This is a genomic window from Psychrobacter sp. CLB018 (assembly GCF_041222815.1).
Lineage (GTDB): Bacteria > Pseudomonadota > Gammaproteobacteria > Pseudomonadales > Moraxellaceae > Psychrobacter > Psychrobacter faecalis.
Genome location: NZ_CP166085.1, coordinates 1,268,771 through 1,384,113, shown reverse-complemented (window position 1 = coordinate 1,384,113; position 115,343 = coordinate 1,268,771). Strand labels below are relative to the sequence as shown.

The 115,343-nt window shown below is 43.5% G+C and carries 88 protein-coding genes and 1 tRNA gene (2 of these 89 running past the window's edge); 41 read left to right on the top strand and 48 right to left on the bottom strand.

Features of this window, described 5'->3' with window-relative positions; translation table 11 throughout:
• On the bottom strand, positions 1–767 hold the 5' portion of the coding sequence (gene lpxB, locus AB8P72_RS05895; RefSeq protein WP_369958217.1) for a lipid-A-disaccharide synthase. 628 nt of this gene lie to the left of the window's left edge; only the first 767 of its 1,395 coding nucleotides appear in the window; its start codon is at positions 765–767; the stop codon falls past the left edge of the window.
• Positions 768–1,306: 539 nt separating this feature from the next.
• Between lpxB and AB8P72_RS05890 the strand changes: the two genes are divergently transcribed.
• Positions 1,307–2,389, top strand: coding sequence for a 3-deoxy-7-phosphoheptulonate synthase (locus AB8P72_RS05890; protein ID WP_198327847.1), 1,083 nt, complete (start codon positions 1,307–1,309; stop codon positions 2,387–2,389).
• Between the two features lie 137 nt (positions 2,390–2,526).
• Here the strand turns inward: AB8P72_RS05890 and pepN are convergent, their stop codons facing one another.
• The gene (pepN, locus tag AB8P72_RS05885) at positions 2,527–5,142 is read right to left on the bottom strand and encodes an aminopeptidase N (RefSeq protein WP_369958276.1); all 2,616 of its coding nucleotides are present in this window, start codon (positions 5,140–5,142) and stop codon (positions 2,527–2,529) included.
• A 395-nt stretch (positions 5,143–5,537) separates the two neighbouring features.
• On the opposite strand from pepN, the gene pal reads away from it, so the two are divergent.
• Both pal and AB8P72_RS05875 read left to right on the top strand, forming a co-directional pair.
• The gene (gene pal, locus AB8P72_RS05880) at positions 5,538–6,056 is read left to right on the top strand and encodes a peptidoglycan-associated lipoprotein Pal (RefSeq protein ID WP_068404186.1); all 519 of its coding nucleotides are present in this window, start codon (positions 5,538–5,540) and stop codon (positions 6,054–6,056) included.
• Between the two features lie 95 nt (positions 6,057–6,151).
• Positions 6,152–6,949 (top strand): 4'-phosphopantetheinyl transferase superfamily protein, encoded by a 798-nt coding sequence (locus AB8P72_RS05875; RefSeq protein WP_369958216.1) that lies wholly within the window; start codon positions 6,152–6,154, stop codon positions 6,947–6,949.
• A gap of 126 nt (positions 6,950–7,075) precedes the next feature.
• Here AB8P72_RS05875 and AB8P72_RS05870 read toward each other — a convergent pair whose 3' ends face one another.
• Positions 7,076–7,960 (bottom strand): hypothetical protein, encoded by an 885-nt coding sequence (locus tag AB8P72_RS05870; protein ID WP_369958215.1) that lies wholly within the window; start codon positions 7,958–7,960, stop codon positions 7,076–7,078.
• A 615-nt stretch (positions 7,961–8,575) separates the two neighbouring features.
• Here AB8P72_RS05870 and AB8P72_RS05865 point away from each other — a divergent pair.
• Positions 8,576–9,334, top strand: coding sequence for an IclR family transcriptional regulator (locus tag AB8P72_RS05865; RefSeq protein WP_068404183.1), 759 nt, complete (start codon positions 8,576–8,578; stop codon positions 9,332–9,334).
• Between the two features lie 205 nt (positions 9,335–9,539).
• Here AB8P72_RS05865 and mmsB read toward each other — a convergent pair whose 3' ends face one another.
• From mmsB to AB8P72_RS05820, 9 genes are all read right to left on the bottom strand, one after another.
• Positions 9,540–10,409 (bottom strand): 3-hydroxyisobutyrate dehydrogenase, encoded by an 870-nt coding sequence (gene mmsB, locus AB8P72_RS05860; protein ID WP_369958275.1) that lies wholly within the window; start codon positions 10,407–10,409, stop codon positions 9,540–9,542.
• A 201-nt stretch (positions 10,410–10,610) separates the two neighbouring features.
• On the bottom strand, positions 10,611–11,843 hold the full coding sequence (locus AB8P72_RS05855) for an enoyl-CoA hydratase/isomerase family protein (RefSeq protein WP_369958214.1): 1,233 nt from the start codon (positions 11,841–11,843) through the stop codon (positions 10,611–10,613).
• Between the two features lie 57 nt (positions 11,844–11,900).
• Complete coding sequence (locus AB8P72_RS05850) at positions 11,901–12,683, bottom strand: enoyl-CoA hydratase (protein ID WP_068404178.1); 783 nt, start codon at positions 12,681–12,683, stop codon at positions 11,901–11,903.
• Positions 12,684–12,762: 79 nt separating this feature from the next.
• Positions 12,763–13,923 carry an acyl-CoA dehydrogenase family protein gene (locus AB8P72_RS05845; protein WP_201542709.1) on the bottom strand — a complete coding sequence of 387 codons (1,161 nt, stop codon included), beginning with the start codon at positions 13,921–13,923 and terminating at the stop codon, positions 12,763–12,765.
• Between the two features lie 194 nt (positions 13,924–14,117).
• A complete protein-coding gene (locus tag AB8P72_RS05840; protein ID WP_369958213.1) occupies positions 14,118–15,602 on the bottom strand; it encodes a CoA-acylating methylmalonate-semialdehyde dehydrogenase in 1,485 nt (494 codons plus the stop codon).
• A 369-nt stretch (positions 15,603–15,971) separates the two neighbouring features.
• Entirely contained in the window at positions 15,972–18,068 is a 2,097-nt protein-coding gene (locus tag AB8P72_RS05835; RefSeq protein WP_369958212.1) for a propionate--CoA ligase, read from the bottom strand.
• 334 nt (positions 18,069–18,402) lie between these two features.
• A complete protein-coding gene (locus AB8P72_RS05830; RefSeq protein ID WP_193030330.1) occupies positions 18,403–20,067 on the bottom strand; it encodes a fatty acid--CoA ligase in 1,665 nt (554 codons plus the stop codon).
• Positions 20,068–20,382: 315 nt separating this feature from the next.
• A complete protein-coding gene (locus tag AB8P72_RS05825; RefSeq protein WP_082894255.1) occupies positions 20,383–21,507 on the bottom strand; it encodes an MFS transporter in 1,125 nt (374 codons plus the stop codon).
• A 599-nt stretch (positions 21,508–22,106) separates the two neighbouring features.
• On the bottom strand, positions 22,107–22,286 hold the full coding sequence (locus AB8P72_RS05820) for a hypothetical protein (protein ID WP_193030332.1): 180 nt from the start codon (positions 22,284–22,286) through the stop codon (positions 22,107–22,109).
• A 46-nt stretch (positions 22,287–22,332) separates the two neighbouring features.
• Here AB8P72_RS05820 and AB8P72_RS05815 point away from each other — a divergent pair, with 46 nt between their 5' ends.
• Together AB8P72_RS05815 and AB8P72_RS05810 are read left to right on the top strand one after the other, a co-directional pair.
• Positions 22,333–23,049, top strand: coding sequence for a dienelactone hydrolase family protein (locus tag AB8P72_RS05815; RefSeq protein ID WP_193030334.1), 717 nt, complete (start codon positions 22,333–22,335; stop codon positions 23,047–23,049).
• A gap of 195 nt (positions 23,050–23,244) precedes the next feature.
• Positions 23,245–23,991 carry a hypothetical protein gene (locus tag AB8P72_RS05810; protein WP_193030336.1) on the top strand — a complete coding sequence of 249 codons (747 nt, stop codon included), beginning with the start codon at positions 23,245–23,247 and terminating at the stop codon, positions 23,989–23,991.
• A 130-nt stretch (positions 23,992–24,121) separates the two neighbouring features.
• Here AB8P72_RS05810 and AB8P72_RS05805 read toward each other — a convergent pair whose 3' ends face one another.
• The gene (locus AB8P72_RS05805) at positions 24,122–24,724 is read right to left on the bottom strand and encodes an Rrf2 family transcriptional regulator (protein ID WP_193030338.1); all 603 of its coding nucleotides are present in this window, start codon (positions 24,722–24,724) and stop codon (positions 24,122–24,124) included.
• Between the two features lie 73 nt (positions 24,725–24,797).
• Positions 24,798–26,051, bottom strand: a complete 1,254-nt coding sequence (locus AB8P72_RS05800) for an NnrS family protein (RefSeq protein WP_369958211.1) — start codon at positions 26,049–26,051, stop codon at positions 24,798–24,800.
• A gap of 451 nt (positions 26,052–26,502) precedes the next feature.
• Here AB8P72_RS05800 and AB8P72_RS05795 point away from each other — a divergent pair, with 451 nt between their 5' ends.
• Positions 26,503–26,739 carry a hypothetical protein gene (locus AB8P72_RS05795; RefSeq protein ID WP_068405628.1) on the top strand — a complete coding sequence of 79 codons (237 nt, stop codon included), beginning with the start codon at positions 26,503–26,505 and terminating at the stop codon, positions 26,737–26,739.
• 101 nt (positions 26,740–26,840) lie between these two features.
• Here AB8P72_RS05795 and AB8P72_RS05790 read toward each other — a convergent pair whose 3' ends face one another.
• Positions 26,841–28,331, bottom strand: coding sequence for an aldehyde dehydrogenase family protein (locus AB8P72_RS05790; RefSeq protein WP_193030341.1), 1,491 nt, complete (start codon positions 28,329–28,331; stop codon positions 26,841–26,843).
• A gap of 444 nt (positions 28,332–28,775) precedes the next feature.
• Between AB8P72_RS05790 and AB8P72_RS05785 the strand changes: the two genes are divergently transcribed.
• The 5 genes from AB8P72_RS05785 (at position 28,776) to AB8P72_RS05765 (ending at position 33,469) form a co-directional block, all read left to right on the top strand.
• The gene (locus tag AB8P72_RS05785; RefSeq protein ID WP_193030343.1) at positions 28,776–29,378 is read left to right on the top strand and encodes a TetR/AcrR family transcriptional regulator; all 603 of its coding nucleotides are present in this window, start codon (positions 28,776–28,778) and stop codon (positions 29,376–29,378) included.
• Between the two features lie 229 nt (positions 29,379–29,607).
• Positions 29,608–30,825, top strand: coding sequence for an iron-containing alcohol dehydrogenase (locus tag AB8P72_RS05780; RefSeq protein ID WP_369958210.1), 1,218 nt, complete (start codon positions 29,608–29,610; stop codon positions 30,823–30,825).
• Between the two features lie 143 nt (positions 30,826–30,968).
• Positions 30,969–32,018, top strand: a complete 1,050-nt coding sequence (locus AB8P72_RS05775; RefSeq protein WP_238060187.1) for an NADP-dependent oxidoreductase — start codon at positions 30,969–30,971, stop codon at positions 32,016–32,018.
• Positions 32,019–32,127: 109 nt separating this feature from the next.
• Positions 32,128–32,805: a type 1 glutamine amidotransferase domain-containing protein gene (locus AB8P72_RS05770; RefSeq protein ID WP_369958209.1), complete on the top strand. Its 678-nt coding sequence runs from the start codon at positions 32,128–32,130 to the stop codon at positions 32,803–32,805.
• Between the two features lie 28 nt (positions 32,806–32,833).
• Positions 32,834–33,469: a glutathione S-transferase family protein gene (locus AB8P72_RS05765; RefSeq protein ID WP_201541849.1), complete on the top strand. Its 636-nt coding sequence runs from the start codon at positions 32,834–32,836 to the stop codon at positions 33,467–33,469.
• A 78-nt stretch (positions 33,470–33,547) separates the two neighbouring features.
• Here the strand turns inward: AB8P72_RS05765 and AB8P72_RS05760 are convergent, their stop codons facing one another.
• The 3 genes from AB8P72_RS05760 to AB8P72_RS05750 are packed head-to-tail and all read right to left on the bottom strand — an operon-like array spanning position 33,548 to position 36,090.
• Positions 33,548–34,879: a D-arabinono-1,4-lactone oxidase gene (locus AB8P72_RS05760; RefSeq protein ID WP_305935334.1), complete on the bottom strand. Its 1,332-nt coding sequence runs from the start codon at positions 34,877–34,879 to the stop codon at positions 33,548–33,550.
• Positions 34,867–35,451 carry a hypothetical protein gene (locus AB8P72_RS05755; protein WP_369958208.1) on the bottom strand — a complete coding sequence of 195 codons (585 nt, stop codon included), beginning with the start codon at positions 35,449–35,451 and terminating at the stop codon, positions 34,867–34,869. Before AB8P72_RS05755 ends, AB8P72_RS05760 begins: the two co-directional genes overlap by 13 nt.
• A complete protein-coding gene (locus AB8P72_RS05750; RefSeq protein ID WP_369958207.1) occupies positions 35,452–36,090 on the bottom strand; it encodes an alanine racemase in 639 nt (212 codons plus the stop codon).
• 488 nt (positions 36,091–36,578) lie between these two features.
• Between AB8P72_RS05750 and AB8P72_RS05745 the strand changes: the two genes are divergently transcribed.
• Complete coding sequence (locus tag AB8P72_RS05745) at positions 36,579–38,267, top strand: MFS transporter (protein WP_193030353.1); 1,689 nt, start codon at positions 36,579–36,581, stop codon at positions 38,265–38,267.
• A 102-nt stretch (positions 38,268–38,369) separates the two neighbouring features.
• Complete coding sequence (locus AB8P72_RS05740; RefSeq protein WP_305935336.1) at positions 38,370–39,674, top strand: HlyD family secretion protein; 1,305 nt, start codon at positions 38,370–38,372, stop codon at positions 39,672–39,674.
• Between the two features lie 143 nt (positions 39,675–39,817).
• Here the strand turns inward: AB8P72_RS05740 and pdxH are convergent, their stop codons facing one another.
• From pdxH to cysS, 5 genes are all read right to left on the bottom strand, one after another.
• Entirely contained in the window at positions 39,818–40,477 is a 660-nt protein-coding gene (gene pdxH, locus AB8P72_RS05735; RefSeq protein WP_201542509.1) for a pyridoxamine 5'-phosphate oxidase, read from the bottom strand.
• A gap of 63 nt (positions 40,478–40,540) precedes the next feature.
• A complete protein-coding gene (gene glmM / locus AB8P72_RS05730) occupies positions 40,541–41,911 on the bottom strand; it encodes a phosphoglucosamine mutase (protein WP_201541844.1) in 1,371 nt (456 codons plus the stop codon).
• A 396-nt stretch (positions 41,912–42,307) separates the two neighbouring features.
• Positions 42,308–43,780 (bottom strand): IMP dehydrogenase, encoded by a 1,473-nt coding sequence (gene guaB / locus AB8P72_RS05725; RefSeq protein ID WP_369958206.1) that lies wholly within the window; start codon positions 43,778–43,780, stop codon positions 42,308–42,310.
• Between the two features lie 373 nt (positions 43,781–44,153).
• Positions 44,154–46,196, bottom strand: coding sequence for a mechanosensitive ion channel family protein (locus tag AB8P72_RS05720; protein ID WP_369958205.1), 2,043 nt, complete (start codon positions 46,194–46,196; stop codon positions 44,154–44,156).
• Between the two features lie 165 nt (positions 46,197–46,361).
• Positions 46,362–47,822, bottom strand: coding sequence for a cysteine--tRNA ligase (gene cysS / locus AB8P72_RS05715; protein ID WP_369958204.1), 1,461 nt, complete (start codon positions 47,820–47,822; stop codon positions 46,362–46,364).
• Positions 47,823–48,083: 261 nt separating this feature from the next.
• Here cysS and AB8P72_RS05710 point away from each other — a divergent pair, with 261 nt between their 5' ends.
• Positions 48,084–48,683 carry a cob(I)yrinic acid a,c-diamide adenosyltransferase gene (locus AB8P72_RS05710; protein ID WP_068405664.1) on the top strand — a complete coding sequence of 200 codons (600 nt, stop codon included), beginning with the start codon at positions 48,084–48,086 and terminating at the stop codon, positions 48,681–48,683.
• A 154-nt stretch (positions 48,684–48,837) separates the two neighbouring features.
• On the opposite strand, the gene AB8P72_RS05705 is transcribed toward AB8P72_RS05710, so the two are convergent.
• Complete coding sequence (locus AB8P72_RS05705) at positions 48,838–49,806, bottom strand: hypothetical protein (protein WP_369958203.1); 969 nt, start codon at positions 49,804–49,806, stop codon at positions 48,838–48,840.
• A 397-nt stretch (positions 49,807–50,203) separates the two neighbouring features.
• On the opposite strand from AB8P72_RS05705, the gene AB8P72_RS05700 reads away from it, so the two are divergent.
• The 7 genes from AB8P72_RS05700 (at position 50,204) to AB8P72_RS05670 (ending at position 59,576) form a co-directional block, all read left to right on the top strand.
• Positions 50,204–50,932: a glycerophosphodiester phosphodiesterase gene (locus AB8P72_RS05700; protein ID WP_369958202.1), complete on the top strand. Its 729-nt coding sequence runs from the start codon at positions 50,204–50,206 to the stop codon at positions 50,930–50,932.
• A 303-nt stretch (positions 50,933–51,235) separates the two neighbouring features.
• Positions 51,236–52,633: an acyl-CoA desaturase gene (locus AB8P72_RS05695; protein WP_369958201.1), complete on the top strand. Its 1,398-nt coding sequence runs from the start codon at positions 51,236–51,238 to the stop codon at positions 52,631–52,633.
• Positions 52,634–52,922: 289 nt separating this feature from the next.
• Positions 52,923–54,389: a YdiU family protein gene (locus AB8P72_RS05690; protein WP_369958200.1), complete on the top strand. Its 1,467-nt coding sequence runs from the start codon at positions 52,923–52,925 to the stop codon at positions 54,387–54,389.
• 340 nt (positions 54,390–54,729) lie between these two features.
• Positions 54,730–57,051, top strand: coding sequence for an NADP-dependent malic enzyme (locus tag AB8P72_RS05685; RefSeq protein ID WP_191691576.1), 2,322 nt, complete (start codon positions 54,730–54,732; stop codon positions 57,049–57,051).
• Between the two features lie 162 nt (positions 57,052–57,213).
• Positions 57,214–58,413, top strand: a complete 1,200-nt coding sequence (locus AB8P72_RS05680) for a tRNA nucleotidyltransferase (RefSeq protein WP_191691574.1) — start codon at positions 57,214–57,216, stop codon at positions 58,411–58,413.
• Positions 58,414–58,595: 182 nt separating this feature from the next.
• The gene (locus AB8P72_RS05675) at positions 58,596–59,408 is read left to right on the top strand and encodes a pteridine reductase (protein WP_198328143.1); all 813 of its coding nucleotides are present in this window, start codon (positions 58,596–58,598) and stop codon (positions 59,406–59,408) included.
• Positions 59,409–59,499: 91 nt separating this feature from the next.
• Positions 59,500–59,576: transfer RNA gene (locus AB8P72_RS05670), tRNA-Ile, on the top strand.
• 88 nt (positions 59,577–59,664) lie between these two features.
• Here the strand turns inward: AB8P72_RS05670 and AB8P72_RS05665 are convergent.
• The 7 genes from AB8P72_RS05665 to AB8P72_RS05635 form a co-directional block, all read right to left on the bottom strand.
• Positions 59,665–59,814 carry a hypothetical protein gene (locus AB8P72_RS05665; RefSeq protein ID WP_369958304.1) on the bottom strand — a complete coding sequence of 50 codons (150 nt, stop codon included), beginning with the start codon at positions 59,812–59,814 and terminating at the stop codon, positions 59,665–59,667.
• 129 nt (positions 59,815–59,943) lie between these two features.
• Entirely contained in the window at positions 59,944–60,975 is a 1,032-nt protein-coding gene (locus AB8P72_RS05660) for a hypothetical protein (protein WP_369958199.1), read from the bottom strand.
• Positions 60,976–61,100: 125 nt separating this feature from the next.
• Positions 61,101–61,571 (bottom strand): acyl-CoA thioesterase, encoded by a 471-nt coding sequence (locus AB8P72_RS05655; protein WP_369958198.1) that lies wholly within the window; start codon positions 61,569–61,571, stop codon positions 61,101–61,103.
• Between the two features lie 109 nt (positions 61,572–61,680).
• On the bottom strand, positions 61,681–63,402 hold the full coding sequence (locus AB8P72_RS05650) for a fatty acid--CoA ligase (RefSeq protein ID WP_305935349.1): 1,722 nt from the start codon (positions 63,400–63,402) through the stop codon (positions 61,681–61,683).
• A 65-nt stretch (positions 63,403–63,467) separates the two neighbouring features.
• Positions 63,468–64,670 (bottom strand): 3-oxoadipyl-CoA thiolase, encoded by a 1,203-nt coding sequence (locus tag AB8P72_RS05645; protein ID WP_313493964.1) that lies wholly within the window; start codon positions 64,668–64,670, stop codon positions 63,468–63,470.
• 77 nt (positions 64,671–64,747) lie between these two features.
• Entirely contained in the window at positions 64,748–66,340 is a 1,593-nt protein-coding gene (locus AB8P72_RS05640; protein WP_369958197.1) for a 3-hydroxyacyl-CoA dehydrogenase, read from the bottom strand.
• Positions 66,341–66,405: 65 nt separating this feature from the next.
• Positions 66,406–67,182 carry an enoyl-CoA hydratase gene (locus AB8P72_RS05635; RefSeq protein WP_369958196.1) on the bottom strand — a complete coding sequence of 259 codons (777 nt, stop codon included), beginning with the start codon at positions 67,180–67,182 and terminating at the stop codon, positions 66,406–66,408.
• A gap of 357 nt (positions 67,183–67,539) precedes the next feature.
• On the opposite strand from AB8P72_RS05635, the gene AB8P72_RS05630 reads away from it, so the two are divergent.
• The 3 genes from AB8P72_RS05630 (at position 67,540) to AB8P72_RS05620 (ending at position 71,156) form a co-directional block, all read left to right on the top strand.
• Positions 67,540–68,694 carry an acyl-CoA dehydrogenase family protein gene (locus tag AB8P72_RS05630; protein WP_068407388.1) on the top strand — a complete coding sequence of 385 codons (1,155 nt, stop codon included), beginning with the start codon at positions 67,540–67,542 and terminating at the stop codon, positions 68,692–68,694.
• A gap of 155 nt (positions 68,695–68,849) precedes the next feature.
• Positions 68,850–70,115: an MFS transporter gene (locus AB8P72_RS05625; protein ID WP_369958195.1), complete on the top strand. Its 1,266-nt coding sequence runs from the start codon at positions 68,850–68,852 to the stop codon at positions 70,113–70,115.
• A 195-nt stretch (positions 70,116–70,310) separates the two neighbouring features.
• Positions 70,311–71,156, top strand: a complete 846-nt coding sequence (locus AB8P72_RS05620; protein ID WP_306495740.1) for an IclR family transcriptional regulator — start codon at positions 70,311–70,313, stop codon at positions 71,154–71,156.
• A gap of 244 nt (positions 71,157–71,400) precedes the next feature.
• On the opposite strand, the gene AB8P72_RS05615 is transcribed toward AB8P72_RS05620, so the two are convergent.
• The 3 genes from AB8P72_RS05615 to AB8P72_RS05605 form a co-directional block, all read right to left on the bottom strand.
• Positions 71,401–71,571 (bottom strand): hypothetical protein, encoded by a 171-nt coding sequence (locus AB8P72_RS05615; RefSeq protein ID WP_369958274.1) that lies wholly within the window; start codon positions 71,569–71,571, stop codon positions 71,401–71,403.
• 496 nt (positions 71,572–72,067) lie between these two features.
• On the bottom strand, positions 72,068–72,208 hold the full coding sequence (locus AB8P72_RS05610; protein WP_068407396.1) for a transposase: 141 nt from the start codon (positions 72,206–72,208) through the stop codon (positions 72,068–72,070).
• 103 nt (positions 72,209–72,311) lie between these two features.
• A complete protein-coding gene (locus AB8P72_RS05605; protein WP_068407399.1) occupies positions 72,312–73,115 on the bottom strand; it encodes a helix-turn-helix domain-containing protein in 804 nt (267 codons plus the stop codon).
• Between the two features lie 342 nt (positions 73,116–73,457).
• On the opposite strand from AB8P72_RS05605, the gene AB8P72_RS05600 reads away from it, so the two are divergent.
• The 6 genes from AB8P72_RS05600 (at position 73,458) to ppc (ending at position 82,694) form a co-directional block, all read left to right on the top strand.
• Positions 73,458–74,450, top strand: coding sequence for a proline racemase family protein (locus tag AB8P72_RS05600; protein ID WP_369958194.1), 993 nt, complete (start codon positions 73,458–73,460; stop codon positions 74,448–74,450).
• 124 nt (positions 74,451–74,574) lie between these two features.
• A complete protein-coding gene (locus tag AB8P72_RS05595) occupies positions 74,575–75,822 on the top strand; it encodes an NAD(P)/FAD-dependent oxidoreductase (protein WP_369958193.1) in 1,248 nt (415 codons plus the stop codon).
• Between the two features lie 96 nt (positions 75,823–75,918).
• Positions 75,919–76,782 (top strand): 4-hydroxy-tetrahydrodipicolinate synthase, encoded by an 864-nt coding sequence (gene dapA, locus AB8P72_RS05590; RefSeq protein ID WP_305935352.1) that lies wholly within the window; start codon positions 75,919–75,921, stop codon positions 76,780–76,782.
• Positions 76,783–76,835: 53 nt separating this feature from the next.
• Positions 76,836–78,320: an aldehyde dehydrogenase gene (locus tag AB8P72_RS05585; RefSeq protein ID WP_068407412.1), complete on the top strand. Its 1,485-nt coding sequence runs from the start codon at positions 76,836–76,838 to the stop codon at positions 78,318–78,320.
• 60 nt (positions 78,321–78,380) lie between these two features.
• A complete protein-coding gene (locus tag AB8P72_RS05580; RefSeq protein WP_306495732.1) occupies positions 78,381–79,829 on the top strand; it encodes a sodium:alanine symporter family protein in 1,449 nt (482 codons plus the stop codon).
• Positions 79,830–79,919: 90 nt separating this feature from the next.
• A complete protein-coding gene (ppc, locus tag AB8P72_RS05575) occupies positions 79,920–82,694 on the top strand; it encodes a phosphoenolpyruvate carboxylase (protein ID WP_369958192.1) in 2,775 nt (924 codons plus the stop codon).
• Positions 82,695–83,402: 708 nt separating this feature from the next.
• On the opposite strand, the gene AB8P72_RS05570 is transcribed toward ppc, so the two are convergent.
• The 8 genes from AB8P72_RS05570 to AB8P72_RS05535 all read right to left on the bottom strand — a co-directional run bounded on the left by AB8P72_RS05570 (position 83,403) and on the right by AB8P72_RS05535 (position 92,994).
• On the bottom strand, positions 83,403–84,326 hold the full coding sequence (locus AB8P72_RS05570) for a LysR family transcriptional regulator (RefSeq protein WP_200661701.1): 924 nt from the start codon (positions 84,324–84,326) through the stop codon (positions 83,403–83,405).
• Positions 84,327–84,508: 182 nt separating this feature from the next.
• Positions 84,509–85,870, bottom strand: coding sequence for an NAD-dependent succinate-semialdehyde dehydrogenase (locus AB8P72_RS05565; RefSeq protein WP_200661702.1), 1,362 nt, complete (start codon positions 85,868–85,870; stop codon positions 84,509–84,511).
• 54 nt (positions 85,871–85,924) lie between these two features.
• Positions 85,925–87,592 carry a thiamine pyrophosphate-dependent enzyme gene (locus AB8P72_RS05560; protein WP_369958191.1) on the bottom strand — a complete coding sequence of 556 codons (1,668 nt, stop codon included), beginning with the start codon at positions 87,590–87,592 and terminating at the stop codon, positions 85,925–85,927.
• A gap of 64 nt (positions 87,593–87,656) precedes the next feature.
• Positions 87,657–87,995 (bottom strand): RidA family protein, encoded by a 339-nt coding sequence (locus tag AB8P72_RS05555; RefSeq protein WP_193031438.1) that lies wholly within the window; start codon positions 87,993–87,995, stop codon positions 87,657–87,659.
• A 49-nt stretch (positions 87,996–88,044) separates the two neighbouring features.
• Entirely contained in the window at positions 88,045–89,295 is a 1,251-nt protein-coding gene (locus tag AB8P72_RS05550) for an FAD-binding oxidoreductase (protein ID WP_193031436.1), read from the bottom strand.
• A 23-nt stretch (positions 89,296–89,318) separates the two neighbouring features.
• The gene (locus AB8P72_RS05545) at positions 89,319–90,410 is read right to left on the bottom strand and encodes a beta-carotene 15,15'-monooxygenase (protein WP_193031434.1); all 1,092 of its coding nucleotides are present in this window, start codon (positions 90,408–90,410) and stop codon (positions 89,319–89,321) included.
• A 96-nt stretch (positions 90,411–90,506) separates the two neighbouring features.
• Positions 90,507–91,541 (bottom strand): histone deacetylase family protein, encoded by a 1,035-nt coding sequence (locus tag AB8P72_RS05540; RefSeq protein WP_193031432.1) that lies wholly within the window; start codon positions 91,539–91,541, stop codon positions 90,507–90,509.
• 688 nt (positions 91,542–92,229) lie between these two features.
• On the bottom strand, positions 92,230–92,994 hold the full coding sequence (locus AB8P72_RS05535) for a UTRA domain-containing protein (protein WP_369958190.1): 765 nt from the start codon (positions 92,992–92,994) through the stop codon (positions 92,230–92,232).
• Positions 92,995–93,278: 284 nt separating this feature from the next.
• On the opposite strand from AB8P72_RS05535, the gene hutU reads away from it, so the two are divergent.
• From hutU to hutI, 5 genes are all read left to right on the top strand, one after another.
• Entirely contained in the window at positions 93,279–94,997 is a 1,719-nt protein-coding gene (hutU, locus tag AB8P72_RS05530) for a urocanate hydratase (RefSeq protein WP_369958189.1), read from the top strand.
• A gap of 45 nt (positions 94,998–95,042) precedes the next feature.
• On the top strand, positions 95,043–96,425 hold the full coding sequence (locus AB8P72_RS05525; protein ID WP_201589131.1) for a YjiH family protein: 1,383 nt from the start codon (positions 95,043–95,045) through the stop codon (positions 96,423–96,425).
• Between the two features lie 90 nt (positions 96,426–96,515).
• Entirely contained in the window at positions 96,516–98,078 is a 1,563-nt protein-coding gene (gene hutH, locus AB8P72_RS05520) for a histidine ammonia-lyase (protein ID WP_200661709.1), read from the top strand.
• A 69-nt stretch (positions 98,079–98,147) separates the two neighbouring features.
• Positions 98,148–99,236, top strand: a complete 1,089-nt coding sequence (hutG, locus tag AB8P72_RS05515; RefSeq protein WP_201589126.1) for a formimidoylglutamase — start codon at positions 98,148–98,150, stop codon at positions 99,234–99,236.
• Between the two features lie 38 nt (positions 99,237–99,274).
• The gene (gene hutI, locus AB8P72_RS05510; RefSeq protein ID WP_201589123.1) at positions 99,275–100,609 is read left to right on the top strand and encodes an imidazolonepropionase; all 1,335 of its coding nucleotides are present in this window, start codon (positions 99,275–99,277) and stop codon (positions 100,607–100,609) included.
• Between the two features lie 892 nt (positions 100,610–101,501).
• On the opposite strand, the gene AB8P72_RS05505 is transcribed toward hutI, so the two are convergent.
• The 6 genes from AB8P72_RS05505 to AB8P72_RS05480 all read right to left on the bottom strand — a co-directional run bounded on the left by AB8P72_RS05505 (position 101,502) and on the right by AB8P72_RS05480 (position 110,928).
• Positions 101,502–103,184, bottom strand: a complete 1,683-nt coding sequence (locus AB8P72_RS05505) for an NAD-dependent malic enzyme (protein ID WP_305935356.1) — start codon at positions 103,182–103,184, stop codon at positions 101,502–101,504.
• A gap of 359 nt (positions 103,185–103,543) precedes the next feature.
• Positions 103,544–104,602: a CaiB/BaiF CoA transferase family protein gene (locus AB8P72_RS05500; RefSeq protein ID WP_369958273.1), complete on the bottom strand. Its 1,059-nt coding sequence runs from the start codon at positions 104,600–104,602 to the stop codon at positions 103,544–103,546.
• 4 nt (positions 104,603–104,606) lie between these two features.
• Positions 104,607–106,790, bottom strand: coding sequence for a 3-hydroxyacyl-CoA dehydrogenase NAD-binding domain-containing protein (locus tag AB8P72_RS05495; protein WP_369958188.1), 2,184 nt, complete (start codon positions 106,788–106,790; stop codon positions 104,607–104,609).
• A 57-nt stretch (positions 106,791–106,847) separates the two neighbouring features.
• Entirely contained in the window at positions 106,848–108,056 is a 1,209-nt protein-coding gene (locus tag AB8P72_RS05490) for an acetyl-CoA C-acetyltransferase (RefSeq protein WP_369958187.1), read from the bottom strand.
• Between the two features lie 81 nt (positions 108,057–108,137).
• Complete coding sequence (locus AB8P72_RS05485) at positions 108,138–109,289, bottom strand: acyl-CoA dehydrogenase family protein (RefSeq protein ID WP_369958186.1); 1,152 nt, start codon at positions 109,287–109,289, stop codon at positions 108,138–108,140.
• A 721-nt stretch (positions 109,290–110,010) separates the two neighbouring features.
• Positions 110,011–110,928 (bottom strand): LysR family transcriptional regulator, encoded by a 918-nt coding sequence (locus tag AB8P72_RS05480; RefSeq protein WP_313205632.1) that lies wholly within the window; start codon positions 110,926–110,928, stop codon positions 110,011–110,013.
• 187 nt (positions 110,929–111,115) lie between these two features.
• Between AB8P72_RS05480 and AB8P72_RS05475 the strand changes: the two genes are divergently transcribed.
• From AB8P72_RS05475 to benB, 5 genes are all read left to right on the top strand, one after another.
• The gene (locus tag AB8P72_RS05475) at positions 111,116–112,288 is read left to right on the top strand and encodes a muconate/chloromuconate family cycloisomerase (protein ID WP_369958185.1); all 1,173 of its coding nucleotides are present in this window, start codon (positions 111,116–111,118) and stop codon (positions 112,286–112,288) included.
• 42 nt (positions 112,289–112,330) lie between these two features.
• On the top strand, positions 112,331–112,621 hold the full coding sequence (gene catC / locus AB8P72_RS05470) for a muconolactone Delta-isomerase (protein WP_011513602.1): 291 nt from the start codon (positions 112,331–112,333) through the stop codon (positions 112,619–112,621).
• A gap of 99 nt (positions 112,622–112,720) precedes the next feature.
• Entirely contained in the window at positions 112,721–113,644 is a 924-nt protein-coding gene (gene catA, locus AB8P72_RS05465) for a catechol 1,2-dioxygenase (RefSeq protein ID WP_369958184.1), read from the top strand.
• Between the two features lie 128 nt (positions 113,645–113,772).
• A complete protein-coding gene (gene benA, locus AB8P72_RS05460) occupies positions 113,773–115,158 on the top strand; it encodes a benzoate 1,2-dioxygenase large subunit (RefSeq protein WP_369958183.1) in 1,386 nt (461 codons plus the stop codon).
• 53 nt (positions 115,159–115,211) lie between these two features.
• On the top strand, positions 115,212–115,343 hold the start of the coding sequence (benB, locus tag AB8P72_RS05455) for a benzoate 1,2-dioxygenase small subunit (RefSeq protein WP_305935449.1). Its footprint extends 375 nt past the window's final position; the window shows 132 of its 507 coding nt (coding positions 1–132); its start codon is at positions 115,212–115,214; its stop codon lies off the right edge, out of view.

The window sequence follows — 115,343 nt, the reverse complement described above, 5'->3', positions numbered from 1 at the left end:
AGCATAAGCGGCAAAATAGCCGTTATCTCACCACGCCTAGAGCCGGGCATGACGCAAATAAGCTGACTGACCTCATCAAAGCGGTCGATGAAAAACTGCTGCAAGCCATCATTATGCCAGACCAATTCGCTACGGCGCTGATTGATGGGCGTCTCAAGTAAGGTCTGATCAATGGTTCGTAGTAGCGGATGACCGACGCAAATCGCGGGATGATTATAACGCTCGTAGACCGGCAGCTCAAATGGGAATAGGCAAAGTACCAGATTGGTCGCTGCCATAATGTTATGAATACGCGACTCACGCCACGCCCAAATAGAAGGGCTGACATACTGCACGCAAAACACGCCCTGCGGCTTTAATTTCTTTGCCACTCTAAGGTTAAAGTCGGGTGCATCAATGCCGATAAACCAATCAATACTTGCCGTTTTAAATGCCGTCAGCAGCTCTTGACGCGCTTTAAGCAAGTCCGGTAACTGCGCCACTACTTCGACCAAGCCCATCACAGCTAAGCGCGATAACGGAAAAATACTTTGTAGCCCTTGCGCTTGCATCTTTGCGCCGCCAACCCCAACCCAAATAATATCATCACGCAGATTATTCATCTGCTGCATAAAATCTGCACCCAAACTGTCGCCTGACACTTCCCCGGCGACAATCCCTATCACCAGTGGCGAGCTTGTAACCTCAGGCAATTTATCAAAAGCACCATAAGCATCCGGTGCTGGCGTTGTATCAGCAGGTTGGTGAGGCGTAGCAGGATCTGTCATGATAAGCTCTCAATATTAAAGTGGTACAATTTAATTGGTGCCATTTGAGTAGCACAGTTAAATGAAACAAAAGATAAAATGCGTCTATCATAAAAATGATTATATAAAATATAACATAGCTTAACCGTAATAAGATGCCCATTAAAAGGCATCTTGATAGCATTCTATAATGCTCGAACTTAGTCGTTTATATTGCCATCATACGTGACAGTGCTGGAAATAGCTAAAAATAGCGAAATTAGTGCACAAAATCCATTCAGTATCACTCATTTATATCTGCCTATAAACGTTCTGTTTAATGCAAATTTGGACTTAGGTTAGCGATAAAGCATCATTTCACCTATGCTTTACACTGCCTTATTATTCTTATATACCTATGAGTGACAGCATGTTAAGACGGGATGCAGCCATTAGCCATAACAAAGTTTTGGTCGCCACATTCCAGTTAGCAGTCAATTAACTGTACGACTGCCCTTGTCAACCAGCGCTTTTGTCCGCATAATGAATATCCCTATAAATCAGCTAGACGATATATAATCATGACAACACCAGCTACTCATAATGCAGATATTGACGACGTGAATATTGAAAAATTCATTCCTTTAATCACACCCGCTGAGCTAAAGTCTGAGCTACCTTTGTCGAATGACGCCTATAACACGGTTCTAAAAGGTCGCAATACCATCCAAGATATCCTCGATGGCAAAGACAAGCGTCTATTTGTGGTTATTGGCCCCTGCTCTATTCACGATATTAAAGCCGCCCACGAATACGCCGATCGCTTGGCGGTATTGGCAAAAGAGATTGAAGACAGCATCTTCGTTGTGATGCGCGTTTATTTTGAAAAGCCGCGTACTACGGTTGGCTGGAAAGGCATGATCAATGACCCTGATATGAACGACAGCTTTGATATCGAAAAAGGTCTGCGCACTGCTCGTAAGCTACTGCTTGATTTGAATGAAAAAGGTCTGCCGTGCGCAACCGAAGCCTTAGACCCAAATACGCCGCAGTACATTCAGGATTTGATTAGTTGGTCAGCGATTGGTGCGCGTACCACCGAAAGCCAAACGCATCGTGAAATGAGCTCAGGCTTGTCGTGTCCAGTTGGCTTTAAAAACGGCACCGATGGCGGCATGACCGTTGCGGTTAATGCCATGCAAGCGGTAAAAGAAGGTCATAGCTTCCTCGGCTTATCAGCAGATGGCAAAGTTTCTATCATCAAATCTAAAGGCAACCCCTACGCGCACGTAGTCCTACGCGGTGGTAATGGTAAGCCAAACTATGATGAAACCGCTGTTGCACAAGTTGAAAATGAGCTAGCAAAAGGCAAAACCAATAGCAAAATTATGATTGACTCAAGCCACGCCAACTCAGGTAAAGACCCGTATCTGCAACCAATGGTCATTCAAAACGTTGCCGAGCAGATTAAAAACGGTAATAAATCTATTATCGGTTTGATGATTGAGAGTCATTTAAAAGGTGGCAATCAAAAGCTAACGACTGACTTAAGCCAGCTTGAATACGGTAAATCTATCACCGATGGTTGCCTAGATTGGGAAAGCACCGTTAGCGCTCTACACAATCTACGCGATATGGTTAAAGACGTTTTGCCGAATCGTTAATAGTGACTGGTCAGAATTAGTCGTTATCGACCATTCATAAAAAAGCCCGTTTGATATCAGATATCAGACGGGCCTTTTTTATATCTTTTAACTGATTAATCTTGTTTTATAAGTATTAACTTATAAAGTACTGCTCTTTACGCAGTTGCAGAACCTTCATTTGCAGCACCTAATACACTGTTTAAGCTTTCAATTACATGCTTAGAAGTCGCTTGCTTTTGTAGTTCATGCAACTGCTCATGCGCCATTTGACGCCGCGGTTCCGCCAAAGTATTCCAACGTGCCAGCACTTGTAATAAGCGTGACGCTAACACCGGATTGGCGTCATCCAGCTTTTTAATCACAGCGATATAAATATCTAAACCCTCTGGTGTCCACAACACCGTAGGCTGCGAGGTAAAGGCACTGATGACCGAACGTACACGATTGGGCGTATTCCAATCAAAATCGTTATGCGCAAGTAAGGATTTAATAGTATCGGGCGTAACCGCATCAGCAGAGGCTTGCACACTAAACCATAAATCGATGACCAAATCATTATTTTGGAAGCGCTGATAAAAATCCGCCAGATACTTATCAGCATTTGCCAGTTGATGATTGACCATCGCCTTTAACGCGCCAAAACGCTCGGTCATACAGCTGGCGTTATCATACTGCTGCTCTGCCCATTCATCTGCACCGATAACGTTGGCGGTCAAGGCCATATCTAAGGCCACATTACGTAAAGCGCGATTGCCACGAGCTTCCGCACGGTCTTCATAAGCCTGTATTGGTAACTGCTTATAAAGCTCAGACCATTGATCTTTTAGCGCTGTCGCCAGCTGTTGATATAAGCTTTCACGTTGTGCTTTTACCAGCTCTGGATCGTATTCTTGATGAATAGCAGCTGCCAGCTCCTGTGATGATGGAATATCTAGCAAACGTGCCGCCAACATCGCATCATTAGCAGCCAGTTCAGGTAAGGCCTGCGCCACTGCTTGTAGATACACCTCAGGACTGCTTTTCGCGCCGTGACCTTGCAGTAAAATACGATTGACCAGCATTTGCGTAACTTGCCAGCGGTTAAAACCGTTGGTTTCATATTTGAGCAAAAATGCCAAGTCTTCATCTTGATAATCATAATTCAGCTGTACTGGCGCGCTAAAATCGCGTAACAACGACACGACTGGCTCGCTCATTACATTTTCAAAGGTAAAAGTCTGCTCTGCTTGATCCAGTAGCAGCATACGTTCAGCGATGATATGACCAGAATTTTTATCAAATAATGCGGTCGCTACGGGTATCGGCAAGGGTTTTGGTGCATCAAAACCTGCAACCTGACGGGTTTGCTGACTCAAAGTAATAGTCAATGTCTGCGTCGCGCTGTCATAATCTTGGTGACCAGACACCACTGGCGTACCGGGCTGACGATACCAGGCGATAAAGTCCTCAATCTTGCTATCGGTAATACTAAGCGCCGATAAAAAGTCTTCAACCGTGACCGCTTGCCCATCATAACGGCGGAAGTACTCGTCCGTACCTTTACGAAAGTTATCAGGCCCTAACGTATTGGCAATCATACGGACGATTTCAGCGCCTTTCTCATAAACAGTGGTGGTATAAAAGTTATTAATCTCAACGAAACTCTCAGGACGTACAGGGTGCGCCAATGGTCCGGCATCTTCAGCAAATTGATGCGCGCGCAAGGTTGCCACGTCATCGATACGTTGGACAGCACTTGACTGCTGATCGGCCGAAAATGATTGATCCCGATAAACGGTAAAGCCTTCTTTTAGACACAGCTGAAACCAATCACGGCACGTGATACGATTGCCTGTCCAGTTATGAAAGTATTCATGAGCAATGATAGATTTGACACTAAAGCTGCGTGCATCTGTGGTCGTTTCAGGACTAGACAAGACACAAGCGGTGTTAAAGATATTTAAACCCTTGTTTTCCATCGCGCCCATATTAAACTGACTGACGGCAACAATCATATAACGGTCTAAATCATACGCGCGGCCATAATTGACCTCATCCCACTGCATCGAGTCTTTTAATGCTTGCATACCGACAGCACATTTATCAATATCTTCAGATTTTGCATAGAGCTCAAGCTTCACCTCGCGTCCTTCGCTCGTCGTATAGCTGTCAGTCAATACATCTAAGTCGGCGATGACACAAGCAAACAGATAACTTGGTTTATTGGTCGGGTCTTGCCATATCGCGTAATGACGCTCAGGCGCATCCGACACTTCACCCGCTTCGAGCAAGTTACCATTACTCAATAGCGTCGGGAAACGCTTATCGGCTTCAAGACGCGTGGTAAATCTTGCCAGCACATCGGGACGGTCTGGATAAAAGGTAATCTTGCGAAAGCCCTCAGGCTCACATTGGGTGACGAACATAGTATCGTCACCACTACCGGCGATATATAAGCCTTCAAGCGCGGTATTGGTATGCGGATGGATACGTACTTGTAGTTGTAATTTGCTATGCTCCGGCGCATCGGTAATGGTCAATTTACCATCCGTTTGCGTATAGCACTCGCTGTTAAGTATTTCACCATTCAGCTTAATAGATAACAGCTCAAGTCCTTCGCCATACAGCACTAAGTCGCTCTCAGTCTGGCGCTGCATCATCAAAGTACTATCCACAATAGCATGGTCATCGAATAACTTAATATCCAAATCGACGGTTTCGACCGCAAAGCTTGGCGGTTGATAGTCTTTCAAATGTATTTTACTTGGCGCATGTGGCGGCACATCTGGCATGTCAGGATTGATAATTTGTGCGTCAGTTTCAGTAGTCGACATGGAAATTCCTATTATTATTCACGTTTTAAACAGTCAATTGATTATTTTACAGTGCCCTATTAATTAGCACGGTGTTCGTTATAAACAAAGTTTTTAAGATAGTTACATTGACCTAAACTATGAAATTTCAAGTACGATGAGTAATTAAATTGGTTAAGGTAGAAATCAATTCAAAGGTTTTAATCATAATGCTACATATCTTTAGGTAAACTCTCGAACTATTTACAGTAATACTACTTACATAAAGTAACATTTAGTATATGGTAGATAGTAATTACCTAAGTTTTACCGTAAGCAGTTCAAAAACAACAAATGCCATTAAAATCAATGCTATTAAAATTTTAGGAGCTTATATGTCTACCAGTATTGCAAAAGTTGCTGCCCTCGCAGTATTATCAAGCGCTGTCGTATTTGCGTCAGGTTGTGCTAACAAACGTGCGACATCAGAAGTGGTCGTTGCCCCACTAGGTATCCCAGGTGGTCAAGTTGGTTATAACGGTGCGGTTATCGTTGATAATTCAAATGCCGTTATCACTGGTGCAGAAAATCTACAAGCCGTGGTTTATTTTGCTTTTGATAGCAGTGAAATCACCTCAGAAGCTGCCAGTGTATTAAACCAACACGCTAGCCTCCTAAGCTCAAATCCAAACGCTGGTGTCGTTATCGCAGGTCATACCGATGAGCGTGGTAGCCGCGAGTACAACATGGCACTAGGTGAGCGCCGTGCCCAAGCTGCACGTAATTATCTTGCCGCTCAAGGTGTTGCGGTAAACAACGTCCGTATCATCAGCTATGGTGAAGAGCGCCCTGCTGTTGCCGGTACTACAGAAGATGCATATGCCCAAAACCGCCGTGCTGAGTTGTCTTACTAATAGCATTTAATAAGCGTTAATCAGCCCTAATTTAAAGAAGCCCAGCAATCTATTGTTGGGCTTTTCTTATTCTATTCATATTCTACAGATAAATTATGTCAACTTTAAAATTACGTGATATTCACTACCAACAACTTGACGCTACAACCTGGTATGCGTCAGCTCAGATTATCACGCCTTGTTTTTTAAATTATCCCGTTTTACTCAGCGATTTACCGCTGTTATTTAATCCCAATCTATTTTTAGATACGAGCGTGGAAAAATTGCGTCACATGCAATGGCAATATCGCATTTCTACCGTGTCTCTATCTACACGCGAGATAGCTCATCGTCAGCGCCAACAGCAGCGCACTGGCGTACGATTATTATTACAATCACTACTTAATAAGCTAGAGATGATTGATACCTTGAATGACGCAAGCTTTCCATATCGACTTGCCAATAGTCAATACTACGTCTGCTTTAGTCATACTGGCACCCATAACAAAATTATTTCTAATCAGCATAAAAACGAAAATCTATTTGAACATTTGGATAATAAAGCCGCGGTGATCATTAGCGCTCATCGTCCTGTAGGTATTGATATAGAAATAAATGCCGTTAAATGGCAGGTTGCGCAGCGCTTTTACCATGCTAATGAAATGGCTATCTTGCAGACCTTACCACCCATGCAAAGAAATGTAATCGCCAAGCTACTATGGCAAATAAAAGAAAGTTTTATTAAGGTTTTTCAGTATAAGCTGGCACAAGGATTAGGAAAGGACTACTCTTACCTCATTGCTGATTTAATAAAAGGGGCTACAAGCAACTCACCTTTACTGGACATTAACGACAATAAAAGCAATTACCGTATCGCTCTTTTACCTCATCAGCAAACCGTGATTGTTTATTAAATATTTCCTAATGCTTTAAAAAAAATGAATGAGAACTATATTTTAGACCAAAAAAAAACGACCCTAAAAAGGATCGTTTTTTTTTGCTACTTCTCTTCTAATAACAGTCGTTAAACTGTGATTAGCTTAGAAGCGGTAAGTTGCACCAAGTTTAACAATTGGCATCCACTCTAACCAGCTTTTATCTTCTAGATCTTTTTCAGCTTGACGCGCTGCATCTTGCGCCGCTACTGCATTTCCGCCTTCACCAGTGTAACGAACGTTTGCATCTACTTTGCCCATATAAGCTGCACCTAGTTCACCAAATAAACCAAAGTTATTCGTGATATTAGGACGGAAGCCTACAGTTAAGTAAGGGGCTAACTTGTTACGGTGCTCAATACTACCTTCTAGGTTACCAACGTTATCACCGCCAAAATCTTCAGCTAAAGATTGGTCAAGAGTTGCATTACCAGCATAGAACTTGTTGCCATCAATACTGTAGTAACCTTCACCTTCAGCATTTGCACGAACATCAATATCATTATCAGGAACGATGATACCAGCGCCCATTGTGAACCAGTTACCAGTAGGACGTAACTGTACACCTAAGTACGGGTTGCTAAAATCTGTATCGACATCATAGTTGATACCTTTCGCATCAAAGTCGCCCCCGAATAGATCAGCTACATCACCACCAGCCCAACCAGCTTGCAATTCAGTTTTTTCGTTAAGACCCCAACCAATGTTAGCACCATAGCCTAGTGTACCTACTTCAGCGCTGATAGCCGCTGGATGAGTCACAGTTTGGAAAAAAGTTCTGTCGCTATATGAGTTTGCTGGTTGTACAACAGCAACTGGCTCAGCTTGATAAGCTACGGCAACTGGCTCTGCTTGATAAGCTACGGCAACTGGCTCTGCTTCGTATACAACCGCATCGTTGTTATCAACAACGATAACTGGTTCAGCTGCTAGTGCAGCAGTAGATGCTAATACAGCAGCAGAAATTGCTGTTAATTTAATAAGTTTCATAAATACTCTCCTAAAGTGTGAAATAACTCGCCCGTAAAAAAATGATAATTTAACTTTTTTATAAACAACCATTTTGTTGAGCAGATTAAAACAATTTTGGCCTAAAAAGTCACCCCCATGAATGCACTTTTTATTTGCCGTTATGTAAAGATTGCATAGATATTGTAATATTTGCTACACCAACCTGCAAAACTTCGCTTTCCTGTTACACAATACTCTCAAAGCAACTGAATAGTCAGAACATGAATATTGCATCGCTTAACGCTCATGTAAAGGTATTACAAAACATGTCAGTATAATGGCCTACCTCCCTCTTTAACTCAATTACAGTTATAGAGTTTATTACTACAGTTTGTTGTGGTTTGTGAGCTAACGTATCCAATGCTACCCAAAATAAGATCTAGAACAGAAGTGCGGGAAATTAGTCTGAACTATAAAAACGTAAATATATCGTTTACATCTAATAAGATAGCTTGTTTGAGTGCGTTATTATGCTAAATTAGAGCTATTAATAGATGTCTTTTTAGTATTCGCATTTTTGGACTTTTCATTAGCGTATTAATGATTTTTTTCTACTTTTCGCTTTACCTTTATTATTCTTATTGAGCCATTTTTATGCCAAAAGTTTCGTCGATTACCCGTGTTTTAGAGATTATCGAAGCGGTGTCTTATGCGTCAAAACCCCTCTCACCACTTGAACTGTCGCAAGAGCTTGATATCCCAAAACCTACTATCCATCGCTTGATTCAAAACTTAGTCGATGAAGGGTTTGTGACCGTCGATATTGGCGGCGGTATTATTCCTGGCAAGCGGGTGCGTAATTTGAGCGTTGAGCTTTGGCAGCAGCGTCAATTTTTTAATGAGCGGCAAATTATTTTACAAAAATTGGTTGATGAGATTAAGGAGACTTGCGGTATCGCCATTCCTTACCAGATGGACATGATGTATACCAATCGCGCTAACACCTCGCTGCCTTTGCAAATATATCTGCCTGTCGGCGCGAAATCACCGATGTGGTGTACGGCTACGGGTAAGTTATATTTAAGCCAGTTGTCTGCGACCAGCCGCGCTAAAATACTACAAGGCCTACCGTTAGATAAATTTACCAAAAATACGATTACCGATATTGATACATTAAATGCCGAGCTTGATCGTATCGCAGAGACAGGCATTGGTATCGATAATGAGGAATTTATCTCAGAGATGGTAGGGGTGTCAGTGCCTGTACTAGACAAAAAATCTCGCTATCTGGCGTCGCTATATATCCACGCACCAACCATTCGCGTGTCATTAGATGAGCTAATGGAGCATGTGCCGCGCTTGCAAAAGGCAGCGCATGATATTCAAGCATTGGTGTATGAGCTACAAAACTAGGGTGTGTGACATTAAGAAAAAATATGACTGAGTAAAAAGGACTGAGTCCTGTGCAATACAGAACTCAGTCCTTGTTATAAACTAAACCGTCCAACATTTGGAGGTCAGTTCAGCGCAGACCTTTTTTATGCTTTGTTAATAACATGATGGCAATTAGAAAAACACTCTATGCAAAATCGATTAAGGATTTGAAGCGTTTCGTGCTTTAAGACAAGACCGAACTGTCATGACGCGCCATAATGCTAGAAAAATCTTTATCGCCATTTTCTACTATGTGAGATTTATAAAGCTCAGTAGCCTTGGCTCCCATCGGCGTTTCAACATCGGTATCCCTAGCCGTTTGCATCGCAAGATTAAGGTCCTTTTGCATGAGTTTACTCATAAAGCCGCCTTTATAACCGTTGCTAGAGGGCACATTTTCCACCACCTGCGGATAAGGGTTATAAACCTCTAGCGTCCAGTTACGGCCCGAGCTTTGTAGCATAATATCTGATAGCACTTTAGGGTCGAGACCGTTTTTTACGCCTAAATTAATCGCCTCTGCCGTCCCTGCCATGAGAATACCTAACAGCATATTATTGCAGATTTTCGCCACTTGTCCGGCACCATGCTCGCCTGCATGAAAGATGTTTTTGCCCATAACGGCGAGTATTGGTTCGGCTTTAGCGAATGCATCGTCACTACCACCGACAATAAAAGTTAAAGTGCCAGCAATGGCGCCTCCAGTACCACCGGAGACTGGCGCATCTAAGAAGTCGATACCAACCTTACTTGCTGCTTCTGCCACCAATCTTGCATCAGCTGCTGCGATGGTACTGCTATCGATGACCAACGTACCCTTAGGTAATTCTGCTAGTAAACCATCAGCGCCATTATTTCCTAGATAAACAGAATGGACGTGCTTGCCCGCAGGCAACATGCTAATGATAACTTGTGCATTGCTCGCAGCATCTTTAGGACTATCAGCCACACTGGCACCTGTTTGCTGCAAGCGCGCGGTTGCCTCTTCAGATAAATCATAAACCGATAGCGTATAACCTGCCTTTAACAAGTTCTCTGCCATCGGTGCGCCCATATTGCCAAGCCCAATAAAGGCTATATTTGGCTTAGTAGTATGATTAACGCTCGCAGCGGTATTATTTGTGTCTTTATTACTTAAATTCAAATCCTTTGTACCCATCTCATCGCTCCTTGATGATTGCTTATGCAGACAGTGCTACACATAGTTTTACGTTTTTTAATTTATACCTGATTCTTATAATGAGCCGATAAGCTCTTAGCGTACAAGCTGGCTGCCTAAAGCGTCTTCACCCAACCAATCGCCTAACGGATGCTCACCTTTAGCATAAGGATTCACAAAGTGCTGATGTATATACGCCTGCCCTTCGCTACTGAGACAGTCTGCCAGTGAACGTGACCACTGCGGATTACGGTCTTTGTCAATCAGTAGCGCACGTACGCCTTCTTTAAAATCAGGATTGGCGGCACAATGCACAGCTACGTTGGTCTCTAAATACAGGACTTGCTCAAGCGATAAGTCGGTGACTTTGTGGTAAAGCGCATAGGTCAAAGCGGCAGTTACAGGGCAGCCGTGACGATAAGTAGCTACTGCGCGCTGCGTCCAGCTATCTGCTGCAAAGTCTGTATCTAATTTTTCAAGCGCTTCGTCACTTTGTAGAAGTGCATCAATATCTCCTAAGCCACCGCTGTTCATTAATTGCTGGATAGGTTTCCAATATATCGCAAGCTTACTTGCAGGCAACTCAGCAACAGGCTGTGCGGTAAGCGCACGACTAACGATACTATGAGCGCTATTATTATGATATTTATCATTGTTGTCAGCTGCTCCTTGCCAATTACTCTGTTTTAAACGTTGTATGACAGCATCGTAATCACTACTGGCAACAGCATACTCTGCAAGATTGGCTAATAAAGCGTCACTGCCATTACACATCGCACCTGTTAGCCCTAAGAACAAACCTGTTTTAGCAGGCATGCGCTGCAAGAACCAACTACCAGAGGCGTCAGGGAACAGTCCAATGGTCACTTCTGGCATGGCAAAGCGCGTGCGCTCGGTGACTAAACGATGACTACAACCTGCCATCAGACCCATGCCGCCACCCATGATAATGCCGTCACCCCACAGAATTAATGGCTTTGGATAAAAATGCATCTGCCGATAAAGACGATACTCATGACCAAAAAACTCTGTCGCATAAGGATTCGGTAACGGCGCACTAATAGACATGCTGTCATAGAGCTTACGAATATCGCCGCCAGCACAAAACGCCTTGTCGCCTGCCCCTTTTAATACCAATGCCACTACCTGATCGTCGTTTTGCCACTGCTCTAGCTGTTTGGCTAATAACTGACACATCTCAACGCTGAGCGCATTCAGAGACTTTGGCGTATTTAACGTCATTATGCCAATCAGGTGACCACACTCTGTCGGCTCAGTATTGAACAGGACTGGCGCTTCTTGTTCTGTGTTTTCTGTTACTGCTGTCATAAAAGAGACCTACCAAAATTAAAATGAGTAAAGTAAATATTAAGACATGCCTACAGGCTATTTATTTTGCCAATTGGGTGTGCGCTTTTCTAAGAATGCTTGTACGCCTTCGCGCTGATCGTTGGTGTCGAATAACTTAACAAAAGCCTCGCGTTCATGGATAAGGTTTTGGGCAGGCGGGGTATTTCTTGCTGCTTGGATAAGCCGCTTAGAATAACTGACCGCCACAGGTGATTGCTTAGCGACTTTTTGCGCTAAGGCTTGCGCCGCTAATAAACCCCCACCCTTTGCCGTGACTTCTTCGACTAAGCCAATGCGTAATGCGGTCTCGGCATCGACGCGCTCACCACACAATATCATCCGTTTTGCCCAACCTTCACCAACCAGTAAAGGTAGGTTTTGCGTCCCACCTGCACAGGGCAGTAAGCCCACGCCCGTCTCTGGTAAAGCCATCTGTGCATGCGCTTCTGCGATACGAATATCACAGGCCAGCGCGCACTCAAGTCCACCGCCCATAGCATAGCCATTGATAACCGCGATGCTAACGCCGCGATACGCTGATAGCGCTTCGAACGCTTCACCAAACGCGATAGCCATACTTATCGCGCGTCCTTTATCGCCGTCTGAGAAATTGTTTAAATCCGCACCTGCTGAAAAGAACTTTTCCCCATCGCCATGGATAATTAAGGCATAAACATCATCATTGGCATTGAGGTCAGTGACCAGCTGCTTGAGTGCCGGCAGACTTTCCATCGTCCACGTATGGGCTGGTGGGTTATTCAGTGTGACGGTAGCAATATGGCCGTCGATTGAGAGCTTTAAATTGGTATAATCGGTCATGGAACATCCTTGTTATTATCTTTCTATAAAATGGCTTTATTCAAAACGCTTAATAAAGCAGTTTTATAATATTGTTGGGCTAACGTAATTGACTCAACGCATCATCTTGCATAAGCTGGCGCGAGACAATCACCCGCATAATCTCATTGGTGCCTTCCAAAATCTGATGCACACGCAAGTCTCGTACATGGCGCTCAAGCGGATATTCATTGAGATAGCCATAACCACCATGCAGCTGTAAGGCTTCATTGGCAACATCGAAACAAAGATCAGTAGACAGACGCTTTGCCATAGCACAGTAGGTAGAGGCTTGCGCGTCATTATTATCGATTTTGCTAGCCGCTAAATACAGCATTTGCCTTGCAGTAATGGTTTGGGTGAGCATATCAGCAAGTTTAAACTGTACTGACTGTAAGCTGGCAATCGGGCTGCCAAACTGGCTACGCTCTTGCACGTAATTGGTCGCGGTCTCTAGCGCCGACTGCGCTGTACCAACTGCACAGATACCGATATTAATACGACCCCCATCTAAGCCTTTCATCGCAATACGAAAGCCTTGACCTTCCTCGCCGATGAGATTTCCTGCTGGTACTTTAACATTTTTAAAACTAATCGTTCGCGTTGGTTGCGCTTTCCAGCCCATTTTATGCTCGTTTTTACCATACTCAATACCAGCGCTGTCAGCGTCTACCACAAATGCTGAAACCCCTTTTGGCCCTGCAGCGCCTGTACGTGCCATGACCACTAACACATCGGTTGAACCGGCCCCTGATATAAAAGTTTTTTCGCCATTAAGCACATAGTAATCACCTTGCTTATCGGCTTTGGTACGTAATGAGGCGGCATCAGAACCGGCATTCGGCTCTGTTAAGCAGTAACTGCCAAGCCATTCACCGCTGACCATATGGGGCAAATACTTTTTACACAAAGCATCGCTACCGTACTCACCAATCATCCAACCCGCCATATTATGGATACTCATATAGGCGGCAACGGCGGTATCACCCCAAGCCAGCTCCTCAAACACCATGGCAGAATCTAGGCGTGGTAGACCTAAGCCGTCATATTCTGGGTTGGTATACAGCCCTAAAAAGCCAAGCTCGCCGGTTTTTTTGATGACATCGACTGGAAAGTGCGAAGTACGATCCCATTCAGCCGCGTTGGGCTTTAGCTCTTTTTGCGCAAACTGTCTGGCAGTTTGGCGAAAGGCGATTTGGTCTTCGGTCAATGAAAAATCCATAGGGTCATCCTTGTGCATGTATAGCAAATATGGGAAAAAAGATTATAAGCCGTCAGTCTACTGTGGTTTAAACCGTGCTGGTTATACAGTATAGCAGCGCTATAACGACAATCATAAATTATGCTTTTGCTAAAAAATACTGAGCAAGAGTGTCGCTATATTGCTTGGACGCTGCAAATATAGTCGATTGACGACTACATTGAAATAGTAGTATTGACGCTGCGGCTTGCCTCGTCATCAAACCAGCGGGCAGTGACCGTTTTGGTTTGGGTATAGAACTGTACCGCTTGCTTACCATAAGGACCCAAATCGCCAAGCTTACTAGCACGTGAGCCTGAGAATGAGAACATCGGTAGTGGCACAGGAATGGGCAAGTTAATACCGATTTGACCAACCATAATATCCTGTTGGAACTTATGCGCAGCAGCGCCTGACTGAGTGAAGATAGCGGTACCATTACCATGTGGATTGGCATTAAGCAGCTCAATCGCTTCATCAAGGTCAGCTGCACGCATGATACACAGAACAGGGCCAAAGATTTCTTCTTTATAAATTTGCATATCCGCAGTGACGTTATCAAAGATAGTCGGGCCTACAAAGTTGCCTTTCTCAAAGCCTTCAACCGTGATGCCGCGACCATCAAGAAGTAGACTAGCACCCTCTTCTACCCCCGTACCAATTAAGTGCTCGACACGCGCTTTTGCAGCAGGTGAAATGAGCGGACCTAAATCCTTGTCATTTTTACCTGCTGAGACGATTAAGCCTTCAGCTTTAGCTTTGATATCATCAATCCACTCACCTGCTTCACCAACTAGCACCACGACAGATAACGCCATACAGCGTTGACCAGCAGCGCCGAATGCAGCTCCCGCTAGTTGATTGAGTGTTTGTTCTTTATTGGCATCAGGCAATATAACGCCATGGTTTTTGGCACCCATCATACACTGGGCACGTTTGCCAGATTTACTGGCGCGCTCATAGACATGCTTGCCGACGTTGGTTGAGCCAACGAATGAAACTGCTTTGATATCTGGATGATCACAAATGGCATCAACGGTCGCCTTGCCACCATGCACGACGTTTAACACGCCTTCAGGGACGCCAGCTTCTACTGCTAACTCAACCAAACGCATAGTAACCATTGGATCTTGTTCAGAAGGTTTTAGGATAAAAGTATTGCCCGTGGCAATCGCCATTGGGAACATCCATAGTGGAATCATCGCTGGGAAGTTAAACGGCGTGATACCAGCACAGACGCCAAGTGGCTGCCAGATACTATAGGTGTCGACGCCTGTTGCGACGTTTTCAACAAAGTCACCAATCTGCAAGTTAGCAATGCCCGCTGCATGCTCAACCACTTCTAAACCACGAAATACATCACCGCGCGCATCAGCAATGGTTTTTCCCTGCTCTGCGGTTAAGATTTCTGCCAGCTCATCCATATGCTCGCGAATCAATTCTTGATACTTTAAAAAAATACGCGCACGTGTGGTGATAGGCGTTTTACGCCATGTCTGAAACGCTTTTTGGGCGGCAGCGACGGCTTGATTGATTTCATCGTCAGTAGTTTGCGGAACTTTGGCAATAACCTCTTGGGTGGCGGGATCAGTGATGTCAATCCATTCGCTGGTATTAGAATCAACAAATTGACCATCGATAAGCTGCTGAACGTGATGCATAAGATATCCTTATCTTGTTTGTTTGCTCACCATTTAATGGTGTGCCAGTATTTATAAAAAAGTATTCATACAAGAATATTGTTAAAAGGGATAAAAAAACTGTCCGTTATTAACCTTTAAATGTTATTTTAAAATGATTTATTTCGTATCGTTATTGACTATAGCAATAAATCAATTTTAGGGTCAAGCGCTTTATTAAACTTTTATTTGCGATAATCGCCATCTATAAAATTTATCGGTCTAAAAACCAAAAAGCCCATGCTGGTACATGAGCTTTTTATTACTTTTAAAGTTGTATTTAAAAATGTGATTAAATTTTGATTAGAATTGACAAGGCCATGTCAGTAATTCAATCAATGGCTTTTGATCTTAATAATCTTTCATCGATTTTTTAATCGCATCAATCGCCGTTGGATTGTCAAGCGTCGACAGATCTCCCGTTTCATTACCTTCCGCTAAAGCACGAATAGCGCGGCGTAAGATTTTGCCAGAGCGTGTTTTGGGTAATGCTTGCGGGAAATAAATCGCCGCTGGACGAGCGATACCGCCCAAGGATTTTACTACCGCACCAATCACTTGCTGCTCAATACGGAAACGGTTTTCGGTCGTCGCCACTTGCTCATGGTCTTTTAGCACACAAAAAGCAATCGGCAACTCGCCTTTTAATTGATCTTTGATACCCACGACCGCACATTCAGCCATCTCTGGATGGGTACTGATGGCCTCTTCAATCTCTTGCGTGCCAATACGATGACCGGCGACGTTAATCACATCATCGGTGCGTCCTAAGATATAAAAATAGCCGTCGTCGTCGGTCACGGCATAGTCTGAGGTTGAGTAGTGCTTGCCATCAAACAGACCAAAATAGCTGCTGATAAAGCGCTCATCATTACGCCATACGGTGGTAAGACAACCAGGCGGCAGTGGTGCGCGAATGGCGAGCAAGCCCTTTTCGTCAGCTTTACAAAGCTCACCGGTTTCTTCATTGATGACGTGGGCATCATAACCATACATAGGATAACCAGGTGAGCCTTGTTTGTGCGGTTTATGATTAAATTTAGGCGTGTTACTTAGGATTGGCCAGCCAGACTCTGTCTGCCAATAATGATCTAAAATCGGCACCCCTAAATGCTTGGTCAACCAATTGGCCGTTGACTCATCGAGTGGCTCACCTGCCAAAAAGAATGACTTAAGGCTAGAAACGTCGTAGCGCGTCATCCACGTTTCATCTTGTTTTTTCAGCATACGCACACCCGTCGGTGCGGTAAATAAAATATTCACCTTGTTTGCTTCGACAATCCGCCACCAAATACCTGGATTTGGACGATGCGGCAAACCTTCATACATGACACTGGTCATGCCAGCGAGCAACGGCGCATAAATGGTATAAGAATGCCCAACTGCCCAGCCGATATCTGATATCGCCCAAAAAGTTTCGCCGGCTTTGCCATCGTAGATATAATCTATCGACGTCGTTAGCGCCACCGCATGACCACCGGTATCGCGCTGCACACCCTTTGGCGTTCCAGTGGTGCCTGAAGTATAAAGCAAATAAGAGGGCGTATTTGACTCTAACCAAACTGGCTCAACAATGGCGTTGGCCTCACAACTGATACGGCGCTGGGTTGCATAATCGACATCGATAGATTTTTTCTCGAACGGTAATACACCACGATTGACCACTAGTACATGCTCGGGCTTGATTGTCGCTTGCTCAACACCTTGATTGACGAGGCTTTTATAATTAATAACTTTACCGCCGCGTAGACCTGCATCGACAGTGATGACCATTTTTGCCTCGGCATCATCCATACGGATAGCCAAGTTATGGGCAGCAAAACCACCAAATACCACCGAATGTACCGCACCGATACGCGCACAGGCTAGCATGGCGTAAGCCGCCTCTAATATCATCGGCATATAAATGATGACGCGATCGCCCTTCTCGATACCATGACGCTGTAGCACATCGGCGAAGTAATTCACTTCTTTATAAAGGTCGTTATAAGTCAGGCGCCGCTTAGTATAATCGGTATAAAGCTCAACGTTATTGCCCAAGTCTTTAAAGGCATCGACTACGGCAGGAAAGGTTTCGATTAACTCTTGGTTAATTTCAGAGGATAGCCAAATAAAAGCATCTTGCTCAGCGCGCTCTGCAAGGTGGCGATCGACACAGTTGTAGCAAAGATTGGTTTCACCGCCGACGAACCATTTGGCAAATGGCAAATTGCTGTCATCAAGGATTTGCTCAGGCTCTTTATGCCAATAAATCCGCTTGGCTTGCTCTGCCCAAAACTGCTCTTTATTATCAATAGAGGACTGATAAATATCGGCAAAGCTTTGCGTGCTATTAAATGATGGGGGAGACTCTTGGCTAGAGGATTGATTAAAGTTTTGATTATTATTGTGATTTATAGCTGGCTGGCTAGTTTGTTGAGAATTTTGACGAATGGCTTGCTCGTTCATAATGGCTGTCCTTAGCGTAAACGATGGGTAATGCTGTATTTTTTTATAACAAGCGATACTATAAAAAGTGCTTTTATAAGAGATGATTTTATAAACTATAAAAAGCGCTTTTATAGAGATCATATTTATAATATGACGCTTTATAAGATACGCTCTTATTCAATACTATCATAATATAAAACTGGCTGTCCCTGCCAGAACTGAAAAACCGATACGTTATGTATCGGTTTAAAATGTAGCAGAGCTAGAGATAAAGGTCAACTACTACGCATGTCAGCCATTTGATATTTTGCTTAACGCAAGCGTTTTAAACAGCTGACTATTTAATGAAGTCTTATTTCTGCTCATCGTACATTTCGCGCATGACTTTTTTATCATGTTTACCAACCGAGGTTTTTGGTAGCTCATCGACAAACTTAAACTGACTTGGCACGCCGTATTTAGGAATAATTCCCCGCGCTACCGCCTGTTCAGCAAGCGCTTTGATGTCATCGGCGTTAGTATCTTGGCAATTAGGTTTGAGTACAATCAAAGCTAGCGGACGCTCGCCCCATTGTTTATCACGGATACCAATCACTGATACGTCAGCGACTGCGGGATGCAAGGATAAAATCGTTTCAATCTCTAACGATGATATCCACTCGCCGCCTGACTTGATGACGTCTTTTAAACGATCGGTGATTTTAATATAACCATCGGGGCGCATATAGGCGATATCTTGGGTATGCATATAGCCATTTTCCCACAGCTCTTTACCAGCATCGTCATTTTTTAGATAGCTTTGGGTTAGCCAAGGCGCGCGCAGCACCAACTCGCCGGTATTGTCTTTGCCCGTACCGACGGACTCATTATCAGTATTCCATATTTGCGCATCGACCATCAGTACTGGCTTACCCGTCATACAGCGGCGGGCAATATCTTCGTCCTCGGACATCTCAGGCTCATTGAGACTAAATTCTGTCAAGCTAATCAGCGGCGCGGTCTCAGACATACCGTAGCCAGTATAAACCTCAATATCTTGCGCCAGTGCGGCTCTTGCTAAACCTTCAGTCAGTTTCGAACCACCGATAATCATTTTTAAACCATTAAAACTGGCATCGCGCTCTTGTGCTTCTTTGAGTACCATCTGCAAAATCGTTGGTACGCAGTGGGTGATACTGACCTTTTCATTGATAATCAAATCCATTAACACGTCAGGTGCGTAGCGTCCCGGATAGACTTGTTTTAGACCAACCATCGTGGCAGTAAACGGGAAACCCCACGCATGAACGTGGAACATCGGCGTCATTGGCATATAAACATCGCCATAGCTGACGCCCTGCTTATTAGGCAGCATACCCAAGGTCGCGGCTTCCGTTAGGCTGTGCAAGACCAATTGGCGGTGGCTAAAGAACACCCCTTTTGGATCGCCTGTTGTACCTGAAGTATAAAAAGTCGTGGCAATAGTGTTTTCATCAAAATCTGGGAAATCAAACTCGCTACTAGCAGCTTCTAACAAAGCTTCATATTCTCCAGTGACGCGATTTTGATTACCGCCAAAGACGCCTTCATGTGGCACGCCATTGTCATCAAGCCAAATAATATGCTCAATGCTAGAGTTTTCAAACTGATAGTCTTTCACCAATGGCGCAAATTCAGAGTTTAGTAGCAATACTTTTGGCTTAGCATGATTAATGGTATATAGAATTTTTTCAGGTGACAGGCGGATATTGACGGTTTGCAAAATATATTCTGACATCGGTACGGCGAAATACGATTCTAAGTAACGATGACTGTCCCAATCCATCACCGCAATCACATCACCGGCATCAAGGTTTAAGTCGGCTAAGACATTGGCTAAACGATTGATACGCTCAAACAACTCTTTATACGTGAGGCGTTTTTTATCGGCATAAATAATTTCTTGCTCTAGCGACACTGTTTTGGCACGGTTTAAGAGTTGCTTGACGATTAAGGGATAATCGTAGGCTGACGGCGCGCTATGATAAATATTTGACATAAATTTGACTTCCTTGTGGGTGATTTTAATTATTTTAAAGCACTTTTAATAGGGTTTAAGAAACATATAAAAACAGAGCATTTTTATCGGTATACGCGTGGCTATTATTGATGGCAATACTTATCGTCATTCTTGATAAGCTTCATTGATAGTAAGAAAAAACCTAGGCTATGTAAAGCGTGCTTGCGTAAGTCGCTGACGACTATAGGTTCTTTGATTGACGTTTAAATACTTGGGTTATTGTGTTATGGCAAGTTAGGTTATAGGGTCAAGTAATGTTAAAAATGTGATGTTAAAGGGTAGTAAAAATCTATATTACTCCGCGCGAGCCGCTGTTTTGACCATCCCAATACTAGCGACCAATAACGCTAGCACTTGTACAAACAATAACAACCAAACCGTCAGCGACCATTGCCCACGCGCGTAAGCGATGCCGCAGAGCCACGCACCCATCGTGCCGCCCGCATAATAACCCATATAATATAAGCCTGAGGCCAATGAGCGTCCTTTTTTGACATTGACCGCAATATAGCTGATGGTGGCCGCTTGGGTAATAAAGACGCCACTGGACATGATGGCAAGCCCCAGTACGATGCCCCAAAGCGGTGTCACGAGAGTTAAGAGCACGCCAAACATCGAGATAATAACTGCCACGCGAACCGTACGTGCCGAACCAAAGCGGCGCAGCAACGTCGTCGATAATGGCGTGATGACAACGCCAATTAAATACACCGCAAAAATATTGGCAAGCGCACCTGTGCTTAATTCATAAGGTGTATCGGCCAAATGTAAATTAATAAAGGTAAAACAGCCAACCAACGAGAACAACACGCAAGCACCAAGCAAACAGGAAGTGACAACATAGCGATTGACCAAATGCTCACCGAGGGTCTGCATGGCTGAGCGAAAATTAGGATTAGCAACGAAGTGCCGTGATGCGGGCAGCATTTTACCCACCCATAGCGCCCCGATCAGCGTCATACCTGCCATCACATAGTAGCCAGCGCGCCAACCGATAAGCTCGTGCAAGTGCCCAAGTAAAAAGCGCCCCATAAAGCCGCCGAGCACCGACCCTGACACATAAAATGACATCAGCTCAGTGAGCGCCCGTCCCTCAAACTCTTCGCCGATATAAGCAATCGTCACCACCGTAATACCGGGCACAGACAATCCCTGCATAAAGCGCCACATGCCCATCCAGCCGATATTTGGACTTTGGGCAATTAACGCAGTGGGTATCGCTAAAAACAATAACGCCCCAACGATAAATGACTTGCGTCCTACTGCATCAGACAGCATGCCCAAAAATGGGGACATGATAGCAATTGCCAATATGGTGGCACCAACAATCATGCCCGCCTGCACCTCAGTTGCAGTGAAATCCATCATCAAGACCGGTAAAATAGCTTGAATAGAATAGACCTGCAAAAAAGCAAACATCCCAATCAAGCCAATCGTCAGCTTAAGTACCCATGAAGGCGCGGCAAAGGGTGTGTTGATACGGCGATTGCTGACGCTATTATCTTGGCTAATACCAGCGGCTTTGCCATTAACATCGCTATCATTATTTATACTGTTATTTATATGATTGTTCAAAGTATGACTTACTATATTGAGTGCTTTTTTAGCTAGAGCTGACTTTTGTGCTGGCTCGTACTAAATGACGCATGGGTGATAGAAATAAGTGGTAGCAATTACATCATGCCTACCATAAAACTTATAACGGACTATAAAAAGATGCCTGATTGGTGATTTTATCATAGCAAATACCAGACTCAGGTTTCGGTATGTTATTGACGCCAGCTTTTTAAATGCGGCTTTATAAAAGCCGTTTTAGCACTGGAGAGGTGACTGTTATTTTTGACAGTGAATAGATTACTGTCTACTATTATTTTGCTTTGCTATTAAAACCAACCATCATCTAACAGACCCTTTATCATGTTAAACAACCCTTTTTATCTAAGATTGATTACCCTAACCGGCACACTGATTATTTCTGTGAATATGACAGCAATCGCAGCACAACCAACAGACTCAATTCAAACCCTTTCAATTAAAGAGCAATCAACCGTTACCTTACCAACCACAGCAACCAAAGCGACTTCAAACGAAACATGATTAACCCCTGCATCATTAGCCAAAGTTCCTGCAAGTAAAGCAACTTTAACCACCACAACATCTACAGCTTCCAGATCAAACTGTATCGCTGATAGTGTCATTACCGCAGCTGAGCTGTCAGCTACGCGTGATAACGGTCCTTTTACTGTGGCGAGTAAAGTCGTTCCCCGTCAGCTGGCCAATGGCTTCGGCGGCGGCACCATTCATTATCCTACCAATGCTGGAGACTGCGGCCTGTTAGGCGGCATCGCAGTGATTCCCGGTTATGTGTCTTATGAAGCGTCTATTAAATGGTGGGGTCCGCGTCTGGCATCTTGGGGATTTGTGGTGATTACTATCGACACCAACTCTATTTATGATGACCCAAATAGCCGTGCAACGCAGTTGAGCGTCGCCCTCGATCATATTCTGAGCGATAGTACGGTAGGTGCGCAAATAGATAGCACACGTTTGGGCGCCATCGGTTGGTCGATGGGTGGTGGTGGCGCGCTGCAGTTAGCAACCCAGCGCAGTGACGTTCGCGCCATTATTCCGCAAACGCCCTATCATGATGAAGACTACGGCATTATGGACACGCCCGCGTTATTTATTACCTGCCAAAATGACCGCATTGCCTCTAATAAGAAGTACAGCAGTGCGTTTTATAATCATGCTGCTGGGCCAAAAATGAAGCTTGAGATAAAAAACGGCAGCCACTTTTGTCCAAGCTATCGCTTTAATGAGATATTACTCAGCAAACCGGGTATTGCTTGGATGCATCGCTACATCAATGGTGATACTCGCTTCGATAAATTTTTATGCCATAACGAAAACTATGGCAACAGCCCTCGTATATCCGCTTACGATTATAAAGATTGTGGATAAGCACTGCTCTTAAATCGCCTTGCATTTAATACTTTTCCTCACTTATCTTTTTTAAACTTACATATTTATAGTGCTGATATCCTTTTGCTTACAGACTTTGCATGCTCAAAAAATCATAATCAAAAACTATGCATATTTATTGCTATGACTAACAATTAAAAAAACTCATAAAATAATGATTAAGGAAGAATATTAATGACCGATAAAATACATGATTTAGGCGCAGGATTTTGGAATATTCGCGGTACGTTTCGCATAGGCGGCGTCCTTAATATAGGTACTCAATGCTCACTGATTAAGTTAGATTCAGGGCGTTTTGTCTTTTTAGATAGCTATGAGCTTACCAGCGACGTACGCGATGAGGTAATGGCCTTAACCAATAATGGGCAAGATGTCGAAGCCGTGCTCAACGTCCATCCTTTTCATACGATTCACTGCGCGCAGATGGCAAAAGATTTCCCGCAAGCGACTTTTTATGGCAGTCGCCGTCATCATAAAAAAATCCCTGAGGTGCAATGGGCAGACGATTTGGTCGAAAGCGAGGCCGTCGCCAAGCGTTATCCTGAGCTAAAGTTTTCTATGTCAGAAGGCATTCACTATATCTCACCCAATGAGATGATTCATGCAGGGTCGCTGTTGGCCTTTCATCCTGCCAGTAAAAGCCTACACGTCGATGACACCTTTATGAGTCCGCCAACCAAACTCCTAGAAGCGGTGTTGCCTGAGCTGTTATTGCACCCAACCACCAAAAAAGCGCTCAAAGATGAGCCTGATGCTGGCAAGCAATACTGCGATTGGGCGACCAATCTTGCCCACGAATGGCGTGAGGTACGAAACTTTTGCGCCGCGCATTCTTATTTGGTTAAGTTTAAGGAAGGCGAGTTTGAAAACGCTTTATTAAAAGCCATTGATAAAGCGCGTCCGAAGCTTGAAAACGCTTAGATGATTAGACGATTAGTTGCTTAAGTTGAATGAATTAGAAATTGATAATAAAAAAGCTGCCTCGCTATGATGGACGAGGCAGCTTTTTTATTTTTGAGTGTCTATATCAGCTTTATTTTTTAGATGAGCGTTATTTTACCAGACTATTTAAGCTATTGAGGTTATTTCTATAAAACAATAGCTCAGCCAATTCTGACTCATTACTGATAATATCCGCCAAGGTATAACGCTCAAGAACGTTGATAAAAGCAGTCAGCGCTTCAAAAAATACCTGCTTTAACTGACAAACAGGGCTGATGATACAGCCTGATTTGACCACCGCACTGGCCTCTTCATCGATAAGCGTCAAAGCCAAATCTTTAGCAACCCCGCTGTCGTCATTAATAACCGGACTATTCACCGTGCTATTAGTATTAACATCGGGTTTGGCAGTTACTAGTAAATCAGTCGAAAAACATTCAACCAAATTAAAATCTGGCTCAATTTGCTTAATCAATACGCCCAAATTGATATCCTTTGGCCGACAAGCCAAGCGAATACCGCCATTTTTACCGCGTACGCTGTCGATATAACCAAGCTGCCCCAGTTTGTGAATAATCTTGGTTAAATGACTTTTAGAGATATTGTAGCTGTTGGCAATGTCACTAATGTTTGCCAATAGATGCGGCTCAGGCTTAATCGCCAAATATATTAATGAGCGCAGCGCATAATCACTATAGTTGGTCAGTCGCATTTTTTGCGCTCCCCTGTTTGAGATGAATATTAACTTGACGTTGTAAAATAACGTTGATCACGTCAAAACCTTATTAACCAAATAAGCCATCTGGCCGTTGGCGTGCCAGCATCGGTAAATAACTGATGCAAAATAGTGCAAAACAAGCAATCCAAGCACCTTGCGCCGTCATAATCCATAATAAGTAATGGCTCATATCGACTAATGGTAAAAATACCCGACTGACAAACGCCAATACCATCATTGCAAACATAAGATTGACGATTTTGGGCGGTTGATGGATACTGCGACCTGTATGTCCGAGCGATACCCGCGCCATCATTGCTACTGTCATCATACCCACGCCAGAGATGGATAATCCATGGACGGCGATACTGTGGCTGTAACCGAGCCATGGCTGTAGTGCATATAACACAAAACTCAGACACATGCCTAAAAACGCGATATATAACGACCATAAGAGTGGTTTTTGCCAAATGCCGCGATGATACCAGCCCGCTAAGCGCACGATATTGACCACCGCGACCCCAAGGGCACTGATGGTCAGCAAGTATTTATTGGGGTAAAATAAATCAACGAGGAAAAAAACAAAGAAAAACAGTAAACTTGCGATATCTTGTGCTTTATTATTACGTACTGTGACTTCTTCTTTTTCGCCTTTAGCGTTTGGAATACTTAAACCACGCTCGATAAAGAACGGCACCACGCGACGACCGATGGTCAACACTAGGCCGATAATCAAGTAAAAACCTAAATAGATACCTAACTTGGTCAAGTTCATATTGGCGCTGATAATGCCCCAATAGCATAGCGCATTACCGAGTGTTAGAAGCGTAAGCTTGGCTAAAATACCCATCTGCTTATATTGCTTCACTTGTAGCACTGCCCGAGAAATCACAAATGCCATCCAGCCGACAAACAATAAATCAAATATCGCCGCGGCATATAGTAAGGCTGCCCCGCTACCAGCAACCGTGATACCGAGGCCGAAAGCTACCCAGCCCAAGCGTGCCAGCAACCAACACATAAAGATACCGAGCAGCTTATAACCATGTGGCATCATCACACCCGTCCAGGTTTTCACTGCGGTCAATAAGAAACCTGCCACGACTGCCAGCGCATAGCCATAAATCATTTCATGGCCATGCCAATACAGCGGATTTAGCGTTTGCGCATCGATATCCGTGTGTCCGGTAAACACAAACGCCCATAGAGTCATTGTGATAATGGCAAACAAAGCCGCGGCACTAAAAAATATCCGAAAGCTCAGGTTGAGAATAGGATGCGGCGAGCTTGGCGGTTTGGTAGGTAAATTGATTGATTGCATAACAGACTTCTTATAGTCAAAGTTAGAAGGCGTGCCTTAAAGATATATTTTAAATGAATGTTATACATAATACAACTGAAACTATATGACTGCTACGATGAATTAACGCACTTATTATATACAGCTTTGATTTATATAAAGCGCTACACTAGATAACTTATATTATATTAATCTATATTCTATCACTTGTATGAAGAAACTGATATTAAAGAGCTGGTATTAAAGAGCTGCTACCAAATAAGTTATTGCAAATAAGTCAATGAAAACAACTGGCATTGGCTGATTTATGGCAGTATGAAATCGAATTTTAAACACTAAAATTTATAAATTAAGCGCTATAAACCAAACGTTAAAGCTGCCCATACCTTGATATTTGCTTTCATTATTACCATCATAAATAGTGACCACGGCTAATTTGACTACATAAATGGTCCACCTTGAGGAGAATGTCATGACAGAAGCACATGCACCAATTGAAAAACGTAAAATTGTTAATCGTTTTTTAACCTTACTGACCGAACAACAACCACAAATGTATTATGCCACGACATCAGAGGTCGCGCGCAGTATCCATACCATGATTAGAGAGCACACCAATCGCTTGACGGTAGAAGAGCAAGCTCTGACCCGCCGTATGTCTATTGAAGAAATCGAAGCGTTATTGGGTTTTCATACTAAGCAACATTAGAATAATCAACTTTTAGAATAACGACATCATTAGTAAGAAAAAAGACCACCATCAAGGCGGTCTTTTCTATGTCGAGCGTTTAATTTATCTACCATGCCTAATTAGAATGGATACTCGCGTGGCTCATGTTGTACGGAAATCCAATGTAAAGTGGTAAATTCTTCTAATATCCATTCACCATTAAAGCGTCCGATACCAGAGTTTTTCTCGCCACCGAACGGCGCATTACTTTCATCATTGACCGAGATATCGTTGATATGGGTCATGCCCGCTTTGATACCGCGCGCAAAACGCAGACCTTTTTCCATATCTTGGGTAAAGACCGCACTCGATAGACCATACATAGAATCATTGGCAATCGACAGCGCATCATCTTCATCCTTGGCACGAATGATACCAACCACAGGGCCAAAAACTTCGTTACAGGATAAGTCCATCTCACGCGTCACTTCACTAAAGATATGCGGCGGCACTACCTGACTTTTAATCTCACCACTTAATAGCATCTTAGCGCCCTCTTCCTGCGCTTTAGCGATTTTTCCTTGCAGCGATTCGACTTGTTTCTTGTTAATAATAGGGCCAACTGCGGTGTCTTCTTTGCTAGGATCACCCACGTTTAGGGTTTTTACATGCGCTAAGAAACGCTCAACGAAATCATCATAAATCTCGTCTTCGACAATGATGCGATTAATCGCAATACAGATTTGTCCTTGATGCAGGAATTTACCGAAAGCCGCTGCTTTTACCGCTTGTTCGATGTCGGCATCTTTTAGCACCACAAATGGGCTATTACCACCAAGCTCAAGCGCCACTTGCTTGATATAATCGCCGCCGTTGGCAAGCTCGCCGATATGTTTGCCAACCGCCGTTGAACCAGTAAATGACACCAAGCTTGGAATATCGTGGGTGACAATCGCATCGCCAATCTCGCTGCCCGCGCCAACGACCACGCTCAGCAGCCCTTTTGGCAGACCCGCTTCTTCAAATATTTTTGCCAATAGCAGACCGCCGGTAATCGGCGTATCACTGGCAGGCTTGAGCACCACGGCATTACCCAAAGCTAACGCAGGCGCAATAGAACGCTGGGTTAAATGTAAAGGGAAGTTCCATGGGCTAATCACGGCAATCACGCCCATCGGCTCACGATAAATAAAATTCTCTTTACCCGGCGTATTAGAAGGGCGAATTTCACCATGCACGCGGTTTGGGAAACTGGCAGCTTCAAGCGTAATCGCACGGGCACTACCGAACTCGACCATGGCTTTGATACGGGTACTGCCCGACTCTTTAATTAACCAATTAACGATTTCTTCTTGACGCTCATCGAAGATATTGACGACTTTATATAATACCGCTGCACGCTGGGCTGGCGTTTGCTTCGCCCACTCTGCCTGTGCTTTGGTTGCTGCCTGAAAAGCTTCATCAAGCTGTTTATCGGTTGCCTGCTGAATCTCTACCAAGGTTTCGCCATTAAAAGGGTTGGTATCGGTATTGACGCTATCGTCTTGACCTTTTTGCCACATACCGGCGATATATTGCAAATGAAAATCGCTATAGGCGCTTTGTTGAGTATTCTTAGTATCGGTTGACATAATTATCCTTATTTATTTTAAGTTTGTTTTTAAGAGCCATTCAATTAAAAGTATTTTCTAGATAGAAACTTATATAAAACTCTAGGTTGTATAAGTTGTGTCGGTTGTATCACTTTATAAACAGTCGGCATAACTATTGTGCAAAAAAACTTGCTACTGAGCGTTAATAAAAGGTTTCATTAATAAAAAGTTTCATTCATAAGTTGCGTTAATAAATAAAAGCCTTCTTACCAAACGTAACTTGCTAGACGACTGGTCTAATGCTAACATAGTAAGCACAAAAACAAGAATAATTTATCATTATGTATTGTTGAGAAAACGTAACGCTTAAAACTAGTATTAAAGAAGCGCTCTCAACCCTAGTTTCTATTTAACTGATTTCCATTTAACTGATTTCCATTCGATTACATAACCAAATAATACCCTAAGGAGAACATCCTCTTCATGTCCGATATTACCACTCCTATTCCATCCGATACTAAGGCGCATCTATTAGCAGTAGGTTATAAGCTCATCGCGCAAAAAGGCTTTACCGCTGTCGGTATCAAACAAATACTCGATACTGCTGGTGTACCTAAAGGCTCGTTTTATCATTATTTTGCCTCAAAAGAAGCCTTTGGCGAAGCCATTATCGAGCATTATTTTGCTAACTATAAAAAGCGCTTAGAGTCGATTGCAGCTGAAGACATTAGCGCGCAACAAAAGATTTATAACTATTTTCAAAACTGGTATGACACCCAGCAAAACGGCTGCGACCATGAAAAATGCTTGGTGGTTAAGCTCAGCGCTGAAGTGGCTGATATCTCAGAAACCATGCGTAAAGCCCTATATGCGGGTTATCAGCAAACTATCAACTGGATTGCTGAGCAAATAAAAGCCGGCTGGGCAGATGGCTCAATCCCTCACCCTGATAATATCGCCGCTGAGAGTATGGCTAAACGTTGGTACTTTGCGTGGTTAGGCGCCAGCTTAATCGCTAAAATCAGTCAAACCGATACACCATTGGCAGAAGTTTGGCTGATGACCACCTCGCAACTTGGTCGCTAAATATTATTCAGGATTTCCATGAGCAACCATTTAGACCGCTAACTGATAAAAAATGATTTTCAGTTATACGATAGTTTTGTAAAATTCTTAATAAAATACTAGACGACCGGTCTAATTGATGTAAAATACGCTCAAACAGCAAAAGTTACTACGATCAATATTTTGCGCTCACAACCTACATACTTATTAAAACTCACCTTACTACTTCTCATTAGCAACTAGGAATTTTATGAATAACTTTCAATACTACAATCCCGTTCGTATCGTCTTTGGCGAAGGTCAAATCAAAAAATTGTCAGAACTGGTGCCAACCGATGCACGCGTATTAATCACTTACGGCGGTGGTTCAGCGCAGCGTACTGGTACCTTAGATGAAGTAAAAAATGCACTCGCTGCTAACGGCAACCGTGAAGTATTTGAGTTTGGCGGTATTGAAGCCAATCCAGAATTTACCACGCTGCTAAAAGCTGCTGACATGGTCAATGAGCATAATATTGATTTCTTATTAGCAGTGGGCGGCGGTTCAGTTATCGATGGTAGTAAGTTTGTCGCCCTTGTGTCTTCATTAACTGAAGAAGGCAGCACAGATGGGACGGTTTCTCGTGAAAAAGCATGGGACGCATTGACCAGTTATTGCAAAAACATCGATTCAGCGATTGATTTAGGCGCAGTATTGACCATTCCAGCGACCGGTTCTGAGATGAACTCTGGCGGCGTGATTAACTATAGCGAACGCCAAGCAAAACTACCCTTTGGTAACCCGCTTACCTTCCCTAAATTCTCAATTTTGGACCCTACCAAAACCTTGACATTACCTGAACGCCAAGTGATGAACGGTGTCGCTGACGCCTTTGTTCACGTCATGGAGCAGTACCTTACCTATCCTATTAATGCCAAAGTGCAAGATGCCTTTTCTGAGAGCTTATTAAAAATTCTTATCGGAGAAGGTAAAGCGGTCAAGGCCGACCCAGAGAATTTAGAAACGCGTAAAAACATCATGTGGACGGCAACCATGGCATTAAATGGCCTGATTGGCACGGGCGTGCCACAAGATTGGACGACGCATATGATTGGTCATGAATTGACCTCACTCCACGCGATTGACCATGCTCGTACGCTCACGATTGTACTGCCGTCAGTCATGCGTGAGCTTAAAGATAGTAAAAAAGACAAATTGCTCCAATATGCGCGTAACGTTTGGAACATTACAGATACAGATTTAGACGACGATACCGTCATCGAAACTGCTATTGTGCATACTGAGAACTTCTTCCGCGAGCTTGGACTGCCAGTGAGCTTAGAAAACGCAGAGTTAGATAATTCGGCGATTGACCCTATCATTAAGCAACTTGAAGCACACAAAATGGTGAAATTGGGTGAACATGGTAAAAATGATTTAGACGTCTCACGCCGCATCTTAGAGCGCGCTTTGACGAGTAAAGCCTAATTATTTAAAGTCTAATCATCGTAACTTTCTATGTCCACAACAATCAGTAGCCAACCACTTTAGTTTGGCTACTGGCTTTAAGAATTTTAAAACGTTAAAAAAGCCAATAACTACAACCAATAATTAAAATAAGGAGCTTTAACATGAGCTTTAATGAACAACAAAACCAAAAACAAAATCGTCAAATCAAGCTTGCTAGCCGCCCTGATGGCGCGCCAACCAAAGACAATTTTGAGCTAACCACCAGCGACATCCCAACGCCTAACGACAAGCAAATGTTACTGCGCACGGTCTATATGTCGCTTGACCCGTATATGCGCGGGCGTATGAGTGCGTCAAAAAGCTATGCTGACCCACTAGAAGTCGGCGATGTGATGCTTGGCGGTACGGTCGCCCAAGTGGTCGAATCTAACATTGATAAATTTGCCGTTGGTGATTTAGTGGTATCAAACTCAGGTTGGCAGGATTATAGCGTCAGTGATGGCGAAGGCGTGGTCAAGCTTGATAAGAATATGTCCAACCCTTCTTATGGTTTGGGCGTTCTCGGTATGCCAGGCTTTACTGGTTATATGGGTTTAACCGATATCGGTAAACCAAAAAAAGGCGAAACCTTGGTTGTCGCAGCAGCAACTGGTCCTGTTGGTGCAACCGTCGGACAAGTCGGTAAGCATTTAGGCTTACGTACCGTTGGTGTGGCAGGTGGTGCGGAAAAATGCGCTTATGCGGTCGAAGAGCTGGGCTTTGATATTTGTATCGACCATAAAGCCGACGACTTTGCCGAGCAGCTGAAAAACGCTTGCCCAGATGGTATCGACATCTATTACGAAAACGTTGGCGGTAAAGTACTCGATGGCGTATTGCCATTACTAAATGCTCATGCACGTATCCCAGTGTGCGGCCTAGTGTCACAATATAATGCGACTGAACTTCCTGATGGCAAAGACCGCCTCGGTATGCTAATGGGTCTTATTCTGAGCCAGCGCCTGACTATCAAAGGTTTTATTATCTTTGAAGAGTACGGCGATCATTTCCCAGAGTTCTTAAAAACCATGGGCGAATGGGTTGAGTCAGGTAAAGTCAAAACCAAAGAGCATATCGTCGATGGCTTAGCACAAGCGCCGCAAGCTTTCTTTGACATGTTAGACGGTAAGAACTTCGGTAAAACCGTGGTTAAAGTTGCCGATGTTCAGTAGTGCTTATTTTAAATAGCGCAACGCTAAGAGCAATAGAATCTCTCAGAAATATTTAACGATGAATACCAACAAGCGTCAATACCAATATCAATAATAAATAAGGACAATTATGAATATTTTAATGGTACTAACCTCACACGATAAATTAGGCGATACTGGCAAAAAGACGGGGTTTTGGCTCGAAGAATTTGCCGCCCCTTACTATGCTTTTTTAGATGCTGGCGTCAATATTACCCTAGCCTCTCCTGCTGGCGGTCAACCACCACTCGATCCGAGTAGCGATACGGAAGATGCGCAAACCAAAGACACCAAACGCTTTAAAGAAGACAAAGAGGCGCAAGAGCGTCTTGCCAATACCAAAAAGCTTGCCGACGTAAAAGCCGAAGACTTCGATTCTGTCTTTTATCCGGGCGGTCATGGTCCATTATGGGATTTGGCAGTCGATAAAAATTCTATCGATTTAATTGAAAGCCTTGTTAAGCAAGACAAGCCGATTGCTTTTGTTTGTCACGCTCCTGCAGCGCTGAAAAACGTCAAAATCGACGGTGAGTATTTGGTCAAAGGTAAAAAAGTTACTGGTTTTACCAATACCGAAGAAGAAGGCGTACAGCTCACTGACGTCGTACCTTTCTTATTGGAAGACGTTTTAAAAGCCAATGGCGGTGACTATCAAAAAGGCGCAGATTGGGAATCTTATGTCGTCGAAGACGGTCTATTGATTACCGGCCAAAACCCAGCCTCATCAGAAGAAGCTGCCAAACGCTTACTGGCTAAACTGAACGCTTAATATAAAATTCCGCAACAAGGCTGACATCATGATTCGCTTACATCATCTTAATCAATCACGCTCACTACGTACGCTATGGCTACTAGAAGAATTGGGGCAACCTTATGAAATCATTAGCCATCAGCGCGATGCCAACACGCATCTAGCACCTGATAGCCTAAAAGCAATTCATCCACTCGGTAAATCTCCGGTTATTGAGATGGATGGCGAGCTTTACGCCGAATCTGGGGCGATAATCGAGCTATTGATTGAGCGTTTTGCGCCAGAGCAATTACGCCCTGCGACCGACAGCACTGATTATGGTCATTACTTGCAGTGGATTCACTTTGCCGAAAGCTCGCTGATGTTGCCGTTATTGCTTGAGCTGTTTACCACTAAAGCAGGTGTTGGCGATAATGCGTTTTTGACCGGTTATATCGCTCAAGAAAAGCACAAACTCCTGAGCTATTTAGATAATGAGGTGAAAGACAAAACATTTATCGTCGGCAACAAACTCAGTGGCGCTGACTTTATGCTGTCGTTTGATTTAATCATGCTCGCTAAGCGCGGCGCGTTAGAAGACTACACCCATATCAAACAGTATGCTTTGCAACTGACGAGCATTGATAGCTACCAACGCGCCATGCGTTTGGAAGCCAACTATGATGACTCTATTAAGCGCTAAGTAAGACATTTCAATGGTTTAATATGAAAAAACAGCTCTTTATGAGCTGTTTTTTTTATGGCTAAGTTGATAAGGGCTTTAAAGGCAAAACTTTTGCTCAAGCCAGCTATTCATAAAGACATTATCAGGGTCATACTCACGGCGTATCTCCAAAAAGCGATTGAGCTTAGGATATAAGCTTTGCAGCTCTATACGGCTCAATTTATTCACTTTGCCCCAATGCGGGCGACCCTGCCATTTTTTCATATACTCGTACAGCCATTTAAACAATGGCTCACAGTCCATACCTTTATAGACGTGGAACGATAATACCGCGCAATCCTCTCCCTGCGTAGGACTGAGCATGCCCGTCTCGCCTTTATGCGTGCGCACCTCAATAGGAAAGTGCGAGCCTTTGTTGTCGTTTAATAAAATATGATTGACCTCTGAGATACATTCATCAAAATCAGATAACTTGATAAAATACTCAGATTCATTAAATTTGACGCCGCGCGGTGTCGGAAACACCTCGTAGCTATAGCCTTCACGCTTGGTATTAGGAATAGAGCTTGCTGATATTTCACTGACCTTTTTGGTCAGCGACGGCTTCATACGAGCCAGCTCGCACAGCACATAAAAAGCACCATTTAAAGTGACTACACTGTCGAAATGATCTTTGATTTTTTGCGTGCCCGTCATCGCTTTGGGTGCTGTCACTGATAGCGTCTTTTGCTGAATTTTATTGGTGCCAGGAAATAAAAACCATTCCATATGCCGATGGCTGTACGCGGTTTCATGAAAACGCGCCAAGCCTTCTTCAAAATCTAAGACTTCGTTGGACTCTTTAAGTCCGTAGATATCGACCACTTTAAGCGTTAATTTGGTAAAGATACCAAGCATACCAAGGCTGGCATGTGAGGCATTACCCAGCTCATCGGTTTTCGGGTCGCCGCGATGATGGGTGTGCAGCTCGCCTTTACCATCGACCCATTCCCAGGTTACCACTTGATTGGCAATTGAGCCTAAAGTAATCCCTGTACCATGAGTTGCGGTACTGGCAGCGCCAGCAATGGTTTGCGCTTGTACATCACCCATGTTTTCTAATGCCAAACCATGCTCTTTGAGCGCTGCGCCAATTTCATATAAGTAAGTACCAGCATGTAAAGTGGCAAGCTTCGCCTCTTTATCGACTGAGATGAGACCGCGCATATTATGTAAACTGACGGCAATTTCTTCAGGTTTCGCGCAGCCACTAAAAGAATGCGCCGCGCCGGTGACTCTAACGCGCTTTTTATTTGCCCGTGCATTTTTCACAATCTCTTGTAGTTCTGCAACCGATGAAGGCGTGAGTTTTTGCTCAGGGGCAGCACGCTCGTACCCTACCCAATTTTGCCAATCATTGCTTCCTTGCCACTGCCTTAATGAAAACATTTGCCCTCTCCTCGGTAAGTTATCATGGTTTGCTGCTTTTCTACTTTGTTTGCTGCCACTGTAGGCCGACCAGATTGTCGATAACAAATGAGTTCATTAAAATGTTCACACAGCTCGCCTGCTTTTCCATGGCGGCACCAAACCATATCGCCAATATTAAGACGCGGCATCTCATCATCATTGCCCGTTTTGCCAATTGCCATCGGCGTTTGTACTTCACCAAAACCTTCATCGTTCAATAGGGATAAATGTTTGGGATAATGAATGACCGGTGCTTTATCGGCACCTGTCGCACCCGAGGCAATAAAGCCGCCACTATGACAGGTAATCACGCCTTTTTCCGGCTGACGCGTCACAGGCAGCACAAAGCCCGCGGCAGGCTGAAACTCATGCATGCTATCCATATAATCAAAATACGCCGGTTTATAATAGGCAGAACCGACCGTTATTTCGCTAACCTCAGGCTGGCTTGAAGTGAAATCCATACTGCCACTGCCGCCCCCATTGACGAGCTTAAGCGTATAACCTTGTTTATCCAGATAGGCAACAATTGAGCGGCGGCGCTTACTCACTTATTTTTGTGAGAGGCTTTTTAGTAAACGAATCGCAGGCGACAACACAGTTTTACCCGGTAAATGCTCGGGCAAACCCGCAATTTGTGCCTCATAGCCCATTGCCGCACTGACCTTAATATTGGGATATTTTTTGATATGTTTTAGTAGTTTTTTTACGTCTTTGATGCTCATTAATGCCGAACGTTTGGTACCGAAATACAGCTTGGGCAGCGGCATCGACATATTGATATCGAGACAAACATCAATAATGACATCGTGCGCTTTGGCAACTTCATTCAGCACATCCACATGCTCTGGGCGATCGACCATCCAAATCATGGTTGCGCCCTGTTTGGTAAAGTCAAAAGTTGCGGCGACACTTTTCGCATCTAAAGTTGGATAAGCGCAGAGAATATTACCAAAGCCATTTTCTAACAGATACACTGATTCGTCGGCCGCATAAGATATCAGGCCGATAAAGTTAGGAGATTTGTCTTTAATGTAGTGCAGAACGTCGATAGAGCGAATAGATTTGGTCGCCAAGCGTAGTTGAACAGACTTAGTTTTTTGGTTGACCAGTTTTATATTATGATCGAGCGCGTCCATATCAAGCCACGCACTCGGAGCTTTCGGCGGAATAATGTGGGCAAAATCCATTTTACTTTCCTTGTAACGGCCATTGAATACGACCTTGTATTTCTTATAATACTGTTATTATGCCTCTAAAAAAGAGGATATGTCAGCATCATAGTTTGTACCCAGAGCCTAGCCCAGTCAAGCGCCATATTTATAAAAAATCGACATTTGTTACTTGTAAAATTAAGTTTAGCTAAGAAGACCTTCGAGCAAAAACTCTAAATAAAAGTGGAATTATTTATATCTTTAAGCATAAAAATAACTATGACGCTCTCACCTTTTTAAACTAAAAAAGTACAAACACTAAATAGTCTCAAATTGAAATCATGATAAAATAATGCAAACGGTCCTTTGACTGTTTTTTATTTTTTATTTTTTATAGCTACTATTTATAGCTACTAAATGAAGCACTTATGGCTCAATTTGATAATAGCTCGTCCAATTATTGCTCGTCTAGGAATCCTACGATGTCACTTTATCTTTCTACTTTTAGCAGGTGGCGATAGACAATGAGCAATGAATACCAATTCAAACCGCACGAACAACCCTTTATGGTGGGTTCTCCCGCCACACCCGACCATCCTACGCGCCGCAAAGTATTTTATCTATTGATTGGTATTTTTATTGGCATCACCGCCAGCTTTCAAAATGGTTTATTGGTGGCAAATCTGACCCAAATCCAAGGTGAAATGGGCTTGACGCCAGTCGAAGGTGGCTGGATATCGGTCGCCTATAATATGACCAATGCTTGTATCACCGTGCTGCTATACAAAATCCGTCAGCAATTTGGTATGGCGCTCTTTAGCAAAATCACCCTGTTCTCACTGTTGGCGGCCACCAGTTTACAATGGTTGGTCAGTAGCCATCTCTTAGACACCAGCGCTATTATCATTGAGCCTTATTATCTAGAAATCATCGCCCGCGGCTTAAGTGGTATGGTTGCTAGTGCCATGACGGTATTGGCTATTTTTTATTGCCTGCAAGGTATGCCAACCGCAAAACGCATTAGCGGTCTGATTTTGGGGTTTGGCTTAGTACAATTTGGCATTCCTCTCTCAAGGATTATCTCGCCATATCTTGCGGCCGACGGCCAGCTTGAAACGCTATTTTTGTTTGAATTGGGCTTAACCCTGATTTGCTTTGCCCTGATTAATATCTTAGAGCTACCACCCGGCAATACCGAAAAAGTATTCGAAAAACTGGATTTTTTAAGCTTTGCGTTTTTTGCCAGCGGTCTTGCAGCCTTGGCAGTCTTTTTGGTACAAGGGCGTATCCAGTGGTGGACGACGCCTTGGCTGAGCTATCCGCTCATCATCGCGGTGGTGACGATTAGCATCGCCTTATGGATTGAAACGCACCGTAAAAACCCAATGTTACAAGTGCGCTGGATGCGTAGCCGCAATATCATCGCTTTTACGATAACGGGTGCAGTGATGCGTATTTTATTATCCGAGCAAAATGTCGGTGCAGCAGGTTTATTGGCCAATTTGGGCTACGGAAATGATCAACTGATCACCTTTTATGCGGTGATACTTGCCGCCAGCGTTCTGGCCTTGGTCATCAGTATTTTTAGGACCAATGCGATGGATTTACGCCGTCCAGTCATTTTCGCTGTCGCCCTGATTGCGGTTGGCGCCTGGCTAGATACAGATATTTCGCTAAATTCTGCCCCTTATATGTTTTATGTCAGTCAATTTATGATTGCCTTTGCTGCCGTTTACTTTATGGGTCCCATGGTTTTTGAAGGGATGTTTCGCGCTATCGCTAACGGCCCTGCTTACATTATAAGTTTTTCGGTTATTTTTAGCATCTCGCAGACCATTGGCGGACTTGCAGGCGCGGCAGCGATTCAAGCGTTTACCACCATACGTACACAGATACACTACGCTGATATGGTCAGCTCGTTTAATTTAGGCGACCCGGCCTTAATGGCACAAGTTGCAGGCGCAGGTCGTATGTTATCTACCCAAATCACGGATGCCAATCAAGCAAATGTCGCAGCGATGGGACAAGTATTGCAAGGTATTCAGCGCCAAGCGACTGTCGCCGCCTATGCTGATTTATTTTTTCTTATGGCAATTATCGCCTCCATCACAACGCTGATTTTATTACTAAATTACTTGTATCATCGCTACCATAAACGTAATCCATTGGCTAAAGAATTGGCAGCGATTGCAAAAATGCGCGAAGCAAAATAGCCCGAATAATTAAAGCATTTTCTTCATTTAAAAATGCCACTTTAACATATTAACAAATGCAAAAAAAACTTATGATAACTATTCAAACTTTAGGAGCGCGGCATGAGTCAAGAAAAATCTGATGAGCTTAACCAAAACCCTAAGCCCGCCTCTGACGCGCTAACCAACGACAATCATGCTCCTGATGCAACAAATCATCCAAGTGCTGCGGTCAATCTAGATAAATCAGCTAACGACAGGCTCGCAAATGACGAGAGTATTGTTAATGACGAGAGTATTGTTAATGAGAGTCTTACTGACAGTGATGAGTCGTCCATGCCGCCTATGCCCCCAAAGGAGCCGATTCCTAGCAGCGACGGCTGGTCGCCAAAGAAGAAGTCTTATTTAAATTTAGGCATACTAATCGCCTTGATTGTTATTGGTGTGGCATTAATTTTGTACGCTTGGAAGCTGCCGCCTTTTACCCCGACGGTCCAGCAGACCAATAATGCCTTTATTAAAGGACAAACCACCATTATCAGTCCGCAAGTATCTGGCTACGTGACTGAGGTGGCGGTTGAGGATTTTGCCAATGTTAAAGAAGGTGATTTATTAATCAAAATAGACGATCGTACTTTTAGGCAGCAGCTTGAGCAAGCGCAGGCAAACATTGAAATCGCTGTGACCAATCGCGCTAGTAATGCGCAGGATACAGGAAGCAGCCAAGCGCAAATCGAAGCACGCGAGGCGGACTTATATAGTGCTAAAGTCAGCGTCGACAGTGCGCGTGAGGATGTCAAACGCTATCAAGGTTTAGACGCTATCGGCGCGGTCTCAAAGGCAGAAGTGGCGCATATCAAAGCGCAACTTGCAAAAGCGCAGGCCAACGTGCAACAAGCAGAAGCGAATTTACAAGTGGCTCGTGAGGCAAGCGAGAAGACCAGCGGTAGCCGCTCATCTTTAGATGCCAATATTAAGAGTGCAGAAGCCGGTGCTAAGCAAGCTCAGATTAATTTAGACAATACCGTTATTAAGGCACCGGAATCTGGGCAGCTGAGTCAAATCAGTGTCAAAGAAGGACAATACGTGAGCGCTGGTACGCAGCTGATGTATATCGTACCAAAAGGCATATGGATTATTGCCAACTTTAAAGAAACGCAAGTAGCCAATATGCGTATCGGTGAGCCCGCTACCATTCATGTCGATGCCCTTGGCGGTGCCAAATTTAGCGGTCATGTCAGTAATATCTCGCCTGCAACGGGCAGCGAATTTAGCGCAGGCGCGGCCAACCCTGCGACGGGTAACTATATCAAAATTGCCCAGCGCGTTCCTGTTAGAATTGATTTAGACCAAAACCAGCCTAACCTTGCGCAGTTACGTCCAGGTATGTCAGTGTCAGTGAATGTCGATACCAAAGCAAAAAGTTAATGCAAGAAATTAATGCAAGAAATTAGGCTAAAAATCAGCGCAAAAAAAAGCCTCTTTAAATGCCTAACGTGTTAGGTTTAAAGAGGCTTTTTGATTTTTGCAATATCTTATTTTCAGTAGATTTTAGCTTAAATGAGCTAATTTTATGGTAACAAGCGTTTGGTTGTCCATTTTGCCGCGTCGCCCGTGCCACTCTTATCTTGCGTATAAACAATGCGGTCATGCATACGATTGGCGCGGCCTTGCCAAAACTCGATGCTCTCAATCGTAATCTCATAGCCACCCCAAAACTCAGGGGTTGGCACTTGACTGTCTGCTGGATAATCATTTTGCAACTGCTCAAACGTTTGCTCCATGACCTCGCGATTGGCAACCTCACCACTTTGCGGCTGGCTAACCCACGCGCCCACTTGACTATCATGCGGACGTTTTTGGAAATAAGCCGCTGATTTAGTAGCGTCTATTTTAGCAATACTGCCGCTGATACGGATTTGACGCTCAAGCTTATGCCAAAAAAACAGCGCTTCGGCATTGGGATTTTCGGCGATATCTTGGCCCTTGGCACTTTCATAATTGGTATAAAACACGATGCCTTTATCGGTAATTTCGCGCAGCAAAACGATACGCACGCTGGGCTTATTGTCCGCGCCGCACGTCGCTAAACTCATCGCATAAGGTTCTTGCACTTCTGCTGCTATCGCTTCATTCATCCACGCGTGTAGCAGCTCAAATGGTGAGTCTGGTACTGACTGCTGGTCGAGTTGCCCTTTCTCATACGATAAGCGCTGATCGGTAAAATCCATACTCATGATTGTTTCTCGCTAACTTTCGAATATTATTAATATAAGTCTATTTAACCAAGACGTTTAGCCTAAAACCGTTTTGATTTTATCGGCCAAATCATTGGCCATCACATCGCATTCTATCTCATCGTCTGACTCAACCATGACCCGAATCATCGGCTCTGTACCTGACTGACGGATAAGCAGGCGACCACGACCTTCTAAAGTAGCGCGCGCTTTATCAAAAGCTGCGACAAGCTCTTCATGCTCAAACGGATCTTGCATTTGCGATAAGCGCACATTGACCAGTTTTTGTGGTAACACTTCAAAGCCTTCGGTCAAATCGCTAAGCGCCTTACCACGTGCTTGCATCACTGCCAGCACTTGTAAGCCTGCGATAATGGCATCGCCCGTGCGGCTTTTATCCAAGCATAAAATATGACCAGATGGCTCACCGCCCAATATCCAACCATTGGCTTCAAGCTCTTGCATGACATAGCGGTCGCCAACTTTTGCACGGGTAAAGGCGATATCCGCGTCTTTTAACGCCAACTCTAAGCCCATGTTACTCATCAAGGTCCCCACAACGCCTTCAGCTTTGGTTTGACCTTGAGTAGCAAGTACATACAAAATACCATCGCCATCGACCAGCTCACCGGCTTCATCGACCATCACGATACGGTCACCATCGCCATCTAAAGCAATACCGACATCGGCTTCATATTCGAGTACCGCTTTTTGCAGACTCTCAGGATGGGTTGAGCCGCAATTGGCATTGATATTGATACCATCGGGTTTGTTATTAATTGCGATAACATTGGCGCCAAGCTCACGCATAACACGCGGCGCAACGCTATAACCTGCACCATTGGCACAGTCGACGACGACGGTTAAATGGTCCAAGTCATATTGATAAGGGAAACTGCCTTTGCAAAATTCGATATAGCGGCCTTTCGCATCATTAATACGATTGTTTTTGCCCAGTTGCGCCGGATCAAGGATTGGCATGATGGCATTATTAGCGGAATTTGAGGCGTCCATAATTGCGGACAATTTATCATTGATCGCGCTTTGCATCTCATCGGTCAGTTTTTTGCCATCACCTGAGAAGAACTTGATGCCATTATCAAAATAAGGATTGTGCGAAGCAGAAATCACCACACCAGCATCGGCGTTAAAACTGCGGGTCAAATGCGCGATAGCAGGCGTCGGTAGCGGCCCTAGCATATGGACGTCAACCCCAGCTGCATTAAAGCCTGCCTGCAGCGCCCCTTCAATCACATAGCCGGACAGACGCGTATCTTTACCTATCACCACACTGGGTTTGCGCGCAGGATTATTATTATTTTCTATCAGCACCAGCCCCGTCACATAACCTAACTTCAAAATAAAATCAGGGGTAATCGGTAACTCACCAAATTTGCCGCGAATACCATCAGTGCCAAAGTAACTCATTATTATTATTCCTCAATTTTATAAAGTAAAAAATCAAACGGACGCCCAGACTGTCATTGGTTTAAAAGAAGCTAATTGATAGACAATCGCTTTTTTAGAAACCCTTTTAAAACTATCTGCTGCTATAAATTTTCTTTTTTTGCTCTCTTTCTATGCGCCTTATCCTTTTTAAGGCTACTAAAAACTCACTCCAGCAATGCCGAAGTATTTTTAAAACACATCAAGTATAAGCCTTAAACCTAGACAAGGCGTCTAAGTTATAGATAGAAGAGTTTAATGTTGTATTTTACAAAAAAAACAGCCAACAATAACAAAGCATTGTTGGCTGTTTGTATCTTGGTATCACGGCAACGCTACAGAGCCGATAACCTACACATAACTAGCGTTAAGAAATGATTAATCAACGCGATAATTAGGTGCTTCTTTGGTAATCTGCACATCATGGACATGAGATTCTTTCATACCCGCTGAAGTGACTTTTACAAACTGCGGCTTCGTGCGCATCTCTTCAATGGTTGCACAACCAGTATAACCCATCGATGAGCGTAGACCGCCCATCATCTGATTGACAATACCAGAAACTGGGCCTTTATAAGGTACGCGGCCTTCAATACCTTCTGGTACCAGTTTTTCTACCCCATCTTTGGCATCTTGGAAATAACGATCTGATGAGCCGTTTTGACCTGACATCGCGCCCAAGCTCCCCATGCCGCGATAGGCTTTATAGTAGCGACCTTGGAATAGCTCAACCTCACCCGGCGCTTCTTCGGTACCCGCCATCAATGAGCCAACCATGATGCACGACGCACCGGCAGCGATGGCTTTGGCCATATCGCCTGAATAACGAATACCACCATCAGCAATCAGTGGAATACTGCCTTGTAGCGCGCTTGCGACACTATCGATTGCCGAGATTTGCGGCATACCAACACCCGCGATAATACGCGTGGTACAGATAGACCCAGGACCAATACCTACTTTAACGGCATCTGCACCGGCATCACGTAATGCTTTAGCGGCATCACCTGTGGCAATATTACCGCCGATAACCTGAACGTTTGGATAGTGCTTTTTAATCCAAGAAACTTTATCAATCACGCCTTTTGAGTGACCATGCGCGGTATCGACAACGATGATATCGACATCAGCGGCAATCAAAGCTTCAACACGGGCTTGGGTATCAGCGCCAGTACCGACAGCCGCACCAACGCGCAGGCGACCCTGCTCATCTTTACAAGCATTAGGGTTATTTTCTGCTTTAGAGAAATCATTGACCGTAATCAAACCACGCAAACGAAAATCATCATTAATCACAATCACTTTTTCGATACGGTGCTCGTGAAGTAATCTTTTGATATTTTCGTTACTTTCACCTTCTTTAACAGTAACTAGCTGATCTTTTGGCGTCATGATATGGCTGACGGGTAAGGATAAATTGGTCTCAAAACGCCAGTCACGGTGGGTGACGATACCGATGACTTTATCGGTACCCTTCTCAACCACAGGCACCCCTGAGATGTTGTTATCTTGGGTCAATCTTAATAGCTCACCGATGGTCATCTCTGGGTGCACGGTGATGGGATCAACAACTGTACCCGCTTCGAATTTTTTAACGCGGCGTACTTGCATGGCCTGTTTATCGATATCCATGCTCTTGTGCAAAATACCCAAACCACCAAGCTGCGCCATAGTGATGGCCATCTCAGATTCAGTAACGGTATCCATCGCAGCCGAAATCATCGGTAAGTTTAAAGTGATATTTTTGGTTAGGCGGGTCGTTAAATCAGCAGCTTTTGGTAGGATTTCAGAATAAGCTGGTAATAATAAAACGTCATCAAAGGTTAAGGCTTCATCGACAATTCGCAACATACAGACCCCTAGTGGTGGTTATTTTGATGGGTGGGCAATGCAGTATCACGTCGATAAACAAAAGCTTTATCAAAATCAATACGCCAAAATAAAGCGGCTAGAATTGTGAAAAAACCATGAGGAACAAACCTTAAATACGGATATCACTCGGCATGTTATCTGTTTATCAGCGGTAAAAAAATGCTTAGGAAAGTAGAATTGCTAATACCGCGCTTCTAAACCTTCTAACATCTGATTACCCGACGCTTAATAACTGAATTATCCCTTAAAAATAACGCCATATTATAACAAATAAAGCAAGCCTTCGCATAACATATTTGTCAGCTTATTTTGCCAGATGATGCCTTTATTTTGCCATGCTCTTACATCGTTACTATGTTTCTGTTTTAACGATAAAACGTTCCGCTGGTAGATAATCCTTTTGTTCACTATATAAGTAGCTTAGCATTTGCTCACGCACTTCACATTCAAGTAACCAAGCATTGAGCGGGCTATCGGACGCTTGGCTACAGCGCAGCTTGATAGTGGCCTCTGTTACCGATACCGTATACATCTCAGGCTCGGTGTCACTATCCCATAGCTCACTGTCTTTGACCAGCTCAATATATTTTTGTCGTATCGCTTCGATATCAGCGCCATAATCGACATATAAATAAATCACTGAGATTTGATGCGACTCGGTATGTGACCAGTTTTCTACAATCTCAGTGATAAAATGCCGCATCGGCACAATCAAGCGGCGCTCATCCCAGGTTTTTAGGACCGCATAGGTATAACCCAAATCCTCAATCGTGCACCACTCGTCCTCCATCATCACCGTATCACCGATACGCACCGGCTGGGTAATGGCGACTTGCATGCCTGCGATGATATTACCCAAAATAGGCTGGGCAGCAATACCTATCACCGCACCTGCAATACCTGCGGAGGTAAGTAAGGTTTTACCCAAACCATCAATATTGGTAAATTCACTCAAACCTATCCAAATACCGCCTAAAATCATCACAAAGATAAAGACGCGGCGAAAAATAGACACATAGGTGCGGCGACTGCGGCCTTTATCAAACTGCTCTTCGCTCAAATTCTCGATTTGCAAATCTTTATAACGATTGGCAAAGAAATTAATGGCGCGTGTACCCAGCCACATAGCGCTTAGCACCAGCCCAATCCAAATAATGGGGCGTGTCGATGAGGCAAGCGCATCTAGATAAGGAAAACCGCCCGATACCAAGGTATAAACAGCGGAAAAACTGATGGTAAACGTTAAAGGCACGGTCAGCTTATTGACCAAGTCCTCGACGCCGTTATGATGAATGGTGGCGAGTCGATTGCCCTCTTTGTCTAAAACGTACCAATTGAGCAGTTTACCGGCTGCTTTACTGAGCAACCAACCAGCGCCCATGGTAAAAGAAAAGAACAAAAATAAGGCGATAAATTCCCAAATGGCAATGCCGAAAACTTTTAATTTGGTCCAGTCGGGTAAATAACGCTCAAATTTAGCAGGCTGATATTGCTCATACAGCTTATTGATATTGGCAACCGTTTGCGCGGAAAACACCCAAAAAGGCGGACTGTCATCAATGCGTACGCGCTCAAGATACAGCGGCACACGGCGATCACGATAGTCGATGTAACCCAACTGGATTGAGCGCCGAGGGATGCCTTGGATACTATTATTGCTACCAAGCGGCGGTTCTATCAAACCATCAGGACGGTCAGGCAACTTATCAAACGCATACAGCTTTTTTTCCATCAATAAAAAATCGAGCTGTTTGGCAAGCTCTATTGCTTGATTACGTTGCAACTCCTCGTCAATCAAGTTCATATTGAGCGCATAAGCGGCCAAATCATACTGCTGCTTGATAACTGCCGATTGAAAAAACTCTAGTGTTGCCAGTGGTGTCGATAAATTCGGTGGCTCAGATAGTGGCGGCAAGCCGACATTGAGCTTATTTAAGGCATAATAACTTTCGTTATAGTCGCCAGTCAGACCGGAATCACCCTGTAATGCCCCCGCTTGCTGCTTGGTTTTTTTCTCAAACGGACTAATGACCTCTTCGGCAAGCGCAGAGACACTGACGCCCTCTTTTTTGAGATTATCAATCCGTTGTGATGCATAATCAACGATATTTTCTGGCGCGTCGGTGATGGGCGCAGTTGTTTCGTTTTGATTGTTGATCGTTGCATTGTCATTCGCTGAATGACTAGCCGCATAAGCCGGCAGATAAACAATACTTAGGATAATAACGGAAATACTGAACATAAAATGACGTATGTTCAAATGCCTCACGGTTAATTTCTGCCTACCTTTAATAGTGTCTAGACTCTTACAACCAGAAACACCAGCGTCGCCCATATTGCCCATATACGGAGCTTGGGTATTTTTAGCCATCAAAGACTGAGAGGAATGTTTCATACGTTAAGGTTCTAGGCTGATTAATGAAATGATTTAGTAGAGTTAAGCATTAATTTTGAATATAAGATAAAGCTAATGCACTGAACCAAAAAAAGCCAGCATAAAGCTGACTTAATTTGAGGGTAAAATGTTAATTGATACAATTGCTTATAGCAAGAATACGATTTAAGCACGGCGCCAAGTCGTACCCGCACGGCTGTCTTCAAGCTCAATTCCCGCCTCTTTTAGCTGCTCACGTATCTCATCAGCACGGGCAAAGTTTTTATTGGTTTTGGCATCGGCACGCTCGGTGATTAATCCATCGATAGCATCATCGGACAAACCACCTTCTTGCGCCTCACCCACGACCGCTTGTAAAAACTGCTGTACCGGCAGCTGCAATATATTTAATGTCTGTGCCAAAGCTTTTAGTTGCTGCGCTAACTGCCATGCAGCCTCTGCATCTTCGCCTTTGAGCGCTTTATTAATGTCACGTGCTAGCCCAAATAATACGCTAATAGCCGTTGAGCTATTAAAATCATCATTCATGGCTTTGATAAAGTCTTGTCCTGCCGCGCTATCATAAGCAGAGTTTGTTAGCACATCATCGATGACAAGTTCCTGTCCTTTTTGCTGTTCAGCCGCTTTTAATGCTTGATATAGTCTGCTTAGGCTATTGTGCGCTTCATCTAAGGCTTTGTCTGAGAAGTTGACTTGGCTGCGATAGTGACTTGATAACAAGAAAAAGCGCACCGTTTCAGAATGATACTTGGCAATCACATCGCGAATGGTAAAGAAGTTATTTAGCGATTTGGACATTTTTTCGCCATCGACATTAATAAAGCCAACGTGCATCCAATTACGCGCGTACTCGCAGCCCGTCGCCGCTTCCGATTGTGCTATCTCATTTTCATGATGTGGAAACTGTAAATCATGACCACCGCCATGAATATCAAAAGTATTGCCAAGGCATTTGGTTGACATCGCCGAGCATTCGATATGCCAGCCCGGACGCCCTTGACCCCATGGCGATGCCCATTGTGGCTCACTAGGTTTCGCCGCTTTCCACAATACAAAGTCAAACGGATTGCGCTTGTCGTTTTCGACATCGACGCGTGAGCCCGCCTGCATATCATCCAAGTTACGCTTGGATAATTTGCCATAATCAGGGAAGCTATCGACCGCATAATAGACATCGCCATTATCGCCAGCGTAAGCGTAATCATTGCTGACCAAATTGCCAATCATCTGCTGCATCTCATCGATATAATCGGTCGCACGTGGCTCGGCATCGGGTGCTAAGCAGCCAAGGGCCGCAAAATCTTCGTGCATCGCTGTGATAAAGCGCTGCGTTAATGCGCCAATTTCTTCGCCGTTTTCGGCTGCGCGAGCGATGATTTTGTCATCTATATCGGTGATATTACGCACATAATTAACCTCATAGCCCAATTGCTTAAGCCAACGCACCGCCATATCAAAAGCAACCACCACTCGCGCATGACCGATATGACAATAATCGTAGACCGTCATTCCGCACACATACATGCCGACTTTGCCCGCAACCAGCGGCTTAAATACCTGCTTGCGTCCGTTAAGTGAGTCATAAATGGCAAGCTGAGACATCGCGTCTGCAAGAGGTGTGGTCATAGTAAAAAAGCCTTTTGATAAAAAAGATAAGAGTGAAACGAGAATATTCTTACTGCACACTAAATAATGAAAACGCTTATTTATAGCTTAGTTATAACAATATTTAGCGTCATTATTCTTTTTGAAAAAGCAGCAGTATAAAACTTAACCCATTATCTTAGCGAAAATGCTCGTAAAATACTACAATGTGCGCATAACTAACATTCGCAATGCTAAAAAATACTGACTTTTTAACAAACACTAACCTTTAAGGATAAAAACATGGGCAATCGTTTAAGCAAAATATATACACGTACTGGCGATGACGGTACCACAGGCATGGCAGATGGCAGCCGCGTGAGTAAAGCGGACAATCTATTTAGCGTTATGGGTGATGTCGACGAGCTTAACTCACATATTGGTTTGGTACGCGCGCAGTTGACGCAAAACTCGACTGACGCGACAAAAGAAGCCGACTTTGCCCAAGCATTAGTGATTATTCAGCATCTGCTATTTAATATCGGTGGCGAGCTTGCCATGCCAGAATATGAAGGCGTGAATAGCGCGCACATTGCATGGTTAGAGCAGCAGATTGACGCGATGAATAGCACCTTGCCGGCGCTAAAAGATTTTATCCTACCGACAGGTTCAGTGTTGGTCAGTCAACTGCATGTCGCCCGTACCGTCTGTCGCCGTGCTGAGCGTCAAGCGGTGCTATTGCAACAGCAGCGCCCAGAAGCTATTCGTCCAACGGCAGTTAGCCTTATCAATCGCCTGTCTGACTGGCTGTTTGTTGCTGCGCGTTTTTGCACTGACCCTGAGCAAGTTTCTGAAGTGCTATGGGACAGTCAAGTATTACAAAAATTCGCTGAGAATAAATAGTTTAGCTTTTACTGACCTTCAAAAATTGACCGCTAAAAATCCATGCAAGCAAAAAGCCCGCAAATATCGTAAGTTGCGGGCTTTTAAATTTCAAACGCTAGGCTTAAATAATCGATACTGACATTTTATTAAAAAACTGAGAGGTTATTAATAATTAATAAGTCGCGTCTTTATCTTCGATAATCACCATATCGATACTGTCATCTTTAGGGACTGACTTAGGTGCAGCTGGAGTCGCAGGCGCTGAAGTACTAGGCGTTGGGGCAGCTTGGTTATTGCTTTGGTTATCCTGATTACTCGTGTTCTGGCTACTGTTTTGACTGCTGCTATTTTGATTGACAGTCGGTGGCGTAGCAGGCTCAGCTGGACGTACAGGGGCCGCTGGCGTTACCGGTCTCGGTTGACGAGTTTGGTTTTCGCTATTGTTTTGTGCCGCTTGACGGCGGCGTTCGGCTGCTTGCGCGGCACGCTGCTCTTCTAGCGCTGTCTGAAAGGCTGAGCCTGCCACTACTTCTGATACCACGGTCAGCAGTGCTGGCTGTCCAGCGATACGCGTACGTACTTGACCGCCTTGGGTACCAACGACATAGGTAAAGGCATCGTCAACAAGCATGTTGTTATTGATACGAATATTGTCATTGGCTAGGCGTGATTGTAAGCTTGGCTGATTGTTAGCGGCTTGCAGCTGGCTGGCTTGGTATAAGTCTTCACTTGGCAGAGTCATGCTGACACTCGCCTGACAGGTAGTCATACCATTATCATTTGTGGCTTGTAATACCGCAGCGTTTTGCACATCGATGACGATACCATTGATTTTACCACTGACAACGCCACCATTTAAAGCAATTTCAGCATCATTAGCGTAACTTGCTGCCAAGGTTTGCGCTTGTTGATTGAGCATATTTTTTAAGGCTGATTTGAGGCGATCTTGTACCATTGGATCATCACAACTTACCGCTGTAGCAGCCGCGTTTTCGTTAGTGGCGGTCTCTTCGGTTAGCTCGGCAGTTTCTGTGGTCTCTTCTTTTTCTGAGCGGTTACAGCCTGTAAGTACCAAACTACAGGCGATACCAATACCAGCAACCTTATACCACTTGCTCAAACTCTTATTTGCTACGCTCATCTTCTTTTTGCTCCAATTTCCTGATTCGTACCGCTACTGACGGTCAGTATTTTAACATTCAAAAACTTACATGCGCATCATGACATTTAAATGGTAACGACGGTATAGTAAAGATTGCCATGCAAGTTTTGAAAACCACGTTATTATACGGCGTTTGATTTAAATGGTCATCAGTGTAGCCTATTGATATACAAATAACGTCCAACATTGTGTACAAAACCTTGCTTTGGTTGCAAAAAAGCTACAAAGACATATTTTATATCGTAGCTGCAGCTCCTACGTACGCTATATAAGTAATGCTTCTGTTCTCAGATAAATATTTTATTAGACCCCATTTTGCAGAGACGATATGATAGCGATAAGAATTTTTGATAGCTATTAATAATGATAAATAATAATGATAAATTTTAAAAATACCCTTTTATTGGGCCATCGCGGGGCGCGCGGTGAAGCATTAGAAAACACCTTAGCAGGCTTTAAACTGGCGCAAAACCTACAAAGCGCGGGTTTGATAGGCGTTGAATTTGATGTGCAATTAAGCGCCGATGGTCACTTGCTGGTCTTTCATGATGATAATTTACAACGCCTATGCGCTCAGCAATCCTGCATCGACCAGTTGAGTCTTGCCGAGATTGGACGCTATTTGCAGTCCGGCCATCAGATTACCCCTTTGGCCGAAATATCCTCTGTACTAACAGGTTTTGGCTATATTGAGCTGGAAATTAAGACGCATGAGCGCACCGATTACAGCAAACTAATCAAGGCGTTAATGCACGATTTAATCGACAGTCCGCTTGCCAGCTTGCCTATAGCGCTGACCAGCTTCGATGTCGAATTACACGCGCGGCTGCAACGCAATAAAACCTTACAACACATTCCGCGTGGTTTACTGATTCGCACCCCTAAAACTTTGCTAAGCGCACCGCAAACTGCCCTGCAACTTGGCTGCGTCCAGCTAGGTATTCACTATCCATTGCTGACTCAAGCAGTCATTAAGCACTGTCATCGTTATCACCTGCCAGTCAGCGCGTGGACCGTCAATGATAGCGAAACGATTAAACAGCTTATTACGTGGCAAGTCGACGTCATCATCACCGATTATCCAACCTATTTTCTCACGCGCTAAGTAAGTAAACCTCCCACGCCCTCTTTCTCTTTATATCCAAAAATCTTGCTTGAAAATGGCTTAAAAAAGCCAGCTAACTAATTGGCTCGATAGTCATTTATACATTTTTATTGCACACATATTTATCTTTTTACTTACACTTTCACTTAATTGCTGATAAGTAAGGGATTATTTGGGTTGATCACTACCATAACTCCTACAAGTTATTGTTATTTAGCAATATTTTTCTAGTGTATAACTGTTCACTTTACTAGTCTTTTAGGGTAATATGGAGGCTGAAATTAATATCATTAGGAATATTACATGATTGCTAAAAAAGTAATAGGCTTACCACTTAAGGGCTTGCGTTTCGCCATGAAGTCGGGTGATACGCTTATACAGCATGCTGGCACTCAGGCGCTGCGCGTGAAGACGTGGCTTGATACTGGCAAAAGCAAAACTGATGAGGCTGCCGATACGCAGTTTGCGACGACGAGTGGTTATAAAGATGCCAATGCAGTCGCTAACTATGAGGGCATTGATCCGCTTGAGCTTGAATTTCAAAAGTCGCCAATCAACTTGGTTCCAGCGATTTTTCTGATTGCGACGCCTATTGCTGCTGCCGTTATTACGCCATGGTACTTACTGACCCATCAAGTTAGTGCGCCGGTTTGGGGCGTGTTTGGTGCCTTTATGGTGTGGACCGGTATTAGTATCACTGCAGGCTATCACCGCCTATTGTCGCATCGCGCTTATAAAGCCCATCCCTTGGTAAAAAACTTCCTATTACTTGGCTCAACCCTTGCGGTTCAAGGCTCTGCTTTTGATTGGGTATCGGGCCACCGTACGCATCATCGTCATGTTGATGACCGCATGGAGGATCCTTATTCAGCAAGACGTGGTTTTTGGTTCAGTCATATCGGTTGGATGTTACGCAATTATCCTAGTGGTCGCTTTGATTATAAAAACATTCCTGATTTGACCAAAGATAAAGTGCTACAGATTCAGCATAAATACTATGGTTTATGGGTACTGGCTACCAACGTGGCGATGGTTGCGGCAGTTGGTTGGTTAATCGGTGACGTTTGGGGCACGCTCGTATTGGCAGGTCTACTGCGTTTGGTGCTGACCCACCACTTTACTTTCTTTATCAACTCGCTATGCCACATGTTTGGTACGCGTCCTTATACGGATACCAATAGTGCGCGCGATAACTTTTTCCTTGCTATCTTTACGTGGGGTGAGGGTTATCATAACTATCATCACTTCTTCCAATACGACTATCGTAATGGCGTGAAATGGTGGCAATATGATCCAACTAAATGGCTTATCTTGGGCTTATCTAAACTTGGGCTAACCAGTGAATTACGCACGGTTGACGACACCACCATTAAGCATGCTGAAGTGCAAATGCAGTTCAAAAAGGCTCAACAGCAGATTGATAATGCAACCTTAGGTGGTCTTGATATTCCGCATGCGATGAAGAGTTTCCAAGATCGTATTAAGTTTGAATATGATGCCTTTACGCAAACGGTCGAAGAATGGCAAGCGCTAAAAGCCAAAACTATTGAGCTAAAAAAGACCGAGTTTGCTGATCGCCTGCATGAAGTTGAAGAGATGCTAAAGCACGACTATGCCAAAGTTGAGCAAAAAATACTGGCGCATAACAGCAATCTAAAAACGGCGTTTCGCTCTATCGGCCAAAGTCCAAAAGCGGCGTAAGCGTTTATAGATTTATTGCCTTAGTTTTTATCGTACGTTTCTCCTGCCCTCTATCTGTAAAGATAGGGGGTTTTTTTCAGCCATGAGTTGTGCGCTACTCGTTTACGCACTCATTATTTTTGCTCGCTCACTGTTTATACAGCAATTACAAGAGATGGACAGAGTGAAACGCGGCATTATTAAGGCTATGCTATAGTAAGTTTATTACTCTCTTTAAATGCTTTTATTACTCGCTTTTAACCTTAAGTTTTTATATTAAAAATACATACCTTTATATTGGAACGCACCTATGCGCTATCAAAATACTTACGTCACATTAGATACTCGCCTTTATCATGAACAGCAGCCGACACCGCTTGACAATCCGCGCGCTGGTCACTTTAACACCGAAGTTGCCAAGCAATTAGGCTGGCTCGATGACGATGAGCTGATGGCGCGTTGGGTTGAAATATTAGGTGGTCAATACGTGCCAGCTGAGTTTCGACCGCTGTCGATGGCCTACGCCGGTCACCAGTTCGGACAGTGGGCGGGGCAATTGGGCGATGGGCGCGGTTTACTGATGGCGCAAGTACTCGATAATAATGATAAATTGCAAGATTTGCATTTAAAGGGCATTGGTCTGACCCCCTACTCTCGCATGGGCGATGGGCGCGCGGTGTTACGTAGTACCATTCGCGAGTATTTATGCGGCCATGCGCTGACCCAGCTTGGCATTCCTTCGTCCAATGCCTTAGGCTTTGTGGTGTCTGATACGCGTGTCCGCCGTGAGCGTATGGAAGCGGGCGCGGCATTGATGCGCGTCGCTGACAGTCATATTCGCCTCGGCCATGTTGAGTGGATTGCCAGCTTTGCGCCCGACTTACTTGGCGAGTTTACCGCTTATATGATTGATATATACTATCCAGAATGCCGTGATAGTGAAGCGCCCGTCTTAGCATTTTTACAAGCGGTGGTTGAGCGAACCGCACGTATGATTGCCGATTGGCAATTGATTGGCTTTGCCCATGGGGTGATGAATACTGACAACCTATCGATTACGGGCAGTACCTTAGACTTTGGTCCGTTTGGTTTTATGGAGCGCTTTAACCCTGCGTGGATTAACAATCACTCCGACCATACTGGTCGTTATGCCTATCAAAACCAACCTGCTATCGGTCATTGGAACTTAAATATTTGGCTCCCGCACTTTATGCGCTTAAATGGTGTAACACGCGATACCTTGGCTGATTGCCTAGCGCCGTATGAAGCGACCTTTATGCAGCATTACCAGCAAGGACTCTGCCGTAAGCTTGGGCTGCCTCACACTAAAGAAAGTTTGACCCTTGCTTTTGAGTGGTTAACCTTGTTAGAAGACAATTTGCTCGACTATAGCAACAGTTTCCGCGCGCTATTGGGTTTGGTCGCGCCAAATGAATATCCGTATGAGCAAGAATTGCTGGCAAAAATGACTGCTGAGTTTAATAATGAGGCACAGCACGTTTGGCAACAATGGTCAACAAGGTATTTAGCAGCGCTAGAGCCGTTATCTAGCGAAGCCTCTATTGAACAAATGCATAGCAATAATCCGGTTTATGTACTACGTAATAGTGTGGCACAGCGGGCGATTACGGTGGCGGAACAAGGCCAATTTGAAGAGTTAAATCGAGTCTTTGACTTACTTGCCAATCCTTACAACGTCCAAGACATCGCCACTGAGCTCGATACCATGCCGCCCGCGCCACATGCGCCGCAAATGCCAATCAGCTGTTCTTCGTAAGAGAATACGGACAAGCTGCTATTCTGTAATGTTTTGAAACATTAGGCAATTATGGTTGATATCGAGGGGCGTTTTTTGCCATTATCAAACAGCGAAATAACGAATATCATTTTATTATATTATTCACCTAATTGAGATGACTTGACTAGGCAGTGAAATACCAATAGTGCTAGAATAACGCTTCCTGTGAGATTGCTGTTTTTACGCTGATGTCTAGTCGCCGAGCACGACCTTTTTAGTATAAATGTGCCTTAATTATCATAGTCATGATAATGAAGCATAGACATTGGTTTTTATCACCATTTACTTTATTCCAATTATTCCAACCATGGCAATTATTATGAATGACGATATCACTTTGAATACGGACACCCCTACTACGGAAAAAGAGCAGTTTGAACAATCTGCCTTACACTACCATGAGTTTCCGCGCCCCGGTAAAATCTCAGTTACGCCTATCAAGCAACTGGCCAACCAACGTGATTTGGCACTTGCTTACTCTCCAGGGGTTGCGATACCTTGTCTTGAGATTCAAAGAGATCCAGCGTTAGCGGCTAAATATACTGCTCGTAGCAACTTGGTTGGCGTGATAACCAACGGTACTGCGGTGCTTGGTTTAGGGAATATTGGTCCATTGGCCTCTAAACCTGTCATGGAAGGTAAAGGGGTTTTATTCAAAAAATTTGCTGGTATTGACGTTTTTGATATTGAAATTGCCCAAAATGATCCAGATAAGTTCATCGAAGCCGTCGCCTCGCTTGAGCCTACTTTTGGTGGTATTAACCTTGAAGACATCAAAGCCCCAGAATGTTTCAAAATCGAGCGCGAATTGCGTGAGCGCATGAACATTCCGGTATTCCATGATGACCAGCACGGTACCTCAATCATTGTTGCCGCAGCGATGCTAAACGCTTTACTTATCACTGGCAAAAAAATCGAAGAGATTAAAGTGGTCTGCTCTGGCGCAGGTGCGGCAGCTATATCTTGCTTGGATATCATTTGTGCGCTTGGCGTAGATAGAAACAATATCTTTGTATCAGATTCACGCGGTATCATTACCACCAGCCGTGAAAACCTTGATGAAACCAAGCAGCGTTATGCGCGCAATACTACCGCCACTACCATCGAAGAAGTGATGGATGATGTCGATATGTTCTTAGGCCTATCAATGCCTGGCACCTTAACTGAAGACATGGTGCGCCGTATGGCAAAAGACCCAATCGTCTTTGCCCTTGCCAACCCAACGCCTGAAATCATGCCAGAAGTGGCGCACGCCGTACGTCCAGACGTTATCATGGCAACCGGTCGCTCAGATTATCCAAACCAAGTAAACAACGCGCTATGCTTCCCTTATATCTTCCGCGGTGCACTTGACGTTGGGGCGACAGCGGTTAATGAAGAGATGAAAATCGCTTGCGTAAAAGCCATCGCGGCTATGGCGCATGTTGAAGCGACACCAATGAATAACGTGAAAAACGTTGAGAGTACGCCAAGCTTTGGCCGTGATTACCTTATCCCAGGCCCTCTTGAGCCAAACCTAATCATCGAAATCGCCTCTGCGGTTGCCAAAGCGGCGATGGATTCTGGCGTAGCAACCCTGCCTATCTCTGATATGAAAGCCTATCGTCAACGCTTGTCTGAGTTTGTTTATAACTCAGCGTTCGTGATGAAGCCTATCTTTGCCCGCGCGAAAGCCGATCCTAAACGCATTGTTTACTGTGAAGGCGAAGACCGCAACGTACTGCTTGCCGTACAAGTGGTCGTTGATGAGCAATTGGCGCATCCAATCTTGGTTGGTCGCCCTGCCATCATTGAAAAGAACATTGAAAGATTGGCGCTGCGTCTAAAAGATGGCGAAAACATCACCATTATTAATCAAGACGATGATCCACGCTATAAAGACTACTGGCAAGGCTACTACGAGAAAAATAAACGTAATGGTGTCAGTATTGAGCTTGCGCGCCGTGATGTCCGCCGTAAGACTTCTTTAATCGGTGCCCTACTGGTTGAAAACGGTGATGCTGATGGCATGATTTGTGGTACTTTTAGCTACTATCATCTGCATTTAAAATACGTCAGCCGAGTTATCGACAAAAAAGCAGGCGTCAGCGATTTTTATGCGATGAACGCGGTATTGATGCAAGATCGTAATATCTTTATTGCCGACACTTACATCCATGAAGACCCAACGGCTGAGCAGTTGGCTGAAATGACGGTACTTGCAGCCGATCAGTTACGTCACTTTAATATTACGCCGCGTGTGGCTTTGGTTTCGCATTCAAACTTTGGTACCTCAGACCGCGAAAGCGCAGTAAAAATGCGTCGAGTGTATGAGCTACTGACAGAAATGAATGTGGACTTTGACTTCGACGGTGAGATGCAAGGGGATGCAGCACTTGATGAGCATATCCGTGCCAATGACTTACCATCAAGCAACCTAAAAGGCTCAGCAAACTTGCTTATCTTGCCAACGCTTGATTCAGCAAATATTGCTTTCAACCTACTAAAAACGGCAACTGGCAGTGCGTCTATTGGACCTATTTTGCTAGGCGCGAGCAAACCTGTGCATATCCTAACTCCATCAGCGACAGCACGCCGTGTGGTCAATATGACAGCGCTTGCAGTTACTGAAGCTCAAGACTTAATCAATGAGCAAAAATAGTCGTTTATGTCATATATAAACGCCTTATTACGACGGTCTTCTAGCGTTCATTTATAGAAACCGTCTGCTATACTAAAACCAGTCAATACTTATATCGGTGTTGACTGGTTTTTTTTGGGTAGAATAATATGGCAAATATTGAATAATTATAAAGAGACTATTATGCAAGTGTATCTCGTCGGCGGCGCTGTCCGTGACCAATTATTGGGTCGTCCTATCAAAGACAAGGATTTTGTCGTCGTTGGCGCGACGGTCGCAGATATGCTGGATGCAGGATTTCAGCAAGTGGGCGCAGACTTTCCAGTATTTTTGCATCCTATTAGTCATGAAGAGTATGCGCTGGCGCGTACAGAACGCAAACAAGGGCGGGGCTATCAAGGCTTTAGCGTACATGCCAGCCCTGATGTGACGTTACGTGAAGACTTACAACGTCGCGACTTGACCGTCAACGCTATGGCAATAGAAGTTAAAAGCCTTATGGATGATACGCCGATAAGTGGCGACGTTGTCGATTACTATGGCGGTTTGAACGACATTCATAGCAAAACCTTGCGTCATGTATCAAGCGCGTTTAGTGAAGACCCATTACGGGTACTGCGCACCGCCCGTTTTTATGGCCGCTATTATGATTTGGGCTTTAGTATTGCCGATGAAACCTTGCTATTGATGCGTGAGTTGGTGCGTTCAGGCGAGCTTGCGCATCTAAGTAGTGAGCGTATTTGGCAAGAATCGAGCCGTGCTATGATGCAAGTATCGCCGCAGGTATATTGGCAACAGCTGTTTGAGATTGGGGCGTTGACGGAGTATTTTGCTCCACTACAGCAAGTTTGGAATGATAAACAGTACGATCAAATACGAGAGATTGTACAAACCGCATTGTATTTCGCCGGTCAAATGCAATTAAATTTATCGCAGCGCTGGGCGTTATTAATGGCCAGTCTGAACACAGATTTATTTACTTTAAACTCTACAGAAACTCTTTCGGTTAATATAGAGGCAGCGGTTAAAGGTATTCATGGGATAGGAAACAGTACAAAGGTGCCAAAAGCGCATAGCCAGTTTGCCACTTTATTTGTGCAGCAAGCGAAAAATCTTAGCCGCATAGACCAGCTGAGCGCCGCCGAGAAAATCGATCTTATTCAAGCTTGTAGCGCTCATAAAGCGCCGGATAAACTGTCGCAGCTTTTGGTCACCAGTCATGTTTTAAAATTGGCGATACAGCACCGCCAAATGATGCTCGCCTTAAATAGCTTTCATGCTATTAGCATGGATAATATTGACCAGAATCTAAAAGGTCCAGCGATTGGCGAAGCATTACGCCAACGTAGAATTGAGCATTTACAAACACAACCTGTCTTGTAGACAAGCACTTTCAACTAGCAATTTATAGTCAGTGCAAAATAAAAGCGACACGTTATAGATTTTTGCGACTGGTATAAATTTTCCTTGCTTGCTGTTATCACAGAGGCTACGAAAAATTCATCCCAGTCGCACTGTATCGATTTTAGAGCAATTCTACTATACATAATAAAAACACCTTTAATATGAACCAAGAATTTAGCTTAAGCCAATCAAAATATTCTAATACCTCAGCGCCCGTAATGGTAGTCACCGGTGGCGCTAAGCGTATTGGTGCAGCTATTGTTCGTGCCGCCCATGAGCAAGGCTACCGCGTCATTATTCATTGTCATCATAGTGAGCAAGAAGCCAATGTCCTAGCGGATGCGCTGAATAACAGTCGCCCTGATAGCGCGGTCGTCATCATCACAGATTTGGCAGTTGTTAATAATAGTCAGACACTACAGCGATTTACTCGCAACATTATGCAAGCTTTTGGCCAGCTTGATGTCCTAGTGCATAACGCCTCTCGCTTTTACCCAAGTCCGCTTGGTAATATCAATCACGCTCAGTGGGATGAATTATTTTTAACCAACGCCAAAGCGCCTTTATTATTAAGCCAAGCCTTATATCCTTATTTAAGGACACAGCAGGGCTGCATCATTAGCCTACTCGATATCCATGCGCATAATAAACCTTTTAAAAATTATGCCGTCTACAATATGGCAAAGGCGGCGCATCGAATGATGGTACAGTCTTTAGCGCTTGATATGGCACCTGAGGTACGCGTCAATGGCGTCGCTCCCGGCGTCAATATCTTGCCAGAAGCAGATAGCGACCAAGCACTTCACCCGCAGCAGCAAAAAAGCATCATCGACTCTATTCCTATGCAGCGGATAGGCAAGCCTGAGGAAATCGCCCATAGTGTGCTTTATTTGGCTCGGGCAAGTTATGTGACTGGTGAAATAATTGCCGTCGATGGTGGTCGTAGCCTGACATTGGCTGGCGGTCATGTTTAGCAGAGAACTAATGTTTTACTAAAAAAATCGGTAATACTTTCTATCTTTTACTTGAAAATATATAAAAATCAGGTATCATTGTGCGTCTAAAGGGCCCATAGCTCAGTTGGTTAGAGCAGAGGACTCATAATCCTTTGGTCGTAGGTTCAAGTCCTACTGGGCCCACCAAATTAAAACCCTTACAGTCATTGACTTGTAAGGGTTTTTTATTGTTTAAAATTCATGTGAACGCATTGATGTAATTAATTTTTTGATACTATCTTGATACTTTGACCCTTGTAGTAATTAAAGTATGATGACTACTAACACTATGTGTAGTGGCTGAAACATTACCGTTGTTATCTACTATCTTCTTAACGGCTTCTGCTTTAAATTCTGTGCTATAAGTTCTGGTTTTCTTCGTCATGGTAAACTCCTCATCGGGTCGTTAGTTTACCAAGTTTATCTCTACGGTTTCTTCAGCATAACTCAGATTTGGCTATAACTACTCTCCAGTTAATGATTCATAAGTAATTACACATTTTTAGGGAGCTCTCTAGAAATTATATTTGGCCATTATTTCAACTTGCTGACCTTCTTTTACTGATGATAACGTCTTATCGCTTCGATCTCTCCATTCAATACCAAAATCCAAATCGGGTAAATAATTATAGATAAGGTTGATGCTTTTTACATTTACAGAGGTATCAGACGCATCATCGACATTGATCTCACCATAACGCAGGTTACTAAAAAGCTTCTCGGTAAATTTATGTCTATAGCCTACCGTAAAGCCAGTTTGCGATATAAGCTTGCCGTCTTCTGCATCACAATCTGAAGCACCGGTCGACCCAAGGTCTTTTCCGACACATACTGTAGAATAAGCTCCCATCCCTTTACCGTTGTATACGCTCGCATGTAATGAGTCATTACCCAGTTTGAGTTTACCAGCTAAAGAAGCACCGACGCCTACATCTGAATCGTTTCCATTTTTAGCCTCACGCGCCGTGACCGCCACATTATAGCTAAGATCAGATATGTTATTTTTATAGCTGACCACCATATCAGGCAGGTTGGCTTCATGATAAACAGGGTTTTGAGCTGTAAAACGAAGCCCCTTATGAGTGTAATGTACAGTTAAATCTGGACGAATATCAGCGCCGCCACCAGAGATGGTGCCCAATCCCGTACCTTTAAAGTCGAGCTGTTCAGTTAAAAGTGGGTAGACCGCTAAGAACTGGCCATTCCATGTCTTACCTACGGTCAAATCATCGAGCTGAACATAGGCATGGCGCAGCCGCAAGTCTGAACCGCCATTTGCAGCATTACCATAGAAATCCCCTTCAATAAAACCCGTTAGTTTTTTATCCTCTACGTTCTTCGTGGTTTTGAGATTAATCCGAGTTTGCCGCGCATTTCCTTTGAACTCAGACTCGCCTTCATCTGGAGAATAAAATATACCTTCGGCTTTAACATAACCACCGATACTTAAAGTGGTGTCTCCATTTGTGACAAGCTCTATTGCTTGTGCCTGTACGCATGCCCCAAGGACAGCCAAACCAAAAGACATTTGTTTGATATAAAGCATGATCTATACATTCCTTGTTTTGTTTCAAAATCCATTTCAATCCTTTTGAATCTCTACTGATACCGCATTTTTTAGTCTTATAAATACCAGCACCATATCCTTATATAAAAAACTTGCCTCCTGATTTAATTAAAACTTTCAAAAGCATTAATCGCGGCTTTTTTTGTTTCATCGATATTTTTCTTTTGTCCGCTGGCTTTATCAAGATATACCAACACGGACTCAGCCTTAGCAACGATGGTATTTAACACCGTACTATAATAGGTATATTCATGAATCAAGCTAGCGTTGCCAATCTTCTTAACTCGAACCCCAATCCATAAGATGTCAGGGTGAATCACTGGTTTAAAGTATTGGCATGAAGATGCTGCCATGACTGAAAAGGTATTTTTATTAAATAGATTTAATTGACTGTTATAGTAAATACGAGCGTTTTGGGCATAAGTGTAATAGACCACATTATTAACATGACCAAAGGAGTCCATATCGCCCCATTCTACTTGTTGAGAATAGATAACCGCAAAGCCATGCATGGGATGGTGTTTGTCTTTATTCAGTGTCTCTTGTATTTCCGGTAATATAGCTAAAGCCTTCATAGTTTTCTCGTCTCGTCATACTAATAAACATACATGTTATTAATACACACGTTAAAATTATCAGTAAGCTTGAATGATTGTTTTAAAGTCATTGAAAGACCTTTTTAAATTAAATCAGTTTTTCTGCGAACATCATTCGCATTCTTTTTTTATCAAGCTTACCCACACTGGTTTTTGGCATTTCTACTAAAAACTTGATTTCACTTGGCACGCCATACTTTGGTAAATGGCCTTTTTCTACGGCTTGATGGCCTAAAGCTAAAATGTCATCCGCTTTGGTGTCTACATATTCAGGTTTTAAAACCACTAATGCTAAAGGTCGTTCGCCCCATCTTTCATCTGGCACTCCAATCACGGCAACATCAGCGACACTCGGGTGAAAGGATAAAATGGTCTCAACTTCAAGCGAGGATACCCACTCACCACCAGACTTAATCACATCTTTTAATCGATCCGTAATGCTTAGAGTACCGTCAGAGGAGATAGAGGCGATATCTTGAGTATGCATCCAGCCACCGCGCCATAGCTCATTACCAGCATCTGAGTTTTTGAAATAGCTTTGAGTAAGCCATGGTGCTCGAATCACAAGTTCCCCTGTCGACTCACCATCCATTGGTTGTGGCTTGCCATTCTCATCCCAGATTTCCATTGAGACGAGCATAATCGGTGAGCCAGACAGACAACGATAATTAAGCTGCTCTTTCATTTCCATCGAGTCAGTTTTATCATCAAATACCGCTCTCGATAGCACAGGACACGATTCTGACATGCCAAATCCAGACATAAACTCAATACCGCTTTCAATGGCCGCTTTAGCCAAACCTTCATTCAGCTTTGAGCCACCGAGTAACAACTTCAGACCATCAAACTTACGTCCTCGTGCGGCCATCTCTTTTAATAGCATTTGTAAAATCGCAGGAACACCATGTGAAAGCGTAACTTTGTGCTGCTCAATTAAATCCACCAACATTGGGGCTAGATAGCGTCCTGGGTATACTTGCTTAAGCCCTATCATGGTTGCCCCATACGGCCAACACCATGCATGCACATGGAATAATGGCGTCATTGGCATGTACACATCATTGTAGCGAGCGCCTTGACCTTCGGCGTTTAGCGCGGATGCTAGTGTACTCGCCAGCGTCTGTAATACGATCTGTCGATGGGTAAAGAAAACCCCTTTTGGATCTCCCGTCGTGCCACTGGTATAAAATGTGGTGGCGATGGTGTTTTCATCAAAATCTGGAAAGTCGAACGCATCGCTGGCCGCCGCTAGCATGGCTTCATACTCACCTTCGACATAATCTGGCATGCTAGCTTGCTCAGTTTTTGTACCGTTTTTTGTATCGTCTTCGCCATACTTAGCATCATCAAAGCCAGTATCATCGAGCCAAATAATCTTCTCAATAGAAGGCGCTTCATGACGGTAATTTTTCGCCATTGGCTCAAATTCAGCATTTAAGAGCAAGGCTTTGGGTTTGGCGTGGTTGATGGTATACAGCACTTTATCTTCGGCCAAGCGTACATTGACCGTTTGTAAAATCATGCCAGACATCGGCACAGCAAAATACGCTTCAAGGTAACGATGACTGTCCCAGTCCATAACCGCAACCACGTCACCTGCTTGCAACCCCATGTTTTTAAGGACGTTTGCCAAGCGATTAACCCGCTTAAAAAATTCAGCATAGGTATAAGTGACCTTATCGGCATAACTAATGGTTTGATCAGTAGAGGCAATTCTTGCACGGTTTAGCAGCTGTTTGATAATCAGAGGAAAACCATACGCTTCTTGAGCTTGCTGGTAGTCCTCATGTTGGTTGAGTATAGAAGTCATTATTGTCGTCCTTGATAATAAATTAGTATGGCGAGGGCAGTAATAGTAAAGGTAGCTTAAAATGCTTACACTCGTTCTATCACCATGGCAAGCCCCTGCCCAATGCCAATGCATAAACTGACCACCGCGTATTTTTCGCCCGTACGCTGTAGCTCACGCGCCGTACTTAACGCAATTCTTGCCCCTGATGCACCCAGCGGATGTCCGACAGCAATCGCACCGCCATTAGGGTTGACACGCTTGTCATCAAAGTCAATTTCTAGACCTTTTAGACAGCCGAGTACTTGCGAGGCAAATGCTTCATTAATCTCAATGATGGACATATCATCAAGGGTCAAATCAGCGCGTTTCAATGCCAGTTTGATGGCTTCAACAGGTCCTACGCCCATAATATTAGGCTCAACACCCATGGCACCAGATGAAAGAATCTGGGCAATAGGCTTAAAGCCCAACTTTTCCTCCGCCTGCTTAGAGCCAATAATCAGCGCAGCTGCGCCATCATTAATACCTGACGCATTGCCTGCTGTGACGACACCTTCGTTGTTTAAAGGCTTAAGTTTTTGTAACGCTTCAACAGTAGAGCTGGCACGAGGATGCTCATCATCCAATATCGCTTTTTCTGGCAGTTTTTTACCTTGCGATACCATAATGGGCGTTATTTCATCGTCGAAAAACCCAGCTTGTTTGGCTGCTTGGTACTTAGCTTGTGAGGCTGCTGCGAATTTGTCTGCTTCTTCTCGAGTGATACCGTATTTGCGAGCGACATTATCACCCGTTTGCGGCATGCTATCGCTACCAAACTGTTTTTCGATGATAGGATTGGGGAAGCGGCTGCCAATGGTGGTATCAAATACTTTAAATTCACGACTAAAAGGCGTTTCGGTCTTAGCAAAAACAAAGGGTGCGCGGGTCATTGACTCAACGCCACCTGCTAAAAATATATCCCCCTCATTACAAGTAATACTACGAGCGGCATCGATAATGGTCGATAGTCCTGAAGCGCATAAGCGATTGACGGTTTGACCGGGTGTTTTGACATCTAACCCTGCTAGCAGCGCAGCATTACGGGCGATATTGCGTGAGTCCTCACCGGCTTGATTGGTATTACCAATCAATACTTCATCAAAGATATCGTTAGGCAGTTGGTGCTTTTCGATTAAATTCTTTATCACTGTAGCGATCAAATCATCAGGACGAACCGTGGCTAATGCCCCTGCGTGGCGACCAAAAGGACTTCTTAATCCATCATAAATATAGGCATCTAACATAACTGTTCCTTGTTGTGTTCTCAGAGTTTCTTTTATTAAAATATATGGTTTAGTAATATCGTTAAATAACTAGGTCATTAGCGTGAATACTTGCTCTGCTGAGTAAATAGCGAGATATCCAGCTTAGCGCGGCGTTGTAACCATGGGCTTGGACGGTAACGCGGATCACCCGTTAACCCATAAATGCGTTCTAAAATCAGTAAAATTCGCTTGGCATCAAGCTTATTCCCCCATGAGATAGGGCCATACGGATAACCCAATCCAATCTTAACGGCATTATCGATATCTTCAGGAGACGCAATACCTTGCATCGCAATATCACAGCCTAAGTTAATTACCATGGCAATGACTCGCTGCGCCACAAAACCCGTGCTTTCGGTAATTAGTGTGGCATCGACAGCAACATTTGAACCCTCATCCGAGCTTTTATCGAATTTATTACTTCTACCAAATAGGGCATAAGCTTGCGCTATAAAGTTATCTTGCGTGACGATACTTGGCATCAACGTACGATGCTTGGATAAGTCAGTCAGCATATCGATGGCAACCGCTTGTTTAGGATTAACCTGATAGCGGATAGCTGCATTGGTGGTATCGTCACCATAGATAGCCAGCAATATTAAGCTGTCAGAATTTGGTTTCTCGTTATCGTCGATAGTAATACCATTAGCGTTTAGATAATCAACCAGTTGTTGTTTATCTTCTGCTAAATCCGCCCCAATCCAAACTGAGATGTTTGAGATATCGGAATCTGTCTTAAAAGGTAATTGTTTGGAAGGATCTACTGTTACTTTTTGACCATCTTGTTTTTTATTTTCTGTGTAGTAATAAAAGCCTTCACCGACTTTGCGGCCAAGCTTTTTTCCTATTAGCATTTGACGGGTTAAGGGATGCGGACGATAGCGAGGCTCAGAATAATACTGGTTATAAATGGACTCCATAACTGGATGCGATACGTCGATACCAGTGAGATCAAGCAGCTCAAACGGTCCCATTCGAAAGCCAGCCCCTTCACGTAAAATACGATCGATATCCTCAAAACTAGCGACTCCCTCGCCTAGTATTTTTAAGGCCTCCGTGCCATAAGCTCTGCCGCCATGATTGACAATAAACCCTGGGGTGTCTTTTGCCACTACCCCTAAATGCCCCATGCGTTTGGCTAAACTTGTAAGTGTCTCGACCACTGAAGGCTTGGTTGAGATACCCGGAATCACTTCAACGATTTTCATTAAAGGTACTGGATTAAAAAAGTGAAATCCAGCTACGCGCTCTGGGTGCTCACAATCGGAGGCAATCGCGGTCACTGCTAGTGATGAAGTATTGGTTGCCAAAATCGTCTCGGCACGGACAATGCTTTCTAACTGTTTAAACAGCTGTTGTTTTATTTCTAAATTTTCGACAATCGCTTCGATTACGACATCTACCTCAGCAATTTTAGCTATATTTTCAATCACGGTCAGATTGGCTAAAGTAGACTGTAGCTGCTCATCGGTGAATTTACCTTTGGCGGCCAGTTTTTCTAGGGTCGCTTGAAGGGATTGGCGTCCTTGCTTAGCAGATCCTGCCTTGGCATCAAATAAAAGTACTTGAATGCCCGCTTGCGCTGCGATTTGGGCGATACCCATACCCATAATGCCTGTACCAATAATGGCCAATGTGTTCAAGGTCATAATAATCCTTTATATGCTCTCGTTTTGAAAATTGATTTAGCTATGCCTATGTTTGTCTCAACAAGCTACTGTCCTTTGTATTCAGCACTACGTTTTTCCAAAAAAGCTTTCGCCCCTTCTTTTTGATCTTCTGTATCAAATAAAATCTGAAAGGCTTTACGCTCTAGAGCCAATGCGGCTTGTAGCGGCATGTCCACCCCGAGATTGGCAACTTCTTTGATTTGAGTTAACGCAATAGGCGAGTAACCTGCGAGTTGTTCAGCGATTTCAATAGCACGATTAATAGTCGCTTCATCTTCGACCACTTCAGAAACCAATCCCATTTGATCCGCTGCATCAGCACTTATCATGTCGCCCGTTAATATCAGCTTCATGGCTTTATGTTTGCCAATCACGCGAAACAGCCGCTGCGTGCCTCCTGCTCCTGGCATCAATCCAATTTTGATTTCTGGTTGTCCAAACTTAGCCGACTTACCAGCGACGATGATGTCGGCATGCATAGCAAGCTCACAGCCGCCGCCAAGGGCATAACCATTGACCGCTGCAATAATCGGCTTACGGCAATTGGTGATGGCATCCCAATAACGTTCGCTATGACGGAGATACACATCAACCGTTTTTGCGGTTAAGAAATCATTAATATCAGCGCCCGCGGCGAACACTTTGTCACCGCCCGTCAGCACAATAGCTTTAATCTGAGGGTCATCGTTTAATTGGATAAAAATTTCTGCCAGTTTCTGACGTAATTCGGTATTTAAAGCATTTCGAACTTTAGGACGATTAAGCCTTATCACGCAAACGCCATTTACTTGCTGCTCAATTAAAATTATTTGCTCTTCCATGATGCCATCCTTTAAATAGTGTCCTTTAATTTAAACAGTGCCCTTAAGCAAAATACTGCAATTCTTAAAAGCAAAATACTGCAATCCTTAAAACACCTTAAAATTGTGTAATTAATACCGCATAGCGATATCTAGTGCCAATATATACTGTTTATTTCCATTTGTGAAGAGAAAAACCCAGTTAAATTCAGAAATAAACCCTAAGTCAAAGATATATACTCTTAATAAATACCGCATTGCGGTTTTTTAAACCAAAAGTATTGTAATTTAATAAACTATCCATTATGCTGTTTGTTCGAATTAACCATAAAGTCCCTATTAGCAATATTAGATATTATTTCAACAAGGAAGAACTACATGATTAGAGATAAGGAAGTACTCGACCATATCGTCCAAACTGTTCGTCAGTTTGTAAACAACCAGTTGATACCGAAAGAAGATTGGGTAGCAGAAAACGACCGTCTGCCAGAAGAGATCATCAGCCAGATGCGTGAATTAGGGCTGTTTGGACTGACCATTCCCGAAGAGTACGGCGGGCTTGGCGTTACTATGGAAGAAGAAGTCACACTGGCATTTGAATTGGGACGCACCTCACCCGCTTTTCGCTCATTAATAGGGACAAATAACGGTATCGGCTCATCTGGTCTTGTGATTGATGGCACCGAAGAACAAAAACGAAAATATCTACCAAGACTTGCCAGTGGTGAAATCATCGGCTCTTTTTGCTTGACCGAACCAGAGTCAGGCTCAGATGCTGCCTCACTCCGAACCACGGCTATTAAAGATGGTGACAACTATGTACTTAATGGCACCAAGCGTTATATAACCAATGCTCCTCAAGCCGGTATATTTACCGTCATGGCACGCACTGACCCCGATAATAAAAGGTCGGGCGGTATTTCAGCATTTATCGTCGAGAGCGATACCCCTGGTATTACGCTTGGCAAAATTGACAAAAAAATGGGGCAAAAAGGCGCTCATACTTGTGATGTGATTTTTGATAACTGCGTCGTTCCTGCTAGCGCTTTGATAGGTGGTGTCGAGGGTGTAGGTTTCAAAACAGCAATGAAAGTCCTTGATAAAGGGCGCTTACATATCGCCGCCGCAAGTACCGGAGCAGCTACTCGAATGCTAGATGATGCGCTACGTTATGCTGTCGAACGTAAGCAGTTTGGGCAACCGATTGCCAACTTCCAGCTTATTCAAGCGATGCTTGCTGATTCAAAAGCAGAGATTTATGCGGCCAAATCTATGGTATTAGATGCTTCACGCCTGCGCGATGAAGGTAAAGACGTCGTTACCGAGTCGTCATGTGCCAAGATGTTTGCCACTGAAATGTGCGGCCGCGTCGCTGATAGAGCGGTGCAAATTCATGGCGGTGCTGGTTATATCGCCGACTATGGTATTGAGCGCTTTTATCGTGATGTGCGCTTATATCGTTTATATGAAGGGACTACTCAGATTCAGCAAATCATCATTGCTCGCAATATGATTAAAGAGGTGAGCGAGTAGTTTTCACTTATTTAAATGCTAGTTATTTGATTAGTAACAGGTATTTACATTATTAAAGCGTACTCATGTATTTGCTGGGATGCAGATACCTGAGTAACGTCACTATACCCATATGCTCATAGTCTTTTACTCTCACAAAAATAAGGATATAAATTGTGAAAAGTGCCGCTATAATTTCAAATCCGAGCTTAATTCCTGTGCAAAAACAGCCTTGGAAATTGGCCTTCTTTTTTTGTTTTTTAGTTCTATTATGCGATGGAGCTGATATTGGTATTCTCGCCTTTACACTTTCAAGTATAAAGCTAGAATTTGGGTTGACCAATGTACAAGCGGGTGCTTTAGGCAGTTGGTCCTTATTTGGCATGGCCATCGGTGGGTTTTTCGGTGGTTGGGCCTGTGACCGTTTTGGACGAGTACGTGTGATCGTGCTTGCGACAGCACTCTTCTCCCTTCTTTCTGGCTTTAGCGGATTTGTGCAAAGCTATGAGCAGTTTGTAGCATTAAGATTCACCGCTTGTTTGGGTCTTGGCAGCTTATACATTGCCACCAATACCTTGATGTCTGAGATGGTACCTACCAAACATCGAACGACGGTACTTGCCGCATTGATGACAGGTTTTACCTTAGGATCTTTGGTTATTACCAGCATATCAGCTTGGATTATTCCAAGTTATGGTTGGCGCACACTATACCTGTTAACGTTTTTACCTATTACTCTATCTATAGCAATGTATTTTCTTATACCTGAACCAAACTCTTGGAAAGCGGCACACGCTCTTAAACTCAGTGGTGCAAAAGACTCTCTTCAAAAACCTGAAAATCCTTATAAAGCCATATTTGAAAATCCCAAACATCGCATCATGTTCATCTTATGGTCAATGAGTTCAGGTCTTTTACTATTTGGCTATTTCGGAGTCAGTAACTGGCTACCTTCTTACCTAGAAACTGAATTGGGTATCAAGTTTAAGGAAATGGCTCTATATATGGCAGGTACATATCTAACCATGATGTTTGCAAAAGTGGTGGCAGGCTTTGTAGCTGATAAAATTGGTCGCAAGATAGTTTTTGCTTTCGGTACTATGGGCACGGCGCTCTTTATCCCAGTATTAGTATATTTCCATACTCCTGAAAATATCGGTTGGCTTATGTTAACCTTTGGTTTCCTATATGGTATTCCTTATGCTATCAACGCTACCTATTTAACCGAGAGTTTCCCTACTGCTATTAGAGGAACTGCTATTGGTGGCGCATTCAATATCGGACGATTAGGCTCAGTTATCGCCCCTGTCGCTATTGGTTATATGGCTATGCAAAACTCTATCGGCGCAGGTTTATTACTGATGGCAGGTGCGTACTTCTTATGTGGTCTTATTCCAACCTTATTCATTAAAGAACAACAGTACGACCCACAAAAGGCGTAATATTATCCAATATATATACCGCATAGCGAAATAGCTTATAATACCTGTGCTAAGAATTTAATGGCATCTTTAATATAGTATTATTAAAGATGTCGACTACTATCAGCTTAGAATCCTTTTTTTGATTATAAAGTACGGAAAATAGTGCGTTTACTATCATATTTATATTAACTTAATTGAGATTAAAAATAATATATGACAACTAAAAACCTAGTGGATGAAGGCACTAACAATACAACGCATATTGAATTGCTAGAACCCATTGCAGAGATGAGAGATCAAAATGATAGACAGTTTGTCACGGCATTGGCTCGAGGACTTGAACTACTGCGTTGTTTTACTCCGCAGCGTCCATATCTTGGCAATCAAGACTTAAGTCAATTAACAGGGCTTCCGAAAGGCACAATCACTCGTCTTACGTATACATTGGTTAAGTTAGGATATTTAAAACAATCGGCAAACAGTAGTAAATATCAACTCTCTGTAGGCGTAATGGGATTTGGCTACACAATGATGGCGAATATCTCTATCAATAATCTGGTCACACCGTACATGGAAGAGCTTGCAGATTATGCTAACAGTGCCGTTGCTATGGCAACTCGTGATCGCCTGACGATGGTATATCTAAATGTCGTACAAAGCTCAAGTACGACTACGATGCGGCGTAATGTTGGCTCATACTTACCTATTCATTTAAGTTCAATGGGAAGAGCCTGCTTGGCCAGCATGCCGCAGGCAGAGCAAGAATTCATCCTTGATGCCATTCGTACTAAGCATAAAGATGATTGGCTAAAGATTAGGCGAGGACTGGACAAAGCCTTTAAAGATTATGAAGATTATGGGTACTGCTTCTCGATTAGTGAGTGGCAAAAAGACGTCAATGCAGTTGCTACGGCCTTGATGCATCCTACTGAGGGTTTACTAACTTTTAATTGCGGCGCACCAAACTTTGTCCTTAGCCGTGACAAACTAGAGGAAGATATCGCACCTCGTCTGTTGCATATGAAAAATAATATAGAAGATAATCTCTACATTATCTAGAACGCATCATCTGTAATCCCTATTAATATTTAAATAAAAGGTAATGTTCGAAAAAGAATTTTGGAGTGCTACAAAGGATATAGCGCCTGCCATAGAGAAACTTGGAAGATTTTGATTAAGTAGGCTGTGTAGTAATCAACTAATTTAAGACAACTAATAAGAGATTTTTATTAAAGTAGCGTTCCTCTTTTTATGCTGGTGGCAAATAATCATTAAAGCGGTGTGGTATCACTGTAGTGGTCAACTAATTTAGGACACCTGATAAGAGGTTTTGATTAAAGTAACGTCTTTCTTTTTCAGCCGGCGGTAAATAATTATTGAAGCTGTGCGGTCTCACCGTTTGGTAGTAGCCCCAGATATAGTCGCTAATAGCATTTGATGCTTCAGCTATATCCTCGAAGCCGCCCTTTGGCATCCACACAATTTTAAAGCTCCTGAAGAACCTTTCAGTTGGGGCGTTGTCCCATGAGCGAGGTTTAGCAAAGCACTGCTTTGCCCAAGTGCAAGACGAAGAGCTGTGCCCATAGTGGATTACCACGACGCCTGATACTTTGTGTCATACCCTTACAACTTGCCGCGGATTCAGCGAATTTCTTGCTGGTATAATAGGTTCCCTGATCGGAGTGAAATAACACAGCACTGGGTCTGATTCTACTTTGATATGCTATCTGCAACGCATTAGCGGTCAGCACACTGTCAGAAATTCTGGCACGGCAAATCTCACCACACGACGAGCGTACAAGTCTAAAACGACGGCTAAATAACACCAGCCACCTTTGTTACGGATATAAGTCACATCATCCGTGCAAACTTGATGGGACGCTGTTGGGCTAAAGTTGCGAGCTAGGATATTGTCATGCGTTTTATGAATTGCCAGCTGTAGGTGCTTGGTCGTTCATTTCTTGTCGATACTAGATCAGCCATTTCTGAAAGGTAAATTTGCCTATCCTTAAGGAATCGGCCACGTCAGGTATTTTACGTTTTTGATCAACGACTAAACTAATAGCTTCAAGCTTGAATTCTCGGGTATATTGATTGCGTTTGCTGGTCATACTATGTTCATTCTTTGAGTTAGCATAACTTCTTAGTAGCTATCCAATTTAATGGTACTACTACACAACCCTATAATATGATACGAAAGAAAAACCTTGGTCACTATATTTTAAAATGCATCTTACGAAACTTAATAGGTGACATTCCAGTAAATTGCTTAAACTGCCGACTAAAAGCACTATGATCACCATAACCACAATTTAAAGAGATTTGCGTCACTGTGAGCTTATGGTCTGCCAAAAGACGAATCGCATGCTCTAAACGAAGTTTTTGTACAAACTGAATCGGCGACATATTAAGTACTGCCTTAAAAGTACGCTCTAGTTGTGATTGACTAAGATTCGCCAGCGTCGCTAAATGCACAATATGAATCTTTTGATCAATGTTGTTTCGTACATACTCCTCTACACTTGCCAAGCGAGCGTGCTTACGCAATATTCGCTCATTATCTTCATCGATATCGACCGATATGCCCACCATTGCTACAATACGCCGTTCTGTATTATATACCGGTAGCTTTTGCGTGATACACCACCCTAGCTGTCCAGAAGCATAGCTATGTAACTCCAGTCTATCAGTAATCTCCCTGCCCTCTTTCAGCACTTTCATATCCTGATTAAGGTAATCTTTGCCTTGAGGCTCTGAAAACACTTGCTCTGAAGTTAGCCCTACAAGTTCTTTTTTATCTTTGAACCCACTACGTTTAATCAGTGTCCTACTTACTAATTGATAACATGCTTGGCTGTCTTTCACAAAAAATACCGTGTTCGCCATAGTATCAAGCAAAGGTATTAATAATGATACGTTACCAACAAACTCCTGCAAGTTTTTTGGTCGATAAGCCTGTAGCTGTTTTGACAATCCATTTGTCGGCTCTCTTAACGATAGCATTTGCACATTTTCCATATAGCCTCTCTTGGGCTCTCCTGCTAAACCCTAAAAACATTTTAAAGAAACCTTATTACCATTTAGGCTCTGTACATAAATACTTCATTAGAAAAATAAACTTTAAAATCATTTTACCCTGAGCTTCCCTAGAGCCTAATAACTATTTAGCACGTTAGGTAAATAACATATGACCTTTATACCGTTATATCGCTCTATAACCTATGCAGAAATGCGCATTTATTCATGGAAAAACAACAAGCCCCCTTTTACGAAACGGGGCATTCTATATCTATGCACTATTTATTAATAATTAAGTGCTACGAACACACCTTAATTCATGGATGAATCGGGAAGTTAATTATGTCTGCCATACTTTTTAATTTTAAAATCATTGATTCGCACACTGGCGGTGAGCCTACTCGCATGGTGTACGAAGGCTTCCCAAACCTTAGTGGGTATACCATTCAAGAAAAACTCCACGACTTTAAACAAAACTTTGATCATTTACGCCAAAGCATCATTCTAGAACCACGTGGCAACGATGTACTTGTTGGCGCTTTACTGTGTGAGCCCACTGACCCTCGCGCCAAGGCTGCCGTTATTTTCTTCAATAATTGTGGCTATTTAGGTATGTGTGGTCATGGCACTATCGGTGTAATTGCCTCACTTGCTTATCAGAAAAAGATTACTCCAGGCGAGCATTACCTTGAGACAACTGTTGGTTTGGTAAAAGCTACTCTGCATGAAGACGGCAGTTGTAGTGTACAAAATGTAGCTTCTTATCGCTACCAAAAACAAGTCGCAGTTCAAGTCCCGAATATTGGCCCTGTGTATGGAGATATCGCTTGGGGCGGCAATTGGTTCTTTTTAGTGAGTGAGCATCCTCAAGCCATCAAAGCGAGTAATGTCCAATCGCTTACCCAGTTCAGCTTACAAATCAAATCTGCACTTCATGAAGCTGGCATTACTGGCGCTAATAATGGCGAAATAGATCATATAGAGCTGTTTGGTCAGAGTGAGCTCGCCAGCGCCAATAGCAAAAGCTTCGTTTTATGTCCAGGTGCCGCTTATGACCGTTCTCCTTGTGGGACCGGTACCAGTGCCAAATTAGCTTGTTTGGCAGCGGATAACCTATTAGCTCCTGGGCAGACTTGGGTTCAAGAAAGCGTTATCGGTAGTATATTTAGCGCCAGCTATCAACCTGCTGAAAGGCTTAGCGAAAATCAGTCCGTTTCTCACCCTTATCCTGACAATACTATCATCCCTACAATTCGTGGTTATGCTCATGTCTGCGCAGAGACCTCTCTAATTGTCCAAAATAGCGACCCATTTAAATGGGGTATATCTTTATAACAGTATAGATTCTTTTACAAACCTCTTCTAAGAGATATTTACAAGATTTTTAAGTAGGGACTAAAAGCAGTATTAGATCGAGCAAGACGCATCATATTAATAATCACAAGGAAGTGAGAGCAGCATGGGCAATCAAGAGTTTGATTTACATATTATCGGTGGCGGTATCATTGGCTTATGCGCTGCCGTTAGTCTGCAAGCTCGTGGAGTGCAAGTCGCTATCCTAGAAGCTGATAAAATCGCCCGCGGAGCCTCTTATGGCAATGCCGGTCATATTGCCACCGAGCAGGTCTTTCCTATTGCTGATGCCAATATATTGCAGCATGTACCAGCCATGTTATTAAACCCTGAAGGACCGCTACGCATAGACTGGCGCTACCTACCACGCTTAATGCCATGGGCTTTTAAGCTGCTATTGAATATGCGCTCAGAACCTTTTGCGCAGAGCCATCAAGCACTCTTAGCTCTCAATAGTCAAAGCCTACAAGCTTGGCAGGATTTTGCCGATAAATGGCAATTAACATCCTGGATTAAGGTACAAGGGTCTTTATTAACAGTCGAAAAGAACACTAGCCTGTACGAATTGAAAGCACATGGCCATCGTCTCAATGACCTTGGAGTGAATAACGAACTACTCTCTCAATCGGCTCTCTTAGACCTTGAGCCTGAGTTAAAAGATAACCAGTTGGGCGCTTTGCTTTTCCCAGAGACCGGACACATCACTAACCTCGAAGCCATGGCTCAGAAATTAACTGATACATTCAAAGAGCTTGGTGGTCGAATCTTTGAGAACTGCCGTGTTTTGGGTGCGAAAGTGACGGCCGATAGCATCACTTTAACGACGGCCAACCGACAAATTAATGCCAAAAAAGTCATGCTAGCGGCAGGCGCGCACTCTAAAGTTTTAGCCAAACAGTTGACGGGCATCTCAGTTCCTCTCGATACGGAACGTGGTTATCATCTCATGCTGCCTAACGAAGCCACACGCTTAACCCTACCCGTTTCAAGTATGGATCGTCGCTTTATCATGACACCAATGGAAACCGGGCTACGCTTAGCGGGCACAGTAGAATATGCAGGGCTCGAGGCTCCAGCCAATATGAACCGGGCGCAAATGCTGCTAAAGCAAGCACAAGCAATGATAAAAACCCCGCTTGATAGTCAAAATAGCACGCAGTGGATGGGGTTTAGACCCTCGACCGCCGACTCGTTGCCCATTATCGACAAGTGCGGTTCCGTTCTTTTAAATTTTGGTCACCAGCATCTGGGATTGACACAAGCCGTCGTCAGTGCCGATATGATCACGGCTTTATATTTTGGTGAGACTCCCGCTATAGACCCTACTTCTTATCGTTTAAATCGTTTTAAATAATTCAAATTTTACCTCTATGATCACTCATAGAATTTTCACTGTCGCTATTGGCATGCTGCCTACTAACGACTTTTATCATTAAATAAGGATATTTATATGAACATTCATGGCGTTTTAGTCCCTATCGTTACCCCTTTTGATGCCAATGGCGACATTGACACGCAAACTCTAACCGAACTAGTCAATGTCTTTATAGAAAAAGGCGTCACCGGTATCGTAGCCTGCGGTACTACTGGCGAATACTATACTTTTTCACCTGAAGAGCGCGAGCTCGTCCTAAGCACTATTGCTGATACTGCCAAGGGGAAAGTCACTTTAATCGCTGGTATTAACAGCCTTTCGACCGATCATTCCATTGAGCTGGCACATCAAGCAAAAGCGCTGGGCTACGATGGTTTAATGCTATCAGCCAATCCTTATAGCCTTCCAAATCAAGAAGGTATTATCGCTCATTTCGAAAAAGTCGCTAATGCGACAGACCTGCCTATCGTTATGTACAACTTTCCCGCGCGCGTAGGTGTAAGCATTGAATTTGAAACGGTTGCTCATCTAGCCAAGCACCCAAATATTGCAGGCATTAAAGAAAGTAGTGGCGATTTTAGCCATGCGCTACGCCTGCTACAAGCCAACTTTGACAATTTCGAAGTAATTTGTGGTTGTGATGATCAACCGGTTGACTTCTTCTTTTGGGGTGCAAAAAGTTGGATCGCAGGTGCGGCCAACGTTTTCCCTGGCGAGCAAGTTGCCCTATTTAAAGCGACACAGCAAAGCGATTGGGATGGGGCTAAAGAGCTGATGAGTGGTATGTACCCTGCGATTCATTCTATGGAATCTGGTAACTATAATCAAAAAGCTAAAGCCGGATGCATTAACGGTACCATCGATGTCGGACCCGTACGTATACCATTGACTCCCATGTCCGATGAAGATACCCAAACGTTCTTAACGCTATTGTCATAGTCGTTAAACCACCTCCGTATTGAGAATATTACTTTATATAAAAGGACAATCTAATGAGTATGACCACTGCGCAAGTATTCGAACTCTCAAAAAAACAACAGCTTTGGGCAGGCCATCTTATAGCCTCTGAGCAAGTTTCCGAGGCTACACTACCTAACTATAGCCCTATCGACAATAACCCTATCGGTACTATTGCTAAAGGCAATCGTCAAGATGTTGACCTTGCGGTGATTGCAGCTCGCAATGCTTTTGATACTGGAGATTGGCGTCGGATGTCGCCTGCAGAGCGCAAAGTTATAATGCAGCGCTGGTGCAAGTTAATGCATGAAAACATTGATGAGCTTGCGGCATTAGACTGTGTCGATGCGGGCAAGCCAATCACAGAATGCCTCAACACCGATCTACCCGCTACGATCGAAACCTTTGAATGGTACGCCGAAACTGCTGATAAAGTATTTGGTAAGGTCGCACCTACTGGATCTGATGCACTAGGGCTTATCGTACAAGAACCAATTGGAGTAGTTGGCGCAGTATTACCTTGGAACTTCCCTGCACAAATGTACGCTTGGAAGGTCGCGCCAGCGCTAATAACCGGAAATTCAGTGATTGTTAAGCCTGCCGAACTAACGTCACTATCAGCTTATCGCTTGACGCAATTAGCGTATGAAGCCGGTGTACCAAAAGCGGCCTTACAGCTGATTTGCGGCCTTGGTGAAGAAGTCGGCGCGGCACTCGGGCAGCACATGGATGTCGATATGATTTCCTTCACCGGCTCTACCGAAGTAGGTCGATTATTTCTGCAATATTCTGCGCAAAGCAACCTAAAAGAAGTGGTCTTAGAGTGTGGTGGTAAGAGTCCACAAGTGGTGTTTGCCGATGCCCTCATCAATGAGCAAACCGTTGAGCATATTTTGTCAGCGGCTTTTTGGAATATGAGCGAAAACTGCAGCTGTGGCTCACGATTAATAGTGCACTCTAGCCAAAAGGAAGCTTTATTGAGCCTCCTACAAGAAGGTCTCAAGTCATGGAAAGTAGGTCTTCCCTATGACCCTGAAGTCGCTATTGGCCCTATGATCGAAAGGGCGCATTTCGACAAGGTAGTTTCCTACCTTGATACCGCTAAAGCTGAAGGCGCTACTTTGGTTGCAGGCGGTCGTATCCATGAGGAAGTTGGCAGTGGCTGGTATATCGAGCCCACTATTTTTGATAATGTCAGCGCAGACATGACGTTGTTCAAGGAAGAAGTCTTTGGTCCGATTCTCGCTATCACCAGCTTTGAGACTGAAGAAGAAGCCATCACGCTTGCTAATCAAAGTAGCTATGGCTTAGCTGCGTCTTTTTATACTCAAAATATCCACCGTGCTTTTCGTGTGGCAGCGGCCATTAAAGCAGGTACCGTTTCGATTAATGGCTTTTCAGAAGGAGATATTACGACACCTTTTGGCGGCTACAAACAATCTGGCTTCGGCGGGCGTGACAATGGCCTTGAGGCACTATCTCAATACACACAAACTAAAACTATTTGGTTGGTAAATTAAGCAAGGACGTCCCAAGAACTAATGTCAGCGTAGCCAAAAACATTACAAGGAAGTAAAGTTATGGAAAACATCATTAATACCATCGTCGGGTATATTTGGAGCGACGCGCTGGTATATCTTGCACTAGGCGTCGGTATCTATTTTACTATCATGACCCGCGCTGTGCAGATTCGCTATTTTAAAGAGATGATCAAGCTGTTATTCGATAAACAAACCTCATCAGCAGGGGTTAGCTCGTTTCAGGCTTTCTGTATGGCCCTATCCGGACGTATCGGTGTCGGTAACATTGCTGGGGTCGCAACGGCTATAGCAGCTGGTGGCCCTGGGGCGGTATTTTGGATGATTGTCATGGGAGTTTTAGGCGGCGCCAGTGCCTTTATTGAATCCACTTTGGCACAGGTTTATAAGCATAAGGTAGACGACCAATATCGAGGCGGTTCGCCGTTTTATATTGAAAAAGGTCTCAAGCTAAAGCCTTTTGCTATCGTCGTTGCTGTCGTGACCTGTCTCTCTTATGGCGTGCTAGTGCCTGGGGTTCAGGCAAATACTATCGCGGATTCTTTTAGTACCGCATTTAACATCCCTCCATTCGTGACTGGTATCCTAATTGTCGTACTGCTAGGCATAATCATATTTGGTGGCGTCAAGCGTATCGCTAGTTTCGCTGGCAAAGTGGTTCCGGTCATGGCCATTGGCTACATTGTTATGATGGTCATTGTGTTGGCCTTTAATGCTCACAATATTCCTTCTATGTTTGCGCTCATCTTCAAAAGTGCTTTTGGTATGGATGCTATATTCGGCGGCATGGTCGGTACTGCTATCTCATGGGGCGTACGTCGCGCTGTATTCTCTAATGTCGCCGGGGCTGGAGAAGCTACTTTTAGCTCAGCCGCAGCAGAAGTTTCTCACCCTGCTAAGCAAGGATTGGTACAGAGCTTTTCTATCTACATTGATACCGTACTCGTTTGTACCGCTACCGCTTTGATGATTCTATCAACCGGAATGTATAACGTAACTACCCCAGAAGGGGTGGCGCTGGTCGAGAATATGCCTGGCATTGAGGCCGGCACTGCATTTACACAAGCAGCGGTATCTACTGTTTTTAGCCAATACGGTAGTGGATTTGTCGCTATTGCTATTTTCCTGTTCGCATTCACGTGTTTGATTGCCTACTACTATATTGCCGAAACTACTTTGGTCTATTTGGATAACAAATTGCGCTACCCCATCTTTAAGCACTTACTAAAACTGATTTTTTTAATTGTTTGCTTCTCAGGCAGTGTCCAATCTGTCGGTATGATGTGGGCGCTAGGCGACATTGGCTTTGGCAGTATGTGTTACCTAAACTTTATCGCCATTTTACTCCTAAGCAAAACTGCATTAAAGGTGCTCAAAGACTACGATGCGCAGATGAAGTTAGGGGTTAATCCTATCTTTGATCCTAGAAAGGCTGGCGTGGATAATGCAGACTTCTGGATAGGCTACAGTGATGAACATGGTCATAAATAATGGTCTTACCTATTGTTTTAAACAATAGACTGCGATATAAATTAGCCTATCAGGACTATTTCACCCACTAATTTAACGAGAAGGTTAAGGATGACTATAAATAATGACGTATTACGTGAACGCATCAGCTTATTAGGCTCATTTCTAGGAGAGGCGATTTCTCGGCAAACGGGCGAACAAACACTCAACACGATTGAAACCCTACGCCAAGGTTTTATCCAGCAACGCCGGGCGCCTAACGCAGCGAACCAGCAACAACTCATCGACTTTATTGCCTCGTTAGACAACCAAACCTTAAAAAATGTCATCCGCAGCTTTTCTATCTATTTCTTCTTAGCCAATCTCAGTGAAGAAAATTACTTACGAGAACAACGTCAAGCCTTGCGTATGCAATCGGAACATAGCTGGGAAGGCTCGTTTCGGCGTACGCTGCTTGAATGTCGTGAGCGCAATATTGAACCCGCCCAAATGCAAGAGCTGATTGAGCAACTAAAATTTATCCCAGTATTCACCGCCCATCCGACTGAAGCGCGTCGCCGTACGACGATGAATCTATTGCAGAGTTTATTCAAGCATAGCGATGCTTTGAATAATCTTCCTGAAAACAGTTTCGCCTATGAGCAAGCGAAAGAACAAACGGCGCAAACCATTGATTTATTATGGTCATCTGATGAAGTACGGACGCGTAAACCTTTAGTCTATGACGAGATCAATAATGGCCTGCATTATTTCAATGCCAGTTTATTCAGCGCCATTCCCAAAGTTTACCGTAATATTAAAGACGCCATTGTTGATATCTATCCTGAGCTAACAGACTATCCCTTACCGGCGTTCATGAGCTTTGGTTCTTGGATCGGTGGTGACAGAGATGGCAATCCCTTTGTCACTCATGACACCACAGAAATGGCCGTATTGATGCATGCCAATACCGTCTTGCGTCACTATCAAGTGTTGATCAAAAAATTGCGTCGTGAACTGATTCACAGCGATACAATTGTCGCTATCGAACCTGACGTGTATACAAAAATTGAAAGTTATCGTGAGCTCGACAGACGAGTCTTTGATTACAATACTGACGATTACAACAATGAGCCGTACCGAAGACTGTTATCGATTATTCTTGCCAAAATAAAATCGACTAATAGCCATATTCAAAGCAAAGGTAGTGATAGCGAGGCTGAAAAAGATGCTTACACCAATCCGCAAGAATTGTTAGAAGATTTACGCATCATTCGGAAAAGTGTCAATACTCACGATACGGCACATGGCGAAGGCTTATTACTTGATATGATTCGTTTGGTCAAAACCTGTGGTTTTCATTTGGCAGCGCTCGATATTCGTCAAGAGTCCTCTTATCATAGCGAGGTGATAGCTGATATTTTTGCCAATGCCTCTAATCTGCCAGATTATCAAATGCTCACTGAAACTGAGCGCCAAGAATGGCTAACGCGCTTACTTGAAAAGCCCGGTACACCGCTCATTTATACCGATAACTTGAGTGATAAAACACGCGAACAATTGGCTTTGATGAACTCTGTGGCAACCTTACGTAAACTGGTCGGGCAAGATACTTTCGGCAGTTACGTCATATCAATGACCAATAACGCCAGTCAATTATTAGAAGTGTTACTACTCATGCGCTTTGCAGGCTTATGTACAGTGAATGACGAAGGGCAACTGTCCGCTGACTTACCCGTCGCACCCTTGTTTGAAACCATCGAAGACCTTAAAAATATCGATAAGATTTTACCTGCCGTCTTGGATAATCCGCTTTATCGAGGGTTGCTGCAACACTTAGATAACACGCAAGAAATCATGCTGGGTTATTCAGATTCATCAAAAGATGGCGGTATTATCACCTCTGCATGGCAGCTGTATAGCGCGCAGCAAACCATTAACCGTATCGCTGAGGAATATGGTATCAAAACCCGCTTGTTTCATGGCCGTGGTGGCTCTGTCAGTCGTGGTGGCGGCTCAACACATAATGCAATTGCCGCTCAGCCCGCAGGGACACTGCATGGAGAAATTAAAGTCACCGAGCAGGGCGAAGTCCTTTATGCCAAATATGCCAACACCGATACCGCTGTGTTTGAGCTAACCATGGGCATCACTGGTACCCTCAAAGCGTGCTCAACAAGATTTGTGGTGCAACCGCCTGAACTACCAAATTATGAAGCACTCTTTGCGCGTCTAGCCGATGCGGGTGAACAAAGTTATCGTACGCTTACTGACCATACCGAAGGGTTTTATCAGTTCTACTCACAAGTGACGCCAGTGCAGGAAATCTCTTTATTAAATATCGGCTCACGCCCAGCGCACCGTAACAAAGGTCTGCCTAGTAAGACAACCTTGCGGGCGATTCCCTGGGTATTTGGTTGGTCTTTAGCGCGCTTTACCCTACCAGCTTGGTATGGCGTAGGTAGTGCTCTTCATAGTGTTAAACAAGACGAAGCTTTAATGAGGGAGATGAACAGTTGCTGGCCATTTTTTAACGTATTTATTAGTAATATTGAAATGGCGTTTACCAAGTCTGAGATGAGCATTGCTCAGGCTTATAGTCAGTTATGTGAAGATGAGGGATTACGTGAAAAGATTATGCAAGCGGTAATCGATGAGCACGAGCTGACATTTTCAGGTTTAAATTCTTTGCTTAACCAGACATCATTATTGGCACATCAGCAAAACCTTGCCGCGTCACTGCAGTGGCGAAATGCTTATTTAGATCCGATTAACTACATACAAATCGAGTTGTTGAAACGTGCCAGACAAAAAGACGCTACAGATAATGACGATAATCTTGCTGTTGAAGATCCATTAATCCGTAGTATCAATGCTTTGGCAGCGGGTCTGCGCAATACGGGTTAATTAATAGAGAATTACGTTCAGATATCTAACTTATGACCTAAATACATTGACTTCCTTTAATTAAATTAAAAAGGTTGAAAAGGTGTAAGGGTCAACTAATTTAGATATCTGAGCTATGCTAGTAGTTAAATCTCTGTATAAGGGGCTAACTTTTGTTTTTATAACAGGCGTTATAGCAAATAAAAGAATTCGTTGAATATATTAGTATATATAGTCAGACCCCCAATGATGTTAATATCACCTAAAAAGAAAACTTTTGAACTGATATTTATTCTTATTAAGGGATAGCTTTAAAGTTAATAGCGATAGCGAAGAAAGATTCAATATTAGGGCGTGTCTTCATTTTAAAAATGAGATAAATTGCAGTCAAACAGGAAAATAGCGCCGTTAATATCGGGATATTACCTAGCTATTTGATGAAGTTTGGCAAAATTTAGCCATTTTTAGTTCATTTAGATGTCCATCGATTGAATTGAAGACACGCCCTAGAGTAAACCCAATATTAATTTAAAACTATCATTTATTAGGTGGCATACACCCAATACTATGGTGCCCGAAATATCATTAACCTTTCCATTACAATGGATTTATTTTACACTGATGATTCAAAAAAGACCTAAATACTATCGTTTGTATAGTCTAGAAGGTTTAGGTATGAAATCACTTTTCTCAGATGGTGTTGTTAATATTGGGGTTTGAGGGTTTTAATTAAAGAGAAACATCAAATTCTATAATCTCTTCAATAAATTTAGCTTCGATAGGTGATAAAGCGCGGTCTTTATGCCAAAAAAGATAAACGGGTATATCAGCGATACCTTCGTTTGGCGGTAAACGTCTCAGCTTAAACTCTAGGTGCGTTGCAGCAATAAATTGATCTGGTAGCGCGCCGATTCCATAGCCAGTATAAATCAAACGGACCGCTTCATCTAAATTGTTGGTATAAGCACTAATGCGGCCAGTGATATCATGGTTTTCTTTAAATACCGTAATTGGCGAAAGAACATCCCCAATATCTTCACTACTAAAAGCGATATAATCCTCCGTCAACAAGTCATCAAAACTCAAATCAGGCACTGAAAACAGAGGATGGTGATAGCCGCAGTATAGGTAATACCGCTGAGTAAATAATAATTGGTGATTAAGGATTTCTGGGATATGTCGGGCTAAGCAGATACCTACAGCAGGCGTCTTTTGTTTGAGGTTATTTAAAATATCCATACTTGATTTTACTGTCAAATCTAAAGTTATATTTGGATATTTTTTTTTGAAATATACTAAAAAATCATTGTATTTTGGATTATGGAGTCGACTGGCGACCAGCAATTTAATCTCGCCTTCTAAGAGATGTGAATTGCTACCCTTCATAGCCTCAATTGAGGTTATTTCTGTAAATATCGTTTGGGCAACTTGAAGACAGTAATGCCCGATGGGTGTAAGCTCTAACGGTTTGGTATTACGAATGACCAGCTGACTTTCGAGCTGCTCTTCAAGCTTTTTAAGGTTTTGACTGACCGCTGATTGGGTAATATTTAAGCGATTTGCAGCTGTACTAATACTCCCTTCCTCATAGATAACAATTAATACATGAAGTAATGTCCAATTCAAGCTATCGGCTAATTTCTGTTGCAGCATGGTAGTTTCAGCACTTATACTCTAGATATATTGATAACCAATCAACATGAAAGGCCTGCTAAAAACACAGAGGATTTAGTTTTTATGATACTCATCCAGCCTGTGAATGTTTAACGCACCTTTCATCATTGTCCTCAGCTCATAATACAATATAGCTAGAGATAACGGGACTGTATAAACGCTTATTTATTATATAGCTTAAAATTTACGAACTCATTCATCCCACAAGGACCAAGCTCGCGGCCAAAACCTGAGCGCTTAACACCACCAAAAGGCATTTCAGCTGCTGTCCCCGGTGCTTGATTAAACGTCACCATACCAACATTCAGCCGCTCGGCGATTGCTTGTCCACGTGCCATATCTTGCGTATGAATACATGCTCCTAGACCAAATGGCGTATCGTTAGCAAGCCTTATAGCCTCCTCAATATCAAGCGCTTTATATACGACAGCTACTGGTCCAAACAGCTCATCATAATAGGCTTGCATATCTGGGGTTACGTCAGCTAATAGCGCAGGTTTAAACCATGCCCCCGATTTTTCTATCTGTCCACCCGCTACTAGTACTGTAGCACCTTGCGTTATGGCATTATCGTATTGTGCTTGAAGTGTTTCTAAAGCTTGGCTAGAAGATAATGGTCCTAAAAAAGTCTTTTTACATAATGGATCAGCAGGCTCTAACGACTCAACGTTATGGGTTAATTTTTCTACAAATTCCTCATAAATATCCGCTTGTAGAATAATACGTTTTGCCGCGTTACAGGCTTGACCAGCATTACCAAATCTACCAATGAATGCACAGGTTACTGCTTGATCGATATCTGCATCTGCTAAGACTATAAATGGGTCCGAACCTCCTAATTCGAGCACTACCTTTTTCAGTGCCGCACCTGCTGTCTGTGCAACAGCCGCACCTGCCCGCTCCGATCCTGTTAAGGAAACCCCTTGAATACGCTTGTCATTAATGATCGATGTAACTTGGTCATTAGTTGCAAAAATATTATTATAAACACCTTTAGGTAAGCATGCTTGTGCCAATATAGTAGTAATAGCTACAGCCGACTCTGGGCATGAAGGCGCATGCTTCAACACCATCGCATTACCTAGCATCAAGTTCGGTGCAATAAATCGTGCTACCTGATAATGAGGATAATTCCATGGCATGATGCCCAGCAATACTCCGATAGGTTCTTTTTTTACTACGGCGTTTTGAGCATTAGGCAAATCTGCTGTCGTTAAGAACTGCTCACCATACTTGGCATAATAGCGAAATATATCACTGACTAATGCAAGCTCCCCCTCACCTTGCGCCACAGGCTTACCCATTTCGCGTGCCATAATTCTCGCTAAGGCTTGCCGTTGCTTGTCATACAGATCAGCAATATTATTTAATATTCGTACACGCGAGTTGATGTCACTTGTACGCCACACCTGATAAGCATCATCTGATTCGGTAATGATAGCCTGTATTTCGTGATCAGAATGATTGGTATATTGCTTTTCTATCTCTCCAGTTGCCGGATTCGTTACTTGATAGCTGGTCATCATACTTCCTTGTTATGAATAATTATTAGCATAAGATATTAATTAAATTAACAGCTAGGGCATTAGCTCCTCAGGATCAGTAATCACGTGCAACAATACCGTTTTACGTTCTTCTGTGACGACCTGCATCGCCTCAGTGACACTCGCTTTAATATCGTTATTACTAGTGATTCGTATGCCATGAGCACCAAAGGCGTTAGCGAGTGCTGCAAAGTCAGGATTTTGTAGCTGCGTACCAGACACCCGGTCAGGATAATGTGCTTCTTGATGCTGGCGGATAGTACCAAACTGTTGATTGTCCATCAAAATAATTAAAACAGGGGCATCATAACGAATGGATGTTGATAATTCCGCTTCATTCATCATAAATTCGCCATCGCCAGTGACCACAATCGATAGGCGTTCTGGCGACTCTAAAGCAGCAACAATACCTGAAGGCAAGCTATAGCCCATCGCGCCATTTCTAGTACTGAGCTGACTTGGGAAAGTATGCGTAGGCAGATAACGCTGCGCCCATAAGCAGTGATTACCGGCACCAAAACTATATACGGCATCTTTAGGTAACTGCTTAGTGACCTGCTGGATCACTTGCGTCATACTGGCATAATTTTGATCAGCGGCTACATCAGTGATGTGATGAGTTTCTGTTGCTTTTTCTGGAAAAGCACAATCCTTTCTTTGTTGTTCATGACAATAATTAAACCAAGTCTCACGAGACGCTGAATTTGCCAACGACATTTTACTCATCGCTTTAACAAAACTAATAGGGCTAGAGACAATATGCGCAGTAACTGAGCCACTATGACCGCGCAAACTAGTATCTAAATTGACAATGTAGTTAGGTTTATCAAAAGACTGTCGCAATTTATAGCCATCACTAGCGACATCACCTAACACAGTACCTATCGTCAGCAGCACATCAGCCGTTTCGATAAGAGCAGCACACTCATCCGAGCGCCCGTAACCTAGATAGCCTGCGTGGGCAGGAGAGTTAAAAGTCACTCTGTCTGAGGCTCGCCAATCATGAATAACAGGAATACAATTATCTTCGGCAAACTTTGTTAGCTGTACAGAAGCCTCTGTCGTCCAATTTTGTCCTCCTGCAAAAATCAGCGGCTTTTCAGCATTCGATAACGCATTTAATATTACCTCAAGCTTATCATCGCATATAGAACCTTCAGCAACAGGTATCACTGGATGCAATTGCCCGTGAAACTCCTGCTGAATAATATCTTCAGGCAGTCCCACAACGACAGGACCTGGTCGTCCTTCTAAAGCCGCATGAAATGCTTTTGCCACAATCTCAGATGCTCTTGAAACTTCATCTAATATGAATACACGCTTACACTGACTAGAGAACCACTGCTTAGGGTCAAACTCTTGAAATGACTCGCGATCTCTATCAGCAACAGGGATAAGTCCAATGAATAATATAAGTGGCACACCATCCTGCCATGCAGTATGGATACCAGTATAAGCTTGCGCAGCGCCCGGTCCACGGGTCACCATGGCAATACCTGGTTGACCCGTAAACTTACCATGAGCATCTGCCATATAGGTACAAGCGGCTTCGTGTCGGCATATAATTGTTTGGATATCAGCGTTGTATAATCCATCTAATACCGAGAGATAACTCTCACCAGGAACGACATAGGTGCGACTGACTCCATGTAATTGCAGACTATCTACGATCGCTTGACCACCATGGATGATATTCTTCATTATTAGTCCCTTAATATTTTTTATATTAATAAAAGTCTTTATTCTTTTTAAGTATCTAAATGGCTCACTCAGCAGCAATGACCGTAATCTCTACCAATAGGTCAGGATGTGCCAATACTGACTCACCGCAAGCTCGAGCAGGTGGCTGCGTATCTGCAAACCACCTATCCCACACCTCGTTCATCGCTTCAAAGTCTGACATGCTTTTTAACCACACGGTTGCCGTCAGAATTTTTGATTTATCACTACCTACCTCTTCTAATAAACCTTGAACTTTATTTAGACAGCTTAACGTTTGGGCAGCCACATCTTCATCGATAGCGCCAACTTGGCCTGATAAATATATCGTCTGATTATGAGTAACGATTTGGCTCATACGTTGGTTACTGTGAAGTTTCTTCATGTTTATTCATCCTTATGTTTTTAAAATATAATAGTTAAAAAAATATGTATTAAGTGTTAGAAAATCGTTGAGCATTAAAAGGTTTAATATCCACTACTGTAGGCTTTTTATGTAATAACTCTTCCATAATACGTCCAGTGATAGGTCCTAAAGTAAAGCCTTGGTGACCATGTCCGAAGGCAAACCATAAATTATTATGCTTACCAGCGGCTCCGATAATCGGCTTCATATCAGGCATGCACGGCCGTGAGCCTGCCCACGCTTCTGTCTCTACTCGTTGATTCAAAGGTAAAACAGCTTGCGCAAAACGCAACACAGCGTTCAATTGATCAAAATTCTTTGGTGCGTCCATGGTCGTCATTTCAGCACCGGTAGTAATACGAATACCTTGTTGCATCGGTCCCATCACAAAACCTTTGTCAATATCAACCAAACTATGATAAATCTTATTTTTTTCTGTGGTTTCAAAATGCTGATGATAGCCACGCATAGGGAATAAAGGCAAATCATATCCTAAAGGCTTTATCAATTGATTAGACCAAGGGCCTGCCGCAATAACGACGTCATCACTATAAAAAGTCTCCTGATCAGTTATCACTTGCCAGCCATCACCATCTAATCGTATTTCTTTAACCGTAGACTCGCCTATTGTCCCATTCATGCTTTGAAAGCTTTTTGCATAGGCTTTTACCAAGGCTCCGGGGTTTGATACCTGCCAAGAGTTAGACCAATGAATAGCGCCGATAAAGTCATCGAAATTACCATTGGGTTCTAATTCTTTTAATTGGGCAATGGATAAAACTTTGTGCTCGATACCTTGTTGCTGTGAACTTTCAGCACCTACGCTCGCTGTTTTAAGTTTATCCTCGTCTCGATGCATCTCAATCCAGCCATCTCGTCTTATCAAGTCTTCAGCACCAGCTGCCGTAATCATTTCCTGATGCTCACTTGTGCAATGCTCAATCAGAGTCTTCCACTCTTTTTCTATTTTTTGGACAGAAGAAGGCGCAGAAAACTGCCAGTACTTTAACAAAGCCTGATGATAACGGAAGACCGCAGGCCAGCGATAACGTATATCTGTATTCTGATTCGGTAACACTCTAATGAGTTCCGCAAGATGTCTGGGAAATGGATGCACATGAATTGCTTCTCGCTGTATCAACCCTGCGTTACCATACGATGTCTCTGATCCCGGTGGCTTCTTATCTAATAATAGAACCTGAGAATTATTTTTTTGTAGGTGCCAAGCGATGGACGTACCCACCATACCAGCACCAATTACAATTACTTTGTATCGCATACCATTCCCCTTCATTTTCTTTATTACAACTTTGGTCGTTCAGCCATAAATATCTGACCTTTAAAAGTCTTATATAAAGCACAGAGCAGAACATACATTCCGAGAATGCCTAAAGCTGGATACAATGTGCCTACTAATGTGCTGAATGGGAATAGTGAAGCAAGCAGAGAGAGTACAACGACCACAATAGTTAAAATACGAAACTTCGACGTTTCCGTATCTGAATCAAAGAAGCGGATCACAAAGCCATAAAGATTAGAGACCGCCGTTGTAAATACAGCAACTACAAGCACGATGCTAAATAAAAACCCAGTAGTCGGACCAATACCACGCGCTATTTCTAAGAAGGGAAGCTCATAGCTCATCACATTCTCAAGATCAGATAAGAGCGCCATAATAATGAATAACAAACAAATACCTAATGTCATACCACCAATTATGCCAGCCATTCTTACTGTCTTTAAGTTTGGCTCTTTATTACCAATTGAGGCAAAAGTGGATACGCCTGGAATGACATTATATGAAACATAAACTATCGCTGACGTCCACCAAAAAGTAGTGGCTGTATCGGGTTTAAGGGTTTGAATAGTAGCGTCAACGGTTGCCAGTTGATCAGAGTACGTAGTGAAGGTAATGACAGAGATAATAACTACCGCCAAAATCATTAAGGGAGAAATGATTCCTAGGGCTCTAACAGACGAAGTAAAACCAAAAATTACGGTAGATAGTGTCATTAAGGCGATAATTATTTTTCCGGCAACGGGAGGTAGCCCCCAGTACTGATTGATAGCTGCACCACCACCTGAAAACATGATACTAATGACGCCAAACATGAAAAATAAAAGAATATAATCAGCAAAAAAACCTATTTTTTTGCCACATAAATAATTGAGAACCACACGATGACTATTGGTTTTAAGCTGATGACCTAACTCCATAAATACCGTACCGTACCATGCCAACATAATCATAGTAATGACAGCGCCCAACATTCCGATAAAGCCATAGCCTGCAAAGAACTGCAGCACTTCTTGTCCACTGGCATATCCTGCACCAATGACTGCACCAACATACACACCGGCATAGCTGATCGCTTTGATAATTGAAACACTCATATTAAACATCCCTGTTGTTGTGAGTTAATCGAGCAATTACCCTAATAAATCCTTTACATGGGTAGCGATTAAATATTTATTTCTCATTAATCATTATTATTTTTCTGAAATAAAACCAGATAAAAAAGCTTGTAGATTTTCATTGAGCTTTTCTATGCAATATCCTCCTTCAACCAGCACGATAATAGGTTTATTTAACACTTTAAGTTTCTGTGCTAAGGTTTTAAAGCCTTCCGTACTAACGTGACATTTGGCTTGTGGATCATCTTTATAGACGTCAAACCCTAAGACATGAACAATGACATCTGGTTCAAATAGTTTTAAGGACTCGATTGAGCGATCTACATAATGAAAAAATCCCACTTCATCGGTACCATGAGGCATTGGAAAGTTGATGTTATAACCATAACCTTCATCCTCACCTCTCTCATGCTCATGACCAGCGACTACAGGATAAAAATTGATGGGGCTACCATGTACAGATGTATATAGCACATCTTTACGGTCATAGAATATTTCTTGAATACCTTGACCATGGTGCATGTCCGTATCGATGATGGCAATTTTTTGAAATTTTTGACGGAGGTGCTGTGCAATGATGGCAGCATTATTTAGATAGCAAAAGCCACCTGCTGCGTTTTTACGAGCATGATGGCCTGCAGGTCTGGTTAGACATATTTGAATGTTATTTTGATTATCTTCATGATTTAACAAAGCTTCAGCAGCGTTGAGTGCTGTTTGAGCCGACCAATAAATGGAGGTCCATGAGTACTTGCCAATAGGCGCACTACCATCGGCTTGATATTTTGCCGCTTTTGCTAAAATACCAAGTCCTGAGTTATTATTCCGAGCATAAATGGTGGTTTGAACCTCCTCACCCATCTCTTCATCTATCGCCATCCATTCATCGTAGCCATGCTTTAAGAAGTCAACATAATCCAAATCATGTACGGCTAAAATCGGTGCGATTCCTATCTCTTTAGCAGTTGTTACTGCCAAGCCTAACTCTTTTGGCGCCTTTAAAAGCTCAACCAATCGCTCAGGTTTTTCTTGAGGCTCGCGCATTTGTCCACGCGAAAAGTAAGTCTTCGGATGGTGAAGCTTTTGATTTTCATGACTATAAATTTTCATGCTATACATTCCTTTGTTTCTAAAAACTTATTTTCTCGGTTGATAAACCTGTTAGCTTTCTATCAAAACCCTTGATATCTATTAAAAGCCTTAAGAATTCATATTAAAAATTCTAATATCTCTCTCATGATTATCTCGATCTATCTTGTTGCCAGCGGCACGAAACCTTATACTTACTAACATTGATTTAATATATGTTGCTGCAAAGCGACAGTCAAACGTTATAAATTAATAGTGAATATAAGTATTGCTAATACCCAATAAATCAGTATTTGTTAAGTCTATTTAAGAAATAAAATTGAAATCATTCCTATAGCAAAAATTGTCCAGAAGACAGCTACAATAAGAAAATCAGTGAGGATTAATTGCAGAATAAATAACGCGTAGGAGATACGGTAATTGGTTATAGAAGATAGTAAATAAGATACATACTTTGAATATATACGCTAGACTGGTACAAATTTTGCTTGCATAGCTGGACAATATCCCGATATTAACTACGCTATTTTCCTTATTTGGCGGCAATTTATCTCATTTTTATCACCATTTCTAAAATGAGGAAACGCCCTAGTTAGATACGATATCGATAAAAATAGATGGGTGAGTTGATTTATAGTGCTCGAAATCAAAAACCTTATACTAAGAGATTATCAGATACGTCAGTGAAAACTTCATTTAAAAATAAAGCCTACAGCTCTCCTGCAAACTGATAACGATCTCCTGCATGCCACATTTTTACAAAGGTCAGTACTTGCCCTGCTGAATACGTCCGACGTCGCAGCACCAATGTCGGTGACTGCACAGGAATTTGTAAAGCCTTAGCAATTTCTTCAGGAGCCGCTAATGCCTGAATGATATAGCTACCACGCTCAAGTGGGCTCTTAGCAATGAGGTAGTCACTGGTGTTTACCACATTAAAATCCTGCTCAATAAAATCTGGTACTTTTGTTGCATCCACCCAACGTTCTTCAAACTGAATCGGCTGACCATCAGCGAAATGAATGATCTTTACTTCATATAAAATAGCTGCTTCATTGCTATCAGTAGTGCTAATAGAATCCTTTAAATCAGAAACCACAAATTCTTCGTCAATATTGAACTTGTCTCGCATTTCATCGTCTAACATGCTTGCAGTAATAATACGTTTACTCACAACATGAACTTGGTAATTGCGATTGGCTGATTTTAAATCTTGGGCTATATTGCGCACTTCTACAAAGGTATGATTGAACTGCTGCTGAGCAACAAACGTCCCTGACCCTTGTCTACGTTCTAATACCCGCTCCTGGCTCAATTCTTTTAAGGCGCGGTTTACGGTCATTCGCGACACACCAAACTCTTTTGCCAATGCCATTTCGGTGGAGATGGCTTCACCTGCCTGCCATTTACCCGAATGGATATTATCCAATATGGCGCTTTTAATCCGCTGATATGCTGGAACTGCTTTCGTCATTTCACGCTTCACCTTTGTCATGCTCATCTTTAAATGCTGACTGCAAACTGTGCAAGTGCTGACATAATATCATGAGAATTATTATAATCACTATTAGCACAGCCTTTCGAGCAAGCTGACCTTATGAATAGGTTGGCTACTATAAAAAAACCTTGCATGAAAAAATAATTACTGATAATTTGTATATACAACTTTACGTTAGTGCAAATAAATTTAGCATACTGACCGTGAAAAGCTCATTTTGATTACAACATTGTCTCAACAGATATCACAAGGATAGGCTCATGACCACTAATAATGGATTAAATAAAACCCCTGAATATACTCGCCGTGACGAGAGTCGCAATATCGCAGCGCCGACTGGCAGTACGCTGAATTGCAAGAGCTGGTTGACCGAAGCGCCTTATCGTATGCTACAAAACAACCTACACCCTGATGTGGCCGAAAACCCAAAAAGCTTGGTTGTATATGGCGGTATCGGACGCGCCGCTCGTAACTGGGAAAGCTATGATCAAATCCTAGAGTCACTCAAAGAATTAGAAGACGATGAGACATTGTTAGTGCAATCTGGCAAGCCGGTTGGCGTCTTTCAAACTCATGAAAATGCGCCGCGTGTATTGATTGCCAACTCTAACCTTGTACCGCGCTGGGCAACGTGGGCGCATTTCAACGAACTGGATCGTAAAGACTTATTGATGTACGGTCAGATGACTGCGGGTAGTTGGATCTATATCGGTACCCAAGGTATCGTTCAAGGTACTTATGAAACCTTTGTCGAAGCAGGTCGCCAGCATTATAACGGTAGCTGGGCAGGACGTTGGATTTTGACCGCCGGTCTAGGTGGTATGGGCGGCGCGCAGCCATTGGCTGCGACCTTCGCTGGGGCGACGTCTTTAAATATCGAGTGCCAGCAATCAAGTATTGATTTTCGTTTGCGTACCGGCTACGTCGATAGACAAGCTGACAATTTAGACCATGCTTATGAGCTCATCAAACAACATACTGCGGCAGGTGAAGCGGTTTCTATCGCTCTACTCGGTAACGCTGCGGACATCTTGCCCGAGATAGTTAAGCGCGCCAAAGCTGGTGAAATCAAACCTGATTTAGTGACCGATCAGACCTCGGCGCACGACTTAATCAATGGCTATTTACCAAGCGGCTGGACCGTTGAAGAATGGAAGGCCGCTCAAGAAAACCCAGAGCAACACGCTGCATTGACCAAAGCTGCCGCTGCCTCTTGTGCCGTACATGTACAGGCCATGCTAGACCTACAAGACATGGGGATTCCTGCGACTGATTACGGTAATAACATCCGCCAAGTGGCCTTCGATGCAGGGGTAAAAGACGCCTTTAACTTCCCAGGTTTTGTCCCAGCTTATGTACGACCACTGTTTTGTCAAGGTAAAGGGCCGTTTCGCTGGGTGGCACTATCAGGTGATCCAGAAGATATCTATAAAACCGATCAAAAAATTAAAGAGCTGTTCCCTGAAAACACCCAAATCCATCGCTGGCTTGATATGGCAAAAGAGCGCATTCAGTTCCAAGGTCTACCAGCACGTATCTGTTGGTTAGGACTTGGTGAGCGTGATAAAGCAGGCCTTGCCTTTAATGAGATGGTCAAAAACGGTGAGCTAAAAGGCCCTATCGTCATCGGTCGTGACCATTTGGATACTGGATCGGTTGCCAGTCCAAACCGCGAAACCGAAAGTATGAAAGATGGCTCAGATGCAGTCTCTGACTGGGCATTATTAAATGGTATGCTAAATGTCGCAGGCGGTGCAACTTGGGTGTCATTGCATCATGGCGGCGGTGTTGGTATGGGCTACTCGCAGCACTCTGGTATGGTCATCGTCGCTGATGGTACAGATAGCGCGGCCAAACGCTTGTCACGCGTACTGGTCAATGACTGTGGCTCAGGTGTGATGCGTCATGCGGATGCCGGCTATGAGCTGGCGATTAAAACTGCTCAGGATTATGGTCTAAATCTACCGATGATTAAGTAGTTTTCATAGAAAAACAGACAACATGATTTTATCAAGGACGATAATATGACCAAGCAAGATACCATAAACCTTGGGCAAACTGAGCAAGATGCCAACATCATGCCGGATACAACCGCATCAGAGACCCTGCTATCAAAACCTATTGCCCTACTACAGCTGATTGTATTTAGTACGATAGGTTTGGTGATGTTTTTTGTCCCTTTTAGCATTGGTGACAAAAGTACGATTCTGTTCGACCATGGTGCCACTTATCTGGTCAATCAGCAGCATACGTTATCTGTGACCTTATTATTTGTGCTGATGATATTTGGGGTGAGCAAACCATTTATCGATGGCTCATGGCGCAAAAATATCACGCATAAAATTTTAACGGTCTTTAAAGTGCTCGGCTTAGTGCTAGCCGTGATGTATATCACCGGTAATGCGCCAGCCTTTATGATGGAAAAGGATATGCTGCCGTTTTTGTTTGAAAAACTGGCATTACCTGTTGGTATGATTGTGCCGCTTGGGGCATTGATTCTGGCGTTCTTAGTGGGTTTTGGTTTGCTTGAGATGGTTGGTGTATTGATGCAGCCGATCATGAAACCTATCTGGAAAACGCCTGGTGCATCAGCGATTGATGCCGTTGCCTCTTTTGTGGGCAGTTATTCGATTGGGCTATTGATTACCAATCGTGTTTATCTACAAAAGCAGTATTCTGCGCGTGAAGCTATTATCATTGCCACAGGTTTTTCTACCGTGTCTGCCGCATTTATGGTCATTGTCGCCAAAACACTGGGGCTGATGGAATTTTGGAATCTGTTTTTTTGGTCAACGCTAGTGATTACCTTTATCGTCACCGCCATCACTGCCCGCATTCCCCCAATTAGCCTATTTGGTAATGAAGTAGAGCGTCCAACTTTAGACTATAAAAGAGGCACGCGCCTAAAAGCAGCTTATGAGCTGGGTTTATCTACGTCACGCCATGCATCGGATTTTAAACACATTCTATGGAGCAACTTTCGTGATGGTTTGATCATGGCGGCAGCGATTGTGCCCTCTATCATCGCCGTTGGACTCACTGGTTTATTATTGGCCAAGTATACGCCCGTATTTGACGCCCTAGGATTGCTACTTTATCCCTTTACTTGGTTGGGCGGTTTGCCAGAGCCGCTCGTCGCTGCCAAAGGCATGTCAGCAGGATTGGCTGAGATGTTCTTGCCCGCATTATTGCTCAGTGAAGCGGATATGTTGACCCGTTACGTCGCAGGTGTCATCTCTATTAGCAGTGTGCTGTTTTTTTCTGCCATGATTCCTTGTGTACTAGCAACTGAAATTCCCATCTCTGTTGGCAAAATGGTCATCGTTTGGTTCCAGCGTGTGGCACTTAGTATCTTGTTGGCAGCAGCTTTTGGACATTTGGCAATGTCGTTTGGCTGGATAAGTTAGGATAGATTGCACCTATTAATACAAGCACAACATCACTACCCCACCATATAATAAATACAGCTAATAACCTTTAACATTAGGACTACCATCATGACTGCTATCAAGAAACTAACCCTACAGCCACGTCAACTTAGCTTTGAAATACTCCGCGATATCTATGAGCAGCCCGTCATATTGACCTTGCCTGAGAGCGCCTATAAGGCGATAGATGCCTCACACGAAGATGTACAAACGATTATTAGCCGTGATAAAAGCGCTTATGGCATCAACACCGGCTTTGGTCTATTGGCAAAAACCCGTATCAGCGATGACCAGTTAGAGTTGCTACAGCGTAACCTTATCGTCTCTCACTCGGTGGGCACTGGCGAAGCGTTACCAGCCAATGTGGTTCGACTGATTATGGTGATGAAGGTGACCAGTTTGGCACAAGGCGTCTCTGGCGTACGCCGCGCCGTGGTCGATAGCTTACTGGGTTTAATTAATAATCAAATTACCCCAAATATCCCTGCCAAAGGCTCAGTAGGTGCCTCTGGTGACCTCGCACCTTTATCACATATGACACTAGCGATGATGGGCGAAGGTCATGTTTATGTTGATGGTAAAAAAGTACTGGCCGCTGATGCGTTAGCGCAGCATGGTCTTGAGCCAATCACCCTTGCGGCAAAAGAAGGCCTTGCTCTTATTAATGGTACCCAAGTATCAACGGCATTGGCACTACGTGGTTATTTCTTAGCACGTGATTTGCTTGAGACGGCAACCATCGTCGGCTCACTATCTATCGATGCAGCCAAAGGCTCGGATGCCCCATTTGACGCGCGTATCCACGAAGTACGTGGTCATCATGGTCAAATCGAAATCGCCAAAGCGCACCGTCAGCTGATCAAAGGTAGTGCTATTCGCGCCTCACATGATGGCGAGCAAGACGACAGAGTACAAGATCCTTACTGCCTACGTTGCCAGCCGCAAGTGATGGGCGCATGCCTTGATATCATCAATCAAGCAGGCAAGACGCTATTGATTGAATCAAATGCTGTCACGGACAACCCACTTATTTTTAACAATGAAGACGGTCCCGTTGCTATCTCTGGCGGTAACTTCCATGCTGAGCCAGTGGCTTTTGCTGCCGATATTTTAGCATTGGCCATTGCCGAGATTGGCTCTATGTCTGAGCGCCGTATTGCTTTGCTGATCGATGCGACTTTATCAGGTGGCTTACCGCCATTCTTAGTGGATAATGCTGGGGTCAACTCAGGCTTTATGATTGCTCATGTGACCGCAGCAGCGCTTGCCTCAGAGAACAAATCTATCGCCCATCCTGGTAGTGTCGACAGCATTCCAACTTCTGCTAACCAAGAAGACCATGTATCGATGGCAACCTATTGCGCCCGTCGCTTATATGAGATGGCACAAAACACCGCGACTATTATCGGTATTGAGCTATTGGCTGCAGGTCAAGGTATCGACTTCCATCGCGGATTAGAAACCTCAGAGCCTTTGACAGTGGCACATCAGAAACTGCGCGAGCAAGTGACCTTTTATGGTAAAGACCGCTATCTAGCCCCTGATATCGAAGCAGCAAAGCAGCTGGTATTAGACGGTACGCTTGCTGAGCATTGGCAGTCATTACGTAGTAATTGGTATGATTCTAAATAACGGCTGACTGATAAAAACTGGTTGATAACAGCCAATAGCATAAAAGCGAATAATATAAGGAAGCTGGCAATGACCTCTCTGACAAATAAAGCAGCGAGCAAGATTATCCATACGCAATCTGTGAGCCATACGGCAGCTGATATGAGTCGCTGGACAGGGCGTGCAGAGCCGTTTGAGACAGCTCGTGCCCGCTATTGGTATCAAATAGCGCAGCCTTATGCCTTTGATAATACAAGCCAGCACATTGGGCTGGTCGGTTTCGCTTGTGATCAAGGCGTCAGACGCAATCAAGGACGCGTGGGTGCAAGAGCTGCTCCGCCCTTGATTCGTCAAACATTTGCTGCGCTGCCGGTCATCTCTGAGTTACAGCAGCGCTTTGAAAATCAACTATCAACCCTACTAGGTGATGCAGGTGATATTCACTGTCATGATAATGATGATTTTTCTGCGAGTACTCTAGAACAAGCACAAGTTAATTATGCCGATAAGGTAAGCCATATTATTGAACAAGGCGGCTTACCCATCGGTCTTGGTGGTGGTCATGCTATTGCTTATGGTAGCTTTTTAGGATTATGGCAAGCGCTACAGCCGACAGATATTACCAATGCTGCCAATGCTACAGATGCGCTGCCGCGTATTGGCATTATTAACTTTGATGCGCATCTGGACATTCGTCAGTCTGATGTCGCAACGTCTGGCACGCCATTTCGACAGATTGCTGAGCATCTTGATGAACATGGTCAGCCTTTTCATTATTGCTGTATCGGCGTCAGTCGTTTTTCCAACACTGCCGCTCTCTTTGACCGTGCTGAGCAATTGGGCGTGCATATCATCAGTGATGAAGAGTGCACCAATAAGAAGTGGGAAAAAATTGCTACTCAAATAACCAGTTTCATCGATAACGTTGATATTATTTATTTATCCATTGATATGGACTGCTTACCATCTAGCGTTGTACCTGGTGTTAGTGCACCAGCTGCGTACGGTATTGAGCTCAGTTTCGTTGAGCGCGCGGTCAAACTTATTTTGTCCTCAGGGAAAGTAAAAGTAGCGGATATTGCTGAGATTAATCCAACCTTTGATATTGATTCGCGTAGCTGCAAAGTTGCAGCAAGACTACTGGCGACGATTATAGAGCAGCATTTACTGATCTTATAAATAAAGAAAGGCTTTTAAATATTAAGCAGGAGCTTATTATGAACCACTCTAATGCACAAATACTCGAAGAATCTATCAATACCAAAGATTCTATGAATAGCTTGGCTGACTTCGATCACATCATTATTAATGCCAATCTAGCAACCTTTTCAACACACTACGGATTTGATATTTATAGCCACAATCAAAACAATGGTCAAAATGAAGCCACACCTTATGGTCAGCTAGAAAATGCTGCTATTGGTATTAAAGATGGTAGAATTTCATGGATCGGAGCACATACGCAAGTAACGCCCTACCTAACGCACTATCAAAATCAACAAATCACAGACGCTAATGGTCATTGGATAACGCCGGGATTGATTGATTGTCATACTCATATTGTCTATGGCGGCAATCGCAGTAATGAGTTTGAAGCACGATTACATGGGGCTAGCTACCAAGATATCGCTGCTCAAGGCGGCGGTATTGTATCAACGGTTCGTTCTACTCGCGAAGCCAGTAGCGATGAATTATTTGCACAAAGTGAAAAGCGCCTGCTTGCTTTGATAAAAGAAGGTGTAACCAGCATCGAGATTAAGTCGGGCTATGGCTTAGATTTAGACACTGAACGTAAAATGCTGATAGTGGCGCGCAAACTTGGTGACAAGCACAACATTCATGTTAGCAGCACTTATTTAGCTGCTCATGCCCTACCGCTTGAATATAAAGACCGTGCGGATGATTATATTGAACAAGTTTGCCAGTGGTTGCCAATCTTACATGCTGAAGGTCTGATAGATGCGGTTGATGGTTTTTGTGAAAATATCGCTTTTACTGCTGAGCAAATTAAACGCGTCTTTGATACTGCTCATTCGTTAGACTTGCCAGTGAAACTACATTCTGAACAGCTATCAAATATAGGCGCTAGTGCTTTGGTGGCAGAATACCAAGGTCTATCAAGCGATCATCTTGAACACTTAGCAGAGGAAGATATTAAAAAGATGGCCGTAAGCAACACAGTGGCCGTGTTATTACCAGGCGCTTTTTATACATTACGTGATACTAAGTTACCACCGATTGAAGAGTTACGTAAACATCAAGTACCGATTGCCGTTTCGACAGATTGCAACCCTGGCACTTCCCCATTAACGTCGTTGTTATTAGCAATGAATATGGGCTGTACACTATTTTATTTAACACCTGAAGAAGTATTGGCAGGGGCAACTGTTCACGCGGCACAAGCATTAGGTCTAGCCAAAAAAGGCAGAATAGAAGTTGGTTACGATGCTGATTTAGCATTATGGGATATCACTCGCCTTGCTGATCTTGCCTATCAAATGGGTTTAAATCCTATTGAAGGTATTATGATTCAAGGTCAATGGTGTAAGTAAGCAGGGTAAAAATACTGTCTAATAGCTTCAATCTAAGATCATAGCATTGCCGGCTCTATATTTGTCATATTTTCTAATAGGTGTTAAATGTATTATTTATTGTAAAATACTCTGCTAATTTTGTAAGAGGCCTACTAAAATAACTTTATTTCAACCACATATAAATAAAGCCAGCTAGCTGCTAGCTTTTTTGATACCTTAAACTGAATACTTGTCCCTTACTGTTAAGTACCAGTAGATAGCAGCCATAACTATTTAGACTTTTAGAGAGTATCAATACTATTAATTTGATACTATTTTGATACTCTAAATTTATTGATATGCATCTCTACTTGTTGATAGGTATATTTATCTTTTAATCCAATCCTTTAACAGGAAAGGCTTTCAGACAATAATTGCAGCTAATTATCGCCATCCATTGTGTATTATTGTTGTAAGAACAAGGACTCATAATCCTTTGGTCGTAGGTTCAAGTCCTACTGGGCCCACCACATTTTAAATCAGGCTTGTTCGCAGCGATGCGGCAAGCCTTTTTTTATGGGAATTTTAGAAATGTCAGAACATATAGGTAGATGGCAAACTATATAGAAATTAATACCATGACGTTGGTATAAAAATAATAAAAAGCTACCTAAGAAACCAAAAAGCCCTCTACGCTATATAAAATAGTATAGAGGGCTTTTACGATTTTAATGAATGAATAATTGATAACTATAAAAAGACGCCGCTGCGCCTACTGAACTAATGGCTATTTTTATGCTAAATCAAATCAGCCGCAACCGACCAACTGTATTTAGCAAATTTCAGTTAGCGTTCAAGCAAGGACATGCCCTAGCATAGAACCAGCTATCTACTATTTATTTATCATTTACCTATAAACACCTTCTAAAAACTAGAAAGAAGTACGACGATAATTGCGATATTCAGGCAACCAAAAATTCGCTTCCAATCGGCGCTGTAGGTTCTCAGCCGTGATAGGTAGTGCCAGCTTATCTTGAACCGCTTGCAGTGCCACTTCATAGGCTATTTTTTTACTGATCTCTTTAATAACTTTAATAGGCGGTAGTATGGCGCCGGGCGCTTTTTCGTACTCCATTGATATATCTGCAAGCGCTTGGCTTGCCGCCATTAACATATTGTCGCTGATACCTCTCGCCCTTGCTGCGAGAACACCAAGACCAATACCAGGAAATATATAGCTGTTATTACATTGAGAAACCTCGAAAGACTGACCGTCAAAAGTGGTATGAGCAAAAGGGCTACCCGTTGCGATAATGGCGCGACCACGGCTCCAGTTCATCACTTCTTGCGGTGTGGCTTCCACACGAGAGGTCGGGTTTGAAAGCGGTAGTACAATTGGGTGTTCAGTATTAGCACATAAGGACTCGATCACCTCTTGAGTAAACAAACCTTTTTGTCCACTCACGCCGAACAATACCGTTATTTTTGCTTGTTTCACCACTTGCGCTAAACCGAGTTTTTGACTCTTATCCCAATGTTCAATTGCTGATTGTTTTTGCACCAGTGGCTCTTGGAATTTTTGTAGCTCTGTCATGCTATCGATGAGCAAACCGTAACGGTCAACCATAAATACTTGGCTGCGCGCTTGCTCTTCGGTTAAGCCTTCGCGCTGCATTTGGCGAATGATATGCTCAGCAATACCGCAGCCCGCAGAACCTGCCCCTAAGAAAGCTATTTTTTGCTGACTGAGTTTTTGCCCTTTATTGAGGCACGCGGCAATCAAAGCGCCGACCGAAACCGCAGCAGTCCCTTGAATATCATCATTGAAACAGCATAACTGGTCACGATAACGATTTAATAACGGCGTGGCGTTTCCTTGAGCAAAATCTTCAAATTGTAATAAAACCTCTGGCCAACGACGCTTAACGGCTTGAATAAATAAATCGACAAATTCATTGTATTCCTCGCCAGAAATGCGTGGATTTCTCCAACCCATATACATAGGATCGTCAAGTAGCTGTTGGTTATTGGTACCGACATCTAACAAAATAGGCAGACAGTAAGCGGGACTGATGCCACCGCAAGCTGTGTACAACGCCAATTTACCAATAGGAATGCCCATACCACCAATACCTTGGTCGCCAAGGCCCAATATACGCTCACCGTCGGTAACAACGATTACTTTGACATTTTGTTTGGTGGCGTTTTGCAGCATATCGTCGATTTTATGACGTTCAGGGTACGAGATAAATAAGCCCCGTTTCCGGCGATAAATTTGCGAGAATTTCTCACAAGCTTGACCAACCGTTGGCGTGTAGATGAGCGGCATGACTTCCTCAATATGCTGCTCAACCAGATGATGAAACAAGGTCTCATTGGTATCTTGTATATTACGCAAATAAATGTGCTTATCCATCGTATTGGTAAATGAACGCAGTTGGTGATAAGCCCGCAGAGACTGCTCTTCAATCGTCTCAATGTTGTGTGGTAATAGCCCTGTTAAATTAAAGCTATCGCGTTCTTCTGATGAAAAAGCACTACCTTTATTCAATAAAGAGGTTTCTAATAGCGCGGGGCCAGCAATAGGAATATATAAGGGACGCTTGTTTGACATAATAAAATCTTCTTATTAAGGACGTATGAGTGAAAACGATGCTAGGGCTGCATTATACCTAGCATCCGCTCATGTTTAACAATAGATAACAAATCATTTTGAGTCAGTACGGCTTTAAACTTGATTGCTTATACATTTGCCTAGAAATACTGCCGTTTTCTCTAAAATTGCATGCAATAAGTCGATTACCGCGCCAATAGTGATAAGTTCATAAAGGGGTTAACGCAAAAGAGGAATGTTTTTTCAGTCGCTTAAGAATGCCGTAGATGCTAAAAATATAATGGCTAAGAGATTAAGTGGCTAAATGATTAAGCTATTAACTGATTCACTAACAATGCTGTTACTTCAGCTTCATTACCTTACTGCCAACCCAGTGTCGCCCCATACTCATCTTGATGGGCAAATAAAGGATGTGCTCTTGCCTCCTCTAAACTCAATACTGGCGTGACGCACACATCGTTGGATGCAAAAACCTGCTGCCAATGGCTTAAAGGCTGATTGGCAAAGGTATCGGCAACCATTTGTGCTGCCTCTTGGCTGGCCTTAGTATTGGGCATAACCCCACGCTGCCAATGCACATCTTTAAGCTCAGGCAATTCTAATATTTCACACAGCCCTTGCCAGAATTTTAGCTCTAGTGAACCCACCGCCATATGGCGATCATCGGAAGTTCTGTACAACCGATAACAAGGCAATAAACCGCCTAAGAAATCCTGTTGCGGCTCTGGGTTTTTGCCAGAAAAGCTGGCCACCAGTTTTCCAGTCGCTTTTGGCATGACCAGATGCTGATACAAGCTGTGCGTCATACTGACCGCAACGTGGCGACCTTTCCCCGTACGCTGGGCTGCAAATACAGCCGCTAATAGAGCAATCACCGCCGTGTCACTGCCGCCTGCTAAGTCTGCAAACTGAACATTGGGCATTGCCTGCTCGCCATCTGCCGTCTTGAGCTGGTCAAGCACCCCGCTCATCGCCATAAAATTGATATCATGACCGGCTTTATGCGCCCAATCATGAGTGATGCCATCGCTATTAGCCATGCCATAGCCCGTAATCGATACCATGACCAGCTTTGGATTAATGGCATGCAAGGTTTTGGCATCAAGCCCCATGCCTTCTAATACCTCAGGGCGAAAGCTATCGAGCATCACGTCGCTATCCTTGATTTGCGCTTTGATAGTCTCAATACCTTGCGAGTCACGAAAGTCAACTTTTAAAGTGGTTTTGCCATGATTAAGGGCGGTAAACAAATCCCCAAAAGCGCGAGCCGGATCGCCATTGAGTGGTTCAATCTTAATAATGTCCGCGCCTAAGTCCGCAAGCAATCTGGTCGCAAATGGCCCAGGCAGGTTGCGCGTTAAATCAATGACGCGCAGCCCTTGTAAGCAGTCTTTCATAGCATCCGCTTGATTAACCATCGATTCAGTCATCTGAGAAAACCTCGCCTTTTGCCGCCATTGCCACTAATATCTGCGCAGGCTCAAAACGTGCGCCATATTTCTGTGCCAGCTCACGACTACGCGCGACAAATTTATCGACGCCTACTGAGTTGATAAACTGTAGCGTCCCCCCTTGGTTTGGCGCAAAACCCCAACCAAAGATAGAGCCGATGTTGGCATCGGCCACCGTACGCACGACGTTTTCTTCATAGCATTTGGCAGTCTCATTGGCTTGCACGTAAAGTAGACGGTCTACCAAGTCTTGCTGCGAGGGCTGCTCATCTGTCGTTTGATATAATTCAGTGAGATCAGACCATAGATGTTTTTCACCATTCTCTGGATAATCATAAAAACCTTTAGACACCTTTTTACCTTCGCGGCCAAATTCTTTGACCATTTTTTCTACTACTGACATCGCAGGATGCGGCGTAAAAGTCTTACCTTCTGCCTCCATTGCCTTTTTAGTCTGCTCCATCACGTGTAGTGACAGGCTGAGTGACACCTCATCTTGCAGTGCCAGCGGCGGCATCGGCATACCAGACTTCATACCAGCCACTTCTATACTACGTGGGTGAACACCCTCAGCTAACATGGCAATGCCTTCTGACACATAAGTGCCAAAAACACGTGATGTATAAAATCCGCGGCTGTCATTGACAACGATGGGCGTCTTGCCAATTTGGCCAACATAATCAAAACCTGTTGCTAGCGTGGCATCGTCGGTTTTTTCACCAACGATAATCTCAACGAGTGGCATCTTGTCGACCGGTGAGAAGAAATGCAGACCGATAAACTGGTTCGGGCGTTTGCTGGCTTTAGCAAGCTCAGTGATTGGCAAGGTTGAGGTGTTCGATGCATAAACGGCAGTCTCTGGAATAACGGCTTCAGATTGTCGCGTACATTCCGCTTTAATATCAATGTCTTCAAAAACAGCTTCAATGATTAAATCACAGCCTTCTAAATCATCATAAAACGTGGTGGTCTTGATAAGGTCTAATAATGCTTGTTTTTTGTCCTTTGTTGAACGCCCTCGGCTGATGGCTTTGTCTAGCAGCTTAGTAGAGTAGCTTTTGCCTTTTTCGGCACCTTCAATCGCCGTATCGAGCAATACCACTTCCATACCCGCTTTAGCTGAAACGTAAGCGATACCAGCGCCCATCATGCCAGCGCCTAAAATACCGACTTTGCTGACTTTAGATCGCTCAAACCCTTGCGGGCGTGATTGTCCTTTTTTAATACTATTGAGCTGCGTCCAAAGGCTATTAATCATGTTTTTGGATACGTCTGATAACACGCAGGCGACAAAAAAACGCGACTCGATTTTAAGGCCGTTGTCGATATCGGTTAAGCAGCCTTCAAACACGCTAGATAAAATATGGGTAATCGCAGGATAGTTGCCGTGGGATTTTTGATTGGCCATCGCTGGGGCCATAGAAAATACTTGCACCATTTTTGGATGATTGCTATCACCGCCTGGAATTTTAAAGCCTTTTTTGTCCCATGGTTGCTGCGCTTTTGGATTGTCATTAATCCATGCTTTCGCCTTACTGATAAGCTCGTCATCGTCATGAGCCACGTCATCGATAAAGCCAATTTCTAGCGCTTGCTGTGGACGCAGCTCTTTACCTTGGGTCATCAGCTCAAGGGCTTTTTGAATACCAATCAAACGCGGTAGACGCTGTGTCCCGCCGCCGCCGGGTAACAAGCCAAGCTTAACTTCTGGCAAACCCAGCTTGGTTGTAGACGAGGTTTTTGGTGAATCGATAGCAATACGATAATGACAGGCTAAGGCAAGCTCAAGACCGCCCCCAAGCGCCGTACCCGTAATAGCAGCAACGACTGGCTTACCTGAAGTTTCAAGTTTACGCAGGCTAGTTTTTAAGTCTTCAACCAGATCAAAGGCTTGCTCGGCCGTTTCAATAGTAGCCAATTGGTCAATATCTGCGCCAACCACAAAGGTTGATTTACCAGACGTTAGAATTAGGCCTTTTGCGTCCTGGTCATTGATAAAAGCATCCGTTATTGTAGCAAAGGCTTCATTAAAGCCCTCTCCAATGACATTCATCTTACGCTCGGTTTGGTCGATAGTGACGGTGATAATTCCATTATCAGATTGGGCAGAAAAATTCTTTAATGCATTGATGGCATCTACGCTATTGGTGCTCATTTTAAATCCTTGTTAATCATCCATAATCATTTTTATAATCGTTTTTGCTAAATGTTTTTATACACGCTCAATGATAGTTGCAATCCCCATACCGCCGCCGACGCATAGCGTAACCATGGCGGTTTTTAAATCGCAGCGCTCAAGCTCATCAAGCACCGTCGTCATTAGCATCGCACCTGTTGCGCCGAGTGGGTGACCCATCGCAATCGCGCCGCCATTAACATTGACTTTATCTAATGAAATACCAAAGTCGCTAGCGGTATTCATCGGAACAGCAGCAAAGGCTTCGTTTATCTCCCATAGGTCGATATCAGCAGCAGTCATACCTGCTTTATCTAGCGCTTTTTTACAAGCTGGTGTCGGACCTGTCAGCATAATAGAAGGCTCTGAGCCAATGACCGCTGCCATAGTAATCTTCGCTCGCGGCTTAAGTCCAGCTTTGTCCCCAGCGGCCGCACTACCGATAAGACATATCGCAGCACCATCGACGATACCTGATGAGTTGCCAGCATGATGCACATGGTTTACTTTTTCAATCGTGGTGTATTTATCCAAAATAACGCTATCAAAACCCATCTGACCGGGCATAGCAAAAGACGGATTGAGCTTTGCTAAAGTGGCAACATCAGTATTTGGACGAATGGTTTCGTCTTTGTCTAATAGTAATAAACCATTAATATCCTTAACAGGCACCACTGATTTATCAAAATAGCCTTTTTCCCAAGCGGCGGCGGCTCTTCTATGTGACTCAGTGGCAAACTCATCAACATCGCTGCGACTAAAGCCCTTTAGGGTCGCGATAGTATCAGCGCCAACCCCTTGTGGGACAAAACCAGTAGCATCATTAACGCGTGGATCCATATACCAAGCACCGCCATCTGAGCCCATCGGTACGCGGCTCATAGACTCAACGCCGCCCGCTACAACCATGTCCTCCATACCGGACATGACTTTGGCAGCAGCAAGGTTGATAGATTCAAGGCCTGAGGCGCAGTAGCGTGACAATGTCACCCCTGCTACACGTTGATCCCAGCCTGCATCGAGAGCAGCGATACGAGCGATATCTGAGCCTTGCTCACCGACTGGCGTCACACAACCAAGCACGATATCGTCGACGAGGCTGGTATCTAAGTGATAACGCTGCTGCATCTCTTTAAGTAGCGTACGTGTCAACCAAATTGGCGATGCTTGATGCAAAGCGCCATCCTTTTTTCCTTTACCACGTGGAGTGCGGAGCGCATCATAGATATAAGCGGTCTGGGTCATAATAAATCCCTTTAATTTTTAAGTAGCTAGTTTTAAATAAGGAAGTGTTGAGAAGCGCGCATTCTGCTCACTCATAAGCGATTACATAAAGCGCGAGGCCAGCTCTTTCATGATTTCATTAGTGCCGCCGTAGATTTTTTGTACGCGAGCATCGGCATACATACGAGCGATTGGGTACTCTGACATATAACCGTAACCACCAAATAACTGTAAGCATTCATCCATCGTTTTACACTGTTTTTCTGTCACCCAGTACTTGATTAAGGATGCTTGCGCGGCGTCAAGCTTACCCTGTATTTGCGCCTCAACTGCTGAATCACATAAGGCTTTTACCGCTAAATAATCCGCTTGTACCTCAGCAAGCTTAAAGCGCGTGTTTTGGAATTGCCAAATTGGCTTGCCAAAGGCTTCACGCTCTTTGACATATTCAAGCGTCAGCTCTAATGCCAGTTTCATCGCGCCGCAGCCACTTAAAGCAATAATCAGGCGCTCTTGCGGCAGCTCTTGCATCATGTGTATAAAGCCGAGCCCCTCGACACCGCCTAGTACGTTTTTTTGTGGCACACGCACATTACTAAAGAAAAGCTCTGAAGTATCTTGTCCAGCAAGACCCGTCTTTTTTAGGTTACGGCCACGTGTAAAGCCTTCTAAATCGTCGGTCTCAACAAGAATCAGCGAGACGCCTTGTGCGCCCTTATCGCGGTCTGTCTTACAAGCCAATAGCACGATATTGGCATGCTGACCATTGGTAATAAAGGTTTTTGAACCATTAATGATATAGTCATCACCCTCTTTTATCGCATAAGTTTTGATGGCCTGCAGATCAGAGCCCGTCGTCGGCTCAGTCATCGCAATAGCGCCAATATATTCGCCCGTCGCCATCTTAGGCAACAATGATTTTTTTTGCTCTTCAGTTCCAAGCTTATAGATATATGGCGCCACGATACCTGAGTGCACCATACCGCCATAACTGGCTCGGTTCGCCTGAGCCTGCGCCAAAAGAATCGCGGCTTCATGACCAAAATCACCGCCGCCGCCGCCGTACGCTTCTGGTATTGACGCACATAAAAAGCCCATCTCGCCGGCCTCTTCCCAAGCCGCGCGGTCAATCATACCGTTTTCTCGCCACTGCTCGTCTCTGTCCTCCCAGCTTTGAAACATTTTTAGCGCACTGTCATATACCATTTCGTGCTCTTCAGTCATCCATTTTGCTGGAAATGCTTTGATACTCATACGGGTCATCCTTGACGTAAATTAACAGACATAAATTAAAAAATAATGAAATTGATACGATTAAAACTAACGTTTATTAGAATAATAGCCAATATACGGTAATCATAATTACCATATATGTTAACTCTCTAAAGCCATATATTTAACAACTCGCAAAAACATACTAAATTAACCAAAAGCTTTGTTCAATAAACTTGTATAAAATCGTGCTGGGTAGATTTGACCACATACCCTAAGACTGTTCCTTATATTTCATAAAAAAAGGCTTGTTCGCAGCGATACGACAAGTCTCTTTTTATGGTATTTTCAAGGTTTTTAGAATGTATAAGACTGTGGCGGACCTTATACTTAGATATCGTTGAGATATGCTGCATCAAGCGCATAACGGAATCTGGTAAACGAATAATCATATTAGGGTAAGTTAGCAAACCCAAGCTTAGCACACTCTTTCAAAGCACTTACTCTTTGATAATTTAAAAATAGTTCAACTTTAGAAGTTGCAGATTTATAATGCTACTTAAGCATGCGTTAAACCTTTATCAGCTCTTTATAGTCAGTCTTCTAGTTCAGCAAAATCGTATTCACGACGATTATAATAAGGGCTACCACAAACGAGCCGTGCTACTTCCGCCGGCCCTGCTTCGGGTTTGTAATGGAATTCTGGCATAAAACTATCCTATTATGAGTTCATATTAAGGTTATTAATAAGCAATTGATCTTCTTAAATTTTTTCAAGCTTATAATCAAACCCTTCTTCATCGTAAATCTGATAAGTCACCTCCAACAATGTTTTTAATAGCTCTGATTTGTCAAAATGCCTCACACTCATAACAATAGGCGAGGTTAAAAGCCCGTCCTCGAAAGGAATATAAGTCACTTCCTGATTCCGTAGATGCTCAAGCGTTTTTGGTACAATAGTCAAGCCCTCACCTGCTGCTACCAATCCTAAAGCAATATGCAGCTCACGTACTTCAGTAAAATAGTTTGCTTTTAGATTGCGTGACTCAAAGAGCTCTAAGACAAAATCAATAAAGCTAGGACGAGGTGCCATTGGATATAACAATAAATTTTCATTGGTTAAATCCATTAAACGAATGCTCTTTTGTTGCTCTTTTGCCAATCGATGCTTGTTAGGAACCGCAACCACTAAACGCTCCTGTCTTAGTAATAATCGCCTAATAGAAGCGTCTTCAAATAAAAGCCTCCCAAAACCGACATCTATTTTGCCTTCTACTAAGCTTTGCTTTTGCTGCCAAGAGTTCAATTCATATAATTTAATCTCTATATTTGGATACACCTCTCTGAAGCGCGCAATCACTTTCGGCAATATGCCATACAGTATCGACGACACAAAACCTATCGATAATGTGTTGTCAAAGCTGCCTTTACGAAAGGTCATCGCCCGCAGATCATCTGATTTTTTTATTATCTGAAGCGCATGATCATAAAAAAAGTCGCCAGCTTCTGTAAGCTTTAAAGGGCGATTGTCCCTATCAATGAGCGTGACGCCGATCTCTTCTTCCAACTGTTTTATCTGACGGCTCAGTGGGGGCTGTGAAATAAACAAACGCTCTGCTGCCTTATTAAAACTTTTTTCCTCTGCTACCGCTACAAAATAGCGTAAATGTCTCAATTCCATTGAACATTATTCCTTGAGTGACCTATAAGCCTATCGATACCTAAAGAACATAACACGGTGAAGGTTGATTATCAAAATACCCAAAAGGTATCAATATCAGACCAAATAGGTCTTAGACATGTCGTTATCTAATAACTATAGTTCTTATTAAGCATAAGGAAGCATCATCTATTCAATAGGGACTGTCATGATTCGTTCAATTAATACTTTATTGGTACCAATACCTACTATAAGGGCTCATAAGCTCGCTTGTACCGTTATGAACGAACAAGTCTTGGTCTTGGTACACATTCAAACAGAAGATGGCTACGAAGGTTGGGGCGAAGCGACCACCATTGGCGGCCTAAGCTACGCAGAAGAAAGCCCTCATAGCATCAAAACTAATATCGATACCTACTTTACCCCTCTTTTATTAAAAGAGCAGCCGACTAGTCCAGCAAAAGCTATGCAGCTGCTAAGTCTTCATATCAATGGCAACCGCTTTGCAAAGTGTGCCATCGAAACTGCCCTACTCGACATTGAAGGTAAACGCCTAAACCTACCAGTAAGTGAGCTGATTGGTGGTCGTGTTCGTGACCGTATCGAAGTGGCTTGGACGCTTGCCAGCGGCAATACAGCGACCGATATCGCCGAAGCTAAGCGCATGATTGAGCAAAAGCGCCATCGCATTTTTAAATTAAAAATCGGTAGCAATCCGATTACTGATGATGTGGCCCACGTATTAGCCATAAAAGCAGCCTTGCCTAATTGCCGCATTACCGTTGATGTCAATCAGGCTTGGACAGAACTTGAGGCAATGCAAGGTATTAGCCTATTACAAGCTGGAGGCATTGATTTAATAGAACAACCTATATCAATGCGTAATAAAGCCGCTCTAAAACGTTTAACTGATCGCTTTGATGTGGCGATTATGGCGGATGAAATTGTCCAAGATCCTCAGAATGCCTTTCATTTAGCAGCAGATCATTATGCTGATGTCTTTGCGGTAAAAATTAATCAAGCAGGCGGATTGAGAGCAGCTTGTCTTATTGGACAAATGGCACATCTAGCAGGTATCGAGCTGTATGGCGGCACTATGCTTGAAGGGCCTATCGGTACGGTGGCCTCAGCTCATGTATTCTCAACCTATCCCAGTCTAAATTTTGACACCGAACTGTTTGGTCCGTTGTTATTAACCGAAGACGTTTTAGTACAGCCTCTTGATTATCAAGATTTTGGTTTAAATGTACCTACGGGCGCAGGTCTTGGTATCGAAGTAGATAGCGATAAAGTCTATCACTACGCCAAACAAGCAATCAATAATTCACTTAAATCATCGAAGCCGCAATTTGCCACTAATGCTCAAACTGAAATACTGTAACAGCTAAAAAAATTACCCGTCATCAAATATAAGGAAATAATTATGTTATATCACGTCAGAATGGATGTCTTAATCCCAACAGATATGGACGCCGACAAGGTCAACGAGCTTAAAGCCACCGAAAAAGCATTATCACAAAAGCTCCAAGAGCAAGGTAAATGGCGTCATATTTGGCGCATAGCCGGTCAGTATTCTAACTTCAGTATCTTTGATGTTGAGAGTAATGAAGAGCTACACGACATTATGATGTCATTACCGCTCTATCCGTACATGAAGGTTGAAGTGACACCATTGTTACGTCATCCATCATCTGTTCGTAGTGATGACAGCTAAAGCAAGCCAGTACAGCTGATATCAGAATCTATAAAAACTGAGTAAGAATACTCACTGTAATTACCCCTTAATAAAACAGTCCTCAACAAGGAGAGAGACATGGAACGCAGCCAAATTGAAGCATTAGCCACTCAGTTCATCAAAGGCAAAATCGACTTCCCTGAGCAAGTCAATCCACGCGTACAAGAGATTGTCTTGCGTATCGTGACCGACCTTATGCAAACCATTAACGACTTAAAAATCACTGCCGATGAATATTGGTCTGGCGTTGAGTTTATCGGTGATTTGGGCAAAGAAGCTGGTTTATTATCACCAGGCTTGGGTTTCGATCACTTCATGGATTTAATGATTGAAGAGGATTTAAAAGCAGCCGGTCTTGACGGTGGTACTGTACGTACTATTGAAGGTCCACTCTATGTCGCTGGTGCGCCAGAAGAAAAGGGCTTTGCGCGTCTCGATGATGGTAGCGAAGATGGTGAAGGCACTGTCTTATTTATGCAAGGTACGGTTTACGGCGAAGATGGCCAGCCACTGCCACATGCAAAAGTTGAAGCATGGCATGCCAATAGCTTGGGCAATTACTCTTTCTTTGATGAATCGCAGTCAGAATTTAATTTACGCCGAACCATTATCGCTGACGAAAACGGCAATTATGCCTTCCGCAGTATCGTACCGCTAGGTTACTCGGTACCACCAGAAGGAATGACGCAAAAAGTATTGGGCGCGCTGGGTCGTCATGGTCATCGCCCAGCTCATGTTCATTTTTTTGCCAGTGCTGACGGTCATCGCAAACTGACCACGCAGATTAACATCGATGGCGATGAGTACCTATGGGATGACTTTGCTTTTGCAAGCCGCGAAGGTTTGGTACCAGAGGTAACGATGGTCGAAGATGCGGACAAGCTAAAAGAAAAAGGTCTCGATAAACCATATGCCAGTATCGATTTCGACTTTCATTTAGTAAAAGATATCGACCAAAACGTCCAAGGCAGTGAAGTCGAACGTCGCCGTGCCCAAGGTTAATCGGGGCTTGTTATTGGATATTAGTAGTTTATAAATATGAAATCTCTACGTTTGGTACGTCCCAAGCTGCCGTATCAAGCGTAACACTGAATCTCATTTAACACCGTTATTATACAAGGAAGGCAGCCATGAGCCAGCGTATCAATCTAGTACCTGAAGGATCAGACATCACTATTGATGATTTTTTAGAAGAAAACAGCGAAAAAGGGATTTATCGCCTGCATCGTAGCGCCTTCACTAACGAAGAGTTGTTCGAGCTTGAGATGAAGTACATCTTCGAAAACAATTGGGTGTATTTGGCTCATGAGTCTCAAGTTCCTGATAACAACGACTACTACACCTCATACATTGGCCGTCAGCCCGTCATTCTTGCCCGCAATAAAGAAGGCGATTTGCACTGCATGATTAATTCATGCTCACACCGCGGCGCACAGCTCTGCCGTCATAAGAAAGGCAATAAAGCCACTTACACCTGCCCATTCCACGGTTGGACCTTTAACAACTCAGGCAAGCTGCTTAAAGTTAAAGACCCAAGACATGCAGGCTATCCAGAATGCTTCAATAAAGAAGGCTCACACGACTTAAAACAAGTGAAGATGGCTAATTATAAAGGCTTTATCTTTGCCAGCTTAAATGATGATGTTCAGCCAATCGGAGACTGGCTTGGTGGCTCTACCAAAATTCTTGACATGATTGTCAATCAATCGCCAGAAGGTCTAGAAGTGTTACGCGGCACCTCAACCTATACCTTTGATGGTAACTGGAAGCTGCAAGCTGAAAACGGTGCCGACGGCTATCACGTATCAGCCGTCCATTGGAACTACGCTGCGACAACTGCGCGCCGTAAAGAAGCTGAAGCTGTCAAAGAAGACAATATCAAAGCCATGAACGCTGGCAAATGGGGTCGACAAGGCGGTGGGTTTTATTCTTTTGAAAACGGTCACATGCTGTTATGGACACAGTGGGAAAACCCACAAGACCGTCCAAACTACGCTTATCGCGATGAGTATGTCGCCAGCTACGGTGAAGCCATGGCGGACTGGATGATTGAACGCTCACGTAACTTATGCCTATATCCAAACGTCTACATCATGGATCAGTTCGGCTCACAAATTCGTATGCTCCGCCCTATCGCGGTTGACAAAACTGAAGTTAGCATCTGGTGTATCGCACCAAAAGGCGAAAGCGATGAGTCACGTGCACGCCGTATCCGTCAGTATGAAGATTTCTTTAACGTTACTGGTATGGCAACCCCTGATGACTTAGAAGAGTTCCGCTCATGCCAAGAAGGTTATAACGGTATCAAGCTTGAATGGAATGATATGTGCCGAGGCTCCGAGCACTGGATTCAAGGTGCAGATGAAGGCGCGGCCGCTATTGACCTCAAACCTTTAATGAGTGGTGTTAAGACTGAAGATGAAGGACTATATACCGTCCAACATCGCTACTGGCATGAAGAGATGAAAAAAGCTCTAGAGCAAGAGCAGCAGCTACACGGTGTTAATAGCGACTGATACATTTTTATTATTACTCTGCTATTTATTGTAGAACTGACAAAAATATAAGGATATCAATCATGAAAAAAGCCACTGTTAACATTGAAGACATTAGACAGTTTTTATATCGTGAAGCGCGTTTATTGGATGAGAAAAAATGGGAAGAATGGCTTACTTATTACGATGAAGACTGCCCTTTCTGG

What these genes read in the sequence shown, in the direction of transcription:
- AB8P72_RS05890 (WP_198327847.1), top strand. Translation starts at nt 1,307, where the DNA reads ATGACAACACCAGCTACTCATAATGCAGATATTGACGACGTGAATATT.
- pepN (WP_369958276.1), bottom strand. Translation starts at nt 5,142, where the DNA reads ATGCCAGATGTGCCGCCACATGCGCCAAGTAAAATACATTTGAAAGAC.
- pal (WP_068404186.1), top strand. Translation starts at nt 5,538, where the DNA reads ATGTCTACCAGTATTGCAAAAGTTGCTGCCCTCGCAGTATTATCAAGC.
- AB8P72_RS05875 (WP_369958216.1), top strand. Translation starts at nt 6,152, where the DNA reads ATGTCAACTTTAAAATTACGTGATATTCACTACCAACAACTTGACGCT.
- AB8P72_RS05870 (WP_369958215.1), bottom strand. Translation starts at nt 7,960, where the DNA reads ATGAAACTTATTAAATTAACAGCAATTTCTGCTGCTGTATTAGCATCT.
- AB8P72_RS05865 (WP_068404183.1), top strand. Translation starts at nt 8,576, where the DNA reads ATGCCAAAAGTTTCGTCGATTACCCGTGTTTTAGAGATTATCGAAGCG.
- mmsB (WP_369958275.1), bottom strand. Translation starts at nt 10,409, where the DNA reads ATGGGCGCACCGATGGCAGAGAACTTGTTAAAGGCAGGTTATACGCTA.
- AB8P72_RS05855 (WP_369958214.1), bottom strand. Translation starts at nt 11,843, where the DNA reads ATGACAGCAGTAACAGAAAACACAGAACAAGAAGCGCCAGTCCTGTTC.
- AB8P72_RS05850 (WP_068404178.1), bottom strand. Translation starts at nt 12,683, where the DNA reads ATGACCGATTATACCAATTTAAAGCTCTCAATCGACGGCCATATTGCT.
- AB8P72_RS05845 (WP_201542709.1), bottom strand. Translation starts at nt 13,923, where the DNA reads ATGGATTTTTCATTGACCGAAGACCAAATCGCCTTTCGCCAAACTGCC.
- AB8P72_RS05840 (WP_369958213.1), bottom strand. Translation starts at nt 15,602, where the DNA reads ATGCATCACGTTCAGCAGCTTATCGATGGTCAATTTGTTGATTCTAAT.
- AB8P72_RS05835 (WP_369958212.1), bottom strand. Translation starts at nt 18,068, where the DNA reads ATGAACGAGCAAGCCATTCGTCAAAATTCTCAACAAACTAGCCAGCCA.
- AB8P72_RS05830 (WP_193030330.1), bottom strand. Translation starts at nt 20,067, where the DNA reads ATGTCAAATATTTATCATAGCGCGCCGTCAGCCTACGATTATCCCTTA.
- AB8P72_RS05825 (WP_082894255.1), bottom strand. Translation starts at nt 21,507, where the DNA reads ATGTTTGCTTTTTTGCAGGTCTATTCTATTCAAGCTATTTTACCGGTC.
- AB8P72_RS05820 (WP_193030332.1), bottom strand. Translation starts at nt 22,286, where the DNA reads ATGACACTATCAGCGATACAGTTTGATCTGGAAGCTGTAGATGTTGTG.
- AB8P72_RS05810 (WP_193030336.1), top strand. Translation starts at nt 23,245, where the DNA reads ATGACCGATAAAATACATGATTTAGGCGCAGGATTTTGGAATATTCGC.
- AB8P72_RS05805 (WP_193030338.1), bottom strand. Translation starts at nt 24,724, where the DNA reads ATGCGACTGACCAACTATAGTGATTATGCGCTGCGCTCATTAATATAT.
- AB8P72_RS05800 (WP_369958211.1), bottom strand. Translation starts at nt 26,051, where the DNA reads ATGCAATCAATCAATTTACCTACCAAACCGCCAAGCTCGCCGCATCCT.
- AB8P72_RS05795 (WP_068405628.1), top strand. Translation starts at nt 26,503, where the DNA reads ATGACAGAAGCACATGCACCAATTGAAAAACGTAAAATTGTTAATCGT.
- AB8P72_RS05790 (WP_193030341.1), bottom strand. Translation starts at nt 28,331, where the DNA reads ATGTCAACCGATACTAAGAATACTCAACAAAGCGCCTATAGCGATTTT.
- AB8P72_RS05785 (WP_193030343.1), top strand. Translation starts at nt 28,776, where the DNA reads ATGTCCGATATTACCACTCCTATTCCATCCGATACTAAGGCGCATCTA.
- AB8P72_RS05780 (WP_369958210.1), top strand. Translation starts at nt 29,608, where the DNA reads ATGAATAACTTTCAATACTACAATCCCGTTCGTATCGTCTTTGGCGAA.
- AB8P72_RS05775 (WP_238060187.1), top strand. Translation starts at nt 30,969, where the DNA reads ATGAGCTTTAATGAACAACAAAACCAAAAACAAAATCGTCAAATCAAG.
- AB8P72_RS05770 (WP_369958209.1), top strand. Translation starts at nt 32,128, where the DNA reads ATGAATATTTTAATGGTACTAACCTCACACGATAAATTAGGCGATACT.
- AB8P72_RS05765 (WP_201541849.1), top strand. Translation starts at nt 32,834, where the DNA reads ATGATTCGCTTACATCATCTTAATCAATCACGCTCACTACGTACGCTA.
- AB8P72_RS05760 (WP_305935334.1), bottom strand. Translation starts at nt 34,879, where the DNA reads ATGTTTTCATTAAGGCAGTGGCAAGGAAGCAATGATTGGCAAAATTGG.
- AB8P72_RS05750 (WP_369958207.1), bottom strand. Translation starts at nt 36,090, where the DNA reads ATGGATTTTGCCCACATTATTCCGCCGAAAGCTCCGAGTGCGTGGCTT.
- AB8P72_RS05745 (WP_193030353.1), top strand. Translation starts at nt 36,579, where the DNA reads ATGAGCAATGAATACCAATTCAAACCGCACGAACAACCCTTTATGGTG.
- AB8P72_RS05740 (WP_305935336.1), top strand. Translation starts at nt 38,370, where the DNA reads ATGAGTCAAGAAAAATCTGATGAGCTTAACCAAAACCCTAAGCCCGCC.
- pdxH (WP_201542509.1), bottom strand. Translation starts at nt 40,477, where the DNA reads ATGGATTTTACCGATCAGCGCTTATCGTATGAGAAAGGGCAACTCGAC.
- glmM (WP_201541844.1), bottom strand. Translation starts at nt 41,911, where the DNA reads ATGAGTTACTTTGGCACTGATGGTATTCGCGGCAAATTTGGTGAGTTA.
- guaB (WP_369958206.1), bottom strand. Translation starts at nt 43,780, where the DNA reads ATGTTGCGAATTGTCGATGAAGCCTTAACCTTTGATGACGTTTTATTA.
- AB8P72_RS05720 (WP_369958205.1), bottom strand. Translation starts at nt 46,196, where the DNA reads ATGAAACATTCCTCTCAGTCTTTGATGGCTAAAAATACCCAAGCTCCG.
- cysS (WP_369958204.1), bottom strand. Translation starts at nt 47,822, where the DNA reads ATGACCACACCTCTTGCAGACGCGATGTCTCAGCTTGCCATTTATGAC.
- AB8P72_RS05710 (WP_068405664.1), top strand. Translation starts at nt 48,084, where the DNA reads ATGGGCAATCGTTTAAGCAAAATATATACACGTACTGGCGATGACGGT.
- AB8P72_RS05705 (WP_369958203.1), bottom strand. Translation starts at nt 49,806, where the DNA reads ATGAGCGTAGCAAATAAGAGTTTGAGCAAGTGGTATAAGGTTGCTGGT.
- AB8P72_RS05700 (WP_369958202.1), top strand. Translation starts at nt 50,204, where the DNA reads ATGATAAATTTTAAAAATACCCTTTTATTGGGCCATCGCGGGGCGCGC.
- AB8P72_RS05695 (WP_369958201.1), top strand. Translation starts at nt 51,236, where the DNA reads ATGATTGCTAAAAAAGTAATAGGCTTACCACTTAAGGGCTTGCGTTTC.
- AB8P72_RS05690 (WP_369958200.1), top strand. Translation starts at nt 52,923, where the DNA reads ATGCGCTATCAAAATACTTACGTCACATTAGATACTCGCCTTTATCAT.
- AB8P72_RS05685 (WP_191691576.1), top strand. Translation starts at nt 54,730, where the DNA reads ATGAATGACGATATCACTTTGAATACGGACACCCCTACTACGGAAAAA.
- AB8P72_RS05680 (WP_191691574.1), top strand. Translation starts at nt 57,214, where the DNA reads ATGCAAGTGTATCTCGTCGGCGGCGCTGTCCGTGACCAATTATTGGGT.
- AB8P72_RS05675 (WP_198328143.1), top strand. Translation starts at nt 58,596, where the DNA reads ATGAACCAAGAATTTAGCTTAAGCCAATCAAAATATTCTAATACCTCA.
- AB8P72_RS05665 (WP_369958304.1), bottom strand. Translation starts at nt 59,814, where the DNA reads ATGACGAAGAAAACCAGAACTTATAGCACAGAATTTAAAGCAGAAGCC.
- AB8P72_RS05660 (WP_369958199.1), bottom strand. Translation starts at nt 60,975, where the DNA reads ATGCTTTATATCAAACAAATGTCTTTTGGTTTGGCTGTCCTTGGGGCA.
- AB8P72_RS05655 (WP_369958198.1), bottom strand. Translation starts at nt 61,571, where the DNA reads ATGAAGGCTTTAGCTATATTACCGGAAATACAAGAGACACTGAATAAA.
- AB8P72_RS05650 (WP_305935349.1), bottom strand. Translation starts at nt 63,402, where the DNA reads ATGACTTCTATACTCAACCAACATGAGGACTACCAGCAAGCTCAAGAA.
- AB8P72_RS05645 (WP_313493964.1), bottom strand. Translation starts at nt 64,670, where the DNA reads ATGTTAGATGCCTATATTTATGATGGATTAAGAAGTCCTTTTGGTCGC.
- AB8P72_RS05640 (WP_369958197.1), bottom strand. Translation starts at nt 66,340, where the DNA reads ATGACCTTGAACACATTGGCCATTATTGGTACAGGCATTATGGGTATG.
- AB8P72_RS05635 (WP_369958196.1), bottom strand. Translation starts at nt 67,182, where the DNA reads ATGGAAGAGCAAATAATTTTAATTGAGCAGCAAGTAAATGGCGTTTGC.
- AB8P72_RS05630 (WP_068407388.1), top strand. Translation starts at nt 67,540, where the DNA reads ATGATTAGAGATAAGGAAGTACTCGACCATATCGTCCAAACTGTTCGT.
- AB8P72_RS05620 (WP_306495740.1), top strand. Translation starts at nt 70,311, where the DNA reads ATGACAACTAAAAACCTAGTGGATGAAGGCACTAACAATACAACGCAT.
- AB8P72_RS05615 (WP_369958274.1), bottom strand. Translation starts at nt 71,571, where the DNA reads ATGCCAAAGGGCGGCTTCGAGGATATAGCTGAAGCATCAAATGCTATT.
- AB8P72_RS05610 (WP_068407396.1), bottom strand. Translation starts at nt 72,208, where the DNA reads ATGACCAGCAAACGCAATCAATATACCCGAGAATTCAAGCTTGAAGCT.
- AB8P72_RS05605 (WP_068407399.1), bottom strand. Translation starts at nt 73,115, where the DNA reads ATGGAAAATGTGCAAATGCTATCGTTAAGAGAGCCGACAAATGGATTG.
- AB8P72_RS05600 (WP_369958194.1), top strand. Translation starts at nt 73,458, where the DNA reads ATGTCTGCCATACTTTTTAATTTTAAAATCATTGATTCGCACACTGGC.
- AB8P72_RS05595 (WP_369958193.1), top strand. Translation starts at nt 74,575, where the DNA reads ATGGGCAATCAAGAGTTTGATTTACATATTATCGGTGGCGGTATCATT.
- dapA (WP_305935352.1), top strand. Translation starts at nt 75,919, where the DNA reads ATGAACATTCATGGCGTTTTAGTCCCTATCGTTACCCCTTTTGATGCC.
- AB8P72_RS05585 (WP_068407412.1), top strand. Translation starts at nt 76,836, where the DNA reads ATGAGTATGACCACTGCGCAAGTATTCGAACTCTCAAAAAAACAACAG.
- AB8P72_RS05580 (WP_306495732.1), top strand. Translation starts at nt 78,381, where the DNA reads ATGGAAAACATCATTAATACCATCGTCGGGTATATTTGGAGCGACGCG.
- ppc (WP_369958192.1), top strand. Translation starts at nt 79,920, where the DNA reads ATGACTATAAATAATGACGTATTACGTGAACGCATCAGCTTATTAGGC.
- AB8P72_RS05570 (WP_200661701.1), bottom strand. Translation starts at nt 84,326, where the DNA reads ATGCTGCAACAGAAATTAGCCGATAGCTTGAATTGGACATTACTTCAT.
- AB8P72_RS05565 (WP_200661702.1), bottom strand. Translation starts at nt 85,870, where the DNA reads ATGACCAGCTATCAAGTAACGAATCCGGCAACTGGAGAGATAGAAAAG.
- AB8P72_RS05560 (WP_369958191.1), bottom strand. Translation starts at nt 87,592, where the DNA reads ATGAAGAATATCATCCATGGTGGTCAAGCGATCGTAGATAGTCTGCAA.
- AB8P72_RS05555 (WP_193031438.1), bottom strand. Translation starts at nt 87,995, where the DNA reads ATGAAGAAACTTCACAGTAACCAACGTATGAGCCAAATCGTTACTCAT.
- AB8P72_RS05550 (WP_193031436.1), bottom strand. Translation starts at nt 89,295, where the DNA reads ATGCGATACAAAGTAATTGTAATTGGTGCTGGTATGGTGGGTACGTCC.
- AB8P72_RS05545 (WP_193031434.1), bottom strand. Translation starts at nt 90,410, where the DNA reads ATGAGTGTTTCAATTATCAAAGCGATCAGCTATGCCGGTGTGTATGTT.
- AB8P72_RS05540 (WP_193031432.1), bottom strand. Translation starts at nt 91,541, where the DNA reads ATGAAAATTTATAGTCATGAAAATCAAAAGCTTCACCATCCGAAGACT.
- AB8P72_RS05535 (WP_369958190.1), bottom strand. Translation starts at nt 92,994, where the DNA reads ATGACGAAAGCAGTTCCAGCATATCAGCGGATTAAAAGCGCCATATTG.
- hutU (WP_369958189.1), top strand. Translation starts at nt 93,279, where the DNA reads ATGACCACTAATAATGGATTAAATAAAACCCCTGAATATACTCGCCGT.
- AB8P72_RS05525 (WP_201589131.1), top strand. Translation starts at nt 95,043, where the DNA reads ATGACCAAGCAAGATACCATAAACCTTGGGCAAACTGAGCAAGATGCC.
- hutH (WP_200661709.1), top strand. Translation starts at nt 96,516, where the DNA reads ATGACTGCTATCAAGAAACTAACCCTACAGCCACGTCAACTTAGCTTT.
- hutG (WP_201589126.1), top strand. Translation starts at nt 98,148, where the DNA reads ATGACCTCTCTGACAAATAAAGCAGCGAGCAAGATTATCCATACGCAA.
- hutI (WP_201589123.1), top strand. Translation starts at nt 99,275, where the DNA reads ATGAACCACTCTAATGCACAAATACTCGAAGAATCTATCAATACCAAA.
- AB8P72_RS05505 (WP_305935356.1), bottom strand. Translation starts at nt 103,184, where the DNA reads ATGTCAAACAAGCGTCCCTTATATATTCCTATTGCTGGCCCCGCGCTA.
- AB8P72_RS05500 (WP_369958273.1), bottom strand. Translation starts at nt 104,602, where the DNA reads ATGGTTAATCAAGCGGATGCTATGAAAGACTGCTTACAAGGGCTGCGC.
- AB8P72_RS05495 (WP_369958188.1), bottom strand. Translation starts at nt 106,790, where the DNA reads ATGAGCACCAATAGCGTAGATGCCATCAATGCATTAAAGAATTTTTCT.
- AB8P72_RS05490 (WP_369958187.1), bottom strand. Translation starts at nt 108,056, where the DNA reads ATGACCCAGACCGCTTATATCTATGATGCGCTCCGCACTCCACGTGGT.
- AB8P72_RS05485 (WP_369958186.1), bottom strand. Translation starts at nt 109,289, where the DNA reads ATGAGTATCAAAGCATTTCCAGCAAAATGGATGACTGAAGAGCACGAA.
- AB8P72_RS05480 (WP_313205632.1), bottom strand. Translation starts at nt 110,928, where the DNA reads ATGGAATTGAGACATTTACGCTATTTTGTAGCGGTAGCAGAGGAAAAA.
- AB8P72_RS05475 (WP_369958185.1), top strand. Translation starts at nt 111,116, where the DNA reads ATGATTCGTTCAATTAATACTTTATTGGTACCAATACCTACTATAAGG.
- catC (WP_011513602.1), top strand. Translation starts at nt 112,331, where the DNA reads ATGTTATATCACGTCAGAATGGATGTCTTAATCCCAACAGATATGGAC.
- catA (WP_369958184.1), top strand. Translation starts at nt 112,721, where the DNA reads ATGGAACGCAGCCAAATTGAAGCATTAGCCACTCAGTTCATCAAAGGC.
- benA (WP_369958183.1), top strand. Translation starts at nt 113,773, where the DNA reads ATGAGCCAGCGTATCAATCTAGTACCTGAAGGATCAGACATCACTATT.